The sequence below is a fragment of the Pseudoalteromonas sp. SCSIO 43088 genome, from assembly GCF_023650795.1.
In the GTDB taxonomy this organism is placed as follows: domain Bacteria; phylum Pseudomonadota; class Gammaproteobacteria; order Enterobacterales; family Alteromonadaceae; genus Pseudoalteromonas; species Pseudoalteromonas shioyasakiensis.
In genome coordinates, this window is record NZ_CP072676.1 from 173,015 (window position 1) to 288,357 (window position 115,343).

A 115,343-nucleotide genomic window follows, 5' to 3' on the forward strand; every position below is an offset into this window, starting at 1 on the left:
CATGGCAAGAGCACTCATCTTAATGGCAGATAGCCTAGGAATTGGCGCAGCACCTGACGCAGAGAAGTTTGGTGATGTAGGCGCAAATACCTTTGCTCATTTACTTAAAGCCTATGCAGAAGAAACAGGTGAGCACTTATCGCTACCTAATCTTACCCGTTTAGGTTTAGCTGATGCATGCGAAGCCGCAGGTAAAGAACCTTGTTTAGTTAGTGACCGCCAAGCACCTATTGGCGCATGGGGTTACGCTAAAGAGTTATCTAGTGGTAAAGACACGCCTTCAGGGCACTGGGAAATGGCCGGTGTACCTGTGTTATTTGATTGGGGTTACTTCCCTAATACACAGCCGTGTTTTCCACAAGAATTTGTTGATGAGCTAATTGCTCGCGCAGGTATTCCTGGCATTTTAGGTAACTGCTATGCCTCAGGAACAACCATTTTAGAACAGCTAGGTGAAGAGCACATGCAAACCGGTATGCCGATTTGCTACACCTCAGTTGATAGCGTGTTTCAAATAGCCGCGCACGAAGAATCATTTGGACTGGAGAAACTTTATCAGGTTTGCGAAATCGCACGGGCGCTGCTTGATGAAATGAACATAGGAAGAGTGATTGCGCGGCCATTTTTGGGTTCGAGCCGTGACGATTTTGCCCGTACAGGCAATCGTCGTGACTATTCGGTGCTGCCACCGTCGCCAACCTTGCTTGATAAATTATCGCAAGACGGCGGTGAAGTGATCAGTATTGGTAAAATTGCCGATATCTATGCGCACCAAGGCATCACCCAAAAACACAAAGCGCCAGGGCTAATGAACTTACTTGAGAAAACCTCAGAAGTAATTGCAAGCGCACCTGACCATAGTTTGATTTTTACAAACTTAGTTGATTTTGATGAAAAGTACGGTCATCGCCGTAATGCAGTTGGCTATGCTAAAGCATTAAAAGAGTTTGATGATTATCTACCGACTATCTTAAATCAGCTAAATAGTGATGATGTATTAATTATCACGGCCGATCACGGATGTGATCCAACAGCAGCAGGCACTGACCATACACGTGAATACGTGCCAGTACTTGCATACCAACCGGGAATGACAAACACCCCGCTTGGAGAACGAGCTAGTTTTGCAGACATAGGTCAAACCCTTGCCCAGTGGTTTAATCTTCCTGCACTTGAATACGGTGATAGCTTTAACGACAAGCTATTAGCGAACAAAAAAGGAAACCAATAATGAGTACTCCTCATATCAGCGCCAATGTAGGCGAATTTGCAGAAACGGTATTAATGCCGGGTGATCCGCTTCGCGCTCAATACATTGCTGAAAACTTTTTAGATGACGCAAAACAAGTAACAGGCGTTCGTAATATGTATGGTTTTACCGGTACCTACAAAGGTAAGCCAGTTAGTATTATGGGTTCTGGGATGGGTATTCCATCAATGTCAATTTATGCCCGTGAATTGATCGTTAGTTACGGCGTTAAAAATCTAATTCGTATTGGTACCTGTGGCGGTATTGGTAGCGATATCAAAATTCGTGACGTTATCTTTGCACAAGGTGCAAGCACAGATTCAAACGTAAACCGTGCGCGCGTACGTGGTTACGACTTTGCCGCAATTGCTGATTTCGGTTTACTACTTAACGGTGTAAACGCAGCCAAAGAATTAGGCATTGAAGCGAAAGTAGGTAATGTATTTACAACAGATACATTCTACCAAGCAGATAACACATTCTATCAAGAATTAGACAAGCTAGGCGTACTTGCTGTTGATATGGAAACAGCTGGCATGTACGGCGTAGCCGCTGAATACGGCGCAAAAGCGATGGCACTATTTACTGTGAGTGACCACGTAATCACTGGTGAAGCGACACCAAGTGAAGAGCGTCAAAGCACTTTTAACGAAATGGTTAAAATTGCTTTAGAATCAATTTAAATAAGTTCCTTGGTAACGTATTCACTGAAATTTGGAAATACGCCCAAAGTGAAGTGAGACTAACCTCAAAGCCGCATTTATGCGGCTTTTTTTATAGCTACAAGTTTACCTGCGTAAAATCCTGCCCGCATCTCGCAACCGCCCCTTAAAACTTGAAAATTCAACTAATTGTTGCCACTTTTAATAGAGGAACAACAATTGAGGATGTGTATGTCTAATTGGGTTGAAGCTAAGGTAAAAGACGTTAAATGGTGGACCGACTCATTATTTAGCTTAATCGTTAATGCCGATGTTGAGCCATTCACTGCGGGACAGTTTACAAAGCTTGCGATGCAAGTAGGTGATAAACGTGTAGCTCGTGCATATTCTTATGTGAATGCGCCGAACAATCCCGACCTCGAGTTTTATCTTATTAATGTCAAAGACGGTCAACTTTCTCAGCAACTCGCAAAATTAAAGCCGGGTGACTCTGTGACAATAGAGCGCCGCGCGACAGGTTTTTTTACCCTTGATGAAGTACCAAGCAGTGAGCAGCTCTATATGCTGAGTACAGGTACTGCGCTTGGGCCTTTTATTTCAATATTAGAGCAGGGCGAAGTGTGGCAAAAGTTTGAGCATGTTCATTTAGTGCATGGAGTTCGTCTTAACGAGGACTTAAGTTATCAAGAACGCATTAAAGCGCTACAGCTGCAGTACCCAAATCTTTACTATTCGCCTGTAGTCAGCCGAGAGTCAGCCACTATCGGTTTTAATGGCCGGATCACAGACGTAATTAAAGATCATCGTTTATTTGATGTAATAGGGCGCCCAACTGTACCTGATACCGCACAATTTATGATTTGCGGTAACCCACAAATGGTAAAAGATACTACGGCTATTTTGCTAGAGCTTGGTTTTAGCCGCAACAGACGCCGTGAACCAGGGCAGATCACAGTAGAGCAATATTGGTAAAAAACTATGCCAAACAGCTAGAATTTGCTACCTTAGCGCCTCAAATCAGGAATGATGCATTTAGGAAAAGTATGAAACCGTTATTTTTTGCAATCAGTTTATTACTCTCTTGGCAGTCAATTGCAAGTGACGAAACCACCGAACAAACCCAACCTCAAACGAGCAATGAACAAAAAGCCGAAAAGAAGGACGTACCTAGCTTAGAGTTTATTGAAGAAAAGCCAGCTACAGAGCAAAAATCAGCGTCTGAAACTGAAAAAGCGACTGTAGAAGCCGCTCAAGTAGAAGAAAAAGCTGAAGAAGCTGCGAAGGCAACGAGTGAAACAACCACAAGCAGCGACGAACAAAAAGCGACAGCCGCAGCCTTAAAAGCGGTTGCAGAAGTTGATGATAGCAAAGTACTCGGTACACAAACCCCAGCACCTGCAGAACAACCAAAAACAGTTGCCGAAAAACAGCAAGCCGTTGCAGAAGCAGAAAAAGCCGTTAACCAAGCTAAAGAAGCACTAACAGCGAAGCAGCAAGAAAAAGCACGTCAGTCACGTGAATCGATGGCGGTGATTGAACAGCTGATTGCAGCTTATAATGCTCGTAACATTGATGCTTTTATCAAAATGTACGATGAAAACGTTGAGTTTTATACATTCCCGAATGAGTTGATGTTCACCGGTAAAGAAAAACTCATTGCACGATACGGCATCATGTTTAAAAAGCTAAAGTGCATTAAATCATCGCCAATTAAACGCATTGTACTTGGCAACATCGTGATTGATCACGAACTGTCTGAAACCTGTACACAAGACCCTAAAGTCGTCGACAAGCGCTCTGAGTTCGTTACCAGCTACAAAATAGAAAATGGCAAAATAACCAAAGTGTTATTCTTCCGTTAGAAAAAAGAGCAGCCTAGCTGCTCTTTTTTTATGGGTGAAATTTAGTGGGTTCAAGTTAGCGAGAGTAAAGGTACGAGTAACGAGATGCGAGAGTAAAGGTACGAGTAACGAGATGCGAGATATGAGATGCGAGATATGAGATTCGAGATATGAGATTCGAGATATGAGATTCGAGATATGAGATTCGAGATATGAGATTCGAGATTCGAGATATGAGATTCGAGATTCGAGATATGAGATTCGAGATGTGAGATATGAGGTAGCAGCGATTTTACATCGCGTCCTAGCGCCTAGGACCTAGTACTTCATCACACAAGTTCTGACTAGTTGAGGGCACCATAGGACCTCTGAAGTTTTTCACGAGCTAACTCAACATTAAACATCCAGTTTATACTTGTTCTTTCTTTATTCCGGATCCATTCCCAGGCCGCGAGTTCTGTCTTTAGTTCTTCCATGCTTGCTATACGTCTATCTAAACATTGCTTATTCATATTACCAATTTCTATCTCGACCATATTTAGCCAACTCGCGTGTTTTGGTGTGTAATGTAATTCTAGTTTATTTAAAATCCGCCGTGCTTCCTGTGGAGAAAATGCTTTATATAACGCTCCTTCTGTATGAGTTGATAAGTTATCTAACACAACTTTTACTTTGTTCGCATGTGGATAATGAAGATCAACTAAATCCCTCATACAATTAGCAAAGTCAATTTTCGTCTTTCTTTCTGTTGCTTTAACATGCCGCCACCCTCGATGGCGATCGAAGAATACAAATAAGTTGGCCACACCTACACGTTTATATTCATAATCTAACCGCTTAGTCTGCCCCGGCTTCATTGGTTGTGCCGGTCGAGTATCATCTACAAGTTGTTTCATCGCCTCATCAAAGTTAATTATGGGGTTTAACTCATCTGCTGGCTCAGCATACAACTCGAGCACATGTTCCATCCGCGCGATATATTCAGCATCCATTGTCGCCACACACCACATCTTTTTTTGCCATGGCTTTAGTGCATTCTCTTTAAGGCGCCTCCGTATTGTTTCATACGAGATACTATCTAAATCGGTTAACGTAACTAATCGCTCTCCAAGTAAAGATAATGTCCATCTAGCGTGACCTGTTGGTGGCTTAGTGCAAGCTGTGGCGATTAACGTTGCTTCATCTTTCGCAGAAGTTTTTCTCATTGCACCACTTCGTGCACCTTCATTCAAAGCTGCCGCTAGATTTTCTTCAACAAACTGGCGTTTGACTCGAAATACGGTGGAAGAGCTCACTTGAACTGCTTCACATATTTGCTCTGTTGTATATCTACAACGGTCAGCTTTTAACAAAATAGCAGCCCGCTTGTACTTTCGAACATTGACCATGCCTTTTTTGCAATAGTCTATTAATTCTTGTTTTTCTTCTTCTGATAATTCAACAATATACTTTCGGTTCATAACAATATTAAGTAAGTTTATATGAGTTAAAGGATCGTTGATTAGGGTAAAAGTTCATTATGAATAAAGAAGAGTCGCCACTGTTTACAGCAAAGCAAGGTCAGTATTTAGCATTTATTTATTACTACACAAAAGTGAATGGGATTGCGCCTGCTGAAAGTGATTTTGAGCGCTACTTTGGAACCGCATCTTCAAGTGTTCATTCAATGATTTCAGTTCTTAAGAAGAAGAAATTTATAACATCAGTTACTGGAAAAAGCAGGAGTATTGAATTATTGATTGAAAAAGATCAGTTACCTGAATTTAAGTAGGGGCAACTGATCAAAATATATGTGAAAGAGTACTAGAACCTAGAACCTAGAACCTAGAACCTAAACCCTAGCGCCTAGCACCTAGAACCCAGAGCTCGCCTATGACGCGGGATAAACCCGCTGCTACATGGGTTTCGGCTAAGCCGTTTCGTTTAGCAACGAATTAAAGCTGTCGTTGTCGTGTAGGCTGGCAAACGCGCTTTCGTGTAATAGCTCGTTACGTAGGTTAGGAGAATACTCAAGGGCCATACGAATATCAGCCATTGCATCGGCGTGTTTGTGCAGTAACGCATAGGCACAAGCACGTTGCCAGTATGCGTAGCCGTAGTCGCTATCAATTTCTAATGCTTGATTACAAAGCTCGATAGCTTCACCTGTTTCGTTAATTTCTAACAGAGCATCTGCTTTGTAGGCAATGGCTTCTACGTCTTCTGGTTTACGTTTTAAGATCTCGTCAAAAATCTCAATCTTGTTCGCAACATCGCTTTCTAAATTGGCACGCATCCATAAAGAATGAACTTCATTGGTGATTGAGATCTTTTGTTGGTTTAATAAGATCTCTTCAGATCGCTCACGTAGCTTTTCTTCAAGTACTTTTAGGCGCTCTTCGTATTCTTGTGTGATCGCACTAACACGTGAGTTTACTATGTCTTCTACTTTGTTTTTCACATCACGCAGTGAATTCCAACCGACTAAAACCAAAATTGAAGCTGTAATCGTAATAATGAAAAACACATTATTAATGGTGTCGGTTGTATAAGTTAATGCACGGTCGGCAGTATCTAGTTGCGTATGAGCAACTTGTTTTGTTACATCTTCGCGCAGTTTTTGTTGGTCTTGGCGCACAGCTTTTAATTCATCAAGAATATAGCGCTCTAACAATGGCTTATACATAGGTTCTTGAAGCTTATCGAGAGCTTGTTGTTGCTCTGCTTCGGTTAAAGCTGGGCGGTTTTCTGGCTCATTTTGAGCTGCTGCAAATGTACTAAAGCTCATTAAAAAAGTGATTAAAATTAAGGTATAACGCATGACATATTAATTTTTAGTGATTTCTGAGGTAACTGTAACATGCGTGAGCATTGTGGACTAGGCAAAAAAAAGCCAGCTCGGGGGAGAGCTGGCCAAACTGCTTAAACAACATAAAGTCGTAAGGGGTATCAACAGGAGTTAGGTACAATATACCCATTTTAATCTGAACAACTACTTAATACTTAATGAGTTTTTAAAAACTTATATTCGTTCTGTCAGAATCACAATGTTCGTCTAGACTTAAGGAGTCGTAAAACTAAAAGGTGAGAGTATGCGCCAACAACTAGTCCAACTGCTGTATGGAGTATCAATTTCTTCTGATCTTGATAGTGGCAATGTTGAATTAGCTGAACGCTTAATTCTGAATGCTGTACTTGATGGCCTAGAAATTGGCCGAGCAGGGATCTGGCTGTTAAATGAAGAAAACACCGCAATTGAATGCCGGTTACTACTCGATAGAGAAAACGGCAAAGAAATCCAAATGTTAGTGCTCCCACGTGATGCATACCCAGCCTATTTTAAAGCACTCGACACCCAACGTACGATTACTGCCGAAGATGCTCATACCGACCCTGCTACGTATGAATTTAGCGAAAGTTACTTAACACCTCTTAACATAGGTGCAATGCTCGATGCGCCAATTCGATATAAAGGAAAAATGATTGGTATATTTTGCTGTGAGCACATAGGTGGAACAAGGCAATGGACAGAAGACGAATGTTCATTCATCGGTGCTTTGGCTGATCTTTATGGCAGAGCCTTGTCTGCACAAGAAAACGAACGCATCAATGCAGAACTTGAGCGTGCCAATCAACATCTAGAACAACGTGTTGCAGAACGAACGCGTACGCTTGAAAAAACTTTATCTGAACTGACCGCGATGCAAGAAAAGCTCATTGAAGCCGAAAAAATGGCTTCACTGGGTAATCTTGTTGCGGGTATTGCCCATGAGGTTAATACGCCGATTGGCATAGCAGTCACAGCAAATAGTTCGGCAAAAGATAAGCTAAATATGCTTAATAAACACATAGATTCAAATACCTTAACAAAAGCGGCCCTACTTGAAGGCATGAATCATTTAAACGAGTGTATCAAAATATCGTTTACCAACCTTGAACGGGCTGCAAAGCTAATCAGTGACTTTAAACAAACAGCGGTTGATCAATCATCGCTTAATTTACTCGAAACCAACATTAAAGATTACTTTGAAAATATCTTACATAGCTTAATGCCACTTACACGTAGTCATAATGTTGAAGTAAACATCAACTGTGTTGATGACTTTTCGCTAATAACCGTTCCGGGGGCACTTAGTCAAATATTCTTAAATCTTGTAAATAATAGCTGTGTCCACGGATTTGTTGGCCGTGAGCAAAACCGCATAGATATCGCTGTAAGCATCGATAACGACACCAATAGCTACACCATAACCTATAAAGACAACGGTCATGGCATGACCGAAGATGTAATGCATAAGGTATTTGAGCCATTTTTCACTACCAAGCGAGGCAATGGTGGCAGTGGTTTAGGTATGTCGATAGTTTATAACCTTGCAACGCAAGCGCTGCAAGGCGAAGTGAGCATCGATAGCAAACCTGATAACGGCGTTACTGTCACCTTCAAATTGCCGCAAAAGCTCACATAACTAATTAATATTTATACAAGTTGTTGGCTAAATAATCTGGTGACTGGGTAATAAAATTAAAAATTAATCAGCTTGCTTAGCAAGACAAGAAATATCAGTGCATTTATTGTCTTTGCAAAATTGTTTAATACGTTTTTTAGAATATAAATAATTAATGCTCAATGGTGTGATTAACAGCGCTAGCCAAAACAACACCGAGCTTCTAAAGGTTAGCCCCACAAGCGATGCGACGACCAGGCCTGTTAACATCAAGATAGGTAAATTGGCGATAAAAAAGTTAATGCTTAGTTGTCTAGCAACGTCAGGATTAATGGTTTTCATAAGGGCTACTCGCTGTTTAAAAATACCCTTATAAAATGGACGGTTTTATAAAATGAATCAAATCAGATTTTTCTATCGGTGCAATCGATTTAAAACTATGTTCTGGATCTAGCTTTATTAAAGTACAACTCCTATAGTTTTAAACAACAGGAACTTATTCGCTATTAGTTATTCATAACTATTAGAAAATCTCTCTTTGTGACGAAAGGGATAAAAGCGACTTTTTAGCGTTTCGTCATATTTTTAGCTTATGAGGAGCATATAATGAGTAATGGAAAAACGGGCCAATGCCCGGTAATGCATGGTAGTAACACTGTCACCGCTCAATCAAATACCGACTGGTGGCCGAACGCACTCAATTTCGACATTCTTCATCAACACGACAGCAAAACGAATCCTTACGGCAAAGACTTTAATTACGCAGAAGCATTCAAATCTCTTGACCTTGAAGCCGTTAAAACCGATTTAAAAAACTTAATGACTGAAAGCCAAGAATGGTGGCCTGCTGACTGGGGCCATTACGGTGGTTTAATGATCCGTATGGCATGGCACTCAGCGGGTTCATACCGTTTAGAAGATGGCCGTGGTGGCGGTGGTACAGGTAATCAGCGTTTTGCGCCATTAAATTCGTGGCCAGATAACGCTAACCTAGATAAAGCACGCCGTTTACTTTGGCCAATTAAAAAGAAATACGGTAACAAGCTTTCTTGGGCAGATTTAATGATCTTAGCCGGTAATATGGCATATGAATCAATGGGTTTAAAAACATTTGGTTTTGCCGGTGGCCGCGAAGATATTTGGCACCCAGAAAAAGACGTTTACTGGGGCGCTGAAAAAGAATGGTTAGCACCTAGTGATGAGCGCTATTCAAATGTAGCTAAACCAGACACCATGGAAAACCCATTAGCAGCGGTACAAATGGGCTTAATTTATGTAAACCCAGAAGGGGTGAATGGCAACCCTGATCCGCTTAAAACGGCTGAACAAGTTCGCGAAACATTTGCCCGTATGGCAATGGATGACGAAGAAACTGCAGCGCTTACAGTCGGTGGCCACACTGTGGGTAAAACCCATGGTAATGGTAGCGAAGAAAACGTAGGCCCTGAGCCAGAAGCAGCTGATGTATTTGAGCAAGGCCTTGGCTGGAACAACCACAATTCACGTGGTATTGGTCGCGATACCATGACGTCGGGCATCGAAGGCGCATGGACAACTCACCCAACTAAGTGGGATAACGGCTATTGCTACTTACTGCTTAACTACGAGTGGGAACTTAAGAAGAGCCCGGCAGGTGCGTGGCAGTGGGAACCAATCGATATTAAAGAAGAAGACAAACCCGTTGATGTAGAAGATCCATCAATTCGTTTAAATCCTATTATGACCGACGCCGATATGGCGATGAAGATGGACCCAACCTATCGTAAGATTATCGAGCGTTTTAACGATGATTTTGAATACTTTAGTGATGTGTTTGCACGTGCATGGTTCAAACTAACGCACCGTGACTTAGGTCCTAAATCACGTTATTTAGGTGCCGATGTACCAAGCGAAGATCTGATCTGGCAAGATCCGATCCCAGCGGTTGATTATACATTATCAGACAGCGAAATTAGCGAACTTAAAACCAAGCTACTTAACTGTGGTGTAAGCCAAGCAGACTTAATCGCAACAGCATGGGATAGCGCCCGCACTTACCGTGGTTCAGATCATCGCGGTGGTGCAAATGGTGCTCGTATTCGCCTAGCACCGCAAAAAGATTGGCAAGGTAACGAGCCTGAGCGTTTAGCTAAAGTATTAAGCGCACTTGAATCTGTACAAGCGGGTTTAAGTAAACCAGTAAGTCTCGCTGATTTAATTGTTCTGGGTGGTTCAGCTGCGGTTGAGCAAGCAGCAAAAGCGGCGGGTGTTGATATAACCGTGCCATTTGCGCCGGGTCGTGGTGATGCGACAGACGAGATGACAGATGCAGACTCGTTCGACGTACTTGAGCCAATTCACGATGGATTCCGTAACTGGTTGAAGAAAGACTATGCGGTTTCAGCAGAAGAGCTAATGTTAGAGCGTACGCAATTAATGGGCTTAACAGCACCAGAAATGACCGCCCTTGTTGGTGGTATGCGTGTACTAGGCACTAATCATGGCGGCTCTAAGCATGGCGTGTTTACAGATAATGTAGGCACACTTAGCACAGACTTTTTTGTAAACCTAACTGACATGGCTTACACATGGAAGCCAACAGGTAATGGTCTTTACGATATTGTTGAGCGCAACACAGGTGCAACTAAATGGACAGCAACACGCGTTGATTTAGTGTTTGGTTCAAACTCAATCCTACGCTCGTACGCAGAGTTTTACGCACAAGACGACAACAACGAACGTTTTGTAAAAGACTTTGTCGACGCATGGGTGAAAGTAATGAACGCCGACCGCTTCGACATTTAATTTAAAATTCCGTTAAGTACAAAGGCCACACAGTTTAACTGTGTGGCCTTTTTTAGTTACGAGGGGAAAGGGGAAAGTTACGAGGGGAAAGGGGAAAGTTACGAGGGGAAAGAGTAAAGTTACGAGGGGAAAGTTACGAGTAACTAGTAACGAGTAACGAGTAACGAGTAACGAGGTTCGAGATACGAGATGCGAAATACGAGATGCGAAATACGAGATGCGAAATACGAGGTAGCAGCGATTTTACATCGCGTCCTAGCGCCTAGAACCTAAAGCCTAGCGCCAAGGACGCGGGATAAACCCGCTGCTACATGTAGGCGTGAAACTTGTTTCGCGCGATTGACCGCTGCAAGCTGACCGCTCTTTTCGACGTCCGATTCGGCACTAAAGTACCTTATATGGACTCCTCCTATTGCACAATACCCTTCGTTAATTTTGTCAGACTGCGTGCTTATATGCGGGCTCATAATGAGGAGCTACCTCGGCCCTTTGATGTATTCGCGCCCTTGTGCCTCTTCTCCTACTCGGTGTTTTAACACGCCAGGCACTTTACAGGCTATCAAGGGTGGGTCTAACCGCTTAACGCAGGTTCTTGGTCAATACTGTTGTTTCTGTTATTGAAGGCTAAATATTAATTGGCTAGTAAACTGGGTTCATAACTCGTGCCCTTTTTCAGCATGGCATACGCTGTCCTAACTGTTTTATTTGCTAATGCAATGGCGGCGCACTTCACACCGCGTCTTTCAACTAATGCTTTGAGCCATTGTTCTTTTTTCGTTTTTGGCTCTCGATGCTTTAACTGACTGATAACCGCTCTGGCTCCGAGAAACAAGTGACTGCGTAATGTTATCTCTCCACGGTATTTGGCTATATGACCTATTCGTACTTTTCCACCACTTGAGTGTTGCCGAGGGGTGACACCAACATTGGCTGCCGCATTACGTCCACTCGTAAAATGGGTTGTGTCACTTAAGCTTATTAATAAACCAACCGCTGTGATAGGCCCGACCCCCTCAAGCGCCAGTAAACGTTCACACTGCTCATCTTGTTTTACTAAACCTGTCAGTAACTCATTTAATGTTTCTTTTAATGTTGATTGCGCTTTAAATAATTCATAGCACTGAGCTAGACACTGCCTTAAACCAGCGGTTAATCCATTATCGCTATCCTCTAGAATCTCAGGGATAGCTTGCCTAAACGCGCATTCCGATTGCTTGATTACAATCCCAAATTCAAGTAACAAGCCTCTGATTTGATTAGCCAGCTGTCGTTTCTGCTTTTCAGCTAAGGCGCGCATTCGCTCTATTGACTGTAAGCTTTGCTGTGCTTGTGTCAGTGATTTACACGGGCGGACATTAGGTGAGAAAGAAGCGGCAGCTATTGCAATGACATCATTTGCATCTGTTTTCTGGCCAACTCTAAATGCTTTGACAAATCGAGGATCTAGAATCACGACTTCATGACCAACACTACGTGCTTTGCGTGCCCAATAATGAGCACCACCACATGATTCCATAACAACTTTACAGCGAGGTGACGTAGTGAGTATGGTCAGTAGCTCTTTTCTGCCCACCGCTTTATTACTTTGAAGTTTTTGATGAAAAAACTTACCGACTTGAAAAACATTTTTTGCCAAGTCGATGCTAATTAGGTTAAATTTTGACATGTATGGATTCCTTATTGGTAAAAGTAATTGTCCAATCTCTTTATACCGTACTCACCCCATTTGGGGGAGGAGTCCATACATCTCCTACAATGCCTCGTACAGGGCTTTCATAGCAGAGAAAAACTCTTGAACTAACCAACCTCACAGATCGACTGACATCTAACATCTGACCTCTAACGACTAGAAACCAGCGATTTTACATCGCGTCCTAGAGCCCAGAACCTAGCGCCCAGCGCCTGTTGTTTTCATTCGTAGGCGTGAAACTTGTTTCGCGCGGCTGACAGCAGCAAGCTCCTTTACTTTTCAATCCCTAACCAATAACTGTTTTGGTATATGTTTTCTTCAACTTCTTTATCGCTGTAGTTATAGATACGCTGCCAAAACAGGCGGTCGAAAATGAATTTATCTGCTTCTTTATGAATAATTTTAAAATTAATTAAAGAGGCATATAAATTTTCATCATCGCCTAACACCTCATCCTTACAGCTAGAGTAATCAAATGCACTTGGGCACTGAGACATCATTGCAAAACTAATACTGTTATCAGCTTCAAATTGCCAATAGGTATTTGGCGTAAAGTTAGCTCTGTTTTCGAGGCCATATTGATCAGCATAATAGAAGCTACCTTTACCATCATCATTTATAAACCAGTATGTTTTCAGGTTGCCGCTGGTGTAGTCTTGACGTAAGTAGCTAAATAGGTGCTTATAGTCATCAAGAGTGATGGTTGAATTATCAATCACTTCTATAAATTCATACCCTAAGCGAGCCTGACGCTCTTCTTTATTTCGCTCGCGCACCATGAGAGTTTTACCATCAGGTTGAGTGAAAAATTGTAAGCGGGTATCTAGGCCATTGCCGGTTACCTTAACGGTGTCGCCATTATTGTCTAAGTTGTAATGCCACTTGAACGAGTCGGTACTTATAGGCGTATTGAATGTTACCGTTGCAGTGTCGGCGGCAGTGATAGTGAAAAATGATGGTAAATAGCGAAGCGTTAATCCTTCACCTGTATCTGAATTTTTATTATTTAAGCGACCAGTATACGTTTTACCCACTTTAAGCTCAGGTACCGCAATCGGTGTCAGTTTTTGTAATGCAACAACCGACGTTTGCACTTTCATAGCTTCAGTTAGCTCTTCTGATTCAACAATATTCGCAGCATCAGTTTCATCATGATAGCTAAGAACATGTTGCAGTTTTAGCACCGCAAAATTATCGAACTGCGCAACCACTTCGGCATTAACGAGGTTAAGGTCAAACTCTACATTCACCTCGTAGCCTTCTTTATTTAGCTGATTTGCATAGCTGTTCGTAATAAATTTGTCGCCATTAATCGCTAACGTTTTACCTTCTAAGGTCGCCGAAAACTCTGCATAAGGGAATGATGTGGTACTGCCTGAAGCTGTTGGAATATAGCTTGCTATCGATACTTCAAAATAGCTTTCTTCACCTTCGGTGTTTAAATGATTCACCATGTGAAAAGTATTGTCGTCCATATCAACATAATACGCAGAGCTAAGCTCTGTATTTGATTTATAAAGGGTAACTACTTCGCCTTTATCGGTTGAAACATTAAAAAGCTCAACACGAATAGCATCATCTCGCTTAGCCAACACTTCCATTTCAAGAAGGGCTTGTTGATTACATTCATGCAAGCAATCAATCGCTTGGGTATTTAGTGCAATAACATCAGGGTTCGACCAATCAAAACGACTTAACTCACCATTTTGAGCAATCACACCAGTGTCTTCAGTGGCAAACGAAAGCTGCACACTACCATCGCTTGATTGCCAGTTACCCATCACTTCGTTATTGCTAAGCTCAATAGGTTGCCATGCTGCACGGTTTTCGGCGACATTAACGATTAGGGTATATTGATTACTCGCTTTACCATCAGAGACTTCTAAAGTAAAAGCGTGGTTGGCTACTTCGAATAAGCTTGGCTCTGCACTAAAAGTTACTTGATTACTGCTGGTGGTTACAGTCAGCCACTCTGGTTTATCAATAATCGTTGTTGTCACACTGTCGTTTTGCTCATCTTTTAAATCAACAACTAAATTAGTTGATTCAAGCGCTTTGGCTGAGAGAGTGAGCGAGCCAGAAAGCGTCGGTGCAGTATTTTGCTCTACTTTTACATCTGGCGTTTTATCTGTAGATGAACCGCCACCACAGGCTGTTAGAGCCAGAGTCAGTGCTGATACGCTGAGGAGCTTTTTCATTTAGGTCCCTTAAATTTATTGTTCTATTGAAGTCACAGAAATTTAAGTTACCTAAAATGGGTAATTCAGTAAAGTGAATATGTAACTGAACGTAAACAAAAAAGGTGAGCTAACTTGCTCACCTTTTCGAAGAAGGGGTTATTGCGCTTGTTGCGCGACATGGTCCATATATTCGTCAAACGTGCCCTGAAAATCGATAAGCTGTTGATCTTTTATATCGATGATCCGAGTCGCTAAAGACGACACAAACTCACGGTCGTGGCTCACAAAAATAAGCGTGCCTTGGTAATCTTTTAATGCGTTATTGAGTGCTTCAATGGCTTCCATATCCATGTGGTTGGTTGGCTCGTCCATAATTAGCACGTTGATGTCTTGCATCATTAACTTACCAAACAATAGGCGGTTTTTTTCACCACCCGAGCAGTTACGAGCTTTTTTATTAGCGTCGTCTGCGGTGAATAATAAACGGCCTAACATAGCACGAACCATTAAATCGTTGTGCTTAGCGGTGCGCCACTGCGACATCCAATCAAATAAAGTTAAGTCGTTATCAAAGTCTTTACTGCTGTCTTGCGGGCAATAACCAATGCTGGCATTTTCAGACCACTTAACCACACCCTCGTTACTTTGTAATTCGTTAACAAGGCAGCGTAATAGGGTGGTTTTACCTACACCGTTTTCACCAATAACCGCAAGCTTAGCACCGGCTTCTAGTAATAAGTCACCACCGCTGAACAGAGTTTCGCCATCAAAGCCATGACCTAGCTTGGTAAGCTCTAATGCTTGGCGATACATTTTTTTACCTTCGTCAAAACGAAGTGATGGGCTAATACGGCTTGAAGCTTTTACTTCATCAAGCTTAATTTTATCCATGCGCTTAGCACGAGAGCTGGCTAGTTTTGCTTTTGATGCGTTAGCACCAAAGCGGTTTACGAACTCTTGTAGCTCGTCAATTTCAGCGCTCTTCTTAGCGTTTTCAGCAAGCAGTTGTTCGCGTTGTAAGCTTGAAGCTTCGATCCACTTTTCGTAGTTACCAGGATAAATTCTTAGCTCACCGTAGTCGATATCGGCCATGTGTGTACACACCGAGTTTAAGAAGTGACGGTCGTGCGAGATGATAATCATCGTACACTTACGCTGGTTAAGCTCGTTAGCTAGCCAAGTAATTGTGTGAATATCAAGGTTATTGGTTGGCTCATCAAGTAGCAAAATATCAGGGTTTGCAAACAGTGCTTGTGCTAAAAGCACACGTAGTTTCCAGCCCGGCGCAACGTTCGCCATTAAGCCGTAATGAAACTCTTGCTCAATACCCGCTTGGATCAAAATTTCTTCTGCGCGGCTTTCTGCTGTGTAGCCATCCATTTCAGCAAAAACGCTTTCAAGCTCAGCGACTTTCATGCCGTCTTCTTCACTCATTTCTGGCAGTGAGTAGATACGGTCGCGCTCTTGTTTTACTTTCCAAAGCTCTGCATCACCCATGATCACCGCATCAACCACAGTGTATTGCTCAAACGCAAACTGATCTTGACTTAGCGTACCTAGCTTTAAACCCGGCGCAATCGACACATTGCCAGAGGTTGGCACAAGCGCACCACTTAGAATTTTCATAAAGGTCGATTTGCCGCAGCCATTCGCACCAATTAAACCATAGCGATTACCGTTACCAAACTTAGCTGAAATGTTCTCAAACAGAGGCTCTGCACCAAATTGCATGGTGATATTTGCGGTTGAAATCAACGAATTGTTCCTAGAAAAATACTGACAGGGTTATGGGCGCAGCAACTGCGAAAATAAACAAGCAATAGGGTAAATAATAGGCCGCGGATTATACAGATCAGCCCCTAATAACGCTATTAAAAAAGGAAAGTTTCAAGTTACGAGGGGAAAGAGTAAAGGGGAAAGTTAGCGAGTTTCAAGGGGAAAGAGTAAAGTTACGAGATGCGAGATGCGAGATGCGAGATGCGAGATTCGAGATTCGAGGTAGCAGCGATTTTACATCGCGTCCTAGTGCCTAGCACCTAGCGCCCAGACCCCAGCACCTAATGCCTTCACCGTAGGCGTGAAACTTGTTTCGCGCGACCAAAATTAAAATGATAACGCTTTGTCTAATGCACCTTTAAAGCGTTCAAAATCTTCGATGTGAGGAAGGTGGCCAATATCGTCTAATTCAATTAATTGCGATTTTGGGATCATATTTGCCGCGGCTTTGCCTAATTTATCGTAACGGCCAAGCTCATGGTCAACATTTGCTTTTTTCCAATTGCGGCCAGGGCCAGTTCTATCGCGGGTGCCTATAATTAAAGACACAGGCATGCTTAACTGATCAAACTCCGTTATGACCGGTTGTGTAAAAATCATATCGTAGGTTTTAGCATTAACCCACGCCATATGCTTATGATCAGGGCCTTGAATTTGACCACTAATAAAATGGGTTAATTGCTCGTAAGAGCTATTCCATTTACCGTCGTAATAGTTCTTCTTCTGGTAAGCAATAACCTTTTCAGGTGTTTTAGCCAATTCATTTTTAAAGAAAAAATCAGTGTCTTTGTATTGCACATAATTTAAATAGTTCTCTAAACCAATTGGGTTTAGCAAAATGAGTTTACTAACTTGGCTAGAAAACATCAGGCTGTAACGGCTTGCTAGCATGCCGCCCATTGAGTGGCCAAGTACAATGGGGTTTTCAATATTTAAAGATGACACTAGCTGATGAGTGTTATTGGCTAATACAGCAAACGAAAATTGATAATCGGCGGGCTTTGATGATTTACCAAAACCAATTTGATCTGGGATCAATACTCCATAGCCTTTGCTATTAAGGTATTTGGCAGTATTGGTCCAATAATGGCCGTTAAAGTTTTTGCCATGCATAAGCACAACGGTAGGCATGTTATTACTCGGTTGTAGGTAAGAGTAAGCCATTTTTAATGGCATATTTTGTGACGAAAAATTAAAAAATTGTACAGGTAAGTCGTATTGATAATTGCTTAACTCAGCATCAAAACTAAGAGACTGCTCTTTAGCGGCTAGGTTTGCAGAAGACCATAAAACAAGTGCTGAGACTAACAGTATGCGTAAAAACATCATTATCCTTTCTCAATATGCTTAAAGAATATTCAGCCTAGCATCCTAAATAAAAATTTATAATACAAATACGATTAAATACTGGAAGAAGTTAGCAAGGTACGAGTTATAAGTTTCAAGCTACAAGGGGAAAGAGTAAAGGGGGAATGGTGCGAGTGACGAGATGTGAGATGCGTGGTAGCAGCGATTTTACATCGCGTCCTAGAGCCTAGCACCCAGAACCAAATATCTTCACCGTAGGCGTGAAACTTGTTTCGCGCGTCTGAGGGCTTACGGCTGAAAGCTGACCGCTCTTGTTTTGTCGCAACTCGATTCTCGTTACTCGTACTTAATCCAACTTACTAAAATCAACTTCTGGTAGGCTCTCAAACCCTGGGCGAGCGAAGAAATACCCTTGCATTAAACTTACGCCGGCTTGGCGCAACCATTGATACTCTTCAACTGTTTCAATGCCTTCGGCAAGGGCGGTGATGTTGAGCTCTTCAAACATAGCAATACAATGGTTCACTATGATTTGGCGTGCTTTATTTAGGTGAATATCGCGTATCAGCTCCATATCGAGCTTAATAATATTGCTCTGAAAATCAGCCAATAAATTTAAACCCGAGTAACCCGAGCCAAAGTCGTCGGTTGCGGTAATAAACCCGAGTGATTGGTAATACTCAACAACACGTTTGATGTGCGTACTGTCTTCAACCTTTTCAACCTCGGTAAACTCAAACATAATTTGTTCTACCGGAAAGTCATATTGCTTAGCAGCTTCAAGGGTTGTTCTAATACAACGCTCAGGCTTGTAAATCGCGTTAGGTAAAAAGTTAATACTCAAAATAGAATCAAGCTTCAGCTTAGCTGCAAGCGAAATAGCTTTAATACGACAAAGCTGGTCGAAGGTATAACGGTTCTCATCGTTCACTTGTGAGATAACAGAATAAGCCGACTCATTATTGGGCCCTCTAACTAATGCCTCATAGCCAAAAATATGTTTATCGGTGCAATCAATAATTGGCTGAAAAGCCATTGTAAAATCAAAACCAAGTTCTAATTTGTCTTTACAGTTATTACAACCTGTTGGCTGGCAATGAGTTTGCTTGTCGTGCATGCTTACCTCAGACTTAAGTCTACTTAATACATAATAGTGCTAGTAAATTGCCAATTGTGCAATGTCGTTGAGTTAAAAGTATAAAATCTCGCATCTCGCATCTCGCATCTCGTCTCTCGTCCCTCGTCCCTCGTCTCTCGCACCTCGTCCCTCGCACCTCGTAACTATTACCTTCTTCCTTCCTCCAACTAACTTCTAATATCCATTCTAAAATCGTTGATTCTTAGCATCTAAAATCACATTTCATCCTTTGCGTTATCTAGCTTTAATGGTATTTTAGCGCCAAGCAATCTTGCCAATATAAAGGAAGTAAAATGGCATCCAAAACCGTCGAATACTACAACCAAAATGCGCAAGCATTTGTCGATGCCACACTCGATGTAGACCTCAATGAACTTTACGACGAGTTCTTACCGCTGATCCCAAAAAAAGGCGCTTTACTTGATGCCGGTTGTGGCTCTGGCCGCGATGCTTTCATCTTTAAAGAGCGTGGTTATAGCGTAGATGCATTCGATATCAGCCCAGCTATGGCAAAGCTGGCGTCAGAATACTTAAACCAAGACGTAGCAGTAAGCAGCTTTCTAGAGCTAAACGACGTTGCCAAATACGACGGCATTTGGTGCTGCGCGAGCCTTATTCACGTAGCAAAAACCGACTTAACAGAAGCATTCAACAACCTTGCCCGCGCATTAAAGCCACAAGGCATCGTGTATGTATCGTTTAAATACGGCGACGGCGAGCGCGAACACAACGGTCGCGAATTTACCGACCTAAACGAACAAGCCCTTGAGAGCATTATTAAAGGCACAGACCTATTTATCCTCAAGTCTTGGCAGAGTGCTGACCAACGCCCTGAGCGCGCCACAGAAACATGGCTAAACGCCATTCTGCATAGAAGAACGATATAGTCGTTTGGCTGCGTTTTCGAAGTTCAAATAACAAAAAGGTCGGCAATTGCCGACCTTTTAGCTTTAGTAATTAAACTCTTTTACATCAAGTTCACTTCTGCGTTCTTGCAGCGTTAATTGATGCCTTTTTGAATTCCATTTATTGTTTCTTGGGTTTTAAACTCATTTCTAGTCTTAACTTAAAACACTTATCGCCATTGTTTTTAAAGCAATTTTAATGCTAAATTTAAGCCTTACAAAGCCAAGGAACAAAAGGCACTAAATGTCTGCTAGTACACCTGATTATTACAATAACAGCGCGCAAAACGTTTCTTACTTAAGACCTAATAATTACAAAGTGAAATGTTAAGTGAATAGTTTTAACGAACATCGGCAATTACAAAGTAATACGCAACAGCTTATTACAGGCGATAATGATCCTCTTTTACCAAATCTAATTTATGCGATAAATAATGCTACCGAGATAGAAATTACGGTCTCTTTCATTCAACCTAGTGGCCTAGATTTATTATTTGACCCACTAAATGAAGCTTTACAAAGTGGTGCATCAATCAAGCTACTGACCTCAGACTATCTTGATATCACTCATCCGAAAGCTTTAAGAAAATTGATGCTATTGGTTGATCGTGGAGCCGATGTTCGCATTTACCAAACAGGTAATCAGCAAAGCTTTCATATGAAGTCATATATTTTCGTTAAAACAAACAAAAATAGCGAAATTACTTCTGGGTGTGCCTTTATTGGCTCAAGTAATATTAGCAAAAGTGCACTCACCAAAGGACATGAGTGGAACTTTAGACATGATTATATGCAGCCAAAAACAAGCCAAGCAGCACTGCAGTTTATAAGTATTCGTAATGCTTTCGAATGCATTTTCAATCATGAGTCTGTCATAAACCTAAGTCATGAATGGATTGACAGTTACATAGCTAGGCGCAAAACACAGCAGTTAGTAGCGGTTAGTAATGGTGATACTGCGGAACATGTTATTGAACAAGTCGATCTTAAAGCGCCAAGAGCAGCTCAAATAGAAGCGCTTCAAGCGCTAGCGGCTACTCGTCAAAAGGGCTTTAGACGTGGCTTAGTGGTATTAGCAACGGGAATGGGTAAAACGTGGTTAAGTGCATTTGATGTTAAGCAATTCAAAGCTAAACGTGTATTGTTTGTCGCACATCGTGAAGAAATACTTTTACAAGCACAAAGAACATATGCCGAGTTGCTACCGCTTTCAACAGGGTTTTATAATGGTAAACAACGTGAGAAAAATGCAGAGTGTTTGTTTGCTTCAATTCAAACTATCGGGCGCAGTAATCATTTAAAGCAATTTGCACCAAAGGCGTTTGATTATATCGTTGTTGATGAGTTTCACCATGCTAGTGCACGTGTTTATCGTCAGCTATTAAACTATTTTGAACCTCAGTTTTTACTAGGTTTAACTGCAACACCAGAACGTACTGACCAAGCAGATATTTTAGGGTTGTGTGATAATAATCTTGTCTTCGAGAGAAACTTAACACAGGGAATCGATGAAAAAACTTTAGTGCCTTTTCATTACTACGGCATTTGGGATGAAAACGTGAACTACCAAGCCATTCCTTGGCGTAATGGTAGATTTGATCCTGCCGCACTTGAAAACAAATTTGCGACGCAAAAACGTGCTCAACATGCACTTATACAATGGCAGCGATACAAACAAAAACGCACTTTAGGTTTTTGTATTTCTACAAAGCACGCGGACTACATGGCTGATGCGTTTAATAAATCAGGTGTGAAAGCATTAGCAGTCCACAGTCAATCAAAAGTACGACGAAATGATGCACTTCAACAGTTAGAGCAACATCACGTTGAAGTACTATTTACCGTTGATTTGTTTAATGAAGGTACAGACTTACCAAGCATTGATACTATTTTAATGCTACGACCAAGCGATTCTAAGATACTATTTTTACAGCAACTAGGTCGTGGTTTGCGAACCATAGAAGGGAAAACTCATTTAGTTGTGCTCGACTTTATTGGTAATCACCATAGTTTTTTAAATAAGCCTTATGCATTACTACATGAAACTAATCCTAGCGGTGTAGTGAAAAAGCTTAAAAAACCAAATCTTGCTGAAGGTTGTTTTATAAATATCGATTTAAAGGTCACTAATTTTTGGCAACAACTCGCTAAAGCTCAACGAACTACAGCACTTGAAGACGTATCCCAACTTGCAGAGACACTTGGGCATTTACCGACTTTGAGTGAGTTTTACTTTGAGTATGGCAATATCAATAAGGTAAACAGTATTTATTCTAGCTGGTTTGAGTTAATAGCCAAAACACACGATATTGATGCTCAAGCGCAAAAAGATGCGGCAGAACTAGCCCCATTTTATGAGTTTTTGAACAAAGGCATACAAACAACCAATATGACTAAATGCTTCAAAGCCATTTTCCTCAAGGCTTATGTAGCATTAAATGGTTTTGCTAACCCTCCAACTGTCGCTGATCTTGCGGCTATGAGTTCAAAAGAATTGGCTCGGTTTCCTAACTTAAAACAGCGCGACTTACCTATTAAAGAGCAACAAGCTGAAGCTTATTCACAAACTTGGCAAAGCTATTGGCGAAAGAATCCGGTTAGAGCTTACACCAATAAAAACAAAGACGGTACGCAATGGTTCACATTAGAAAATAACACTGTGAAAGCAACGTTTGAAGTACCCGAAGATAAACTTGAATTATTAAATAATGCTGTACTTGAGTTGGTTGAATACTGCTTAGCTAAATATAGCCAACGATTAAAATTAAGTACGTCAGTGGTTGAAGAAGAAAAAGTACAACCCTCTGATAATGTTAGTGAGCTAGGGTTCAGACACCTTGATGACTCATCATACGAAAAAGTTAACGTGCTAAAAATACCTTACTTCCCAAATATTAAAATTGCCTGCGGGCATTTTAAAACAGGGAATGAAAGCGACATGGAATTGATAAATGCACCACTTGGCGCTGGTAAGATCGACCCTGAAGTACATTTTTTAGCACGCGCATCGGGCGATTCTATGAATGGTGGTAAGCACCCAATACTCGATGGCGACTTACTGTTACTTGAACTTATAACACCAAAAAATGCGGGTTCGTTACGTGGCCAAATAGTCGCGATTGAGCGCGATGATGTAGGTGGCGAAGGCCAGTATTTGCTTCGTAAAGTTAATAAGTTACCCAACGGAAAATATGAGCTAATTGCTCTAAATCCAGATTATGAGGTAATGATTGCTGATGAAAGTATGCGAACGTTCGCACGCTTTAAACAAGTAGTACAAGAGTAAATTAGATTTTGCATTTATTTAGTATCGTTATCTTTTAGAGAGGCGGCTTTTACATGGATTTTGATAGTAAACCTCTATTCGTGGTTTTACCAGATTGCTGGCGGCAACCAAGGGGCGAATACCGCCGTCCGCCCCTTGGAACCCCACGGCGCCCCTAGGAACGCACTGAATCCTCAAGTTAAAAATTGATGTGGACGTAAACGCCGTGTAATCGCCATCCATGGCGAAGTCACGGCTTAACTTGCATCCATGCAAGTGATTACTCATCAATTTTTTCCTTTCGGGTGTGTTCACGGGGATTGGAGTGTGCTGGTAGGTTGGTGTTTATGAATAAAGGCGGTAATTTACCTCTCCCATTTAAGTCGTATTGCTTGTGAACTCAAGGGAGTTCATTACTCGTAGATTGTTTAGGAGTTATTTTCTTCGTAATTACTTGTGGGAAGTATAATATATCGCCTGCATAAACTTTGACTACAACTGATGGAGAAAGTCATGGTTGAAAGTAAATATATTATCGAGTCTATTTTTATATTTATTAAAAAGCATCACTGGCAATTAGCCTTGTTCGGTTATTCAATCATCATTAAACGACAGCTTTCAAATAAATCATCTAATTCGGTAAAATCAAATCCGTGAGTGAAAGCCGTTTTTTGTTTTAATCTGCGCCATTTTCTTAACTGACCTCGTCCACAATATTTGGCTATTTTTTCGATTGCATCGTCAATATGCTCATTACTTTCTTTTGCTGCGCGTATTAGCATTATTCTTTTTACACTCTTCAGGAAATCTTTTGTATTAGATTGCGGGCCTGTATTGGGTATGTGAAGCGTAGCTATTTGAGCTTTTGAAGTTTCAAATAGTTTGAGGAAATTGTCTCGACCTCTAATTTTAAAAGCTAAAATAGGGTTGTCTTCTGCCAAGTCAGCTAATTTTTCATTAAGAGCTGGTATTACGCTCTCAGAAAGGTTTTCCTCTATAGAGGCTAGTTGCTCTTTGAATTTGCACTCAATGAGTTTAAGCACAGCCTCCTCTGATGGGTTATTTTCTTCTGTAGGAGTAAATGAATTAAATTTTTTGGCTGCATATTCATAATACTCTTTAACGACTTCATCGATTGGTAAAGTTTTTAACCTAATTGCGTGACGAACCTCAAGCAAATGGAATAAGACTTTTTTTGCATTTCTTTTACTATCTCTGCGAGATCTATAAAAGAAAGCAACAGCGCCTGTTAATGCTATTATGAGAGCTACAGTAGCTGTAATTAGAGCTGAGATGATTTTAGTGTCTTGTAAAAAAGCTTCCATTTATAATTCCTATATAAAACTTATAACTAATCACCCAACCGCCAACTTCCCTGCCTCATGCCACATTTCACATGGCATGGGGTTTGTTAGCTCCCAAGTAATATTCATTGGTTGGCTGCCATTGTGGCTTTGGTATTTAACCTCGCCATAGTTAACGAATCCCATTGTTCTACCGTTTTCATCTTTGCTTTGTTCACGCACAAACAACAAGATGGTTTTGTCTGTATGTTGGTGCTGAATGTAGCTTAGGCCGCGGCCGTGTTCTGGTCGTGCGCTGTTTTGCGTTTGCCAATGAAACAGAGTAGGGCTGATTGCATAGTCATGGTATAGCGTTGTTGGCGAATAGGTTTTTTCGCATTTATTGAGGGTTACAAAAAGTAATTCTAAATTTTGTTTTTTGAACTCTAATACGCCTTCGCGTGCAGTTGATTTTTTATCAAACGTATGAGCACCAAATGCAGCTAATATTTGCTGGCGTGTATAACGGCTGTGTAATTTTATTGCGTGATTTGGGAGACACGTTAAATCACTTTCTTGTTGGTGAATACGGTTTATTAAAAGCGTAATCACTTCTGATAACTCATGTTGTAATAGTGGGTTTTTTAGTGCTTGTAAGCTTTGTTTAATAGATTTAAACCCCAGATTTGTGCCGGTGTTATCCCAAAAATTGTAATGAGCCATTAGAGCGTATTGTTGATTTTTAGGCGTTACTTCAATGCTAAAGTCGCTGTTACATAAATCGCGTAAAAAGCTCAAATAGCTCAGTGAGTTGCAACTGAGTAATTGAGTGTTGATTGCACGATAATACGCAGCGTAAATATCTACTTGATCTACTGGTATTTCATCGCCTTTTAACCAGTGCCAGCCACCGAGCTTATTTTCCTTCGGTTTATAAATATCTTCTAACGTCACTTGAGGGTTTATGGTTAAAAAGTTACTTAGGGATAGTTGGGCGTTAGTATGTTGTGAATAGCTATTTATAAGCTGTTGCAAGCGCCTTTTGCTATTAGTTGCCTGTTGAATATTACGCAAAATTGCTTTTTGGGTATGTTCTTGTAGCTCTATACTGCAACCCAACGGCAAATGCGGAAAATCATTTTCTATTTCGGCTTTTATTGACTGGTTAGTTTTGCCAATTAGAGCTCGAAACTTATTAGCAAAGTCATACTCTGGGCGAGCGTTACCAACAAAATCGAGAACGGTGCAGCATTGTTTTTGGCTATTGTCAGGTAAACGCAGGCCCCGTCCTAACTGCTGTAAAAATAACGTTAGGCTTTCTGTTGGCCGTAAAAAAAGCAGAGTATCAACTTCAGGGATATCGACCCCTTCATTAAAAATATCTACTACACAGAGGATCTTTATTTCACCTCTTCTAAGCGCCTGTTGTTTGTGATTTCGCTCATGAGTATTTTTACTAGTAAGTACGTCTGCACTTATACCTGCAAGGTTAAATTTACTAGCCATAAATTCAGCATGATCTTGGCTAACACAGAATGCTAAGGCTTTAATTGTGTGAATATTTGTGGCGATTTCATTGAGGCACGATATGATTCTAGCAGCGCGGTTGTTCTCCCCTGTGTAGAGCTTACTTAATTCGCTAATATCATAACGACCGCCACGCCAAGTTATTTTGCTTAAATCTATATCATCATCAAGCCCAAAGTATTGGAATGGGCATAGATGGCGTTGGTTTATTGCTTCTGGTAAGCGGATCTCTGCAGCAATTACACCACAGAAATCTTCCAAAATATTTGCACCATCTTGCCTTTCCGGAGTGGCAGTTAAGCCTAATAAAATGTTTGGTTTAAAGTGGTTAAGAATACCGCGGTAACTTGCTGCGCTTACGTGATGTACTTCATCGATAACAATGTAATCATAAAAATCAGCGCTCAACTTCATGTTGTCGATTTGATTATTAAGAGTCTGAATTGAGGCAAATAACTGGTTGTATCTTTGAGGTTTATAGTTACCGACCCATAGCTCACCGAAATCGTTATTTTTTAGCACACCACGATAGGCGCTTTGTGCTTGAGTGAGGATCTCTTCTCGATGCGCGACGAATAAAAAATTGGCATTTGGCTTTTTGTCATACACGTTTTTAAAATCGAATGCCGATATGATGGTTTTGCCAGTGCCTGTTGCAGCCACCACTAAGTTTCTAAATCGATTATGAACACTTCGTTCAACACTTAGTTTTTCTAAAATAGCTAATTGATGAGTTTTTGGTGTGATATCAAAATAAAACTGGTTACTTGATTGGCCTTTACCACGCTGCTCATTCAGTGAGTTTATTAGCTTTTCTTTGCATTCAACTTTGCCGCTAAATAATTCAAAATCTGGCGACTGCCAATAGGTTTCAAAGGTGCTTTTGGTTTTAGCAATAATATGCGGTATTTCTTGCGCGGTGATTTTTAAATTCCACTCAAGGCCGCTGGTGAGTGCTGAATGCGATAAGTTTGATGAACCAATGTAGCCTGTATGAAAACCTGTGTTACGCATAAATAAGTAAGATTTAGCGTGTAAACGTTCTTGTTGATTGTTGTAGCTTAGTTTTACTTCTGTGTTGGGTAAGCTAGCTAAGAACTCAACTGCTTTAGCATCTGTTGCACCCATGTATGAGGTGGTGATTACTTTTAGCTTATTACCTTTTCTTGTAAAGGCTTCTAGCTCACTTTTAAATATCCGCAGTCCAGTCCATTTGATAAATGAAACGAGCCAATAAATGGTATCAGCTGATTTAATTTCTCTTTTAAGCTCAGACTCAAGAGATAGGCCAGCATTTGCGCCACTAAATAGCTCACTTTGCGTAAGACCTGTTAGTGGGAAAATGCTGTTTGAGTAGTCTTTGAGATTAGTTGCTACAGGGTTTTCTGTATTGAATAGAGCTGTAAGTATTTTACCTTGGCTATCTATGAGGTTTTCATTGATTAGCTCATCGTCTTTAATATGATCTTTAAGCCATAAAACTAAGTTATTAGCTAAATCAATTTGCTCGCTTAATCGATCTTTAGAGTGGGGGATAGCATCAATCGCATGTGCGACTAGCTTTCCTAAAAATCGAGCTAACCAAGTTGCGGCTTCGGCAGATTCTAGTTGGCGTTCTCCTACATAAAATTGCTTACGATCTAAATTCTGCTCAATCACTTGAGTAATAAGCTGCTCGTAAATGCCAACCTGTTCCATAAACCACTCCCTGTTATTTACAGCCAGTTTACTGAAATAGCTAATGAAAACAAGAAATAACTCATTGTTCAGTTGCAGGCGATTGCTGAGGTTTTCCCTGTGTTCACCCCCGAAATTGATTTAATTATGAGTAATTTACAGCATGGATGCTGTAAAAAGCGTAGCTTGGCCACGGATGGCCTATCTACGCTGTTTACGTTCATTTAATTAATTCAAATTGAAGGAACAGTGTGAACCTCGGGGCGCCGAGAGATTCCAAAGAGAAGTCGGCGTTTACTTCTCTTTGGTTGCCGTCGCCAACGCGACATTATTAAATAATTGATGTATAAAGAGGGAGTTAACAGAACAAGGATCTGAAATGGATAACTTCATAGCACAAGGACTCAGCCTCTTATTTGTAATAGGAGGAATATATTCAATATTAGGTGTTATTTTTTTAAGAGTATGGCTTCATCAGAAGCAAGCCAAGTTACCTGTAGATCGAAAAAAATTTACTCGAGTAGCCGCACAAACACTTAACGATCAAGTAAACGATAAGGTCTTTAATGTTGTTGGTTACATAGGTTTAGCTACATTGATTATTACAATGCCGTTTGCCCTCAAAGGGATTACCGAAATGTTGGCAAGCGGTCAATTGAACTACTTTTTTATAGTTGTAATTATTGTCGGTTTAATTTACACCGCCAGAAAATCGTGGTTTGAATCAGACCAGTTAATTAAACTAAAACTAGGACGAGACGCTGAGTTAGCTGTTGCATCTGAATTAATTGAGCTTCAATCTCATGGGTATCAAATATTTCATGATATTCAAGCTGATGGGTTTAATATTGATCACTTAGTTATTGGGCCTAATGGTGTTTTTGCGATTGAAACAAAAGGAAGGCATAAGCGCGTTAAAGATGATACAAACTACAAAGTCCGATTCGAAAATAATCTACTTGCCTTTCCATCTTGGAGTGAAAACAAGCCAATTGAACAAGCAAAAATACAAGCAAATTGGGTTTATAAATGGTTAAGTGAAGCAACTGGTTTTCAAACAAAAATAACCCCAATATTGTGCTTTCCAGGTTGGTTTATAGAGTTGAAGCAGCGACCACCATTTCCTATTGTTTCCCATAGACAGTTAGCAAAAACTATATTGTCGATGCGCCAAAACCAAATAGATGGAGCTATGCAAAAAGCTATTTGCTATCAAGCTGTGCAAAGAAGCTTAAATATTTCTAAGGTTTAATTGATAGAGACTAAATTTAATGCTTAGTTTGAGTAGGCAATTTGCATCGAAAGTTTTATAAAGCAATTGTTTTAGCTAGCTTTTATCGAATAAATATCTCCCTAGCTAACACATAGGGAGTAATTACAACCAAATTACACAGATGTAATGTTATGAATAAATGGATTTTAATACTCGCTACTTTGCTTGCGAGTTTCAACACGGTTGCTGAAGAGCAATATTCAAAGAGTCGCTGTGATAGCATTGAGGCTGAGCGCGAGGGCATTCGTAAGAGAATGAATCGTAGCTACACGGCTAGGCAAGGTGAACGTTGGAATCAGCGTTTAGATGAGCTTTTTACGCTGTTAGCGAGACACTGCAAACACCCAAAAAGAAGTTCTGGTAATGGCGGTAATTATACGTATCGCTCGAACCCTACCGCACTTTTAAACACCAAAGTACATAACTCTACGGTGTATTCAAATTCATATAATGACGATAAAAAGCGCCATGCTTGGGGGCAATTTTATCAATTACCTGATCGCTGTAGAGCGAAGAATATTCAGCAAGCTGATTTTGTATGGTGTAGCGAAAATAAAGCTGAGCAAAAGGCGCTATTTGAATCTGCTTGGAGCGGTAAAGCTAAAGCAGACTATAAAGATATTGTTATTACTGTAAAGCCGACCATTACAGAAATTAATGCAAATAAAACTACAAGCCAAGCCGTGATAAAGAATCTAATAATCGAAGCACCCGTTAAACAAGCTTCAACACCTTTAAATGAGAGTGTTGGTCCGCAATTAACAAAGTTGAATAACCTTAAAATTTGGCAATTAGCCTTGGCTGGCATTGCGGCCATGTTGTTTGTGTTTGGTCTTTATCGTTGGTTTAAAGATTGAGTTGTTATACGGGCTAAAGCCCGACCTACAATGCCTCGCAACTCGCAACTACAGCCTTAACACCTCTCCTTGCAAGCTTGGTGAGTTTGCAATACTGGTTTGGAGTTGTTCTATCAACAACTGGGCATTCGCTGATGGTGTGCGTGAATGTGGCCAGAGGGCGTAAATTGGCCTTGCGGGAATGTTGTGGGGGGAGTCGATATAACTAAAGTTGCTGGTGTCTTCTATACAGCATATTTCGCTCATGGGTAGCAAGCCAATGCCATAGCCTGCTTCAACCATTTTTCTGGCGATTGTAATATCAAAACAAAAGCTTATATGTTCATACTCGGTTTTTAGTTTTTTAAGTAAGCCGCTGGGGAGTTGTGACTCTGAATATGGCAGTATCAGCCTTGATGTTGGGGCATCTTTCTTTTTAATCAGCTTTATTGCGATCATGCCTAGGCGCTTTTGAAAATAACTTGAATCTTGTTGTTCGCCAATGCGAATGGCTAAGTCAAAACGTTTTTGGCTTAGTTGGCTGTTGGCATTACTTGGGTAAATGTGGAGGTTTAGCGCAGGGTTGGCCATCGCAAACTGATTAACTGCCCCTATCAGTGGGCCCGCAATGATGTTTTGTGGGCACAAAAGATAAAACTCTTTTGCAGTGGGTGAGTCATTTAATTGCTCAAGCTGGCTGTTAAGAGCGAGCACTTGTTCGCCTAACTCGTTATACAGTGATTCGCCTTTGGCGGTTAACACAATGCCTCGGGCTGTGCGTTGCAGTAATGGCTCAGCGAGTTTTTCTTCTAACGCCTGAATGCGCCTTGATAAGGTTGATAGATTCAGTCCTAAATCTTTTGCTGTTTGGCTCATGCTTTTACGGCGCGCTATTTCAATAAATAAATGCAGATCATCCAGCATACGACTCCCTCAATCTTAGTTTGCATTTTCGTGACTGTTGCCACTTGCCCTGTGCAAATATAGTAACGCCAAGGAGGACATATGAAAATTCATTTTACTTTTACTGCGGCACTTTCGTTTTTAATGTCGTTTTTACTTTCGGCATGGGTCACTTATGTCAACTTAGGGTTGAGCGATACATTTTTTCTAAGTTGGATGAAGGCGTTTGCTAATGCATGGCCTGCTGCGTTTGTGGTGGCTTTTACGGTTGCCCCGCCTATTCGGGCATTGGTTTTAAAGTTATATAGTAAGGAGTCAGTATGATTAATATCGTGGCAAAAATTACCCCAAAGGCGGCATTATTTGACGACTGTAAAGGGCGTTTACAGGCCATATTAGCAGCCACTCGTGCAGAGCCTGGTTGTAATCGTTTTGAGTTGTTTGCAAGCAAAGAGCAGCGTTGTTTGTTTTTAGTTGAGCAGTTTGAATCGCAAGCCGCCCTTGATGAGCATTATGCTCAGCCTTATACCAAAGCGGTGTTCGCGTTTTATGAAAATGCCTTGGCGGAGCCTGTTGAGGTAGAGAAGTTGGAGGAGTGTTGAGAAAAAGTATGCGAGATGCGAGGGGGAAGGAGCTAGGCTCTAGGGGGCTAGGTACTAGGGGAAAGTCGACCTGTGGGGTTGTTAGGTCGTGTGTTCTTCTATGCAATTAAACCCAGTGGAGGTCTTGTAGGAGATGTATGGACTCCTCCCCCAAATGGGGTGAGTACGGTATAAAGAGATTGGACAATTACTTTTACCAATAAGGAATCCATACATGTCAAAATTTAACCTAATTAGCATCGACTTGGCAAAAAATGTTTTTCAAGTCGGTAAGTTTTTTCATCAAAAACTTCAAAGTAATAAAGCGGTGGGCAGAAAAGAGCTACTGACCATACTCACTACGTCACCTCGCTGTAAAGTTGTTATGGAATCATGTGGTGGTGCTCATTATTGGGCACGCAAAGCACGTAGTGTTGGTCATGAAGTCGTGATTCTAGATCCTCGATTTGTCAAAGCATTTAGAGTTGGCCAGAAAACAGATGCAAATGATGTCATTGCAATAGCTGCCGCTTCTTTCTCACCTAATGTCCGCCCGTGTAAATCACTGACACAAGCACAGCAAAGCTTACAGTCAATAGAGCGAATGCGCGCCTTAGCTGAAAAGCAGAAACGACAGCTGGCTAATCAAATCAGAGGCTTGTTACTTGAATTTGGGATTGTAATCAAGCAATCGGAATGCGCGTTTAGGCAAGCTATCCCTGAGATTCTAGAGGATAGCGATAATGGATTAACCGCTGGTTTAAGGCAGTGTCTAGCTCAGTGCTATGAATTATTTAAAGCGCAATCAACATTAAAAGAAACATTAAATGAGTTACTGACAGGTTTAGTAAAACAAGATGAGCAGTGTGAACGTTTACTGGCGCTTGAGGGGGTCGGGCCTATCACAGCGGTTGGTTTATTAATAAGCTTAAGTGACACAACCCATTTTACGAGTGGACGTAATGCGGCAGCCAATGTTGGTGTCACCCCTCGGCAACACTCAAGTGGTGGAAAAGTACGAATAGGTCATATAGCCAAATACCGTGGAGAGATAACATTACGCAGTCACTTGTTTCTCGGAGCCAGAGCGGTTATCAGTCAGTTAAAGCATCGAGAGCCAAAAACGAAAAAAGAACAATGGCTCAAAGCATTAGTTGAAAGACGCGGTGTGAAGTGCGCCGCCATTGCATTAGCAAATAAAACAGTTAGGACAGCGTATGCCATGCTGAAAAAGGGCACGAGTTATGAACCCAGTTTACTAGCCAATTAATATTTAGCCTTCAATAACAGAAACAACAGTATTGACCAAGAACCTGCGTTAAGCGGTTAGACCCACCCTTGATAGCCTGTAAAGTGCCTGGCGTGTTAAAACACCGAGTAGGAGAAGAGGCACAAGGGCGCGAATACATCAAAGGGCCGAGGTAGCTCCTCATTATGAGCCCGCATATAAGCACGCAGTCTGACAAAATTAACGAAGGGTATTGTGCAATAGGAGGAGTCCATATAAGGTAATTTAGTGCCGAATCAAACATAAAAGAGCGATCAGCCGTCAGACAAAGCAGGTCACGCCGTCAGCTAAAAAAAACTAGGCTACTGGGGAAGTACAGCTATTCGTAGCCTAGTTTCACAAGGTTGAAATGGTTACAGCATATGCAGGATTTGTTTGGCTTTTTCGCGGGTTAAACACGCGGCCATTGGGCGTTTTGCAAATAGCTTGGCTGAGACTTTTTGTTCTTTGCCCATGTATTGGTTATGCAGTGTTTGCACATTGACTTTGCAGATCACCGAATGGCTGTTTTCTACATAGCGAATTTCTACTCGCTCTACTTTTTTAATTAAGTTTTTATAGGGGTAGCCTTCATCGGTATCAAGCTGAGTAATTACGGGTTGGTTGGCATAACTAAAGCTTGTGGCAAATATAAGCAATAAAATAAGTAAGTATTTCATGGTGGTTGTCCTTCTCTTGTCGCGGTTGGCAATATGAGTATTACTCGTGTTACTACTACTGACAAACGATTAAAAATTACCTATGCTTAAGTTTTTATTAACTATAAATGCGTATGCAGTTACCTCCATTAAAAAGTCTTTGGTATTTTAAACACGCGGCAGAGTTAGGTAGTTTTAAGCTTGCGGCAGAGCAATTGTTTGTTAGCCAAGCTGCGGTTAGCCAACAAATTCGCTTGTTAGAACAACAGCTTGATTGCAGCTTGTTCACTCGTCATACCCGTTATGTTGAGCTGACTCGCCAAGGCGAACAGCTATTACCCCATGTACTTAAGGGCTTTAGTCATTTTCAGGCAGGTGTGCAGGCTGTTAGCCAAGATAACCACCCAAATACGTTAAACTTAACTGTGCTGCCTTCGTTCGCCAGTGGCTGGTTACTGGGCCGTATTAGCGACTTTCAAAACAAATACCCCAATATCAAAGTGCGTATTGAACCAAGCGATCAACTTGCCGACTTTTCAGCGGGGCAAGTTGATTTAGGCATTCGATTTGGTCAAGGAAATTACCCAGGTTTGCACAGTGAGCTTATCAGCGACGACAGCCTATTTTTGGCTTATAAACCCGGTGCCATTGATGTTAATAAACCCCTCAAACCACAGATTCTGGCACAAAAACTAATTAAAGATGTGTGCCCAGACGCAGAGCGCGGTTGGTTAACTTTGGCTCAGCAATTAGCTGTAAGCCCAGATGCGCTCCCCGCACTTGAAATTGATAACGCTGCACTGGTTATTCAAGCCACGTTAGCAGGGCAAGGAATTGCAATGGTAAGGCGGCGCTTAATCGAAACTCAACTGCAACTTGGTCAGCTTGAGATTTATCCAAACTATGAGTATCACTGCCAATATAAGTACTACCTTGCTGCGCCGCCCGAACATTTTAAATGGCAAAAAGTACAGCTGTTTAAAGATTGGTTGCTTGCTCAATTTGCTTTAGATGATCAGCAGTTTTATCAACTTCATCAGTAACATTTGCGTTAAATCATTTTAAAGTTTTTAAGCACCAGCTATGCTTATTTAAGTCGCTTACTAAAGGAGCTAGTAATGCTTAACTTTAAAGTTATTTTTTGTGGCGTTTGTGTGGCTGCAAGCCTAACGGCCAATGCTGATATTTCCCGTGTAAAAGCAAGTATTGAGCGTGTTGAGAGCGCGAATAAAAAGCACGAGTCTTTACTGCTTCCCTACTTATTTAGCACCGATACCATGGGGCTTAACTTTGGTGTGGGTGGCATGATCAAAGGTTATCATCAACCACAAATGACCGTTGGCGCTACTGCATTTAAAGGTGATGTGAGCGAAGGGGTGTGGGCAGGCCTGTTTAACTATAAGGTGTTAGATTCAGAACGCTGGTATTTTAGTGCCAGTGGCATGGCTGCGTATTTTCCTGATCAGCGAGCTTATACCGGAGGCCATAAAGTGCCCATTGCTGACAACGCCGTGTTCCCCGGTAGTAATGACTCTTCAAACGAGGTGTATTTAGAAGCCGATGGTAGCTCGAATTGGTTTGATGCTCGCATCGAATACGCTTTACCGTTTGGCGCAACATCGCAAACAGGTATGGTGCGTTACCAACTTAAAAACGGTTTGTTAGTTTCTGAGCCATCGGGCGGGGCACAGTGGAACCCGTTGGAATCGGGAGTAATGGTTGCAACTGCACGCTATTTTAGGCGCTCGCAAAGCTTTGAATTTAATGAGGGTACACAAGATGGCAGCATTTCAGCAATGGAATTTGGCCTGCTCTATGACAACACCGATTTTGCAACTAACCCAAGTTACGGAAGCAGGCAGTATCTTGCCTATAGCCAATCAATGCCAGGGAGTGACGATATTTATGATTGGGATTTGTGGCAGTTTAATGGCAGTAAGTTTATTTCTTTAGGGGCAAGTGAGTTTGCTCATCAGCGTATTTTAGCATTTAATTTTTGGGCTGCTTATTCACCTAGCTGGCAAGTTAATCACACTCTTGATGGCACTAAGTTTATCTCTGATGCTGCACCGTATAACGAAGGCGCTACATTAGGAGGATTTAAGCGTTTACGGGGTTATGATTTTTATCGATTTCATGACAAAGCCGCTATTTATGGGGCATTCGAATATCGCTATACCCTTAAATATAACCCAATAGCAGATGTAAATTGGTTAAAGTTTTTGAAGCTAGATTGGGTTCAGTTAGTTGGCTTTGTTGAAGCTGGTCGTGTGTCACCTCATTTAACCTTGGATACATTATGGCAAGACTACCATTATGACTATGGTGTTTCTTTAAGAGCTATGATGTCGGGGTTAGTCGTTCGAACAGAGCTTGCTAATTCAAAAGAAGGGGCCAATTTTTGGGTTATGATAGATCAGCCTTTTTAGTGAATTTGGCGCAGATTTGTTGCAGTTTTACTAGAAACTGCTAATCTGTACCCCTAACTTTTACAGTGACGTAAATTAATGATTAAACGGATTTTAATGACAACAGCCTTGTTGTTGCCCGCTTTTGCTTGGGCGCAGCAAAGTGCTCCTTCAGAAGCATGTCAAAGCATGCAAGCCGAACGTATAGAGCTACAAATAGCCCTGCGTAAAACCAATCTTCTCGACAAAATTGAAGCCTATAAACAGCGCATTCAAAGCTTATCGGCGCGTATATCCGAAACCTGTTTTAGTGAAGAGCAAATTGCTGAGCTTAAATCGTCGTTGTATAACCCTGATATTACAGAGCTTGAAAACAGCTTGGCAAAGCCATTAACAGAGCAAGCCTACATCAGCAAACAAGCTGCATGGGAGCGCTTTTATGTTATGCCGCCACGTTGTGCTGCTCGATCGTTACAGCTGCAAAACCTTGAGTCGTGCCTTGAAAATAAGCAAATTCAGTTTCAGCAATTTGATATGTTATGGCAGCAAAAAAGTGCGCAACTTGCCCGTACAGAAGCAAAACCAACAGACTCGTTTCATGAGTTTGTTTTACCTAGCAAAGCCGAACGAGCTAAGTTAACAGCCGAGCAAGAGCTAAAACGCTATAGCTACAGCACCGATTCGTTTTTACCAACCAACATTATTGTGTTGTGCGTTTTAGCCGTATCGGTGTTTTTTGGTTTGATATTTATTTTCCATTGGTTAATGCGCCCACGGTCAGTGGTGAAGTGAGTGCTTAGTTAGCGAGGGGAAAGTTAGCGAGGGGAAAGTTAGCGAGAGTAAAGGGGAAAGAGTAAAGGGGAAAGGAGTTAGGAGCTGGGTATTAGGCGCTAGGCTCTAGGCTCTAGGGCGCGATGTAAAATCGATGCTTTAGTCGTTAGAGGTCAGATGTTAGATATCAGTCGAACTGTGGGGTTGGTTAGATCGTGCATTCTTCTCTGCATTTGAACTGCTCGTTTTAGGGTAGGTTGGGTAGAGCGGAGCGAAACCCAACATAATCCATGTAAACCTTTTCATTCAGACGCGCGAAACAAGTTTCACGCCTACGGTGAATACATTAGGTTCTGGGTGCTGGGTTTTGGGCGCTAGGCGTTAGGTCGCGATGTAAAATCGCACGTTGAGGAGCGGTCAGCTTTCAGCCTTCAGCTCTCAGACGCGCGAAACAAGTTTCACGCCTACGGTGAATACATTAGGTTCTGGGTGCTGGGTTTTGGGCTTTAGGCGTTAGGTCGCGATGTAAAATCGCACCTCGAATCTCGAATCTCGCATCTCGCATCTCGCATCTCGAACCTCGCACCTCGAAACTTGTACTTCGCAACTTAATCACTCATCCGTTTTAAACTGTTTGGCGCGTTCTTCTGCGTCAATTAAGGCTTGTGATTTTGGCTGTTTGGTTTTGCTTTCTATCACAGGCTTTTCGTCTGAATTTGGGTCCCAGGTTGGATCAAGCGATAAGTTCGCAAATGGATTATACGGCTTATCATCTTTTTGCTCTGGCTCTTTGTCGGCTTCTTCACTTTTTTCTTCAGGCGTTTCTTCAAGCTTATCGTCGTTTCTCAGTTCGTCGGACAAATCAACTGTTTCTACCACTGGCTGTGATGGCTCTTCTACGTTAACGGAAGCTGGTTCATCTTGTAGTTCTTGTTCAAGCGCTTGTAAGGCTTTAGCTAAATCATCATCGTTAATGTCGTCGTGTTCTTCTGCTGGGTTTGGCGCAGTGACTGTGTGCTCATCTTCATTAAAATGATCTGCAAACGATAAATCATCACCCATCAGTGACGATAAGTCATATTCAGGCACTTCATCTTTAGACGGTTCATCGTCGGCAACAGGCTCTTTAGTTGAGTATTCATCAAAGCCAAACGATGACGAACTCGTAAAGCTTGGTTCTTCAATCTCTGGCTTCTCTAGTTCATTGATTTCCGGCTTTTCGAGTTCTTCTATTTCAGCTAATACTGGCTCATCGTCGGTAATCGGTTCTTTAGTTGAGTATTCATCAAAGCCAAACGATGACGAACTTGTAAAGCTTGGCTCTTCGATTTCTGGTTTCTCTAGTTCATCGATTTCCGGCTTTTCGAGTTCTTCAATCTCAGCTAATACTGGCTCATCGTCGGCAATCGGTTCTTTTGTTGCGTATTCATCAAAGCCAAATGACGAAGATGTAGTAAAGTTTGGTTCTTCTATTTCAGGCTCATCAAGTTCAGTTATTTCAGGGGCCTCGAAATTAGGCTCTTCAAATGGCTCAGGTTCAGTAACAGATTCTTTGGTTGAGTACTCGTCAAAGCCAAATGATGACGAAGCGTTATAACTCGGTTCTTCTAATTCTGGTTGTGTTTCAGGCTCATCTTGCTGAACGTCATCAGCTTGCGGCTCTGCTCCTTCGTTGGTGCGATATGATGATTCAAGGCTTGCTAGTTTTAACTCTTGTTCTAACTCACGTTGTTCATCTAAGAAGTCGTCATCAGCGTCGTTAGCGTTTTTCTCGTCGTAACCAAGCTCAAGATCTTCGAATTGATGGGCATCAGCAAAGTCTTGTGCTTGTGGTTGTTCAAGTGAAGTTTCAGACTCTTGTTCTTCTTTATCACGCTGAGCACTAAAGTGCATAAGCTCAGAAAGCTCGTCATTATTGTCAGTTTCGGTTGCAGTAAATGTATCGTTGGCAAGCGGGGAACTGTCTTCATGAGGGTGCTCTTGTTCTTCGGCCAGCACTGCGGCTGTTGCTACTTTTAGTTCCTCAGCTTCTTTTTCAGCAGCTGCTTGTGCTTCTGCAGCTGCTTTAAGGGCTTTAGCTTGCATTAAGCTTTGTTCAAGTTCTGAATCGGCGTCTGCTTTTTTGCTTTGACGGATACGCACAATCACTAAACCTGCAACAAGTAATACCAACAACACAATTAAGCTTGGCATTAATAATGAGCTTGAAGAGCTATCGCTGTTTGCAGGAATAGGTTCTGGCATAGGTGCAGGTGTTGGCGCAGGCTTCGGTGCCGGTTCTGCTTTTACTTCAGGTTCAGCTGGTTTTTCAGCAGTTGCAGTCTCAGCACTTTGGGTTTTAACTTCAGTGGCTTGATCTTGAATAGCAGAGCTAGTAGTTGATTCTACTACTGGTTCTTCAGGAGCATCAGAAATCGTAATACGGTCAACTTTTGCTGGTATTTCGGTTTGTTCTGCAGAGGCACTTGTTTGTTCGACAGGCTCTGGTTCTTGAACTTCAGGCTCAATTGCTGGCATTTGCTGTTCGATAGGTTCAACGGTTTGCTCTGCAATAGGTGCCGTAGTTTCTTCAGGTTCAGCTTGAATAGCGCCTGAGTGCACCCTAGGGTTAGCTGCTGCAGTTGAATTAACTGGGGCTGTTTCTTTCGTTTGTTGTTCTAGTTTTTCGAAAGCAGCTGCATTGTTTACTGGTGTTGGATTTTTGCAGTTTTTCTCATAGTTTCTGGCAGCTGAGCGATAGTTTTTATTGCTGGTGTTAAAGCGGTATTCATGCATTTGCTGTTTTAACAAAATACACATGGCTTCGTTGTACTGCGCTTTACTCGTAAAGCTTAAGCTTAGGAGTAATAAGAGAAAAGTTGTTTTTATAATTGGCATAAGTTCCGGACCAGTAAGGTTTAGTCGATGACCTAACAGTTAATTAATTCTAAGCTGAGACGAGTAATTTATCCACATTTGGTTAACAAATTAAGCGTATTCGTAGTGGTTAATCAATTACCATGAGCGCACGGTATTCGTCGTAAGCAAATTGGTCGGTCATTCCGCTTATATAATCCTGAATTAATCGGCATCGATAATAAAATTCGTAGGCGGCAAAATGATCCGGTTCGGCTTTTAGGGCGTCAATGGCTTTTTGGTAACTATTTAAATGTTTATTAGATAGTTTTTTAACCAGACGAGTTTCAATTAAATAGTTTTGGTCGCCTTTTAACACGCGCTTAAAAGCATCAGCATCAAGGGCAAGTAAAGGTTTATAGCAGTCAAGTAAACCGCTAATAATACGGTAGCCTTGTAGCTCTAAACGCTCTACTTCTTTGTGGCAAAATACATGCTTTAATGCTACTTGTTTTAAGGTGAGCGTAACGGCGTGCAAGTGGCTTCTATCTTCTAATAAAGCCTGATTAAAATCACCGTGGTAAATGGCTTCAATATTATTAATAAACCGCTCTGCTGCATAGCTTACTAATGGGTGTAGCAAGGTCACACGCAGGTAGATAAAAAATTCGCTGTTAAAATTGTACGGCTGCTCTTGTGCTTTACTTAACGCATAATCAATGGCTTTTTCGGCAAAGTCGCTGTGTTTGGTATCGTCTATGGTTAGGTTTGTGAGTGTGCGGGTGTATTGCTCTTTTAATTTTTCGCAAAGCGACTCAACACTAATAATGCCTTTTTCTACCGCATCTTCAATATCGGCTAAACAATACGAAATATCGTCAGCGGCCTCCATAATGTAGCTGGCCGGATGGCGGCAGTATTGCTCAATTTCGAGCTCCGTTTGCAGAGCTTCTATAAACGGCTTTTCGCTGAAGTAGTAACCCACTTTTTTCATCAGGTAGTTTTTATCTTGCGGGCTGTCTATTTTCGCCATGCTGGCCGGGCGTGTATATTTTAAAATTCCGGCACTTTGGCTGTAGGTTAAGTTTAGAGAAAGTAATGAATGAATTATGCGAATACCTTGGGCATTACCTTCAAAACTTTTTATGTCTTGGGCTAGGTGTTTAAAGATCACACTAATACCAATGCCTTTACAGCGCTCAGGAGTCAGTGCGTCTAAGTGTTTATCAAACCATTGGTTGATGGCTGCTTCGCCAAAGTGACCAAACGGTGGGTTGCCTATGTCGTGCATTAGGCACGCCATTTCTACTAGGCTTTCTAGCGGGCGCTCAAGCCCAGCAAGGCCATATTCTTTTTGTTTTGCATCACTAAGCTTATTAAAAATGGTTTGCACAATAAACCGGCCCACTTGTTGTACTTCAAGCGAGTGGGTAAGCCTTGAGCGCACTGCAGCATTACGTTCGAGTGGAAAAACTTGGGTTTTTTGTTGCAAACGACGAATTGCAGCACTGTTAATAATGCGGCCCCGATCACTTTCAAGCGCAGTGTGTAAATTATTGGTAGAGCGCATTTCGCGCGCAGGCGTTATTTTTTTACCAAAATCGATCATTTTATATTCCCACAAAGCGGTAAAATCGGGCTTTTGCGTTTTGTTAGCAACATTTTGCCATTTATTAAATTAAATCTAACAGCTTGTATCTTAAATTAAAATATTCATTTTTATTAAAGTTATTACTTTAAATCGTGGCCTTTATTCATATATTATTCAGTTTTACGCACTTCTTCATTATCTTGTATTAGAAAGGAAAGCCTTTTGGCTATATAGCAATGATGCAAACTTTGTCTCAAAAACCATGGCTCCTAGCCAGTATTCTTCTGTGTTGTATTGGTTTAACGGCTTGTAAAAGCACCCCAGAGCCAAGCGCTGAAAGCACCTTAACGGTGGCCGAAAAAAATGCCATTAAGGCCAAGCAGGGTGCACTGTATGCACGAGGGTTTTATGAAAGCCAACTTGGTAATATCAACTACGCCTCTGCTAGGCAATGTAGTAACTTTAATTTGCAAAGCCACCGCGGCTCAATTCGTTATGCAGAAAACTCACTTAACGCAGTGATTGATGCCATCGATAACAACTTTGACGTTGTTGAGATTGATGTGCGAATTACCCGTGACGATGTGTGGGTTGTGCATCATGATGCCCGTACAGGTCGCGAAACAGGCACCGTTGATAACCAGCGCCGCAAAATTGAGTCGATGAGCTATAAAAAAGAGTGGGGTTATTTACGTCATCGTAACCAAGATACCGGGTTACTTACCGATGATATGCCACCTTCATTCAGAGAGCTTGCTGCCACGTTTGCGCGCTATCGCAAACCCCATCAAAAACTTAATATTGAAATAAAATCAAAGGCTTCAGTTAACGATTTAAAAATGCTTGATTACTTAGCATATGAATTTGTTGGCGGTGGTAACTACTTTTTCAGCAGTTTAGAAATGCGCAACCTGACCCGTATGCGCGATATTAACCCAGATATTTACTTGGCATTTATTCAGTCGCCTGCAAAAGCCTCTATGAATAAGTTAGCAAGTGACCTAAAACGTGGCGCTGGTAGCGACCCAATTTACGAGCGCAATAAAGAAGAGCTTGAGAGCTTACAAGCTCTTGGTAATCGCTATCATCGTGAAAAACGTTACGACAGCCCAGTTAAGCTCGATAAATTAGCAAAACAGCTAAAACGTAACTTTGGTTATGTACTTGATATTCGTCATTACAAGCAAAGTGCAGCACGCTTAAAGCCGGTTGCTAAAGCGCGCGGTATTATGATTGCCACTTATTCTATAAACGGCCACGACTATCATGAGCGTAGCCTATTAGCGCAGTCGCGTTCTCTTCGCCCTGACTCTGTAATTATGGACGATACCGTTTATGGCTTTTGTTCTGTGTTTGAATTACCAAAAATGCAGCCGTATTTTAGCGATGAAGCAGGCGCTAAGTTGATTGCCAGCATGCCTGCTGATCTTGATTTAGAGCGCCTTGATGAGCTGTATGCTTATAAAGGGAATCAGCTTTACCCTGCGGTGGGCGGCACGCTTAAATCAACTCAAGAAAAAACTTATATTCCAAAAGTAACATCGACTCCTTCAGCACCTAATTTAGAAATTGGGACTCGCCAAGCCGATGAGGATTTTAGCCTAGAAACAGATCCTGCTGTTGAACTAGAACTGCGTAAAAAACAATAAGAATAAAATTATGACTGATTTAATAAAGCCGTTTTGGTGGCGCTGTTTGCTACTTGTTTTAGCTACTTTATATTTATTACCTGAGGCAATTTTTAATGCCCAGTTAGTCTCTTTAGTCGGTTTAGGTACCCCTTCGGCAGAAGATCTTGAACACCTTGAAATTTATGGCCGAGCTGTCTCTGGGGTGGGTGTTGCACTGCTGTTAGCTGACTTTCTACCTAAAGCCATGGTAGCCAAAGTAGGCCGTGGGATTATCTCGTTTATCGCTTTATTGTGTTTAGTTTGGCCGGTGGTGTTTTTTGGCCAAAAATATGCCATTGAAAAAACCTTAATTGAGCCTTCAACCGCAGAGCAGCGCCAGTTTGCTACCTACAGTGCTGCACTTAGAGACGCGCTGGCGATTAACTCGATTAAAGTGAACGACCTTGATTATAACCCTGAGCAATTACATAGCTCAGAAAACCTGACCTTTTTGGCGCTGTTTGGTGGCTTACTGTATAGCGATGCCGCGCTTTCAGACAACCTAGAGCAAGATAAGCGAAAGATTATTGCTGCGTTTGTACAGAAAAAAGCGTATCAAGATTTTGATAAACATTATAAAAACTACAGCCAGTTATATGATGAGCTGGTGATTAAATACAAAGCCTATGCTGATGGCAGTAAAAAGTACAACAGCACTTTGGCAAGTATCGGTGAGCGCGAGCAAGGTTATTGGCAGCAAGTTGAACAAGAGATCAATAGCGGCTGGAGCAAATACCAACAAGCACAAAAAGCCCATATAGCAAAAGCGTCAGCACGCGCACAAAAGTATGGCCCGAAGATTTATGATTACCACCACAGCATTGCAAAATGCCGTGAGCGTTATGATAAAAGCAGTGAAATAGACCGCCGAAATCGTTGTTATGAACGCGAAGCAGCAGACTACCGAAGCAATATTTTAAAAGCCGGTATTGGCTACATTGAGCCTGATTACTGGCTTATTGAAGAAGATGTTTCGGTTGCTGAAAATGCTGCAGGCACGATTTTAATGGGGGTGCTTACTGGTGGTGTTTATACCGCACTACAGGCTGCTAGTTTAGCAACCGGTGGTGATGGCGGCTTTAAAGACAAGCGATACAAATACACCGATGACCCAGATCATTATCAGCTGCGTTTTTTACAACATCCAAATTTTCATAAGATGTTTGTGAGTGAAACGGGCTATCCATTTACGATTGAAAACTTAATGGCGTTTCGTGCTCACGAAACAACGCAAAAGAAGCTTAGAGCACATTTTTCCAGCAAAGGGTTACAACTTGATAGCAACTGGAATGTGAATCAACGTCAAGCATTTGCTAATGCAGTAGCTACAAAAGTAACCAGTGAAGCTAATGCACAATGGCAAAGCGAAATGCGCAAACGCGGCATGAGTTTAAAGCCAAACTTAAGCTGGGTTGCGTTTCAGCTGCACCCACAAATTCAAGCAAAAATTGCAGACAGAATGGGTGATTTATACGTAAAAAACATTCGTGCCGACTGGAACAAAAAGAACTTTAAAGACAAGGTGCTTGATCCAAACATTGCAAAACGCACCGACAAATACCTAGCCATGCTTAATAGCTCAGAAGGTAAATTTGCTGATGGTGGCGAGTATGCCGAGTACGGTAAGCAAGCATTGCGTTCGGTGATTATTCCGCCTATCTCGATGTCGTTGTCACTGTTTTTGATTTGCTTAACCTTTAGCAAGCTGCCGTTAAAACTGTGGCAATTGATTAAACCTAAGCAAGAAAAGCAGCCAACGACAGGTGTATCTGTTTTGCAAAAGCTGATTATGCCAGCGCTGATTTTGATAGTGCCAGTAATGTTTGTGCATAACACCTTTACCGAAGACGACCAAAGCCCTGTTAACTACTTTTTAGACAAGGTCGATGAGTCGAGCAATCCGGTGTTTAGTTATGCGATTCGTTGGACTTTGCATGCCCAGCCTTTACTGCATCCTCTTGGTTTAAAGTTTGAAGAAAAATTGCATATTTACGAGAGTTTTAGCCCGCTGAGCCATGCTTTAGCCAAGGTTGATATTTTGCGCCACGGCGATGCCAGTTTAAGTGCTGAGCAGCAACAGCGTAGACAATATCTGGTTGAGCAAAAAACTAAACTTACCATTACTACAAACCCGGCGAACGCCACTATTCGCATTATGAATATCGGCCCTAAATATCGCCCCGGCATGACATTAAAAACTGGCGCTTATGATATTCAAGTGTCGGCGCCTGGGTATAAAACGTATCGACGTTGGCACCAAGTAGATGCTGGCGAACAAACATTAACCATTGATTTAAGCAATTAATTAAGCAAGGAATGAAAATGCAACATTGCCAAAATACGGTGTATGCCACCGATCTTCACTGTTGTGATTGTGGAGAAGCTCTTGAGCAAAAAAGACAAATGCACACGGTTGAAGAACTCAGCCCTGACTTGCTGGTTGATGTAAAAAACTATGCGCCACAAGCGAGTACGATCACAGGCGTTGTGAAATCAATGTATTACTATAAGCGCCGCTATAAAACCAATAAAGACAACATGCTATATGGTTATTGGTGGCTAGAAGTAGAAGACAAAGACGGCATTATTCATGAGTTTAGTGTTGATGCAGAAAAAGATGTAATTGCTAACCTACAAAAGGGGAATGTGATCACTGCTTTTCAGGAAACACCGTTAACGCTTAATTATCAAATTGCTGATGGCAATGCTAGGCGGGTAGTTAAAAATGACCGCTTTATGCCAGTTGTGATTGTGCATTTTGCCGATCAACAATATCGCAGCTGGGACAAAACCATCAGCCGAAACTACACTGGTGGAACCATTTTATGGCTGGTGCTAAGTGTTATTACATTCTTAATCATGTTGTTTGCGGCAAAGCTTGAGTTTTTGCCTGCGCTACTTGCGTCATTGCCAGTTGCTATCGGGGTATTTATGGCAGAGCACAACTACCATAAAAAAGCCAAAGCCAAACAAGAAGCAAAGTATGATGCGATTTTAGCAGCAACAGATGTGATGCTATCGACCACCCTAAATCAATTGGGTTATAACATGCTGGCAAGAACGCCGAGTAAGTCAGATGTTATTTGTATCTCTTGCCAGCAGCGTATTAGCCAAGATGCTGCGCATTGTTATTGCTGTGGCGCTAAGCAACACGTTGAAGCGATTGCTGAAAAAGAACAATCACTTGCAAAAGATGATGAGCAAGCCATTAGCATTCAAAAAGCGTTAGAGCCAAGCAAAACAAAACCAACCAGTATTGCCCAGCTTGAGCATGCCATTATGGATGAGTATAGCCTTGCATATGAAAACGCTTATGAGCATAAAAATGTTTGGGCACGTAACGAAAAGGGCACCATTAGTCATTGTGCAGTGCTTGGTAAAGTATTAGAAAAAGAGCAAAGCGCACATGCCAATGAAAGTCGCCAAACAGTGACCACTACAGAAACCACAACCACCTATCGTGGTGGCATGTATGTTGGCAGCGATGTAAAAGAGCGCGTTGAGGTTTATCGTAATCGTAGCACCACCTTAAAAGGTGAAATCATGCTCGAAACCGCATCGGGTGAGCCGTTTATTTTTAAAGCGGGTGAAGATTTACTGGGCTCTGTTGATATTGGTGATTGGGTGTATTACGCCTACAGCAGTGTTGATACTAAGCGTTACTCTGAGTATTACCGTGAGTATGCGGTTAATGTGAGTAAAGACATTAAGTACAATAATTCTTCAGTCAGAAATTTTGGCATGGTGCATGGCTTTAACCGTATGGTATTGCTTGGTCTTACGTCAGTAGGGCTAGCGTGGTACTTTGATGCCCAAGATTTTTACCCACTAGTGAATACACTTGTACCAGATGCTGGCATTGATTTACTCAATAATTACCCGCAAGTGGTTGAACACTTAGATGGCCTACCAGTTGCTGTGTTTATTGTGTTAAGTGTGGTTACAGGGGTTTGGGGCTTTATTTATAGCCAAATAAACGGCTCACGTTTAAAGCGTAGTGTGAAAAAGCTCGAAAGCATGATCACAAAATTTTCAAAACAGTTTGGTAAAGTTTCTGAGCAAATTAACAAATTGAACTAAAAAGGGTTTCGCATGCGTATTTGGCAATTAGTTTTAGCGGGTTTATTAGCGTTCAGCTCTCTTGTAAAAGCGGAGCAAGAGCAATCTGTGGTACTTATTTCGATAGATGGATTTCGCTGGGATTACATTGAAAAACACCATGCAAAGCACTTAAAAGCAATCAGTGAACAGGGCGTGAGAGCAAACAAAATGCGCCCTGTTTATCCGACCAAAACCTTCCCGAATCATTTGTCGATTATTACCGGCTTATTGCCTGTTAATCATGGCATTGTCGAGAACCGCTTTTGTGATACCGAGCGTAACGACTGCTACAAAATGGGTAAAGGGAAAGACGATAGCACTTGGGTAAATGGCATTCCGCTTTGGAACCTTGCACAAATGCAAGGCTTAAAAGCCGCCACCTATTTTTGGCCTGAATCAGATGCGCGCTTTAACGGCATGCTGCCTGATTACTTTTATCATTATTCAAAACACAGTGATTATCAAAAGCGTGTTGATCAAATTATTCAGTGGTTGAGCTTGCCAAAAGCACAGCGCCCGCGTTTAGTGGTTAGCTACTTTTCGCTGGTCGATAGCATGGGGCACGAGTTTGGCCCTGATGCTAAAGAAACTTATGACGCAGTGCAAAAGCTTGATGGTTTAATGGCTGATTTATCGAGTCGTTTAAAAGCGCTTGATGAAAACATTAACTTAGTGATTGTGTCTGATCACGGTATGGCGTCTGTAGAACCAAGCCTTAGTATTAAAATTGATAGCTTGCCGCAAGACAACAACTTCATAGTGCAAAACACCGGCCCTCGGGTTTTATATTATGCAAAACCAGATAGCAAAGCAGATATTAATGGATTCAGTAAAAAGCTTGCTCAAGCCGCTGATGGTCGCTATATCGTGCTAAGCGACCAGCAAAAGCGTGATTATCACTATGATAAAGGCCCGCGCGTTGGCGATATTATTTTACAAACCGACGCGCCTCGGGTGTTTACCGACAGTAAAATGGCCGGTTATTTAGGTACCCATGGTTATGCTTATAGCGAAGATATGGCCGCAACCTTTATCGCCACCGGCCCCGCCTTTAAACAAGGCCTCCGTTTAGACGAAGTAAGTAATTTAGATGTGTACCCGCTGATCGCCAAAATTCTAGGCCTTGAGATTTTAAGCCCAATCGACAGCAACGGTGAAAGTTTATGGACCGCGGTTGAGGAGTAGGTGTGAGTTGGTGAGGGGAAAGACTCTAGGGGAAAGAGTAAAGTTAGAAAGGGGAAAGGCGCTAGGCACTAGGTTCTAGGACGCGATGCAAAATCGCTGGCTTTTAGTCGTTAGAGGTCAGATATTAGATGTCAGTCGATCAGTGGGGTTGGTTAGGTCGAGTGTTCTTCTCAGCGATTTTAACCTTTTAGGAGCTCTTGTAGGAGATGTATGGACTCCTCCCCCAAATGGGGTGAGTACGGTATAAAGAGATTGGACAATTACTTTTACCAATAAGGAATCCATACATGTCAAAATTTAACCTAATTAGCATCGACTTGGCAAAAAATGTTTTTCAAGTCGGTAAGTTTTTTCATCAAAAACTTCAAAGTAATAAAGCGGTGGGCAGAAAAGAGCTACTGACCATACTCACTACGTCACCTCGCTGTAAAGTTGTTATGGAATCATGTGGTGGTGCTCATTATTGGGCACGCAAAGCACGTAGTGTTGGTCATGAAGTCGTGATTCTAGATCCTCGATTTGTCAAAGCATTTAGAGTTGGCCAGAAAACAGATGCAAATGATGTCATTGCAATAGCTGCCGCTTCTTTCTCACCTAATGTCCGCCCGTGTAAATCACTGACACAAGCACAGCAAAGCTTACAGTCAATAGAGCGAATGCGCGCCTTAGCTGAAAAGCAGAAACGACAGCTGGCTAATCAAATCAGAGGCTTGTTACTTGAATTTGGGATTGTAATCAAGCAATCGGAATGCGCGTTTAGGCAAGCTATCCCTGAGATTCTAGAGGATAGCGATAATGGATTAACCGCTGGTTTAAGGCAGTGTCTAGCTCAGTGCTATGAATTATTTAAAGCGCAATCAACATTAAAAGAAACATTAAATGAGTTACTGACAGGTTTAGTAAAACAAGATGAGCAGTGTGAACGTTTACTGGCGCTTGAGGGGGTCGGGCCTATCACAGCGGTTGGTTTATTAATAAGCTTAAGTGACACAACCCATTTTACGAGTGGACGTAATGCGGCAGCCAATGTTGGTGTCACCCCTCGGCAACACTCAAGTGGTGGAAAAGTACGAATAGGTCATATAGCCAAATACCGTGGAGAGATAACATTACGCAGTCACTTGTTTCTCGGAGCCAGAGCGGTTATCAGTCAGTTAAAGCATCGAGAGCCAAAAACGAAAAAAGAACAATGGCTCAAAGCATTAGTTGAAAGACGCGGTGTGAAGTGCGCCGCCATTGCATTAGCAAATAAAACAGTTAGGACAGCGTATGCCATGCTGAAAAAGGGCACGAGTTATGAACCCAGTTTACTAGCCAATTAATATTTAGCCTTCAATAACAGAAACAACAGTATTGACCAAGAACCTGCGTTAAGCGGTTAGACCCACCCTTGATAGCCTGTAAAGTGCCTGGCGTGTTAAAACACCGAGTAGGAGAAGAGGCACAAGGGCGCGAATACATCAAAGGGCCGAGGTAGCTCCTCATTATGAGCCCGCATATAAGCACGCAGTCTGACAAAATTAACGAAGGGTATTGTGCAATAGGAGGAGTCCATATAAGGTACTTTAGTGCCGAATAGAATCAAACATAAATGAGAGCGGTCAGCCTTCAGACTTCAGCTTTCAGACGCGTGAAACAAGTTTCACGCCTACGAATTAAGACATTCGGTTCTAGGAGCTGGGCGCTAGGTACTAGGCTCTAGGACGCGATGTAAAATCGCTGCTACAGACTCGAAACTCGTTCCTCGTATCTCGTCACTTACTCAAACCATTCCCGGCTAAAGCCAGTCCTACGGGGAACAATTGGTGCTAGGATTCAGACTCTAGGACGCGATGTAAAATCGCTGCTACAGACTCGAAACTCGTTCCTCGTATCTCGTTACTCGTATCTCGCATCTCGTTCCTCGTATCTCGAAACTCGCTAACTTTCCCCTTTCCCCTTGAAACTAGCAACTCGTAGCTAGCAACTCGTAGCTAGCAACTCGTACCTCGTTACCTACAACTTCGTTACCCACCCGTATTCACCATGGCTTTGAAACTTGTAGCTTTGATTACCGGCATCAAATTGGCCTTGTAGGGTGTTTTCTGTGAGGGTCATCACGGCTTGATGACCTGTTTTAGTTTGATCATTGACCTTGCCAAATACACTTCTATCGCCATTGCTGGCTTCAATAATGTTACTAATTTCTACGGTGTAACTAAGGTATTCGTCGATCACTAAAATAAAGTGATCGCCAGGTTGTAGGGTTTTTAGGGTGTCTAAATCAAATTCGCTAAATGCGGTGTTTGCTAATTGGTCAGGCAAACGGCCTTGTTTGTATAGGTAATCGTGCGCATGATTAGATAGCTGATTAAGTGGCGCAGTTAAGTTCACAATGGGCTGTGGGGCTATTTGGTCGGCTTCAGCTTTGTAAGACGCAACAAACTGCTGTGTGCTGGGTTTTGTTTTAAAACCATCACTTTGAATGTGCCATTCATTCAGTGCAAATGCTGTAAGTGGCAGAATGAAGATTAATGCAAGCGTCCTGTTCACATGTTTCTCTTACGGGGTTTTATGTTAACTCATTGTTAGTTTTTACCTCAAGTTAACAACTCGGTCAATAGTTAATCACTAAGTAGTGGTTTTTATTATCGTGTCGATAAAATTAATTTGTTTTACTCGGCTCTGAATGCTGAGCATAATCCGCGTTTTTTTGTCACCGAAACTCCAAGACTAGAGGTACCGACCATGCGCGGGTGGATCATTTATAAAGATAGCCAAGGCTTGTTAAAGCAAGAAACCTATGAAGTAGAACGTTTACTTGCTGCAGCCAAAGAAGAGGGTATAGATTTACAAGTTTACTCGCCTGATCAATTTGATCTAACTATTACCCGTGAAGATGGTAAAAGTATCTTAATTGATGGCCAATCTGTTGAGCTACCAGACTTTGTTATTCCTCGCATGGGTGCAAGTACAACCTATTTTGCGCTGGCGATTATTCGCCACCTTGAGCGTTTAGGCGTTTATTGTGTCAATAGCTCGCAATCAATCGAAACAGTGAAAGACAAACTGTTTGCACAGCAAATTCTTGCTGAATGTAATTTACCTACGCCGAATACCATGTTGGTTAAGTTTCCGGTGAATATTGATTTGGTTGAAAAGCAAATTGGCTTTCCTGTGGTTATTAAAACGTTATCGGGCTCGCAGGGCAGTGGCGTGTTCTTATCAAAATCAAAAGAAGAGTTTGATGACTTAATGCAGCTGATTGAAGCGGCAAACCCACAAGCAAACATCATTTTACAGCAGTTTGTTAAGTCGAGTCATGGTCGTGATTTGCGAGTACTTACTATTGGTGGCCGTGCTGTTGCGTGTATGGAACGTAACTCGCAGGGTAAAAACTTTAAAGCTAATGTCAGTGCTGGTGGTACAGGTAAGTCATTTCCTATTACGCCAGAAATCGAATGGCTTGCAACCCAAACTGCGAACGTACTTAACCTTGATGTGGCTGGCATTGATTTATTGTTTGATGAGCAGCACTTTAAAATTTGTGAAGCAAACTCAAGCCCTGGCTTTGAAGGCTTAGAAGGTGCGTTGGGTATTGATGTAGCCAAAGAGATTTTGCACTTCATTCGCATTCGTTTAGGTATTTTTGATAAGCCAAAAGTTGTCGAAGAGCCTTGTTTAGAGGCCGTTTAAACTTTCAAAAGGCGTGTTTATAACACGCCTTTTTTGTGTCATCTGTATAGTAAATAAATCTTAAAATACTACAAAAGTGTACAGTGCCATCAGGCAAATCATAGGATATGGTAGATTTTTAATTGCCAAGGAGTGTGTACATGAGTCAGCTCATCAGTCGAGCAACCGCGGGGTTAGTGGCCGTTATTATTGGCTTTACCAGTTCAATCGCGCTTATTTATCAGGTTGTTATGGTGTTAGGTGGCACACCTGATTTAGTTGCCAGCTGGGTGTTAATGCTTGGTCTTGCGATGGGCGTCAGCTCGATTGCGTTGTCTTATTACTACAAAGTGCCCATTCTTATCGCGTGGTCAACAACTGGGGCGGCACTCCTTATTTCAAGTGCCCAAGGGTATAGCTTAAACCAAGCTGTTGGTGCGTTTATGTTCTCTGCTGCGCTGGTGTTTTTGTCTGGAATTACCGGCGTGTTCGAAAAAATGATGAACAAAATTCCAAGCCAATTGGCCTGTGCCATGCTTGCAGGCGTGCTGGTGAATTTTGGTATTGATGTGTTCAACTTTATGAATGATCTACCTTTAGTCATTGGTTTAATGGTGGCCGTTTATTTATGTGGCAAGCGCTATTTCCCACGCTTTGCTATGCTTGCTGTGGTTGTGGCGGGCTTTTTAATGGCAGGTGTAACAGGGCAAATTGATACCTCTAGCTGGCAGTGGAAAATGAGCGAGTTTGCTTACATTGCGCCTGAGTTTGACTTAAACGCTATGATAAGTGTTGGTTTGCCGCTATTTATTGTGACCATGACGTCGCAAAACTTACCGGGTATTGCTGTTTTAAAAGCGCACCAATACAAAGCCCCTGTATCGGCAGCGCTAAATGTAACCGGACTATTAAATGTATTTATTGCACCATTTGGTGGTTATGCCATTAACCTGGCGGCTATAACGGCTGCCATTTGTATGAGCCCTGAGGCCGATAAAGACCCAAGCAAACGTTATTGGGCAAGCATTGCTGGTGGTGTTTTTTACATTATTATGGCGCTCCTTGCGGCAACCTTGGTCGGTTTGGTAGCAAGTTTGCCACAGGCATTAATTTTGGCGTTGGCAGGTATTGCGCTATTTGCCACCATTGCGAGCAGCTTACAGCAAGCCTTAACAGAGGCTTATTATACCGAAGCTGCTATCGTGACCTTTTTAGTTACAGCTTCAAACCTAACTTTGTTCTCTGTTGGTTCTGCATTTTGGGGGATTGTTGCAGGTACGGTGACCTTGGTTATGACACGTAAAGATTAATGACACGCTTCAATATTAAAAAAGGCCCTAGTTACTGTATATAATAGCTAGGGCCTTTCGTTATTTAAGTAATGGTTTTATTACTTCAAACATCGCATTGATATGGTCATCGCGGGTATTCAATGCAGGAATGTAGCGGTACTTTTCACCGCCTGCGTGTTCAAAGTTTTCGCGGTTTTCGCCTTCGAGTTCTTCTAACGTTTCTAAACAGTCGGCACTAAATGCAGGGCTTAGAATTGCAACGTCTTTAATACCTTCAGCAGGATAGCTTTCAAGGGTTGCGTCTGTGTATGGCTTCAACCATTCAGCTTTACCAAAACGGCTTTGGAAAGTTGTTACAGCAAAGTCTTTCTCAAAGCCAAGTTTCTCTGCTACTAAACGGGTGGTTTGCATACAAAAGCAATAGTAAGGGTCGCCGTTTTCTAAAAACAGTTTAGGTGTACCGTGGTACGAAAACACCAATTTTTGCGGCGTGCCATGGGCATTTAGATCTTCGCTAATGCTAGCGGCTAGGGCATCAATGTATGTTGGGTTGTCGTGATAGCCATTAATAAAGTGTAGCTCAGGCACCCAGCGCCACTTACGAAGAACATTCGATACCGCATCAAACGTTGAGCCAATAGTAGTGCTTGAATATTGCGGGTACATTGGCAGTACAATCACGCGAGTGATGCCTTTTTCGCGCAGCTCTTCAAGGCCCGCTTCAATTGAAGGGTTTCCGTAGCGCATGGCCATGACCACTTCAGTGTCGTGGTGTCCTTTGTCTTTTAAAAGGGCTGCCAATTTTTTGCTTTGCTCTCGGGTAATATGCGTGAGCGGTGAGCCGTTTTCAGTCCAGATGCTTTTATAAAGTGCCGCTGAGCGTTTTGGGCGTAACGTAAGTACAAAGCAATAAAGGATGATCATCCAAATAAAACGTGGGATCTCGACAATTCGAGGGTCCGATAAAAACTCGCGTAAATAAGTTCTAAGTGCCGCGGTAGTAGGGGCGTCTGGGCTCCCTAAGTTGGTCAGTAAAATGCCCGTTTTTTTGTTGAATCGGCCGTCATGAGGCTTATCGGTAATGGCGGAAAATCGCGACACTGAGTGCTCCTATATGAAGTAATCGTAATATAAATCACATTGTAACGAAGTAAGCTGATTATGTGATCACTTTATTCGCTAATTTTTGATCATGATCCTGAAAGGATTCGGTTTTCTTGCTTCAAGCTGCTGCAGCTTTGCAATTGATTTTGCGCCAAACACATGCCCTTTAGGTAATAACAAAATACCGTCGTAGCTTCTTAGTGCGTGCCCAAGTACCATGCCGTTTTTAAGATCTTGAGCCGAGATAATGTTCATGGTGCCGACTTTTTGATCGCTCGCACAGGTTATTTTAATGCTATCTAATACTTCTAAAATTTTTGGGTGATAGTGAGTGCCGCTGTATAGCCGTAGCTGATCAAGTGCGCTTTCGTAACGGCTGTTATCTTGTACAGTGATGTGCGCAATTGCCTGCCAGAAATCGCGGGCTACCGCTAAAATCATTGCCGTAATTGGTATTTCTTTGCCCTTTAAGCCTTTAGGTTGGCCTGTCCCATTGTAATGCTCAAACTGGTAATAAATCGCCTCAGAGACATCATGTAAATGGGTCGCTGGCATGAGCATCAGCTGAGCGGTACTTGGGTGGGTGTAAAAAATCTTTTTTTGGTTTTCGGTTAGTTCTCTTGTTGGCTTTTTATAAAGCTCAGGCTCCATGGCGAGCAAGCCTATTTGTGCAAGATAACCTGCCATTTCAGCTCTTTCGATATGTTGTTTATCTAAACCAAGCTGCTCTGCAATTTGCTTACTGGTGGCAGCAATGTTTTGTGCTTGCATACCATCAAGGTACGGATTAGCGTTTATAAAGTTATATAAAATCTCAAAAGTACTGCGATGCTCGTGTTTTTCACGTTCGTTGACTTCCTCTAGTTGTTTGAGCACTTTTCGAATTTGTAGAGTGCGCTTTTCTACCATTTGCTCAAGGTTGTTGTTGAGCTCTTTTAACTGGCTGTTTTGCGCTTTGATTTTTTTCTCTAACTGCTTGTTCTGGCGCTTTAATGAGGTTTTTTCTATGCCATCACTAATATTGCGTAGCAGTAATTCGTTTTGCCATGGCTTTTGAATATAAGCATGAATTTTACCTTTATTGACCGCAGCAATGGTGTTGTCGATATCTGAGTAACCGGTTAGCAAAATTCGGTGTGGTTCTGGGTCAATATTAAGTGCTTGCGCAAAGAAGTCGGCGCCATCCATGTTTGGCATACGCATGTCGCAAATGATCACATCAAAGCTATAAGTAGCCAAAACCTTTAGCCCTTCAAGTGGATCTGAGCAGGCTTTTGCAGTGATGTTATTCGCTGATAACAGGCGCAAAAGAGTCCTCAAGACGATTTCGTCGTCATCAATGCATAAAACCTGAATATGTTGCTTGCTAACTTGTTCTGCCATACCGTTTTACTATGAGTCATCGTTAATCAATAACATAGCCTTAAATCAAGCCTTGTGCTAGGTTTTAAAAGAGACAAACAGAGTTTGAGACGAATATGGATGACTTTAAGCAAGCCTATTTGTTAGAAAAAGCGGCCAGAGAAGAAGCTGAACAATTGCTCGCAGACAAAAGCCGTATTCTAGTGGCATTAAACAGTGAGCTTGAGCAAAAAATTGCTGACTTAGAGCATCATCAAGCTATGTTCATTCAAGCCGAAAAAATGGCCACTTTAGGCACTCTTTGTGCTGGGGTTGCCCATGAAATAAATAACCCTCTTGCCTATAGCATTAGTAATGTCGATTGTTTAAAAAATTACTGTAATTACTTTAGCGAGTTACTTGCTGTATGTGATGAATTTGCCTGCAACGATACTGATAAAGCCACGTTTTGTAAGCAGTTAACAGAGCTTAATAAAGTGCACTCGTTTCGCTTTATGGCTGATGACTTACCTGAACTAATAAGCGACACCTCACAAGGCTTGCAAAGGATCAGTAAAATTGTTGCCAATTTACTGGATTTTTCTCGGCCAAAAGGTCACGACAAGCAATTTGCCGATATGACCGAGGCGGTAAAAAGTGCCGTTAAACTACTAGCAAACCAACTCCGTGATTGTAATTTACAAACCCAATACAGTCCTATATCGCAAAGTTGGTGTAACTTACCCGCAATAAGCCAAGTGATTGTTAATATCTTAATTAATGCCAAACAAGCTTGTGATAATTTAAGCGCAAAAGCTGAAATATCCGTTGCTGTGTATGAACTTGAGCAGCATATTTATATCGATGTTGAAGACAATGGCGCCGGTATGTCAGAAGAAACCATTGCGAAAATATACGATCCCTTTTACTCCACCAAACCCGTTGGAGAAGGTACCGGCATGGGGATGACCATGGTATATGCCATAGTGCATGAACATCAAGGATGTATTGATATTCAAAGTACAGAAGGAATGGGCACACGAATTAGCTGCGTGTTCCCGGTACAAAGTCAGGTCAGGAAGACTGTAACTAGCTGACAGTATTTCAGTTGTTGCAAAAATTTGTGAATTCGCTAGGGTAGGAATACACCCTTACCAAAACAACATGTAAAGGCTCAATATGCTTAACCAACAAAGTTCGGATGTATTTAAAAATTACCTCGCTAGTCAAAGCGAAACTAATCAAGTCAGCTTGGATCAAGTGATTGGCTATATGTCTGGTTTGTTAGCCTGCTCAGAGTTTTTTGGTGAGTCAGAGTTAGCAAATTATATTGCCGATAATGATGAAGCGGTATTCAACACCTTAATGACAGATTCAGAGCCGCGCGATGCAATGATTGAACTGCTCGACAACGTAACCGAAGCACAAGTTGAACAAAAGAAAATCTTAGCCGAATTATACCCAAATGAAGTTAACAGCAATGAACCAAGCCAAGCATTGCAAGACTTTTGTAGCGGGTATATTGCAGCGTACATTGTGAACCAAGATATTTGGCACAGCGATTTACAATTTTTACTCAAGGCTGATTCGCAGCAAGAAAACGAAAGCGAAGATGGCCAGTTGTTTATTGATAATTTTGAAGCAACACTCGATTTACTTACTACTTTTGCTATGTGGGATCAGGCGCTGGCAAATCATCCTGAACCAGAAAAACTAGGCGAAGGGTTTGTCACCTTCTTTAATGCGCTAGACGAGAGCTTATCTGAGATTGCCACTATGGCGTTAATGCTTGAAGATGAAAAACTGGCGATGCTTGAGCAAGATCAGTAAACATTTCCCTCCTCAGTAGAGATAAGCTGATAGTTGCATTATTTTGCTTATTTCTACTGAAAAATGAATAATTCCAACCTTAAAAATTCCATTAATACTACAAATGGAAATATTTATACCTAAGTCGTACCTGATTTTTCTTTCATTTTGTGGATTTGTTGATAGGATGTTTTGCAAGAGTTAATTCGCAGGCTTGAGTTAGCTTTCAAAATCGTGATTTCTAAAATCAACAACACGTGCTTAGTGCTTTTCTTAATTTCTCCAAAAGGGGCGTCTTTTTGTTTTAAGGAAAGCCGGAATATCAACAGGATACACATGACAACACATTCTTTAAGTATGCTGGCCGTTGCGGTTAGTGTGGCTGTTTCTGCGACTTCAGTGCAGGCAGCAGAGCAAGCATCTGCTGTAAAAGCAGATAAAAACATCGAACAAATCTCTGTATTAGGCTCACGAGTTGCCAATCGTACGGCTACCGAATCAACATCGCCGGTTGATTTGATTGATGCTGACGACTTAAACAAAGGTGGTTTCACTGAACTGGGCCAAAGTCTGCAAGCGACGGCTCCTTCATTTAACTTTTCTCGTACGCAAGTGTCAGATGGCTCTGACTTATTTAGACCTGCGACTCTTCGTGGTTTACAGCCAGACCAAACGTTAGTGCTTATAAATGGTAAACGCCGCCATAACCAATCTATTTTTGGTTTAAATGGTACTGTAGGTGCCGGTGCTGCGGGTACCGATATGAATGCGATTCCGCTTACTGCGTTAAAAGGCGTTGAAGTACTTCGTGATGGTGCTGCTGCGCAATATGGTTCTGATGCGATAGCCGGTGTTATCAACTTATCGTTAAACGATTCAACGGGTGTTACAACGGGCTATGTGCAAGCGGGTAGCACGGGTGAAGGCGATGGTGACACTATTTCAATGGGTTTAAACCGTGGCTTTGATTTAGGTGATGAAGGCGGCTTCATTAACTTTTCTTTAGAATACCGTGATGCTGATGGCACCAACCGAGCTGAACGTGATACTGGAGGCTCAGTTGATGTACCAGCCGGTACGCTGTCTGACGAAGTTCGTTGGGGTCAAGGTAATGCTGATAGCGAATTTACCTCTGTGTTTTATAACATGGCATTACCATTTGGTGAGACCGAGCTTTACTCATTTGGCGGATACTCAAACCGTACTGCGCTAGGTAATGGTTTTTACCGTAACTTTGACCAAGCAGCGAAGAACGTTGTGCAAGTATATGGCGATGGCTTTTTACCTCGTATCGATAACGAAGCCGAAGATATTTCGTTTTCACTTGGTTTGCGCGGAGAGCTAAATCCAGATTGGAGCTATGACGTATCTGCCGTATATGGTGAGAATAGCTATGATTTCACTTCAAAAAATACTCTAAATGCGTCGTATGCTGCTGAATATGTGGCGAATAACCCAGATGCAAGTGATGCTGATATTGCTGCTAATGCGGGCCCTTCAGGCGGATACTCAGGTGGCTTTAGATTTGATCAAACAACCGTTAATGCAGACCTTAATGGTATTGTAGATATTGGTCGCAGCGAGCCATTATACGTATCTGTGGGGGCTGAGTACCGTAAAGAAAATTATGAAATCGTGCCGGGCGAAGAAGCCTCTTATGCATGTGGTTTAGCTAATTCAGATACCTCATACCCTGCGGTAAACGACAGCAGCGTATTCGCTGAGTGTGGTTTCCAAGCTTATAACGGTTTGCGCCCTGAAGCGTCAAACAAAGAGAGCCGTCACAGCTATGCATTTTATGTAAATGCCGAAACGCTGATCACGGACGCATGGCAAGTAAGCACAGCGCTTCGTTATGAAGACTTCTCTGATGCAGGTGATGACATCATTGGTAAGCTAGCAACGCGCTATGAAATTACCGATGACTTTGCCGTGCGTGGTGCGATTTCTTCTGGCTTTAGAGCACCATCACTGCAACAAAGTGCCTATACAGCCTACACCACCAACTTAGGTGCTGGTGGTGTGTTATTGCAATCATTCACAGCAACAGCGGGCTCTGATTTTCCGTCAGCCCTTGGCGTTGATAGTCTTGGCCTTGAAAGCTCAGAAAACTTAAGTGCAGGCTTTGTTTACAACGTAACCAGCGATTTATCGCTAACCGTTGATTTTTACCATGTTGCTATTAAAGACAGAATTACCCTTGGCAGCTTAATGTCGGCGGACGATGTTTCGTTTAGTGCCGAGGCCGTGGCCGCGCTTAATGCAACAGGAGCACAGCAAGCTAACTACTTCTCAAACTCAGTTGATTCAACCACGAAAGGGGTTGATATTATTGCTTCGTACCGCACTGATTTGTACGACGGTAATTTCTCAGCAACCTTTGCGGGTAACATTAACGAAACTGAAATTGATGATGTAAATGCACCTGAGGGGATTCCTGAGTCAATCGCCCTTGATGATTTACAACGTAGTTTCTTAACAGACGGTCAACCAGGTGAGCGTGCAACACTAACGTTTGAATATGATCGTGGCGATTTCAACAGCATGCTACGCTTTAACTACTATGGTGAAACAGACGTTAAATACTTTGGTAATGACCACATTGGTTTACCTGATGAGTTATCACCTACCGGTGAGTTTAAAGACACAAGCACGGTAGAATCAGCGGTATTAGTGGATGTTAACGTGGGCTATCAGCTAACAGACGAACTCATGCTATCGGCGGGTATTGATAATATCTTTGATGTAACGCCAGACGAGCTAGGCGAAGATGAAGCGCTTGATTTTATTACGAATAAAGCATTCAAATACCCTGTTCGTGCACTACCTTATGGTTTTGATGGTATGACCTACTATGCAAAATTAAGTTTTAGTTTTTAATTCCTAAGTTGATATGAAACTTAAATAGCGCCTAACGGCGCTATTTTTTTGCTTAATTGTAGTATCCGACATTTGTCGCTCTAATTAATGACAGCTGTCTTTAATTAGAAAGTTGCAAGGGGAAAGTTTGCAAGAGTAAAGGGGAAAGTTAGCGAGAGTAAAGGGGAAAGTTAGCGAGAGTAAAGGGGAAAGTTAGCGAGAGTAAAGGGGAAAGTTAGCGAGAGTAAAGGGGAAAGTTAGCGAGAGTAAAGGGGAAAGTTAGCGAGTTTCGAGGTGCGAGATACGAGACACGAGTCTGTAGCAGCGATTTTATATCGCGTTTACTCTCACACCTAGCACCTAGCACCTAACTCCTAACACCTCAAACCTCTCATCTCATAATTCGCATCCATCACCAATGTCGCGGCATAAAGCCGCTGCTACGTAGGCGTTATGCTTGCATGGCGCGCGAAATAAATTTCACGCCTACGTCTAATCGTTTTACATAGGTGTGGTGTTTGAGAGTTCATGGCTGAAGCCATTCCTACGAACGCATCAGATTTATATCGCGTTTACTCTCGTATCTCGCACCTCGCATCTTGTATTAGGGTATCCACCCGCATTTAAGCACTCCAAAATTTTTCTAGTAGGATGCTCCCAAATAATAAAATCAAACTTGTAAATATAATTGTGTAGTAGATAGTCGAGTTTATTATTGGCTCTAAAGTGAAGTTTGGTGAAAATATGTTTTTTACCGGTTTAAAGAATAGCTTTGGGTTTAAGCTACCCGCTAAAATTATAAGTGAAATTGCTAGACAACTAATGAACTCTAACCAGTTTAGTCCTAGTAATACAAGCAAATAAATACCGACAGTTAAATTAATAGTTGCTGCCAATCCGAACAAAATAGATAGCAGCTTTTCCTTTTTATTAAGCGTTTCCATACTGTAATACTCCTTATTACATTATTTAATACCTTTATATTTTGGTTAGTTACGGGAGTAAAGTTGCAAGGGGAAAGTTTGCGAGTTTCGAGGTGCGAGATACGAGCCTGTAGCAGCGATTTTATATCGCGTTTACCATCACACCTAGCTCCTCGCATTTCGAATCTCGCAATTCGCATCCCTTAGCAACGTCGAGCCATAAAGCCGCTGCTACGTAGGCGTTATGCTTGCATGGCGCGCGAAATAAATTTCACGCCTACGTCTAATCGTTTTACATAGGTGTGGTGTTTGAGAGCTCATGGCTGAAGCCATTCCTACAAAAGACATCAAATTCGTAGCAGCGATTTTATATCGCGTTTACTCTCGCATCTCGCACCTCGCACCTCGCATCTCGCATCTCGCATCTCGCATCAATGGCGCGGAATAAAGCCGCTGCTACGTAGGCGTTATGCTTGCATGGCGCGCGAAATAAATTTCACGCCTACGTCTACTAGTTTTACATTTGTGTGGTGTTTTAGAGCTCATGGCTAAAGCCATTCCTACGAACGCATCAGATTTATATCGCGTTTACTCTCGTATCTCGCACCTAGCACCTCGCATCTCTCACCTCGCATCTCTCACCTCGCATCTCTCACCTCGCACCTAGCTCCTAGTCCCTAGCCCCTCGAACCTAGTACTCTTTCACATATATTTTGATCAGTTGCCCCTACTTAAATTCAGGTAACTGATCTTTTTCAATCAATAATTCAATACTCCTGCTTTTTCCAGTAACTGATGTTATAAATTTCTTCTTCTTAAGAACTGAAATCATTGAATGAACACTTGAAGATGCGGTTCCAAAGTAGCGCTCAAAATCACTTTCAGCAGGCGCAATCCCATTCACTTTTGTGTAGTAATAAATAAATGCTAAATACTGACCTTGCTTTGCTGTAAACAGTGGCGACTCTTCTTTATTCATAATGAACTTTTACCCTAATCAACGATCCTTTAACTCATATAAACTTACTTAATATTGTTATGAACCGAAAGTATATTGTTGAATTATCAGAAGAAGAAAAACAAGAATTAATAGACTATTGCAAAAAAGGCATGGTCAATGTTCGAAAGTACAAGCGGGCTGCTATTTTGTTAAAAGCTGACCGTTGTAGATATACAACAGAGCAAATATGTGAAGCAGTTCAAGTGAGCTCTTCCACCGTATTTCGAGTCAAACGCCAGTTTGTTGAAGAAAATCTAGCGGCAGCTTTGAATGAAGGTGCACGAAGTGGTGCAATGAGAAAAACTTCTGCGAAAGATGAAGCAACGTTAATCGCCACAGCTTGCACTAAGCCACCAACAGGTCACGCTAGATGGACATTATCTTTACTTGGAGAGCGATTAGTTACGTTAACCGATTTAGATAGTATCTCGTATGAAACAATACGGAGGCGCCTTAAAGAGAATGCACTAAAGCCATGGCAAAAAAAGATGTGGTGTGTGGCGACAATGGATGCTGAATATATCGCGCGGATGGAACATGTGCTCGAGTTGTATGCTGAGCCAGCAGATGAGTTAAACCCCATAATTAACTTTGATGAGGCGATGAAACAACTTGTAGATGATACTCGACCGGCACAACCAATGAAGCCGGGGCAGACTAAGCGGTTAGATTATGAATATAAACGTGTAGGTGTGGCCAACTTATTTGTATTCTTCGATCGCCATCGAGGGTGGCGGCATGTTAAAGCAACAGAAAGAAAGACGAAAATTGACTTTGCTAATTGTATGAGGGATTTAGTTGATCTTCATTATCCACATGCGAACAAAGTAAAAGTTGTGTTAGATAACTTATCAACTCATACAGAAGGAGCGTTATATAAAGCATTTTCTCCACAGGAAGCACGGCGGATTTTAAATAAACTAGAATTACATTACACACCAAAACACGCGAGTTGGCTAAATATGGTCGAGATAGAAATTGGTAATATGAATAAGCAATGTTTAGATAGACGTATAGCAAGCATGGAAGAACTAAAGACAGAACTCGCGGCCTGGGAATGGATCCGGAATAAAGAAAGAACAAGTATAAACTGGATGTTTAATGTTGAGTTAGCTCGTGAAAAACTTCAGAGGTCCTATGGTGCCCTCAACTAGTCAGAACTTGTGTGATGAAGTACTAGTTACTTTTAACTCGCTCGCATATCTCGCGCATTTGTTGTTTTATTTCGGGTTCTTTTTCATCGAATATCTTGTTGATACGTTCGATATAGGCATGGTTTTCTTCGAATGGCACGCCGATCTCGTAGACATCGGCAGCTTCTCGTAGCATTTCTTTATCAAACTCACTGAAAATATCGACCATTTCTTGGGCTTTTTCTCGTTCAATACCGAGTGCTTCAAATGATGAACGGCCCATACGCATGGTGCTGTCGTAGGTTTCGCGAATAATATCTCGACATCCGTAAGCCCATAAATCGTATACATGATGGCGGTCTACAGCGCGGGCAACAACATGTAAATGCGGATAATTTTGCATCGCATAACGAACTAATTTAGTGATTTGTTCGGCATCATCAAGCGCAACAACCAGCAGTTTTGCATCTTCAATGCCTGCAGCACTGAGTAGATCTGGTCGAGTGGCATCACCAAAAAAGTTACGAATACCAACACGCTCAAGTGCCTCAAGTTGTTTGTAGTTGTAATCAATCACGGTGGTTTTATAACCGCCAGCTTGTAAAATACGGTCAACCAGCCCACCCATTCTGCCTGAGCCTGCAATTACTACATGGCTATCATCAGGGAAATCTTCTTCATCTCGTTTGGCTTGCTCGCAAATAAAGCGTGGTGCTATTACACGTTGATAGAGAATAAATAACCCAGGTGAAAGTAGCATTGATAAGGTCACAACCAGTAATAGTTGGTCGGCAACGGCTGCGGCTAAAACATTATTAGACACACTGTAAGCCAGTAGTACAAAACCAAACTCACCAGCTTGTGCAAGCCCTAGTGCTAACAACCAAAGTGCGGCGCCTCTTAAGCCAAAAATGCGGCCTAAAATTAATAGCACAACTGTTTTAGTTGCAATCAGTGCGCCGGTTAATAGCACGATGGTAGCTAGGTTATCTGCGAGTAATTGAAAATTGATACTTGCGCCAACGGTGATAAAGAATAATCCAAGTAACAGCCCTTTGAAGGGATCGATATTACTTTCAAGCTCATGTTTATAAGGTGAATTTGCAAGCACAACACCCGCTAAAAAGGTGCCAAGTGCAGGTGATAAGCCAACTAATGACATCATCAAAGCGATACCAATCACGAAGAATAGGGCTGTAGCGGTAAATAGCTCGCGAAGCCGTGCTAGTGCAACAAATCTAAAAATCGGTGCGGTTAAGTAGTTACCACCAAAAACGACGAGCGCGATCATACCTAAAGTAACCAGCGCTGCTTGCCAGCTCTCAAGGTTTGCTACCAAACTCAAACCACCATGACCGTCTTCGCTTGCATGGGCTGTATCTACAATGGCGGGTGCTAATTCAGGTAAAGCAAGCAAGGGAATAAACGCAAGCATAGGAATAACGGCTATGTCTTGAGTGAGTAATACGCTAAATGAGGCTTGGCCACCATCTGATTTTAATAGCCCGCGCTCTGAAAGCGTTTGCAGTACAATCGCGGTCGATGAAAGCGATAAAATTAAGCCTATTGTGAGTGCGGATTGCCAAGCATGACCAAATGCTAAACCAATCCCTGTAAACGCGGCAGCTGATAAAATCACTTGTCCGCCACCAAGGCCAATAAGCTGTTTTCGCATTGACCAAAGCGCTTTGGGTTCAAGTTCTAAGCCAACAATAAACAGCATCATTACCACACCAAACTCAGCAAAATGCTGGATGGCAATCACATCAACATTTAAAAATGTCAGTGTTGGCCCAATAACAATACCTGCGAGTAAGTAGCCAAGTACTGAGCCAAGCCCAAACTTGCTGGCAATAGGCACGGCAATAATGCCTGCAATAAGGAAAATATAGGCGATTAAGAGAAAGTCAGTCATCGTAATCCTGTTTGTTTTTAATTAACTATGGTTGTTTTCGCTAGTTTTGCCAGCAGTTAGGTAGTGAATGCAATCAAAATACGAATTTAGTCAGTAAAATGACAACAAGGCATGGTGTTTAGTTAAAGCGAGTAAGACAAAATAAGGGGTTAAAAATCATCGTTTTTTTCTTAAAAATCGCTTGCGTAGTGCTTAGGTAGGTATATACTCGCAACACTTTAAATAGGAGCAAAAAATGAGCAAAAAGAAACAACGCACACAAGGCCAAGTAGATACTGGTCGTGGTGTCATTAACGATAATGTGTACGCCGCAATGGTGACATCTAAGCTGTTCACAGCAAAAGTAGAGAAACCTAAAAAAGGTAAAGGTGCATATCAACGTAAGGCAAAACATGCAGGACGAGAGTCCTATTTAATCGCTGCTTAATTAAGTTGTGATCAAATAGGATTTTTGTGAAAAGCAAACACTGAGTGTTTGCTTTTTTTATGACTAAAATTCGTGTTAAGAATAATTTTCACTCAATTTTTATAGAAATTTTTACCGGAAAACTAATTTATTCGTTATATACCCATAATCGATACGATAATTATTTTCGCCTACCCTCACACAAGCGTTGCTTGTTTTTTATACAAGCCAGGAGGGCCGTGCTTTCCATGGTTAAATTATTGTTAATTATATGTTCATTTTTACTCGGTAGAATCATCCTCGTTTTTGCTTTTTGATAAAAATAATTAATTCTTTTTTAGTGGTTTTAAATAAACTGTACATCAAAAAGTGTGTTTATTTTACCCTTTATAGGTAAATGCAAGCTTGACGTAATAGCGCTTTGTGTTACTTTAAAGTTGGATTTGTAAAATAAATGTTATTAAAACTTTGGGCGGAGGGAGCGAATGAGCTCGCATAAATTAATAAAAAATGCCTTTAAACTGAGTGCGCTGTCACTAGGTTTATACGGCTTTACAGCACAGGCTGCGATTGATTGCAGCAACTTAGAAGTGTGGCAACAAGGGCAAACACATGTTGGTGGTGATCAGGTTCAGGCACAAGGTAGCGCTTATGAAGCGAAGTGGTGGACGCAAAGCAACCCTGTGGAGACTTCTGGTGTCGATCAAGAGTGGCGTTTATTGGGTGTTTGTGACAGCGTTGTCAATGAGAATCAAGCACCTCAAATTAGCAGCTTAACACCCGCAGAGGGTTCTTTATTTACCGCAAATGACAGCGTTGTCATAAGCGCTGTCGCCGCTGACCCTGATGGTAGCGTGGCAAGTGTAGAGTTTTTTGTTGATGGTACATCGCTGAGTGTAGTGACAAGCGCACCTTATTCAGCGAGCTGGCAAGCAACGCAAGGCAGCCATGTGATAAGCGCGGTCGCAACGGATGATTTAGGGCTAACCTCTACAGCGGTTGCACATTCAGTGAGTGTGTCTGATGACGTTGAGCCGGTTAACCAAGCGCCAGTGGCAAGCATTGAATTTAGCTCACTGCCATCACAAGTAACGGAGGGTGACAGTGTGGTGTTTGCGCTTTCTGGCACTGATAGCGATGGCCAAGTGACTGCGTTATCGCTAACTGAAAACAGCACTGAAGTTCATCAAGCAAGTGCCGCTTCTTCAAGTTATACGTGGCAAGCACCTGCACTTGGGCAATTTTCATTTACCTTAACAGTGACCGATAACGAAGGCGCGACGGATACACAAAGCAAAGTTGTGAATGTTGTTGAAGCAACAGAACCTGGTAGCGATTGTAAACCGCAAGGCTTATACCAAACACCGGGTGTGAATACCCCATACTGTAGTGTGTATGATACAAATGGCCGCGAGAAAATGGGCGCCGATCATCCACGCCGAGTTATTGGTTATTTTACGAGTTGGCGAAATGGTGCCAATGGTCAGCCAAGCTACTTAGTGAATGATATCCCTTGGGACAAGATCACCCATATTAACTATGCCTTTGCGCATGTTGATGGCAATAACAAGGTCTCGATTGGTGATCCCAATGCAGCTGGCAACCCAGCGACAAATATGACTTGGCCGGGCGTAACAGGCGCTGAAATGGATCCAAGCTTTAGTTACACAGGTCACTTTAACTTACTCAATAAATTCAAAAAACAACACCCAGATGTAAAAACCTTAATCTCTGTAGGTGGCTGGGCTGAAACCGGTGGTTATTTTGGTGAAGATGGAACTCGCGTAAATAGCGGTGGTTTCTACACGATGACAACCAATGCTGATGGCTCAGTGAACCAAGCGGGGATTGATGCTTTTGCGAAAAGCGCCGTTGAATTTATTGAAACTTACGGTTTTGATGGTGTCGATATTGATTACGAATACCCATCGTCAATGAATGACTCTGGCCACCCTGATGATTTTCCTATTTCTAATGCGCGTCGCGCAGGCCTTAATGCCTCGTATCGTGTATTGATGCAAAAACTACGTGAAGAACTTGATATTGCAGGTGAAAAGGCTGGTAAGCATTATTTGTTAACGATTGCTTCACCATCTTCAGGTTACTTATTACGTGGCATGGAAACATTCCAAAGTGTGAAGTATCTCGATTACGTTAACATTATGTCTTATGACTTACATGGTGCATGGAATTCACATGTAGGCCATAACGCAGCCTTGTTTGATACTGGTCTTGATTCTGAGTTAGCGCAATGGGGCGTTTATACCACCGCTGAGTTTGAAGGAATCGGTTACTTAAATACGGATTGGGCTGTGCGTTACTTCCGCGGTGCGGTTTCTGCGGGTCGAATCAATATTGGTATTCCATATTACACTCGTGGCTTTAAAGATGTGTCGGGTGGTACTAATGGTTTATGGGGCCAAGCAGCGCTTCCAGATCAATCAAAATGTGCTAAAGGGACTGGGGTTGGTGAGAAAAACCAATGCGGTAATGGCGCACTTGGCATAGATAACCTATGGCACGATAAGAACGATGTTGGTGAAGAAATGCCTGCAGGTTCGAACCCACTATGGCATGCGAAAAATCTCGAAAACGGCATTAACCCTTCTTACCTTGAAATCTATGGCCTAACGCCAGAAACCGATGCAGATGATGTGTTAACGGGTACTTATACACGTTTTTACGATGATGTAGCGGTTGCTCCATGGCTTTGGAATGCAGAGAAAAAGGTATTCTTATCAATTGAAGATGAGCAATCAATGGCAACCAAAGTTGATTATGTTATCAACAACGGCCTTGGTGGCATCATGTTCTGGGAGCTTGCCGGTGACTATGATTATGACTCAGCGAAAGGTGAGTACTTCATGGGCTCAAGCTTAACCACACTTGCTTACGATAAATTTAACCAAAGTGGTGTGGCTTACAACACTCATCAAGGCAATGTCGATTTTACCCTGCCAAGCGAAGCGGTTGACGTAAGCTTTACTGTGAAAGATTTCCCAATTGGTGATGATAACTACCCAATTTCACCTACATTCGCATTCACCAATAACTCAGATATCGACTTAAGCGGCGCAAAAATCAGCTTTGATGTGCCCGTTTCTACCTCGGCAATTTTCAAATCAAATTGGAATGCACAAGAAAAGCTCGGCATGGCTGTTGAAGCGAATGGTTCTAATGCGGCTGGCGATAATATCGGTGGCTTTGAAAATGAGTTCCATCGTTTTTCAATCACTTTAGTGAATGAGTGGGGCGGTATCGAAAAGTCATTTAACACTGGTGAAACCGTTGAGGCGCAAGTTATGTACTACATGCCAATTACGGGGCCAACTAACTTCACGATTGAGAAAAATGGCAAAACCTACGCCTTCAAATACGAATACCCAATGCTACCAGATGGCACTGCTGGCAGTGGTGATACTGGCGGTGACACCGGTGGTGATACGGGTGGCGAGGGACGCTGTAATGGTGTTGATGTAGCAAGCATCCCTGTGTATCCAAATTGGCCGCAAACTGATTGGGCTGGTAACCCAAGCCATGCTGTTGGCGGCGACCTAATGAATCACAACAACGTGATTTACGAAGCAAAGTGGTGGACGAGCACAGAGCCAGGCACATCGGCTGACTGGACGGTGAGTTGCACGCTTTAACCAACTAAGCGGAGCAAGGACTTTGCTCCGCATTACTACAGCGAGAACAACAATGAAAGTAATGAAATCAAAGGCATTGTCTTTATCGGCAGTGGCAACCAGCATGCTGCTTGCCTGTGCATCAAGCCATGTGAATGCCCACGGATTCTTAGAAAGCCCGAAGGCGCGCCAAGCATTTTGTAATGCCGATGGCGGTTACTGGTGGCCTGCTGATGGCACGGGGATCCCTAACCTCGCTTGTCGTGCAGCGTTTGTTGAAGCAGGGCATGTGCAATTTGTACAAGACATTGAATTTTCAGCTAATACCATTGAATACACAAACCTTGATGCAGTAAAACAAAGTGTACCTGACGGCCGGTTATGTGCAGCAGGCGACCCTGAAAAACGCGGTATGGATTTACCTTCAGCGCATTGGCAACGCAGTGAGGTTATTCCTAATACAAATGGCGATATTTTAGTGCGCTTTTTAGCGAGTACGCCGCATAACCCAAGTTTCTGGCAGTTTTATTTAACAAAACCGGGTTTTGATAGTGCGACTCAAGTGCTTACGTGGGATGACCTAGAGCTTGTATATGGTCTCCTCCAACATTGCAAGAATAAACAATGAGTTTTGACAGGGATAGGTTTGCGTTCGTATATCCGGCTTCTTAATTGAAACACTTTGGTTTCGAGCCTCGATGAACTTCGCACATATCGTCCTTATCGTTGACACGAGTTTATCAAACTCACACGCCCTATCAGGTTTTCGATATGTCGGTTTTACCTGTTTGTCATCACTTGATGTTTATTCAGCAATCCTCTGAAGTGAACTCGTTATTCATTGTTAAGCCGTTACCAAATCATCGTTGTAACGACCGCCGTGTTTTAATATCGCCCAACCAACGCGAGCTAACTTATTGGCAAGCGCAACCGCAGCTTTGTTCCTGCCTCGCGTTTGCTCTATTCGCTTTATCCATTTTGCCAGTGGCGTATCTTTGTTCGCACTGACTCGCATAACGGCTCTGGCACCGTGTATCAATAAGGTTCTTAAATACCCATCGCCCCGTTTACTGATACCCAGTAAATTTTGTTTACCGCCGGAACTATGTTGCCTCGGAACTAAACCTATGGAAGCTGATACCGCTCGTCCATTGTTAAATTCACTGCCATTGCCCACATGTTGATAAAACGCACTGGCAATCAATGGGCCAATACCCGGAATACTCTGTAATCGAACACAGGCATCATCTTTACTTAAGTCATGGATTTTTTGAGTATAAACATCCAGATGCGCTTTAAGCTCTGACAACTTTTTATAGTGTTGTTCCAATAATTCCTTGAACAACTCACTCAACCCATTATTTGCTTCTCTATCGTATAACTCAGGCAAGGCCTTATAAACATTATGTACTCCCAATGGAATGACAATCCCATACTCATACAATAAGCCTCGTATTTCATTACTATTCGCTGTTCTGTCTCGCTCACATTTCTTGCGTAGTACATGCAGCGATTGAATATCTTGTTGGGTTTGGGTTTTTGTTCTAACAAAACGCATTTCTGGTCGCACAACAGCTTCGGCTATGGCTAATGCATCATTAAAATCTGTTTTGTTACCTCTGACATAAGCCTTTACGTGTTGAGGCGCTATTTGTTTTACCCGATGCCCCAGTTTTTCGAGCTCTCTTGCCCAGTAATGTGCACTGGCACATGACTCGACTCCAACTAGGCAATCATCTAGTTGAGCAAAATAATTCAGTATTTCTTTTCTTCTCAGGATTTTTTTCTTAACAATTTTCCCTACTTGATTACAGCAAACCACATGACTCACATTCTTTGCTAAATCTAATCCAACTGTTGTAATATTCATCTCGGTCTCCTCGCTTTATTACTTGAATCGTTCAATTCCAAGTTTGGCACATTGCGATGCCGAAAGGGAGGAGACCATTTCATCGTTGAAGAGTACGGCAATGTTAATTTTAGCATTGACGCTAACAACGACCGTTACTATGAAATGAGCGTGTCGATTCCACAAGGACGCAGTGGCGATGCCATTTTATACACGCGCTGGCAACGAGATGATGCCGGTGGCGAAGGCTTCTACAACTGTAGCGATATTAATATTGTCAACGATGCGACCCCGACAGAGCCAAGCGATTGGACAGCAATTAGCTACTTTGTTCGTCAAGGACAAGACGCTGAGGTTGGTGGTAGTGTGTCGGCTCGGTTATTTGATGAAAATGGCCAAGAGTTACTTACTCAACAAATGCAGATCACAGCTGATAATCAAGCTAATTGGCAGGCTGAATTTGCAGCGTTGTTAAACCTTAATTACGCGCACTTAGTTAATATTGGCGTGCAAAATAGCGCCGGAGATATTGCCTTTGATGCGTCTGATTTAATGACTAATCAGGTCTTTACAACGAATGCAAACTACAGCTTTGCACTAAGCGTACAAGCGGCTCCTGAAAATACCGCGCCAATTATTCATCAACCAGATGACCTTCAAGTCGAAGAAGAAAGCAGCACCGCGATACACCTGCACGCCTTTGATGATCAGCAAAGCACCTTAACTTATAGCTGGGATGTACCTGCACCACTGAGCTTTACGGGTAATGATGCCAACATCACGCTAAACGCCCCCGCTGTAGATGCTGATACAAGTTACACCGTAAGTGTATCGGTGTCAGATGGCGAGCTCACAAGCCAAGTAAGTTTTACCGTGACTGTGCTTAATAGCACTGTGGTCGACCCTGATCCTGTTGATCCGAGCGTGCCTGCTTGGAATAGCACAAGCCAATACAACACGGGCGATAAAGTGAGTTTCAACGGCGGAATCTACAGCGCGAAATGGTGGAACCAAGGCGCACAACCAGACAGTAGTGATGCATGGCAGCTTGAATCTGGCAGTGCATCAATCGAATGGAACAGCGGCAAAGCCTATCAAGGCGGCGACGAAGTAACCTATCAAGGACAGCGCTATCGAGCGCAGTGGTGGACCCAAGGAGATGTACCGGGTGCCAGCCAAGTATGGACAGAAATCTAAAGTTTTGTAGTTCAAACTTTATCAATAACAGCGTAACGCTATATAAAAACAGATAAGAGAGAATCATGAATATAAAACAATTAACCGCAGCCATTGGTGTTGCACTCTTTGCAAGTGCAGCGAATGCAGCACCTTCAACACCAACCATTATTTGGGAGCCACAAGAATACTCATTTGTTGAGGTTGATCTTGAGGGCACAGGTTCATATAAGAGCTTGGTGAACCGCGTTGATGAAGTCACTATCAGCATTGAATGGAACGCATGGAGTGGGGATGGCGGCGACAGCTATAAAGTGTATTTCGATGATATGTTGGTTAATGAAGGCTCGCTGGCAGCAGGCACTAAAAGTGGTGTTATTAGCTTCCCGTATGATAAAGCAGGTCGTCACACATTATATGTAGAACTATGTGAAGGCGGTACCACCTGTGCTCGCAGTGAAGGTAAGCCAATTGTTATTGCCGATACAGATGGTGGACACTTAGCGCCATTGCCGATGGATTATGATCCAAATAACCAAAATATTGGCACTAAAGATGGCCTTGTAACCGGTGCCTACTTTGTTGAATGGGGTATTTATGGTCGCGATTTCGACGTAACTAATATCCCAGCGCAAAACCTCAGTCATATCTTGTATGGATTTATTCCAATTTGTGGACCTAATGACTCGTTAACAGGTGGGCCTAAAAACGCGTTAAATACTGCCTGTGCTGGCTCGCAAGATTTTGAAGTGGTGATCCACGACCCTTGGGCTGCGATTCAAAAAGCGCTACCGGGTGTTGATAGTAATGACCCAATTCGTGGTACGTATTCGCAGTTAATGGCGTTAAAGCAGCGCTACCCTGATCTGAAAATTTTACCATCAGTGGGTGGTTGGACTTTATCAGACCCATTTGCCTACTTTACCGATAAAGCAAATCGCGACACGTTTGTTGCATCAATGGAAGAGTTTTTAAGAACGTGGAAGTTCTACGACGGTGTTGATATTGACTGGGAATACCCAGGTGGTCAGGGTGCTAATCCAAACTTAGGCGACCCAGTTGCTGACGGCCCAGCATACGTTGCGTTAATGCAAGAGCTGCGCGCGATGCTTGATAAGCTTGAAGCAGAGACAGGTCGTGAGTATGAGTTAACATCAGCGATTGGTGCTGGTTACGACAAAATTGAAGATGTCGACTACTCACAAGCTCAGCAATATATGGATTACATTTTCTTAATGAGCTACGACTACTATGGTGCATGGAGCAATGTAACGGGCCATCAGGCTGCGCTTTATTGTTCATCGCATTTCCGTGTTGGTCAGTGTGATGGCACGGGTGTTGATGAAGAAGGCGTTCCATATAAAGGCCCTGCTTATACAACTGATAATGCAGTGCAAAATTTACTTGCGCAAAACGTACCGTCGAAGAAAATCGTGGTAGGTGCTGCTATGTATGGCCGTGGTTGGGAAGGTGTTTATCCAGAAAACACGACTATCGCTGATAACCCAATGACAGCACCAGGCAACGGCAAACTTAAAGGCACTACAGCGCAAGGCGTATGGGAAGACGGTGTTATTGATTACAAAGGCATTAAAACTTACATGTTGGGCGCTGCAGAAAATGGCATCAATGGCTTTGAAACAGGTTATGACGAACAAGCCGAAGCTGCTTATGTATGGAACCGTAGCAACGGTAAATTAATTACATACGATAACCGTCGTTCAGTTTTGGCAAAAGGTGCTTATGTTAATCAATATAACCTAGGTGGCTTATTTGCATGGGAAATTGATGCTGATAATGGTGATATTCTTAATGCAATGCATGAGGCACTTGGTGGTACCGTCACTGAGCCTAGCAATAGAGCGCCAGTGCTATCTGTATCAAGCACAGTATCTGTTAATGCGGGCGAAAGTGTATCTGTTAGTGCATCGGCAACAGATGCTGATAACGATCCGCTAAGCTTTAGCTGGACAGCTGACAGTGCGTTAACAGTAAGCGGTGAAAATTCAAATACCCTTGTAATCACAGCGCCATCAGTGACTGCTGATACGCAATACACGGTTACTGTGAGTGTGAGCGATGGCGAGGCAAGTGTAAGCCGTAACGTTACAGTGAATGTAGTAGCACCAACGACAGGCGAGAACCAAGCACCAGTTGTTGCGGCAATTACTGATAAAACAGTGGCAGAAGACGCGAGTGTGGACGTGGCTGTTTCGGCATCTGATGCTGATGGAGATACGCTTTCATACAGCTGGACAGTGCCAGCAGGCTTAACGTTAGTGGACTCAGGTGCTGATGTGAGTTTACAAGCGGGCAGCGTTGATGCTGATACTAGCTATGTTGTATCGGTTTCAGTAAGCGATGGTCAAACTGCAACAGCAGTGAGCTTTAATGTCACCGTGACAGATTCTGGTACAACAACTCCGCCAGATGGTGAAACCACATGGGATGCAGCGGCGACTTATGTTGGTGGTGATACGGTGATTTATAACGGCGTAGAGTACACCGCTAAGTGGTGGACGCAAGGTGAGCGTCCTGATTTAGGCGGCCCATGGGAGGCAACTTCACAACCGACCGATGGGAACGGTGATGTTGTGTGGCAAGCTGCGGGTATCTACAACGGTGGCGACCAAGTCACTTACCAAGGTAATAAATACGAAGCGAAATGGTGGACTCAAGGAGACGAGCCAGGTGTCGCGGATGTATGGAAAGCATTTTAAGTGTAATAACCACATTTAATGCCCATCATTAAAATGTGATTTCCCTTCAAAGCAGCCGCATGGCTGCTTTTTTGTGGGGGGAAGTTAGAAAGAGTAAAGTTAGCGAGGGGAAAGGGGGAAAGGGGAAAGAAGCTGTCAGCTTTCAGCCTTCAGCGGTCAGTCGATCTGTGGGGTTGGTCAGGTCGAGTGTTCTTCTCAGCGATTTAAGCCTTGTAGGAGGTGCTTTAGTGCCGAATAGAATCAAACATAATCCATGTAGACCTTTTCAAATTTCCTATCTTCAGACGCGCGAAACAAGTTTCACGCCTACGGGGGAAAACATAGGCGCTAGGTTTTAGGCTCTAGGACGTGATGTAAAATCGCTACTACAGACTCGTATCTCGCACCTCGCACCTCGTATCTCGTACCTCGTATCTCGTATCTCGCACCTCGTATCTCGTACCTCGTATCTCGTACCTCGCACCTCGTATCTCGTACCTCGTAACTTTACTCTTTCCCCTTGAAACTCGCTAACTTTCCGTTTCTCATTTCATACATTGGTCTTTCAGACATTATCAACCATACTTGAATAATATGATCTGTAAGTATTTAAACTAAGGTGGCTTAATGGGGTTAAAAGCGCTGTTTTTACTTGTTGTTGCTGTATTGAGTAATTCGGCTTTTAGCTGCGATAAAACCCTGAAAGTGGGGATTAGTCAGCAGTGGGCACCTTACGCTTTTAAGCAAAATGGCAAGCTCACCGGAATTGATATTGATGTGGTTAATTTAGTGCTAAAAGAGGCAGGATTTTGCGCTAGATACGTTGTTATGCCTTCATCTAAACGGGGCTTTGCAGAGCTTAAGCACGGTAAAGTCGATTTACTACCCGCGGCAAGCTATAGCACAGAACGTGACTCTTTTAGTTTCTTTTCCGAGCCTTACCGTAATGAAGTGATGCGCTTGTTTTGGTACCCTCATGGCCGCTTAGAGTCTCTTGATTTACAAGGGCTGCTCGAACATCAGCAAGTTATTTTAACTAACAGTGGTAGTTACTTTGGCCCTGACTTCACTCATTTGAAAGAAGACGCAAAATATAAAGAACAACTCGTTACTGTTTCATCTTTGCGTCAGCGTCTCGCTATGCTAGTTGCTAGGCGGGTCGATTTTTTTGTTGATGATGAACTAGCTGGTTTATATTTAATTCAAAAAAATAATCAGCAGGGTATCGAGCTGCATCCGTATATTGTCAATAATGACAGCGTTTATTTTATGCTGAGCGAAACAACCCTTTTAGCAGAAGACAGAGCGGCTATTAACTCAGCAATTTTAAACAACCAGCAAGCGATAACGGAGATCATCGCTCGCTATGTTAAGCACTAAACTATCCCAAACACTAAATTATCCTAAACGAGTCACGCGTAGTTTAATCCGTCCCGCATTCGCCCCATAAAAGCGGTTTAGGTCGTTAGCAAAAGGGCAAAACTCGCCTGATTTAGCAATACGAATATCGGCACCTTCAGCAATTTCAAACAAATGCTCATCGTTGTTATCGATAGCGCCAATCAACGCAAACCATTGTGCATGGGGTAATCGTCTAAACGGTTCAAGCACGGCCATCGGGATTTCTTTCACCCCTAGTTGAATATTGTCTCGGTGCCAGCCCGCAGGGCCGCAACTAATGCCGTCGTCATACCAAGTTTGCTCTGGATAAGGCGTAAATCGGTAAGTACCACCTTGCTCTAACATTAAGCCTGTGTGGTTGTATTTTTCAGCGCCATAAACAAACACATCTTTACTTTCGTCTATGCTCAGCACCGTCATATTTTGTTTATCAAGCGCAATATGCGGGCTTAAACCCTTAAAGCTTAAGCGAGTTTCGTCATTATAAAGTACGTCGTAGTGAAGGCTCTTTAAGGATTCAGGACGGTAACTTGTTAAGCGATTGATACGCTCTGCAACCGTGTAATGAATAGTAGGTGGGTGTTCGCTTTGTTCGTTATCAACCAATACACAGCATTCGCGATCTACCAGTTTAAACAAAGGGTTAAACCAAAAATAGTTTTGCTGATGGCTAAGAGCCAGCGGATCTGGGGTAACGGTAACATCATCTTGGGCAATGAGGTTACGATGCTCTGCAGGGAGCAGAGTGTTGTAATTGATATCCGCACTGGTAAGTAAGTTTAATGCAACGGTTTGTTCTATCAGCCACTCAATCGCATAGCGCAGGCAAATGTCGGCTAAACCATCACGATAATAGCCACCACCCACATCTGAATGGGCGCCCGCAAACCAGATCTCTTGTACATGCGGTGCACTATTAATAAGTGTGGGTTCAAATGCACGGCGCTTTTCATCAAGTGCGACACAATGAAGGGCTGCTTTTATATTGCTTGCAAGTGTGTAGTTTTCAAAAATAACGTGCTCAGCACCGCGGGTTGCTTTTGTTACTTTTGAAAAACCAATAGATGCAACGGTATCAAATACACATAAGTAAACATCATCACTAATAAGTGGCTCTAAACATTTGGCAAAGCGCCTAGCAAGGGCAGCACCTCGGCTAAAACCAGTCAGAAGTATTTTATCACCTACAGTGTAGTAGCTTTTAAAGTCGCTCATAGCACGATTTAAAATGCTGGCAACATCATCGCCTCTTGGTGCAAGGGCTTGATTAAATAAACGTCGAAAGCGGCTACCTTGGGTGCCTATACCCTGATAATAAAAGCTAAGTTGAGTTGGAAATGGTGTTTCGGGCTCGCTATTGAGTGCGCCACCAAAAAGTAAATGAAGTTTAAGAATATTAGAAATACTGGCGTCTTCTTTGAAGTGTGCAGCGCTGAATTGTTCAGCATCACGAGGTTCGCTGCCTGTGCCATCAAAGTTGAAAATCAGCGTTTTAGCGGTCATAGCGTCATTCCTTTAGTGGTTTGTATAAACATACTCCCACTTTATGAAAATTAGAAGACAAATATGCGGCGCTTTGATGAAAAATGGGCTTTGATTTTCAAAGCCCATTTATTTGCATTTAATAAAGTTAGCCGACCCTGGCTACGGTATGCTTTTGTAAAATTTCTAACAAAATCTCGTAGTCTTTTTCGATTTCGAGTAGCTTAAGTTGAATATCTTTTAGCGTATTGCCCTTACTTGCGGCCAGTACCTCTAGTTCAGTAAAGTGCTGGTGCAATTTGGCTGCGCCAACATCGCCACAGGTCCCTTTTAGGGCATGGCTGGTGGTTGCAATCCCATGGTAATCTTTGTCTTTGATTGCTTGTGTTAGTAGTGTTATTTTTTTATGTGAGCTTTCTAAAAACATCTTACTCACTTTGTTTAATAGTACTTCGTTATTCATTAAGCGACCAAGGGCTGCTTCGCGATTCCAATGCTGTTTTTCTTCATCGATTAATTCTTCTTGCTGTAAAGCTTGCGATTGATTTACCTCAGGCACAGCAATCGTTTTTGGCGCTGTATGATGTTTAGGGTACGTTGATGCAACCCATTTTGCTGTGGTGGTGATGAGCTTATCGGCACTGATTGGTTTTGTGATGTAGTCGTTCATACCTGCGTTTAAGCACTTTTTACGCTCGCCAAGCATGGCATTGGCTGTCATGGCGATAATAGGAATGTCGCTATGGTGCTCTCCACCAGCCCCTTTGCGTATTTGTGCTGCTGCATCATAGCCATTTAGTACAGGCATTTGGCAATCCATCAAAACACAATTGAATGGGTCGCCATCTGCTGCATTTGCTAATATTTCAATGGCTTGCTTACCATTCGATGCCATTTCAAAGCGCAGCGCCAAGCTCATTAATGTGCCTTTGGCAACTGCAGCATTAATATCGTTATCATCAACAATGAGTACTTTAGCGCCTGCAATATCAACATCAATGTGAATGTGCGTATCTGTCTCGCGGCGCATTGGCATTGTATCTTGAGTTGGCTGTTCTTGGATGAGTCGTTCATCAGCTAGTTTAAGTAAAAACTCAGAGATAAGCACAGGTTTAGATAACCGCGTATAGGCACAGAATTTAGCTTGTGGTGGTGGCTCAGTTGGGTTTATAAGTACCACTAATTTAAAGGGCAGATTATGGTCGTAAGTGTTTTCACTATAGCTATCAAGTTTTGCGAGTAACGGGTTGCCTGGCTCTAAAATAAGCGTATCAAAGGTCATATTATCGTTAATTTCAAAGCTTTCTAGGTCAACATTCGTGAGCTGGCCACCGCAATGAGAGATTAGTTTTGTTAGGCTTCGTTCAAGCTCTGGTTGTTTGACTGACACTGCAAAAATGTTGTCTTTTAAGCGACTGCTTGGTTGGCGTTTTTCTACATGTTGGCTGTCTAATTGAATGGTAAATGTGAAGGTACTGCCTTTACCTTCGGTTGATTCAAAGGATATGTGTCCATTCAATAAACTGGCTAGCTGCTTACATATCGATAAACCAAGCCCTGTGCCCCCATATTGCGAAGCTACTCTGTTATCAGCTTGGGTGAAAGCACTAAACAATTTATTTTGATTTTCAGGCGCAATACCAATGCCGGTATCTTGAATTGTGCAGCATAGCTCAACGTTATCATCGCTAAGTCGCTTACTCGCGGCGGTAAATTTTATAAAGCCTGTTTTAGTAAATTTAATCGCGTTATTTATTAAATTGGTAAGCACTTGTGAGTAACGATGAGGGTCAGTAACTATTGAACTGTACCCAACATCGGCAATATCTAAAATAAATTCAAGGTTTTTCTCTTGGGCTTTAACAGCCATGCTGCCACTTAAGCTTTCAAAAAACTTAATGGGGTTAAACGCTTTTTTATCCAAGTCGAGTTTACCAGCCTCAATTTTTGATAAATCAAGAATGTCATTAATGAGCACATTTAAGCTATTAACACTTACCTCGGTCATTTCTAAATAATGTTGCTGTTGGTTACTTAATGATTCTCGTTTAATTAAATTGAGTGTGCCGATAATGCCGTTTAAAGGAGTACGCATTTCATGGCTGATATTTGATATAAAAGCGCTCTTAACTTGGCTGGCTTTTTCTAGCTGGGCAGTTCTTTGTGCAACTTTAATTTCGAGTTCGTTATTTATTTGCTTAATTTTGTCATTAGCAATCTTTTCAACAGTAGTGTCGCGAATGAGGATGGCAGTGCCGTTGTGTTGATGATGTTCATCAAAAATAGCTGAAAAAGCGAGTGCTAAATGAGTTGTTTGTTGATTGCTTTGCTGATAGTCGACTTCAATTTCATGTTGCTTTCGTTGGCTTTTAACCTCGTTACATACCTCTTTAATATTAATATTTGGAAATAGATTCAGTTTGTTTATATCAGCGCCTAGAACTTGTTCCCGTTGAAACCCAAACAATTCAGTGGCCGCTTTATTCCAACTAGACACAAGACCAATATCACTGACCGCAATAATGGCATCTTTTGAGCCGCTAATAATGGCTGAAGATACTGCTCTTGCCTCGGCAAGCTCACGATTACGCTTTAAATTTCGATGTAAAAATCCAAGCACAAACACTAAAAAAGCAGAAACACCCAGCAAAAAAACATAGGTGCTGATCCTCTGTTCGCGCTCCATCACATTAATTTCAGAGTGAGGAAGCATAATGTGGGCATCTATAAACCCGGTTTCTAAATCCCCAGTAAGAGGTATGCGTTTACTTAACGCTTCGTGTTGCTCTTCGCCAGCGATGTTAGAGCTAATGCTGAGTATATTTTCTAGATAGGCGGGTTCAGATTTATACACTGAGTCCCAACGTTTGTTTGGCGTTAAGTCGCGACTAAAGCGTAAGTCTTCATTTGGGTGTACTAAAAAGTAGCCTTCGCTATCTGTGAGGATCAATGAGTTTGGTGCTTGTACCATCGCATTAAGAGATGCAAATAGGTGAGAGGTGTTAATGTTTGCAATAATCAGCCCATAGCGCTGCATATTTTCATCAAAAATGGGTAAGGCTATTCGCAGCATAGGCTTATATGGATAATCGAGCTTTCCATATTCACGGTTGAGTGTTATTGCTGATAAATACATATCACCCTGTGGTAATTGCGAACTCTGCTGGTAGTAATCACGGCCACTTTTATCCTGTAACTGATTATCGGCTTTTACAACTATGCCACCGGCAGCTCTGTCTACCCTGATAAGTTCTTGTCCTGCTCGTTGTGTACTGATGATACGTAATTGCTCGAATTCAGAATTTGATTGTAAAAATGCAACGAATATCGTTTCTAAACGTTTTTTCCATTGCTCTGAGGTAGTGTTATCAAGAGGGTCGTTACCACCATTTGCTGCAGCTCTGGCAAGTCCTGCTATAGGTGGAGTGGAATATAAAAACTGTAAATCGTTTTTATATTTATTAATTTTTTCATGGACTTGCACATCTACGGTAGCGCTTGATTCTCTCAGTCTTTCTGCAACGCTGTTTTTAATATTTTTATGAAGTTGTAGTTCGAAAAAGAAAATTGCTGAGCACATAATTGCGGCTATAAAAGCAATCGCTAATGGTATTAAAAAGCGTCCTTCAGAGGTTGTCGCTTTTTTCTGGTGTAATACTTCGTAATCCATGGTTTAGCCCTCCATACCGCAAACATGAGTCGGTAGTAAGGTTTGATTTAGCTTAAAAACTAAAACTGGGTTCAGCAAGTATGCAAACACAGCGGTTTCTCCCTTGATGCTTGGCTTGATAGAGTGCTTTATCGGCACAGCGAATTAGTTCGTCAGTGTCGATGGCTTCATGCCCAGAAAATGTTGCGCTACCAATACTAATAGAGAGTACTCCAGAGGTTGCATGTGGGTGTTCAATATCTAGTTCACGAATATTTGCCAATAGCTTATGGGCAATAAATTGTGCCCCTTGAATATCGGTGTCTGGCAATACACATAAAAATTCTTCACCGCCATAGCGAATAGTGGTATCAGTTGGGCGGTTAACACTTTTTTTGATTTCATCAGCAACACGTTTTAAACACTCGTCACCTTGTTGATGACCAAGAGAGTCGTTGTATTGTTTAAAGTAATCAATATCGAGCATTAAAACCGAAAGGGCTTTATCGTTTCTGATGGCTAAACGAATGTTTTGATCAAGGGTGTTTTGTAAAAATCGTCGGTTGTTTAAACCAGTGAGGCTGTCGTGTTCACAAAGGTTTTTGAGCAAATCAGCTTGTTTTTTTAAGGTCAAATGCGCTTTTACGCGATTAAGTAATGTGACGCCATAAACCGGTTTTGATACAAAATCGACGGCGCCTGCTTGCCAGCAGCGATTTTGGTCATCTTGATCCATAATAGCGGTAATAAATATCACCGGAATATCTTTGTATTGGGAGTGTTTTTTTAATTGCTTGCAAACATCTAGGCCGCTCATAGTACCAAGCATCACATCAAGCAATATTAAATCTGGCTTAACGGTTTCGCACAGGTGCAGCACGTTTTCACCGCAATCTGTAGTGTGAGTTTTATAGTAGGGCGAGAGCAAACTTTCTATTACGGTTGTATTAATTGGTTCATCATCAACAATCAAAATAACAGAATCATTTAGCTTTAAATCTGTGCGACTAGCTACCGGTTGCAAACTATTCCCTCCACGCGATGAATAAAGCATAGACCGGATTTTGGGATTTTCTACAACTTAAGAATTAAAAAATTATTTTTTATGTTGGCGCGTCTGGTGAGATAGGACTAGAGTTTTTTTATGTACTACTTGCAGAGGCGATGGATATGCTTTTTTCTCATCATGAAAATTCACACAGCAAAGTGCTTGTAGTGGATGATGAGCCGACTAGTTTGATGATTATGGCCGAGTCGCTTCGCGACCTTGGTGAGATTGTTTGTTGCGATAATGGCACTCAAGCAATTGAGAAAGCAGTTTTCTTTCAGCCAGATGTGATTTTGCTCGACATTGAAATGCCTGGCATGAATGGCTTTGAGGTGTGTAAAAAACTTAAAAACAACCCTAAAACCGCGCAAAGTCATGTGATTTTCGTTACCTCTCATAATGAGCAAATTTTTGAATATCAAAGTTTTGCAAGTGGCGGAATAGATCTTATTCATAAACCCGTTGATTTGAACATTTGTCGCCTGAGAGTACAAAACCAGTTAAAGCTTAAACACCAAGAGGCGCAAATACTGGCTGCAAAAAATGATATTTCGACACTCGTTGCGCAAGTACCTGTGTATATATCTTACTGGTCAAATACCGAGGAAAACCTCTTTAGTAATGATGAAACCAGCCATTGGTTTTCAAAAAGCAGCGAGCAAATGTTAGGTTGTTTCGCTAAAGATGTATTACCAGGTGAATTGTATGAGGCTTTTCATCGCTGCTTGACTAAGGGCATAGAGCAAGAAGTTTTAAATATTCAGTTGCCTAGCCCTCGCAATAAGATTGAATATGTTAGAGCGCAAATAAATTTAAGAAAAAAAGAGCGAGAAGTTGTAGGTGTTATTCTTACTCTTTCGGATATCACCTCAATTACCCATACAAAAAAACTGCTATCGAATGAGTCTGAACGTTTACGGGTTATGCTTAATTCTATTGGTGATGCCGTAATAGCCACGGACAACAACGCAATTATTAACTTTATGAACCCCATTGCTGAGCGATTAACAGGTTGGCACGTTGAAGAGGCAAAAGGGCGCCATATTGAAGAGGTAATGAAGCTCGTTGATGCAACATCTAACAAAACACTCGTCAATCCTATATCTGTTGCTTTAAAAGAGCAGCGCATTGTTGCTATGGCGTTAAATAGTCAATTAACTGGGCTTGATGGGCGAGTATATAGGGTAGAAGATTCAGCTGCGCCAATACGTGATATTGAAGGTAATATCATTGGCGGTATTATCGTGTTTCATGATGTCAGTGAATCAATCGCGATGGCAGTGAAAATGAGCCATTTAGCTAATCATGATTTACTAACAGACTTGCCTAATCGGGTGTTATTGCATGATAGGGTCACTCATGCATGTAAAGTCGCTATGAGCATGAAAAAGAAAGTGGCTTTAATGCTGATTGATATCGATCACTTTAAGTACTTAAACGATACCCTAGGTCATCATCAAGGCGATTTAATTATTAAACATGTGGCTAAGCGCCTTGAGTCTCTCATCGATTTAAACACCACGTTAGCTAGAATTGGCGGCGATGAATTTGTAATTTTATTACCTGACGTGCAGAGCACCTCCGCGATAGATGCCATTGCCAGCGATATTATTAACACCATGAATGAGCCGTTTCGTATTGATAGCCAAGAGTATATATTATCGGTCAGTGTGGGGGTGAGTGTTAACCCTGCGGACTCTACTCAAGCAGAAGAGATGATGACTCATGCCGATGCAGCCATGTACCGTGCGAAAGAGCAGGGGCGTAACCGTTTTTGCTATTACTCCGATGACTTAGAGTATCAATTTAAGCAGCGTCAAAGCGTTGAAAAGCTCTTAAGACATGCTATTGAGCAAGATAAGATTGAGGTGTTTTATCAGCCGAAACTAGCGCTTTTGACAGAAAAAATTATTGGTGTCGAAGCCTTAGTTCGGCTTCGAGATAACGATAATAAGCTTATTTCACCACTGGATTTTATACCCCTTGCAGAAGAAACAGGTCTTATTCATGCTTTGGGCCAGTCAGTGCTTAAGCAAAGCTGTAAAGCGGCTAAAGAGTGGGCCGATAAAGGGCATAACATAAAGGTTGCCGTGAACATTGCAGCAAAACAATTTACCGATGGTAATTTTTGTAATCTCGTTGCTGATACCATTGAACAAGCGGGGCTTGCCAGCGAACTGTTAGAGCTTGAAGTAACCGAAAGCGCGTTGATGCATGATTTTGAAGAAATAAAAATGATGCTTAATAAGCTCTCTGACTTAGGGTTAGCCATTGCCATTGATGACTTTGGTACGGGCTATTCAAGTTTGTCTTATTTAAAACTCTTTCCCGTGGATGTACTCAAAATAGATCAATCTTTTGTGAGAGATATGCTCACCGATACACAAAGTATGGACATTGTTAGAACCATCACCAGCTTAGCGCATACCTTGAATTTGCAAATTGTGGCTGAAGGTATTGAAGAAAAGCAACACTTAAATAGTTTAATCGATTTAGGCTGCGAGCTTGGGCAAGGGTACTATTTTCATAAGCCCATGCCCAAAGAAGAGTTTGATAAGCTGTTAGGTTAAGCCATGGTGTGGCTGTATAGGATGCCACAGCCAATAAAGATAAGTGCAACACCACCGATTGCTTCGGCCTTTTTGCCAACCCAGCCACTCATTACGTTACCAAGTAGTGCGCCGATGGTAACCATAATTGTGGTTGCTAGGCCTATCATGGCGGCTGCTAAGTAAATGTTCACTTTCATGAAAGCAAGGCTAATACCTACTGTCATGGCATCGATACTAGTGCCAACAGCGGTTAGTAATGTGGCAATGAAAGAGCGTTTGGTATTCGGGGCAAGTTCTTCTTCATCGTCGTCATCTTCTTTACGACTCTCAAGCAACATATGAACACCTAAACCCACTAACAACACAAAGGCAATCCAGTGATCAAAGGCTTCAACGTAATCTGCACCTGCACTGCCAATTAGCCAGCCAACAATCGGTGCGATAGCTTCGATACAGCCAAACAATAAACCAAGCTTGATTGCACTCAGAACACGAGGATTTTTAAGTGTACTGCCTTTGGTGATTGAAGCTGCAAAAGCATCAGTCGACATAGCAAGCGATAAAACGCTTAGAGTAATAATATTCAATTTTTGCGCCCCACAAAAAGTGGGCATTATACGCGGCTGAGCCGTAAACAGGTAGGTTAATTTACGGCTCAAATAGGTAAGGAGCTTAATAAGCGCTGTACTGATAGTTATTCATTACAGTGCCATCTTTGGGTGCAAGTTTTGGCTCAAGTTTAATAAGCTCTTCATAAACATCAGGGACAAAAACTTTTAGACGCTCAGCACGGCGAAAGTGGTTAGGCTCATATTGCTCAACAAGTTTTAATGCGCTTGGCATATAGTCTGCGAGGGTTTGTGTGTTATAGCTTTGCTCCAGTGCTTGGTCGAGAATATCAAGCCCAGGTTTAGAAAAATCATGCGTAACTGCAAGGCTCATTAAAAACTTAACTGCTGCATTTGAATGCATGCTTGCATAAAAATACATATCGTTGTTTTGCATGTCTTTTAATGAAAAATCAAAGCCACTATCGGCTAATGTTTGCCATTGTGCTAATGGTAACTTAGTAAATACAAAAAGATTTTCAGGTGCAGTTGGAGCGACCCTGTTTTGCCAAATAGACGTCAATTGTTGAGCGTTTTCTATTGTTGCTGCAAGCAACATATTTGTCTGGTGGGTACTGAGTTTTGCTGTTTGGGTAATCGTTGCAACAGTACTAAAGTCTTTTTCGACAATTGCTTCTTTAAAGGCTTGATACTGCGTTGAGGTTTGATATTTATACTCATTTGAATGCAAGAATTGCCAATTATGAACTTGTACAGGGTCGATTTCTTGAAGCGTATTGGGAGTTAGTAAGCCTTGTTGCGCTTCGAGCGTTTCTAATTCTTCGAGTGCTTGAGAGCGTGTTTTTATCGCTTCTAGTGAATTGATCCGCTGATCTATCGTTTCACACTCAGGAGTTATTTTTTTGGCTTGCTGTTTTTGTCTCTCATAGGCACTGAGTGCTTTTGATATTGCAGAGTTATCTTTTTCTTTACGTTTAAATGCTTGGTTATTTGGGATTAGCTTTAAATCTTTGAACTGAGAAAAAGCATCATTAGCAACTTGGTCGCCAACAAATAAAAGGCTACTCGGTAAAAATGAAGATTTAAGCATCAGTAGCCTATCGTTCGGTGTGTCGCGCACAAGCTCGCCGTGAGCTCGGTAACCTTTATTTTTTAGATAACTTAGTGTTTCTAAGTGTTTGCTCTCTAGTGGCTGTACTTCGCTATTTGAGCTGCCCTTTAGGTTTACAATGGCTATATCCATCGCTGTAAATACATTTGGCTGATTAGTGGGCTCAATACCTCGTTCACTTAACAACTTTAAAATTGGTACGTTAAATTCACTCACAGCCACATCAGCAAGGTTTAAATACAATTGTTCATCCATAAAGTCATCACTCATTGCTGTAGGCGAGCCGCCTAGCTGTGCTGTTTGAGAGATGAGGGCTGTTAAATAATCATTAGGTAAGTTGCTTTTTAAAGCCACAGCAATGTCGTTAACAGTAAACTCTTTGCTGGATATTGCGTTTTCAAACTCAGTCAAACTAAGCGCATGAGCATTAGCAAGAAACAAAATAGATGGTGAAATGAGCCGTGATGGACCGATTTTAAATGGTGTTTTTAAATAGGTATTAAAATCATCGTTGTTATCTAATAGTTTGTACAATGCTGTTTTGTTTACTTGCTCAGGTAATGGAACATTAAACATCATTGAACCTGTATTTTGACTAAGGGGTCCATTAACTGCCGTTAGTTGGTTGATTGTATCAGCATCAAAATAATCAATGACCTCAAGTCCTTGCCAGCTTTTTAGTATGTTAACAGATGAGGCATATTGAAATTGCTGTTCTGCATTCTCTTTGATTGCGTTAATGACTAAGGTATTAAATGAACGGTAAGATATTTTCACAAGCTCTGAATAACTTAAAATATCTTCAAGAGAGTCACCGTCTTTTAATGCTTGTTTAATCGCTGCCTCTATTTGACTGTGATCAGCTGCAGCTTGAGTGGCTTTTAAACTTTGTTGCTTACACTGGTGTTTGGCTAGCTTGAGCTTAGCCAGCTCTGATGCTTTGCTATTTGGCAGGCTTAATGGTTCAAATAAACTCGTAGCGTTATTTTGTTCAGCGACAGTAGCAGAAGATGTCGAGACTTTGTTGCTTATCGCTTCGATGGGAGTGGGTTTATCTAATATCAGGTAAGTCCCACAGGCACAAAGCCCTGCAAAAACGGTTAGTGAAATACCTTTTTTCATATTCAATCCATGGATTTATTTTGCCTGAAGTGTATGGCTTTATATTTTGATGTCAATGACTTGGGGACGAAGTGCACAAATAGCCGACAAACAACTAATTTGCCGGCTTTATGCTGTAGCTTAATGCAGTTTCATTTTTGGCCTAACAACGCGTAGTACTTTTTCGCTGATCCACAGTGCAAAGGTTTTTGCACTGCCATGGATGGCACGTTGATGCATACGATAGAGCGAAATATACATAAATCGCGCTATTTTACCCTCTATAAAAAAGCTATTACTGGTTAGGTTGCCCATTAAACTGCCTACTGTGCTGTAGCGTGACAAGTTAACTAAAGAGCCATGATCACTGTAGGTAAAGGCACTCAGAGGCTGGTTTTTGAGTGTGGCTATTAGGTTTTTTTCAACACATTGCGCCATTTGATGAGCCGATTGCGCTCTGGGTGGCACTTGCGTGCCATCTTCTTGAGTAAATGCACAGCAATCACCAATCACAAAAATATCGTCGTTAACGCTACTTTGCAGATATTGGTTCACCTTAATTTGGTTATTGCGGGTAAGTTCAAAGATACCAATGTCTTTAATGAAATCAGGTGCTTTTACACCCGCAGCCCAAACCATAATATCGGCTTTGATATGTTCATCGTTTTTGGTGATAAAGCTGTTTTCTGTGGCCTCTTTTACCTGCGTGCCTTCGCGCACCGTTACCCCTAATTTAACCAGTTCACGCTTAGCTGAGTTTGCAATACGCTCGGGTAAAGCGGGTAAAATTCGCGGCCCCGCTTCAATTAAATCAATGTGTAAGCGTTTTGCAGTCATTTTATTCAGGCCATACATTTTTAGCATGTCTGACACATGATAAAGCTCTGCCGACAGCTCAACCCCGGTTGCACCACCACCCACTATGGCAATGGTTAAGGAGTGCTGTGGGTCGTCATCTTGATGTAAACGGGTGAAGTTATCGAGTAGGGCATGCTGAAAGCGTTCAGCTTGTTGGTTTGAATCAAGGTAGAAACAATGCTTGTTAACGCCTGGGGTATTAAAGTCGTTACTGACACTGCCTATAGCAAGTACTAGGTAGTCATAACTCACTTGGCGCTCAGGTAAAATACGGTGGCCGAGCTCGTCTTTTAACTCGCTTAAAGTAATGGTTTTGTTGGTTTGATCTAAGTGGCAAAAGCTGCCGAGTTGAAAATTATAATGATGTTTTGCTGCATGAGCTGAGTATACAACGCCGTCTAAATCGGCATCAATCGACCCCGTCGCTACTTCATGAAGTAACGGCTTCCAAATATGGCTGCGGTTTTTATCGATTAAAAGTATCTCTGCTTGGCGTTTTTTCCCGAGTTTGTGTCCTAATTGTGTTGCTAGTTCTAAGCCACCAGCGCCACCACCGATTATCACGATTTTAGGAGGTTGGTTAATCATTACGTTGCCCTCAAAAGTATAATACCTAAACACTCTTGCGAAAAAGCGCTTAGGTATTGTAAGTCCATCCATCAATACCCCATGGCAACGTGCTCATTGTGCGCCTTTTTGATGATTTTGTCAGTACCTGTTAATAACAATATAGTGCGCTTAGTTATATCAATGGCCTTGGGAGATTGAGTTAAACAGGTTAACATGGCTAATTCGCAGTAAGAGACCTATCATTACCTGAAAAGGGAAATGACAGTGAGGGATCAGGATGACTACACCACTACACACTTCGTTGAATCAATACTTTGGCTTTAATGAGTTTCGCCAAGGTCAGCAACAAACCATTGAGCAGTTATTAAATCAGCAATCGTCGTTGGCAATTTTTCCAACTGGCTCGGGTAAATCTTTGTGCTATCAATTAACTGCAATGCACCTACCTAATTTGACCTTAGTAGTTTCGCCATTATTGGCACTGATGAAAGATCAAATCAGCTTTTTAAATAGCAAAGGTATTTACGCGGCAAGCCTTGATTCAAGCCAAACTAGTGAGCAAAGTCATACGGTAATGAGTGATGTGCGAGCAGGAAAGGTGAAAATTTTAATGGTCTCAGTTGAGCGTTTTAAGAATGAGCGCTTTCGTGAATTTATTAAACAAGTGCCTATTTCGATGCTGGTGGTTGATGAAGCGCACTGTATATCTGAATGGGGTCACAACTTTAGGCCTGATTATTTAAAACTGCCGCGCTATCGTGAAGAGCTTAATATTCCACTGGTATTGCTACTTACCGCCACCGCCACTAAAAAAGTGAAGCGTGATATGTGTGAGCGTTTTGCTATTGCCCCAGAATGTGTGGTGCAAACTGGCTTTTACCGAAGCAACCTCGACTTATCAGTGCTCAGTGTTGCAAGCCAAGAAAAACCTCAGCAATTAGCCAGTATTATAGCCAGCCAACAAGGTGCTGGGATTGTTTATGTCACCTTACAACATACCGCTGAGCAAGTAGCAGAAGGCTTGGCAAGAGCGGGCTTTAATGCGGTGGCTTATCATGCAGGCCTTGAGGATGATAAACGCTGGCAAATTCAAGATGATTTTATGGCGGGTAAAATCAATATCGTTGTGGCAACCATTGCTTTTGGGATGGGCGTTGATAAATCTGATATTCGTTTTGTGATCCACTATGATTTGCCAAAATCGATTGAAAACTATAGTCAAGAAATTGGCCGCGCAGGGCGAGATGGTGCGCCGTCAAACTGTTTTACCCTAGCAAACCTTGATGGCTTAAATACCGTTGAAAACTTCGTTTATGCCGACACTCCCGAGCAAAGTGGGATTGACTATGTCATCAATAATATTCGTAACGAGCAAACGAACAACCAGTGGGAAATGCAAGAGTACAGCTTATCGAGCGAAAGTAATATTCGTGCTTTAGCGTTAAAAACCTTACTGGTGCAGTTAGAAATGCAAGGGGCTATTACACCTTTATATGCCTATTACGCCGATTTTAAATATAAGTTTTTAACGGAGCAAAACGAGCTACTTAGCCAGTTTGATGCTGACCGACAAGCATTTTTACAACAGGTATTCAAACATACTGAGTTTAAGAAAATTTGGGGCACACTTAATTTTGATGCACTAACCCGTGCCACTCAAGTTGATAGAAAGCGCGTGGTTGCTGCGCTCGATTATTTGGCCGAAAAAGGTCATATTGCCCTTGAGACCAAACGCATCACGCAAGTGTATGAGGTGAATAATTCGGTAATAAGCCACGCAGATTTAGCACCGCAACTTCACCAATATTTTATCGAAAAAGAACAGGCCGAAATTAAACGTATCGCCACTTTAGTTCGCTTTTTTGAGCTAGATAGCTGCTTAAGTTATAACTTAGCTCGCTATTTTGATGATCAACATGCACCCCAGCAATGTGGCCATTGTTCAGTGTGTAGAGGCCAGCAGGTAAAGCTTAGTTATTCATTAGTGCATCAAATGCCTGAGCAAAATGTGATTGCCAGTAAAGTTGCTGAGCTTAAACAGCACTTAGCCGCTAAAGGGATTAGTGATGTCAGCATCGACACCCAGTGCCGGTTTTTAGCGGGCATGAGCGTGCCTTTATTTACCCGCAACAAAGTCAGACAGCTATCAGGTTTTGGCCTTTGCGAACAGCAGCGCTACAGTGACATTAAAGCCCTGCTCCAGCAGTTGTAGCAGGGCTTTAGGTGCACAGTTTTTAACACTGAAAAGAGTCAACGCTGTGCACCTAGCTAACCTGAATACTGCTAGTAGGGTAGGTCAGAGACACTTTTAAACAACGAGCCTTATTCAAGCTTGGTGTTAGGCTGTTTAGCTACCTCTTTCCATCGCTTTAGGTTGAGTTTGTAACTTAGCTTAGGTACTGTTTTAGGAAATAAAATAATAAGCGGAAGTCTTTTCATTGGCTATGCATCAAAATACCGAGCAGGGCATTAATTCTCTGTCGAATACACAGCTTGAAGACGTGATTGCAGAAATCGAGCAGGCCATTGAGTGGCACCAGTCATGGTATAGAAATTTATTAAGGTGCTTAATTGCAGACATACCTGCAGATGAACAAGACTTAGCAGATAATGCTCATAACCTTTGTCGTTTTGGGCAATGGTTTAATAAGCTACCCGAACAGACCATAAGTCTTCACCCTTACTTTTCTGAAATCGCTTGTGCGCATCAAAAGATGCATCAAGGTGCCAAAGTCCTGTTATCGTTAAAAGAGTCTAAGTCCGTTATTCCGGCTAATTTATTGGACCAGTTTCATGCCGATTTAGATAGCTTGCATGAATTATTTGAAACCCTTATCGATGAATTCTCTGAATTGCTGCACACAAGAGACCCTTTGACTGGGGCATCGAACCGAACAAACTTAGTTGAAAACCTACAAAAAGAGCATGAGCTTTGCAAATGTAAATCGCTGAGCTGCGCACTGATAATGATCGACCTTGATCACTTTAAGCAAGTGAACGATGAGTTTGGCCATGCTGCGGGCGATAAGGTGTTAATCGCACTTGTTAAATGCATTAAATCTCACTTAAGGAAGTACGACCAATTGTATCGCTATGGCGGTGAAGAGTTTTTAGTCTGCTTACCGCAAACAGAGCTAGAAGGTGCCAAATCACTTTCTGAGCGATTAAGAGCAGGCGTTGAAGCTTTAAAAATTGAAATTGGCAAAGGTAAACATATTAATGTGACAGGCTCATTTGGTGTTTCGTTAATAAATGCCGATGACGATATCGAGGCGGCAATCGAAAGGGCTGACGAAGCCATGTATCAGGCTAAAAAGTCAGGCCGCAATCGAGTGTCTGTGGCTTAAACTACGCTTTAACACCGGTGAATGCTTTTATTAGGCCTGCTTGATAAAAAGGGTAAACGCCTGTAAAGCCTGACTCGGTAATGATGTTTTCAATGATGTGATCCTCTCTTAAAGCAACGTCATTTTCATAAGCCTGTTTTACTCTTTCAATTTGTTCAGGGCTGACTGCGGCTGATGACATAACACTTAACCAGTGACTAAGCTGCTCTGGGTAAGTGCTGGCACTTTGATTGGCACTTAAGTCTGCGCTGACAAGTGACCCGCCTGGTTTTAAACGTTTGTGAATATCAGCAAAAAATGCCACTCGTTTAGGTTCATCCACAATAAACTGCGACACTAACACGGCTGTCGCTGCATCAAAGGGCATCAAGTTTTTGAGTGAATCTACATAGCCATTATGAAACTGGCAGCGATGTGCAACCCCTGCTTGCGTTAAATTATGTTTGCATACTTTGATCATTTCAGTCGAGGGTTCTACAGCGGTGAAGCGAAATGCGGGAAATGCCTGTGCTAAATGCAAAATTTCATTTCCGGTACCCGCTCCAACGCAGAGAATATGCGCATTGCTTGGCAGTTTGCTGAATAAAGGCGACATCATAAAATACAAGGCTTGGCTAATAGGCGCCATGTTTTGCCATTGTGAATCGTAATTAGCAGCTTGTTGATCAAATAAGGCGGTGACTTCGTGTTGTTGCATAGTAAAAACCTAATAGGTAACTTTAAGTGTTACAGAAGTGGTTAGCTTACTTTAATTTAGGTAGCTTTAAAAGTTACTTAATGAGGTATTCATTTGTTAGGTTGATTTAAGCATATTAATTTGCTTAATTTTTAGGGTGAATGTGAGACTGAGCTATATCGCCAACAGTGTTTCGACTATGAAAAGATAGTAACTTTGCAAATTCAAAATCAGTAAGCTCAATATCGTTATTCGATGTCCAGGTAACTTTGTAGCTAGTGTTACTTGGGTGCCCGTCTAGTGATAGCAAGATAGTTTTCTCGCTTGGTTGCGCTACGCGACTAATAGATATCAGTGTTTCAAAGTTTGTTGTGGCACCACAGTTTATGACTGAAACCACGGCTTGTTTGTCTTTATCTGGTGATAAGAACACCTCATATTGCTCATCACCACACCAATTTGGTGTGATAGCTGAAATACCCCAAATAAGTAACGCTAGGGTGCTAAACCCCCAAAAAATAGCAGCACCGCTATGCCAAAGTATTTTTAATGCTTTACTCATACTCGTCCTTTAGTTTTTATTGTGAGGTTTTATTAATGAAAAGAGATGCGCATTAAAGAATTGCTGTTGCTTGAACATCGCGTTTTTTAAAATGGCATCTTGCTCGAAACCTAGCTTTTTCAGTAACTTCATTGAGGCGGGATTATCCTCACACACATACGCAAACACTCTAACGATATCCGTTTTAGTAAATACCTTTTCGAGTAGCATAGTCGCTGCTTTTGCAGTGATCCCTTGTTGCCAATACTCTTTTGCCAACCAGTAACCTAACTCGGCTGAGCGATTAAATTCAAATTCACCTGGGAGCACGCTCACGCAACCAATCAATTGATCATCCAACGTGATTGCTTTTATAAGCTCGCTCTTACTGCCTTCAGTGATCCACCAGTTTGCGTCGCTTGCGGTATATGGACTCGGGATTTTACTTGAAAGAAACTGAGTGACGCTTGTGTCGTTTAAAATTGAGATCAATTGTTCAGTATCTTGTTGTTGAAAGTCGCGAAGTGAAATCACAATTGCATCTGTACCTAAAATGGTTTTTTATGGTTTTGTTATTGATAGCAAAGAATGAGAATGGATACTAGCAAATGTTACTTTTAATCACCTTTAATAACGATTTATGCCGCTTCGCTTTATTGGCAGTCGTTTAGGAACGGTGTATGCTAAATCTAGTTTAAGCTTATCAAAAGGATTGATATGAAGCGCATTTTACTATTATGTGCAGCGGTTTTTGCAACCTCTGGTCAAGCCAATACCGATGTACTATCAGTGGATCCGGTCATGCTCTCTGGCAGTGCTTTTTCATTTGAGAATGATGCTAAGCGTTACCCTAAGCAAAGCCAATTTAGCATTGTCCATAGTGTATTAATGAGCAGTGAAAGTGGTCGCCGTTTAGCGGTTGTGACGATTGAGAATAAAGCATCTGGGTCGCGAATTCTTCAGGCTGACCATATTATGGCGCTTTTTGCCGATGGGCGTCGTGTACATCCTCAAAGTTTTGACGAAGGTATTAAGTTAGATGATGGCGAAAAGCGTTCTTTGACTTTATCTTTTGGTGAAAACGAATACCCAATTTTAGCGGTATACACGAGTTTAAATGAGTAAAAGGAAGACCTATGAAACTACTAAAGCCACTGGCAATAACATTACTTTTAAACTCACCGTCAAGCTTTGCAGTTGATAGCCAAGACTTTGTTAAAGATAACGTTTTTACGCAAGGCGTTGAAGGCCCAACCATGTATAACGGTGCCTTATATGCGGTAAATTATGCCCAGCAAGGAACCGTTGGCCGCGTTGATAACATGGGCAAAACATCATTATTTGTGCGGTTGCCGGATGACAGCGTTGGTAATGGCTTGCAGTTTGACTCACAAGGTAATTTGTTTATTGCCGACTATGTTAACCACAATATTTTAAAAGTACCTGCTGGCAGCAATAAAGCAGAAGTGTTTGCCCATAATAGTAAAATGAATCAACCCAATGACATTGCTATCACCAAAGGTGGGGCGCTGTTTGCAAGTGACCCTAACTGGGCGAACGAAACGGGCCAGCTGTGGCGTATCAATGCGGATGGCAGCACCCATTTACTCGAAAAAAACATGGGGACTACCAATGGGGTGGCGGTTAATAACGATAACACTAAGCTTTATGTGAACGAGAGTGTGCAGCGAGTTGTTTGGCAATATGACTTAGATGAGAATTTAAACATTAGTAATAAAAAAGCTTTGATTAAGTTTACTGATCATGGCTTAGATGGCATGCGCGTTAATAATCAAGGGAATGTGTTTATTACTCGTTACGGCGCAGGAAAAGTGCTTGAAGTATCGCCTACCGGCAAGCTCTTAAATAGCATTCAATTAAAAGGCCAGCATCCGACGAATTTGGCTTTCAACGAAACGCAAAACAAAGTGTATGTCACCATGCAAAAGCGCGGTGCAATAGAAGTCATTGAGCTTTAGCCTTGTTTTGCTCGCGCAATCGCGGCAGTGATTGCCGCTTTTGCTTGCGGACTATTTTGCCAACAACTTGAATGCAACATCGTCGCGACTCGCTCAGCAATGGTGTTGGCATCAAACCCGGCTAACTCCTTAAACGATTCAATACCAATTTCTTCAAACCGTTTTATCACCGTTGGCCCAACACCTTTGAGTGCTAAAAGCGCGTTGCGCTCTTGCTCGTTAAATGGCATTTTTTCGCTCCTTATAAATCCTTTTTTTGGTACTTTGCCATATTAATTTTGCATAGCAAATCTAATTTTTGGGTAATAAAAAAGCGCACCGGGCAGGGTGCGCTTGAGGGGATCAATCCTGTGTAGCTAAAACAGTAGGATTAATTAGAAGCTTGGAGCATATCTCAGTGAAACACCGACTGAGCGGCCAATCACACTATAATCACTTACGGTGTTAAAGTGGTTTGCGCCTACTTCAGGTGTTGGTGGTTCACGGTCTAATAAGTTATCGACACCAAAGTTAACAGCAAGTTCCTCATTAACTTGCCATGCAGCGGCAAAATCTAAGTAATTTTGTGCTGAGATTGTTTCTGAACGGTCGACAGCATACTCTACTTCACCGATTCTGCGCCAGCCAAGTTGGAAGTTCATGTTATCTAACTGCCAATCAATGCTTGCGCGGTGTTTGTAATCAGCTTGCAGGATACTCGCAAAGTCACCCGAACAGGCGCTGCCATAAGTTCCCTTACAGTCAATTTCAGCCACCGTACTGTTGTTTTGACGGGTTTGTTTAGTAACAAAGTTACCTTGGTACGAGAATCTAAAACGACCACCCATTTGCTCAGGTGCATCAATTACATAATTTGCTGCAACGTCGATACCTTCTTGCTCAATCGCGGCTAAGTTAAAGTCATTAACGATGGCTGTACTAATAAAGCCAGTGTTTGGATCGCGAAGTACCGCACCACACAATGGGTTATTCGGATTCGGGTCATCAACATAACAGCTTTGCAGTGCAGCACCTGGTTGAATTTGGCTTACCGCATCTGTTACACGAATACTGTAGTAATCGAGTGATAAATCAAAGCCTTCTAAATAGCTAGGTGTATAAACAATGCCTAATGTATCTGATTCAGCTTGCTCAGGTTTAATATTCGGGTTACCACCATAGGTGTACTCTGCGGTACTTGAATCAAACTCGGTGCCAACAGGTGGCGCACCAAACGCAGCACATTGAGTCGCATCACCGGTGCCCAGTAAACATGGATCGCCGTTATAACGCCCTGCTAGTCGTGGCACAAACTGGTCGCTATTTTGGTCAAATAACGATAACGATAGCGCTGTGATTGGGCTGGCAAACTCACCTAAGTTAGGTGCTCTAAACGCGGTTAAGCGGTTGGCGCGAATACGAATGTCGCTGTTTATTGCCCAGTTGATACCTAGTTTGTAAGTGTCTTCTGCTTCGGTATTTGAGTAATCAGAAATACGGTAGGCACCTTCAAAGCTAAGCTCTTCAGCAAAAGGTTTATCAACTAAGATAGGCACTAAAATTTCAGCGTAGAACTCTTCAGAGCTAAAGCTTGCGTCCATATCAAATGCGCTGATAGACGCAAAGCTGGTGCCGTTTCTAAATGCATCGCCCGGTGTTTGTTTACCGGTTTCTTTACGGTATTCATAACCGATTGCAAAATCGATAGCACCGGCTGGTAATTCAAATAAGAACCCAGAATCACCCGATAGCGTTGCTGAGATCACACTTTGAGTACGGTCGCGAGTGGTATAAAGCAGCGGATCGCTAAAGTCGCTGAAATCAAGGTTGGGATCAAAAATATCCACTGAATTTGCAAGGGCAGCAAAGCGACTATTACCGCTGTTATCATTGCGGTATGCGTTGTTGTAAATGGTGGCCACTTCATCCGTTTTGCCGTACTGGCCATATACGTCATAACGTAAGTAGTCAGTAATATCACCTTTTAAACCCAGTTGAAATTGCATTGAATCACGCACCGCTTCGGTGTGTTGCACACCTAAACCCAGGTTACGTTCAACATTAACAAGGGCATTGCCTTCGCTATCAAACGTGAGTTGGTCACGTAGTTCATCAGGAATATAGGCGTTGTCTTGCGTGAGGGTCACTTGTTCGTTAACAAAAATCGGTGTTTGGCCACTGGCACCCGCACCATTTACGGTCACTTTAGAATACATTGCGCGGCCATAGGCAATGGCACTGTCGCTCACATCAACGTCAAATAATAAGCCCGCAGAAAAACGGTCCATCGGTTGAGTTAAATAACGGTCAGCTGTGAAATCAGTTGTTTGACGCTCACTTGTTACAGCACCTGAATCAGCAATACCGATGCTGTTGCCAGAGGCAACGTCAGTATAATAACCACCGCTGTTGATCATTGCCGTTGAGTTTTCAAGCGCATAGTCACGCTCGCCAGCTAACAGCTCTTTTCGTTCGGTGTAACCAATATAGCCTGTTACATGGCCGCGACCATCTGCGATGTCACCACCAAAAATTGCTTCAAAGTTAAGCTTTTCGTTACCACCGTCGGCACTTTCGTAACTGGTTGAGAATTCAGCGCCAGTAAAATCATCGTCTAAAACAAAGTTAACAACACCGGCTACCGCATCGGCGCCGTAAACCGCTGCTGCACCACCTGTTAATACATCAACGCGTTTAATTAACCCGGCAGGAATAGTATTCACGTCAACCGAGTTACGAAAACTAAATGGTACCGCGCGAGTGCCGTCAATAAGTACCAACGTACGGTTTTGACCTAGGCCGCGTAAATCAATCGTTGATGAGCCAAATGAGTCACCGACTGTGGCACCTGTGCTGTTTGCACCCGCCGCAGCTTGTGGCAGTTTTGCGGTAATATCTTCAACGTTCACTGCACGGTCTAGGTGAATTTGTGCTTCATCAACGCTCACCACTGGACTACTTGAGACCAGCTCGGTACGTTGAATACGTGAACCCGTTACGGTGATCACTTCAGGTTTTTTTACTTCAGTAGTTTCTTCTGCGTGGGCATAACTAATTACTGAACTTACAGCGAGAGCTAGAGGTGATAGCAGCAATAGCGAGCGGTGCCCTGTTGATGTATTTGCTTTCATGATGATTCCCTTGCGTTTTATCATTTAAATCAACGCAGGTTGGTGTCTGACCTAGACCATTTAGTTAATTTAATGAGTCATACTTTTTGTTATGATGCTTGTGTGTTCTCCTTTTGGGGAGCTCACCGGTACAGTTTTAAAGCAATTTAAAAGTCTTTGCAATAATTATTCTTTAAATCTATTATTTTAAAATATAAACTATTCCAAGCCGTCAACCCGCTTATTTACATCTAATAAGCTGATTTTAAGTGATTTATTTATGCATCAACATATTGAAAAACTGTATTTAAGCGCAAAAAAAGAAAGAAAATTAATAATTGGTCTAATGAGTGGTACCTCGTTAGATGGCCTTGATATCGCGCTATGCGAAGTATCTGGGCAGGGCATGAACACTCATGTAGAAGTATTAAAGTTTACGACGGTCGACTACGACGATGATTATAAAACGCGTGTAAAGCGAGTGTTCGCCAAACGCGAATGTGATCTTGAAGAAGTCACTTTACTCAATCCTTGGATTGGCCAATTACATGGTGAAATGGTTGCCAAAACGTTAGCCAGCTGGGGAGTAGCAAAAGAACTTGTTGATGTGATTGCCAGCCACGGACAAACTATTTATCACTGCCCTAAAAACCAACACAAGCGTGCAGAATATGGCAATGCAACACTACAAATTGGTGACAGCGATCATCTAGCGGTGACTGCAGGTATTACGACCATCGCTGATTTTAGACAAAAGCACATTGCAGCGGGTGGCGAAGGTGCACCGCTTGCGGTATATGGTGACTACTTGTATTTCACAAGTACCAGCGAAAACCGTATATTGCTAAATATGGGCGGCATTGCAAACTTAACCTACTTACCTAAATCTGCAGATGCACGAGCGGTTTTTAGCTCTGATATAGGCCCTGGCAATACCATTATGGATGCCTATGTGCAGCGTTATTTTGCACCACTTCATTATGATAAAGATGCCGCTATTGCAGCAAAAGGCACGGTAAGTGAAGATTTACTCGCAGCGCTGTGTGATGATGCGTTTTTTGCTTTAGGGTTTCCAAAAACCACCGGGCCAGAAGTGTTTAATCTAGACTATTTAGCCGCAGCACAAGCACGCTCGAATACGCAGAGTTTATCGCACTTTGATGTGATGACAACCTTAGTGCAGTTTTCAGGGGTAATGATTGCTAAAGCAATTAACCAATGCAGTGAAGGTTTGAGCGATGTGGCTGTATACGCTAGTGGTGGCGGGGTTCATAACCCATTATTAATGAAAACTATTTTGGCTAATTGCCCAGAACTTTCTGTGATAAATAACACCGATTCGTTGGGTATAAACCCAGATGCAAAAGAAGCCGTGTTATTTGCTATTTTAGCGAACGAATGTTTGTCGGGTGGGCAGCAACGCTTTGGTAATACCGAACAAGGGATCCCCGATATTACCATGGGTAAAATTAGCTTTGCTGACTAGGCCCTAGAAAAAGGCTAAAAAGCTTGCGCCAATATTACTGATGTAATGGCGTAAGCCATTGTTTTTAGATTGATCGCCAGTTAGCAGCTCTGGTGATGTGCTTGCTGCAATGCTGACATCAAACTGGGCGCTGTCTTTAAGTGTTGCATGCATGCCGTGTAGCATTAATTGCAATACAAATTCACCACTGTGAGTAACATCCTCTAACGTAAGCATAATAACGTGCTGATCTAGATCGTGTTGCGTTAAAGTATGCGCAGTAAAGTACGCAGACTCACGTGCATCAGGGCGCGTTGCACTGATAGAGATCACATCACCTTCATGGGCATCATCTGGCAGCACACAACAAAATACAACACGCTTTTGCTCATTAGCCGCAAAATGCAATTGTTCATATTCCATAGTATGCGCAAGCGCAGCACATAAAGGGTCTTCACTAGATGGGAGTGCAAACGAAAGTTGCACCAAGGCACTGTCCATTACTTCTTCATTACGTTAGGTGATTAAATTAGCGTCAATTATTGATCAGTTAGATGACAGAATTATGACTATTGTCATATTGCGGATTATTTATATCAAAAACAGAGGAAAGTTGAATGTTTGATTCGTTTGGTAGGATATTAGTCTCAATATATTTGATAATGAAATTGCGTTTATTAGTCGTTATTGCGAAAAGAGGCTCTTTCAAAAGCATGTAATTATCGACCATTTAGGCTTTATAAGCCTGATAAATCGCTTTCATCAGGCTATAACTCGTGATTAGCAAATATGGTATTCGCCTTGCGGTTTGTTACTAAACATAAAGGCTTGTAACTCAGATTTAAGTACTTCGACGATGTCGTTTGTAAATGGCGTTCTGATTTCACCAGAGTCTAAATACCTAAGTAAATCAGTTTCATGCTTGAGCGCTGACTGAATAGAGTAGTTAATTGGGTAAGTAACTTTAAATTGTTTGCGTGATATCACGTTGTCGTGGTTTTCAATCTCAACATAAAAAGTTAATTGCTCGTCTTCTTCGTAAATGTCACTACAGGTGCCTTGCTCACGAATACAATCTAAAACAATATTTCTGATGAAAATATCAAATTCGTTCATATTAATCCCTCAATTTTTGCCCATCCATTGGGTACAACTGAAATCTAGCAAAAAATAATTAATCTAGCCAACTCAATTTTGCAGCTTTTGGATTAACTCTTTCTGAATGGGTTGATTTAAAAGCATTAGAGGGACGTAGGAGTTAGTTAATAGTGAATAGTCGTTAGAGGATAGGATGCGCGAAACAAGTTTCACGCCTACGTTGTAGCAGCGGCTTTATGCCGCGTCATTGATAAATATTACGAGAAGCGAGAAATGAGAAGCGAGAAGCGAGAAACGAGAAACGAGAAACGAAATACGAGAAACGAGAAACGAAATACGAGAGGCGAGATACGAGATACGAGATACGAGATACGATGGGCGAGGTAAAAACGCGATGTGAAATCACTGCTACACAATCAGGTCCATACCTGATTTTAAAACTGACGGGCTGAAGCCCGACCTACAATGTAGGTCGTCATTTATGGCGACAAGATTCGAGGGAGATGCGCACTTCGCACTTCGCACCTCGCACCTCGCACCTCGAACCTCGCACCTCGATCCTCGCACCTTTCCCCTTTCCCCTAGTTACTCGCTAACTACTCCTAAAGCCTAGTACTTCATCACACAAGTTCTGACTAGTTGAGGGCACCATAGGACCTCTGAAGTTTTTCACGAGCTAACTCAACATTAAACATCCAGTTTATACTTGTTCTTTCTTTATTCCGGATCCATTCCCAGGCCGCGAGTTCTGTCTTTAGTTCTTCCATGCTTGCTATACGTCTATCTAAACATTGCTTATTCATATTACCAATTTCTATCTCGACCATATTTAGCCAACTCGCGTGTTTTGGTGTGTAATGTAATTCTAGTTTATTTAAAATCCGCCGTGCTTCCTGTGGAGAAAATGCTTTATATAACGCTCCTTCTGTATGAGTTGATAAGTTATCTAACACAACTTTTACTTTGTTCGCATGTGGATAATGAAGATCAACTAAATCCCTCATACAATTAGCAAAGTCAATTTTCGTCTTTCTTTCTGTTGCTTTAACATGCCGCCACCCTCGATGGCGATCGAAGAATACAAATAAGTTGGCCACACCTACACGTTTATATTCATAATCTAACCGCTTAGTCTGCCCCGGCTTCATTGGTTGTGCCGGTCGAGTATCATCTACAAGTTGTTTCATCGCCTCATCAAAGTTAATTATGGGGTTTAACTCATCTGCTGGCTCAGCATACAACTCGAGCACATGTTCCATCCGCGCGATATATTCAGCATCCATTGTCGCCACACACCACATCTTTTTTTGCCATGGCTTTAGTGCATTCTCTTTAAGGCGCCTCCGTATTGTTTCATACGAGATACTATCTAAATCGGTTAACGTAACTAATCGCTCTCCAAGTAAAGATAATGTCCATCTAGCGTGACCTGTTGGTGGCTTAGTGCAAGCTGTGGCGATTAACGTTGCTTCATCTTTCGCAGAAGTTTTTCTCATTGCACCACTTCGTGCACCTTCATTCAAAGCTGCCGCTAGATTTTCTTCAACAAACTGGCGTTTGACTCGAAATACGGTGGAAGAGCTCACTTGAACTGCTTCACATATTTGCTCTGTTGTATATCTACAACGGTCAGCTTTTAACAAAATAGCAGCCCGCTTGTACTTTCGAACATTGACCATGCCTTTTTTGCAATAGTCTATTAATTCTTGTTTTTCTTCTTCTGATAATTCAACAATATACTTTCGGTTCATAACAATATTAAGTAAGTTTATATGAGTTAAAGGATCGTTGATTAGGGTAAAAGTTCATTATGAATAAAGAAGAGTCGCCACTGTTTACAGCAAAGCAAGGTCAGTATTTAGCATTTATTTATTACTACACAAAAGTGAATGGGATTGCGCCTGCTGAAAGTGATTTTGAGCGCTACTTTGGAACCGCATCTTCAAGTGTTCATTCAATGATTTCAGTTCTTAAGAAGAAGAAATTTATAACATCAGTTACTGGAAAAAGCAGGAGTATTGAATTATTGATTGAAAAAGATCAGTTACCTGAATTTAAGTAGGGGCAACTGATCAAAATATATGTGAAAGAGTACTAGAGCCTAAATCCTAGAACCTAAATCCTAGCCCCTAGCCCCTAAAACCTCCCCCCTCACAATCTCTGCGCCTTTACTTAGCGCACTGAGCTTGGCGCTTGCTATGTTGCGAGGGAGGGGAGCCATACCGCAGTTTGTGCATGGGTAAAGCTTGTCGGCATCAACATATTTCAGGGCTTCTCGTAATGTCTGTGCTACCTCATCAGGGGTTTCAATTTCATTGCTTGCTACATCAATGGCACCAACCATCACTTTTTTACCGCGTATGAGTGCTAATAGCTCAATGGGCACGCGAGAGTTGTGGCACTCAAGTGAAATAATATCGATATTCGATTTTTGAAGTTTTGGGAATACTTCTTCGTATTGACGCCATTCATTGCCTAGTGTTTGTTTCCAATCAGTGTTTGCTTTAATGCCATAGCCGTAGCAAATGTGCACGGCGGTTTCGCACTTTAAGCCTTCGATTGCTCTTTCTAGGCACTTAATGCCCCAGTCATTAACATCATCGAAGAACACATTAAACGCGGGCTCATCAAATTGAATAATATCAACACCCGCAGCTTCGAGCTCTTTCGCTTCTTGATTGAGGATTTTGGCAAATTCCCACGCCAGTTGTTCACGGCTTTGATAGTGGGCGTCATACAAGGTATCGATCATGGTCATTGGCCCTGGCAATGCCCATTTTATAGGTTGCTTGGTCTGCGAACGTAAAAATTTGGCGTCTTCAACAAACACTGGTTTGCTGCGTGATACTGGGCCGATTACACTTGGTACACTGGCTTCGTAGCGATTGCGAATGGTCACTGTTTTACGGTTTTCAAAATCAACGCCATTTAAGTGTTCGATAAAGGTCGTTACAAAGTGTTGGCGAGTTTGCTCGCCGTCGCTCACGATATCAACGCCAGCTTGTTGTTGCTCTTGTAAGGCAACACGTAACGCGTCTTGTTTGCCGTCGATAAGCTCTGCGCCTTGCAATTTCCAAGGCGACCATAAGGTTTCAGGCTCAGCAAGCCAAGCAGGTTTTGGTAAGCTGCCAGCTGTCGATGTGGGTAACAACTTTCTCATTTTTACTCTCTTTAAATCGCGTAGTTAGCAGACCATTTCTCAAGCACTGATTGATAAGGCTTAATAAAGTGCTGCTCAGTAAATTTACCTTGTGCAATCGCAAGTTGGCTGCGCTCTTCACGGTCGTAGACAATCTGCGTGATCGAGTGATCGGCGTTTCTTAAATTTGGTTGATAGCAACTACCCGCCACGGCATTGGCGTTATAAATTTCTGGACGGTAGATTTTTTGGAATGTTTCCATGGTGCTAATCGTGCTGATCAACTCTAAGTTGGTGTAATCGTTCAGCAGGTCACCAAAGAAATAAAACGCCAGCGGAGCAACTGTGTTTGGTGGCATAAAATAGCGCACCTGCAAGCCCATTTTTTTAAAGTATTGCTCGGTTAATGACGACTCATTTGGTTGGTACTCAGCACCTAAAATTGGGTGTTGGTTTTCTGTACGATGGTACGTTTTGTTATCAGACACGCTTAAACAAATAACCGGTGGTTTTTTAAAGTGCTGTTTGTAAGTCTCTGAGTCAATAAAGTATTTAAAGAGTTTACCGTGTAAGTCACCAAAGTTTTCGGGAATGCTAAATTCGTTTTTCGCTTTGTTATGGTCAAGCAGCAGTACGCTAAAATCATAATCACGCACGTAAGATGAAAAGTTATTACCAACAATACCTTCGATACGTTCATTAGTTTGGTGATCAATGATATTAGTTTTTAGCACTTCAATTGACGGGAATGCCTCTGCGCTTTGTGCAATTTCTAAATCAACAGAGATGATCTCAAGTTCTACAGAGTAGCGGTCACCTTGCGGGTTATCCCAGTTTGCTAGCGCATTAAAGCGGCTATCAATCATTTTTAATGCATTACGCAAATTCTGCTGGCGACTTTCACCGCGAGCTAGGTTTGCAAAGTTTGTGGTAAGTCGTGTGCTATTTGACGGATGATAATTTTCATCGAGGCAAATACTTTTAATTGTAAATCTGAAATCGTTGTTCATGGCAATGTATCCAAAAGTCCTGAGATAAATGATTGCTGCTCACCTTCCTTAAATCGCTAGGTCATTAACCTTGAGGTGGCTTGGTATCTATTTATACGTGCCCATCACCATGAAGAAAAACGTTTTTATTTCAGGTAAAACATGAGGCAGATTCATGAATATTTGCTGTTTTAATAAAACATTTAGGAAGGGATAGTGGAAAAATGCTTCAATGCCATTATAGACGTCTAGATTTCTAAATTAATTTGTTCGAGTTGCAGTAATTTCATATAAAACGTGAGTAATATTCACTACTTAACAGGACTTTTGAGAGCAACCCCGTACTTTATTGTTGTTATACTCGTCTCCCTAAACCAACAACACAGACAAATACAATGAATGAATTAATCGTGCTTATTATTGCTTGCGCCATACTTGGTAGCGGAGTGGGCTTTTTAGCTGGGCTATTAGGAATTGGTGGAGGCCTAGTAATTGTGCCTATTTTAAGCATGATCTTGCTGCATTTTCAGGTGTTACCTGCTGAGCAAGTTGTGCTGGTGGCGATTGCTACATCGCTTGCCTCAATTCTATTTACATCTACGTCATCAGCTATCGCTCACCATAAAAATGGTAATGTGCCTTGGCAATTGGCTCCGTGGGTGATGACTGGGGTTGCACTAGGTGCACTTATCAGTGGTTTTTTGGCTTCGCTATTACCGGCAAATGTGGTGCGAATAGTGTTTGCTGTGAGTGTGGTGCTTATTGCATTAAAAATGATTTTCAGCAGTAAAAACGACAGCCAAACATCACGCTCGCTACCTAATAAAGGGCTTTTAACGCTTTATACAAGCATCACTGGGGGGCTCTCTGTCATGATAGGCATTGGCGGTGGTGCGGTACTTGTGCCGTTACTGACGTTTTTCTCGGTCGATATGAAAAAAGCCATTGGTTGTGCCTCGGCGTGCGGTATTGTCATTGCGCTATTTGGATCTGTGGGTTACATCAGTTCGGGTAGTCAGTACTTTACATTAAAAGAGGGCTTTGCCGGTTTTGTTTATTTACCGGCCTTGTTTGGTATTGTTTGTACTTCGTGGTTTACCGCACCATTAGGTGCAAAAGCAACGCATCATTTGCCTGTGTCTACCATCAAGAAAGTCTTTGCGGGGCTTTTGGTGATTATGGCTGTGAATATGCTTATAAAGTAGTGTTAACTATTAAATCTACTTTGCGATTTATTTAAAGTTAGCAGTGCTTTTTAAACCAACACTCAAAAAACTCTATAAACGCTTTCACTTGCCGAGGTTGGAATTGCCTGCTTGGATATATCACCTGTAGGCCGACATTTTTTTTATCGCTGTGGCTAAAGCCTCGAACATACTCATCTAGTAGCAAAATAAGGTCGCCTGTTTTGAGGTCATTTTTGATATCAATGTATGATTTTAAGGCTATGCCATGGCCTTGATTTGCCCAGCGTCTTACCACCTCACCGTCTGAGCATGAAAGGTGGGGAGCTACTTTAATAGAAAAGTGCGTGTTATCTACCTCAAAATGCCAGTCATTTAGCGGTTGCCCAAGTCGCTCAAGTACAAGGCAACGATGATTTTTTAAATCTTCGGGATGCCTTGGCAAGCCAAACGATTCTATATAGCTAGGTGAGGCGCAAAGCACACGGCGGTTATTACATAGCGGGCGGCTAATCAAGTTACTATCAGGCAAATTGCCGAATCTAAATGCCAGATCAATACCTTCCTCAACAATATTGGTAACCCCATCTGTCAGTACTAAATGCGGTTTAACATTTGGGTGGTTATTGATGAATTCTGCTAATGCGGGTGCAACAAACTGGCGACCAAAGTCAGATGTTGCAGAGAGTTTCAGCTGGCCTCTTAGGCTTTGTTGCGACTCTTGAAGTATGTTTTCTGTGTTTTCGACTTCTGCTAATACTCTTAAACAGCCACTATAAAAACGTTCACCTGCATCTGTTAAGGCAATACTGCGCGTATTACGCGTTAACAATCGCGTATCGTAATTTTGCTCAATTTTATTAATTCGTGCTGTCATGCTTGCAGGCGAAAGCCCCAATTTTCTTCCCGCAGCGGCTAAACCTCCCGCTTTTACAACGTGAACAAAAAGTGCCATATCATCAATTTTTGACATTATTCTTCAGTTTTAATGAATACTTATTTAACTCTAAGGCTAATTATCAATTTAGTCAAAATAGTTAAACTCATTTCATCACTTGAAGGAGATAGAAATGCAGCTTAATCATGCTCTGTTATTAGCAACGAATATCCAGCACATGGCTCAGTTTTTAGAGTCGTCGTTAGGCCTTAAAAAGGGGCCAAGGCCAGCATTTGGTTTTGATGGTGTTTGGTTATATGACGACTTGGATACACCATGCATTCATATAGCAGCTAAGTTTGGCATAAATGAATCGCAATCTGATTACTTAACCCAAGCTTCGGTATCAACAGAAGCAGTTGGCTTATCAACGGTTGACCACCTTGCTTTCTTTGCAACTGATTATCAAGAAGTTAAAGCACGGCTAGAAGCAACTTCAATACCATTCGTTGAGCGGGAAGTGCCGGCAGCGAATGAGCATCAAGTGTTTATTCAAGGGCCTGATGGCTTAAAAATAGAAATTTTATTTACACGCAGCGAGCTTATTTAAAAGGTACACACATGAAAAATAGAGTATTTAATACAGACCAAATTGGTCATCATAAAACCGCAAATAAAATAGTGATGGCTCCAATGACCCGTTCACGTACGGCTCAACCAGGCGATATTCCGACAAGTTTAATGGCAGAATATTATGCGCAACGAGCCAGTGCAGGTTTTATAGTATCAGAGGCGACGCAAATTTCTGCACAAGGAAAGGGCTACTCATTTACCCCCGGGATTTATACTGAAGAGCAAATCAATGGATGGCGCAAAGTAACGCAGGCTGTTCATCAGCAAAATGGTCTCATTTTTTCTCAGTTATGGCATGTTGGCAGAATGTCGCATAGTGTCTTTCATCCAGACGGCTTGCCAGTTGCGCCAAGTGCTATTGCTCCAAATGCGCAAGTGTGGGTGGTTGATGAAAATGGCGAAGGCCAAATGCTTGATTGTCCTACACCACGTGAATTATCGACCAATGAAATTAAAGGCATTGTTGAAGACTATAAACAAGCTGCTTTAAATGCGATTGCAGCAGGGTTTGATGGCGTTGAGGTACATGCAGGCAATGGCTATTTAATTGATCAATTTCTAAGGCAAACATCAAACAAACGTACCGATGAATACGGCGGTAATATTGAAAATAGAGCAAAGTTCGCGCTGCAAATCATTACCGCAATTAGCCAAGCTATCGGCCCAGAAAAAACGGCTATTCGATTAGCTCCTTTTATTACACAAAGAGGCATGGATGATCCGCAAGCAATCGATGCCATTTTATATCTAGCTAAAAAGTTTGATGAACTTGGCATTGCTTATGTGCATTTAGCGGAAGCTGATTGGGATGATGCTCCCCTCGTAACAGATGAGTTTAGAGTTAAATTACGTGAAAGCTTTGGTGGCAAAATAGTGGTTGCAGGTAATTACACATTAGCAAAGGCCAATAAACTAATTGGTGAAGGCTTAGTTGACTATGTTGCATTTGGCAGAAAGTTTATTGCAAACCCTGATTTACCTTATCGTTTAGAGCACAATTTACCTTTGAATGAAATATCAGATCCTACTACTTTATTTGGTGGTGATGAGCGAGGTTACACAGACTACCCAGTATATCAGGGAAATAAATGATGAAATTTTTAAAGCCAATTTTAATTGCGTCGGTGTTTGTTCTAAGCTCCTTAGGTGTAGCTCAAGCTAGGGAGGCAACATCTGTATTTTGGCCTGATGATGCTCAACTTGTGATCTCAATTTCGATGCAGTTTGAGGCAACAGCGCAAGACCCATCAGATCCTGGCCCGTTTCCACCGCAAGAGCTGGGTTATCCAGACACTATTTCACCCTCTTGGTACCAGTACGGCATGAATGAAGGCATACCCAGGCTGCTAGATTTATGGGATAAGCATCATATTAAAGTAACCTCACACATGGTTGGCCGAGCTGTTGAATTAAACCCTGAGTTAGCAAAAGAGGTCGTGCGGCGCGGGCATGAAGCATCAGGGCACGGACAAACATGGACCCCTCAATACTCTATGAGTGAAGAGCAAGAGCGACAGTCATACATAAAAAGTGCAAATATCATTGAAAAAGTAACAGGGCAGCGACCTATGGGGTTTAATGCTTTTTGGATGAGGCATTCAAAAAATACACTCAAAATCCTTAAAGAATTAGGTTTTATTTATCATATAGACGATTTATCTCGTGATGAGCCATCGCTAACACCTGTTGGAAGTGACGACATTGTTGTTGTTCCATACACTTTTCGAAACAACGATATAGTTCGATACACTGGCAGCACAGCCATGACTGGTAAGGCGTATTTACAAGAGCTTAAAGACGAGTTTGATGTGCTCTACAAGGAAGGCAAACAACGCAGAAGAATGATGTCTATCAGTGCTCACGATAGATTAGCGGGCACTCCCGCTAGAGTGAAAGCGTTGGATGACTTTATAACCTATGCAAAGCAGCATAAGGGGGTTAAGTTTATGCGTAAAGATGACATAGCAAAATGGATTTTACGCCAAGACAATGTGCCAAAAAACTCACCCCGAACTTTTGAAGAGGATTTGTTATGAAATACACACTAACCTTTATTGCATTACTTTTATCTGGCTGTGCCTCACAGCAGCAAATGGGTGAGTTTGAGGATGTAGTAATCGCAGATCATCACTGCCCAGGGGAAATAGATCGAAGTTATAACACCACGATTTATAGCTCAGACGAACCTGAAAAAATTGGCAAAACTGAAGTCACTACACATTGCACTCCAGTTAAAACAGAAACTGAATTTGAAAGAGACTTAAGGGAGCATCAGTAACTTCTTAAAACGCCTCAAAATATGTTTGCTAAGGCTGCAATTATGCTTACTAAATAGCATTAACGTATTAATTCGACAACACGAAAGCTGTTTGTTAATGTCAGTTAAGCAGTATTTAGGCTGCTTAACTGCCTTTTTTCGAAAGCTGTAGGCGCTAATTAAGGACTATTTTTTAAGGAAAATGTTATGGAACGCTGGTGCTTTCAAGCGAGTAAAAAAACACTAAGCTCTTTATTTGTTGCTCTATCGCTAATGGCTTTGCCAGTGACTGCTGAGCCTACAAAGCCACTCGAAACTCACCATGCTTTAATGAGCCAAGTTCTCAATGCAAACCAACAAGCTCCCCTTAAAGGTTTTGCACTTCATGTGATTGTTGATGATGGACATGCTTTTTCAACGGCAAAGCAAAGTAAAGAAAATGCGCCGCTAGTTATTAACCCAAATAGTTTATTTAGAATTGCCAGTGTGACCAAAACTTTCACTGCGGCAACGGTGCTACGTTTGCACGAGGAAGGAAAATTAAACCTTGATACAACGCTCAATAAGTTAATTTCTGACGACTTTTTTGCGCTTCTTGAAAGCGATGGCTATGCCCTTGATAAAATGACGCTTAAGCAAGTGCTGAGTCATACGGCAGGGTTATATGATCATGCCCAAAGCGACCAGTACTTAGCTGGCATAATGGCAAATCCGCAGCAAGATATTATGATGCGCGAGCAAATTAAAGGGTGTGTAGAGTGGGGCGACCCAGTTGGTAAACCTGGTGAGCGTTTTTCATATTCAGATACCGGGTATGTGTTACTCGGCCATATTATTGAAAGAGTGACAGATTTACCGCTACCTAAAGCGGTTCGCCAATACTTAAGTTTCGATAAAAATCATATCGAAAATGTGATCTGGGAACGGGGTGATTCGTTTGCTGTGGATGAGTCTCGACGCGTACATCAATACTTGCACGGAACCGACACCTATAATTGGAGCCCAACAGTTGATTTGTATGGTGGTGGTGGGCTTGTTGCCAGCCCAATCGGTATGGCTAAATTTTATCATGCTTTATTTTCAGGTAAGGTCTTTAAACATCCTGAAACGCTCAAGCTCATGCTATCGGATAAAGGCTTACCAGCAGATAGTCCTTATCGTTTAGGGGTATTTGCAAAAGAATATAACGGCACCTTGGTATATCAACATGGTGGCTTTTGGGGCACTTTGGTGATGTATGAGCCAACAACGCAGGTGGTGGTCGCAGGGGCTGTTACTCAGCAAAAAGATTACGATCATCTTGAAAAAGTCATGAGTGACTATTTAACCTTACAAGCAAAATAACCCTCTAAAAACGGCAAAATCTAAGCTGGCGCACAGATGCGCCAGATTCTTTCTTTAGTTCAATTTAAACTAAGTCATCAAGAAAAATAACTTGCGCACTTTATATAACAAAAATATTATATAACCAAATTGTTATGGAGTGAGTCGTGAAAGTTCTCTTTTTATGTACAGAAAATTCAGCCCGATCAATTATGGCTGAAGCGTTGCTTAAACATCATGGTAAAGGTGAGTTTGAGGTGTTTAGTGCGGGCACAGAACCTTATGCAGTAGACCCTCGCACGCTTGCTACGATTGAGCATTTTGGTCTAAAAACTGATGACTTACACTCAAAGCACTTAAACGATGTAACTAACCTACATTTTGATTACGTCATTACCTTATGTGATGGCGCTGCAAAAGAATGCGCTAATCGCGTTGATGGTACACATTGCCTTGCATGGGATTTTATTGATCCTAAAACGCGTCCTGAACCTCACGCCTTTGAAAAAACCTTGCAAGAGCTCAATGAGCGAATTAAACAGTTTGTGCAATCCCATAACAAAGAAAAACCAGCATCGATTTCGCCAACCACATTTTATAAAGCGCTTGCAGATGATATTCGTTTAAAAAGCTTATTGCTTATCGCCGTTGAGCAAGAGGTTTGCGTATGCGAACTAATGACGGCACTTAACGAGCAGAGCCAACCAAAGGTTTCAAGGCATTTAGCGCAACTTAAAAAACAGGGCATTTTGTCGGATAGAAAACACCAGCAGTGGGTGTTTTACTCTTTAAACCCGACTCTACCTATGTGGATGAAACAAACAATTACCTCGACCGTGGTAAACGAACCGAATTTCATAGAAAACGAGCTAGCAAGGCTAAATGCGATGGGCGATGATCGCCCAACCCGTGTTGCTCGTTGCTGCAATTAAGGACTGAAAATGGGTGTTTTTGAACGATATTTATCTGTATGGGTTGCTGCTGCTATCGCCATCGGTGTGACGCTTGGGGTGATGTTTCCGCCTTTATTTGAGCTAATAGCGAAAGCCGAAGTGGCGCATGTAAACATTGTTGTTGCACTGTTTATTTGGGTAATGATCTACCCGATGATGGTGCAAGTTGATTTTTCAACGATTAAAGAAGTCGGTAAAAACCCTAAAGGGCTGATACTCACTTTAATCATTAACTGGCTAATCAAACCGTTTTCAATGGCCGCGTTAGGTTGGTTATTTTTTGAAGGGTTATTTGCTGATTTGGTTAGCCCTGAAACGGCGCAAGAATATATTGCTGGGATGATTTTGCTTGGTGTTGCACCTTGTACGGCAATGGTGTTTGTGTGGTCACAGCTGACCAAAGGCGATGCAAATTATACCTTAGTGCAAGTGTCTGTGAACGACATCATTATGATTTTTGCTTTTGCACCTATTGCGGGGTTATTGCTGGGTGTATCTGATATTCATGTGCCTTGGCTTACACTGATGATTTCGGTTGTGCTGTATGTATTGCTGCCACTCATTGCCGGGGTATTAACACGAAAAGCTCTTAATAATTCAGCACAAAATGAGGCTGCTGTGCAGTCATTTTTAGAGAAAATTAAACCTTACTCAGTTATTGGTTTACTGGCCACAGTGGTCTTGCTATTTGGGTTTCAGGCGAACACGATTTTAGCCCAACCGCTAAACATTGTACTGATTGCTATTCCGCTTGTTTTGCAAACCTACGGTATTTTTGCAATCACCTATTTCATTGCGTTAAAGCTTAGGCTTAAGCACAACATTGCAGGGCCTGCATGTTTAATCGGTACTTCTAACTTTTTTGAGTTAGCGGTCGCAGTGGCTATTTCATTATTTGGTTTGCACTCGGGTGCAGCATTAGCAACCGTTGTTGGGGTGTTGGTCGAAGTACCTGTGATGCTGTCGTTGGTTGCAATCGTTAATAAAACAACACATTGGTTTAAAGAGTAATTGGGGAATCATAATGCAATCACATCCATTTGATATTTTACAGCTAGAAACTGGGGCATTTATTTTTACCCCTTGCCCTGGCACAAAAAGCGTTGGTTTATCGCAGTCTGTAGCAGATTTAAAAGCGGCAGGTGCAAAAGCCATTATTACTCTAATGTACGATGAAGAGCTTGTTAAAAATGGCGCGCAGCAGCTTGCAATCGAATGTGAGCACGCAGATCTCAGCTGGTTTCAATTACCTATTGTTGATGATGACGCGCCAAGCGAAGCGTTTAGTTTAGCTTTCAAAAAACACCTTAACGAGATTCTTGCCATCATAAAAAGCGGTGGTAACGTGGCTGTGCATTGTAAAGGCGGCTCAGGCCGTACAGGCTTAGTTATTGGTTTATTAATGCATGAGCTTGGCTATGCTAAAAACGACATAGTTAATCAAGTGCAGGCTATTCGCCCTAAATCGTTGCATAACCCAGTACAACGTTCATTTTTCGACAATTTTCAAAAAGTAGGAGCTTAACAATGGCAATTAAAGTAGGCATTAATGGTTTTGGCCGTATGGGTCGTTTATCACTAAGAGCAGCGTTTGCATGGGACGACGTTGAGTTTGTGCAAATTAATGATCCTGCGGGTGATGCAGCTACATTGGCTCACTTACTAAAGTATGATTCGGTGCACGGTATTTGGCCTCATGAGGTTGAAAGTAACGACAATGCTGTGATCATCGATGGCCACGAAATTAACGTTACGCAAAATAAAACGATTGCAGACACTGATTGGTCTGGTTGCGATATCGTTATTGAAGCCTCTGGTGTGATGAAAAAAACCGAGTTACTGCAAGCCTATCTTGATCAAGGTGTGAAGAAAGTTGTTGTCACTGCCCCTGTAAAAGAAGACGGTGTGCTGAATATTGTAATGGGTGTAAACGATGATTTATACGATGTAAATCAGCATGATATTGTTACAGCAGCATCGTGCACTACCAACTGTTTAGCGCCTGTGGTTAAAGTATTGCAAGAAAAAATTGGTATCAAACATGGTTCAATGACCACTATTCACGATATCACTAACACGCAAACTATCTTAGATGCGCCCCATAAAGACTTACGACGTGCTCGCGCATGTGGCATGAGCTTAATTCCAACTACAACCGGCTCTGCAACAGCGATTACACATATTTTCCCTGAACTTAAAGGTAAATTAAATGGCCACGCGGTTCGTGTGCCGTTAGCCAATGCATCAATCACAGACTGTGTGTTTGAAGTTGAAAAGCCTACTACCGCTGAGCAAATTAACCAGTGGATGCAAGAAGCCGCAGAGGGCGAGCTAAAAGGCATTTTGGGCTATGAAGAAAAGCCACTTGTTTCTATCGATTACAAAACTGATCCACGCTCAAGCATTGTTGATGCGTTATCAACCATGGTTGTCAACGAGACTCAAGTTAAGCTGTATGTTTGGTACGATAACGAATGGGGTTATGCAAACCGTACCGCCGAACTTGCCCGAAAAGTTGCGCGATCACTTCAAGGTTAAAAGCAATGACGCGTTTGGCTAATCTTCCCGCTGATATAAAGCAGTACTTAATTGTCACTGGGAATTACTGGGCATTTACGCTAACAGATGGCGCATTGAGAATGTTGGTGGTACTGCATTTTCATGCGCTTGGCTACTCGCCTTTGAGTATTGCCATGCTGTTTTTGTTTTATGAGATTTTTGGTGTTGTCACTAACTTAGTGGGCGGCTATTTAGGCGCAAGGCTTGGTTTAAATAAAACTATGAACATTGGCCTTGCTATACAGGTTGTAGCCTTGTTCATGTTGGCAGTCCCTCCTGAATGGCTGAGTGTAGCCTATGTGATGTTGGCGCAGG

At 42.0% G+C, this 115,343-nt stretch carries 89 protein-coding genes and 1 pseudogene (1 of these 90 cut by a window edge); 52 read left to right on the top strand and 38 right to left on the bottom strand.

Annotation, left to right across the window (positions count from 1 at the left end):
• Position 1: 1 nt before the first annotated feature.
• The 4 genes from J8Z28_RS18620 (at position 2) to J8Z28_RS18635 (ending at position 3,773) form a co-directional block, all read left to right on the top strand.
• Complete coding sequence (locus J8Z28_RS18620) at positions 2–1,231, top strand: phosphopentomutase (RefSeq protein ID WP_063528418.1); 1,230 nt, start codon at positions 2–4, stop codon at positions 1,229–1,231.
• Positions 1,231–1,932, top strand: coding sequence for a purine-nucleoside phosphorylase (gene deoD, locus J8Z28_RS18625; protein WP_036972525.1), 702 nt, complete (start codon positions 1,231–1,233; stop codon positions 1,930–1,932). Before J8Z28_RS18620 ends, deoD begins: the two co-directional genes overlap by 1 nt.
• Positions 1,933–2,142: 210 nt before the next feature.
• Positions 2,143–2,883 carry a ferredoxin--NADP reductase gene (locus J8Z28_RS18630; protein ID WP_250660737.1) on the top strand — a complete coding sequence of 247 codons (741 nt, stop codon included), beginning with the start codon at positions 2,143–2,145 and terminating at the stop codon, positions 2,881–2,883.
• Between the two features lie 71 nt (positions 2,884–2,954).
• Complete coding sequence (locus J8Z28_RS18635) at positions 2,955–3,773, top strand: nuclear transport factor 2 family protein (RefSeq protein ID WP_058584432.1); 819 nt, start codon at positions 2,955–2,957, stop codon at positions 3,771–3,773.
• Between the two features lie 323 nt (positions 3,774–4,096).
• On the opposite strand, the gene J8Z28_RS18640 is transcribed toward J8Z28_RS18635, so the two are convergent.
• Positions 4,097–5,212, bottom strand: coding sequence for an IS630 family transposase (locus tag J8Z28_RS18640; RefSeq protein ID WP_250659374.1), 1,116 nt, complete (start codon positions 5,210–5,212; stop codon positions 4,097–4,099).
• A gap of 59 nt (positions 5,213–5,271) precedes the next feature.
• On the opposite strand from J8Z28_RS18640, the gene J8Z28_RS18645 reads away from it, so the two are divergent.
• Positions 5,272–5,523, top strand: a complete 252-nt coding sequence (locus J8Z28_RS18645) for a LexA family protein (protein WP_175081208.1) — start codon at positions 5,272–5,274, stop codon at positions 5,521–5,523.
• A 138-nt stretch (positions 5,524–5,661) separates the two neighbouring features.
• On the opposite strand, the gene J8Z28_RS18650 is transcribed toward J8Z28_RS18645, so the two are convergent.
• A complete protein-coding gene (locus J8Z28_RS18650) occupies positions 5,662–6,552 on the bottom strand; it encodes a tetratricopeptide repeat protein (RefSeq protein ID WP_058584434.1) in 891 nt (296 codons plus the stop codon).
• 271 nt (positions 6,553–6,823) lie between these two features.
• On the opposite strand from J8Z28_RS18650, the gene J8Z28_RS18655 reads away from it, so the two are divergent.
• Entirely contained in the window at positions 6,824–8,197 is a 1,374-nt protein-coding gene (locus tag J8Z28_RS18655) for a GAF domain-containing sensor histidine kinase (RefSeq protein WP_250660738.1), read from the top strand.
• 63 nt (positions 8,198–8,260) lie between these two features.
• Here the strand turns inward: J8Z28_RS18655 and J8Z28_RS18660 are convergent, their stop codons facing one another.
• A complete protein-coding gene (locus J8Z28_RS18660) occupies positions 8,261–8,518 on the bottom strand; it encodes a hypothetical protein (RefSeq protein WP_250660739.1) in 258 nt (85 codons plus the stop codon).
• Between the two features lie 264 nt (positions 8,519–8,782).
• On the opposite strand from J8Z28_RS18660, the gene katG reads away from it, so the two are divergent.
• Entirely contained in the window at positions 8,783–10,960 is a 2,178-nt protein-coding gene (gene katG, locus J8Z28_RS18665) for a catalase/peroxidase HPI (RefSeq protein ID WP_063529008.1), read from the top strand.
• A gap of 631 nt (positions 10,961–11,591) precedes the next feature.
• On the opposite strand, the gene J8Z28_RS18670 is transcribed toward katG, so the two are convergent.
• The 5 genes from J8Z28_RS18670 to J8Z28_RS18690 all read right to left on the bottom strand — a co-directional run bounded on the left by J8Z28_RS18670 (position 11,592) and on the right by J8Z28_RS18690 (position 19,031).
• The gene (locus tag J8Z28_RS18670; protein ID WP_250659528.1) at positions 11,592–12,626 is read right to left on the bottom strand and encodes an IS110 family RNA-guided transposase; all 1,035 of its coding nucleotides are present in this window, start codon (positions 12,624–12,626) and stop codon (positions 11,592–11,594) included.
• A 296-nt stretch (positions 12,627–12,922) separates the two neighbouring features.
• Positions 12,923–14,848 carry a hypothetical protein gene (locus J8Z28_RS18675; protein ID WP_250660740.1) on the bottom strand — a complete coding sequence of 642 codons (1,926 nt, stop codon included), beginning with the start codon at positions 14,846–14,848 and terminating at the stop codon, positions 12,923–12,925.
• 138 nt (positions 14,849–14,986) lie between these two features.
• Entirely contained in the window at positions 14,987–16,585 is a 1,599-nt protein-coding gene (locus tag J8Z28_RS18680; protein ID WP_284693445.1) for an ABC-F family ATPase, read from the bottom strand.
• Between the two features lie 348 nt (positions 16,586–16,933).
• Positions 16,934–17,935: an alpha/beta fold hydrolase gene (locus J8Z28_RS18685; RefSeq protein ID WP_250660741.1), complete on the bottom strand. Its 1,002-nt coding sequence runs from the start codon at positions 17,933–17,935 to the stop codon at positions 16,934–16,936.
• Positions 17,936–18,260: 325 nt separating this feature from the next.
• Positions 18,261–19,031: an EAL domain-containing protein gene (locus tag J8Z28_RS18690; protein WP_058584440.1), complete on the bottom strand. Its 771-nt coding sequence runs from the start codon at positions 19,029–19,031 to the stop codon at positions 18,261–18,263.
• Between the two features lie 314 nt (positions 19,032–19,345).
• On the opposite strand from J8Z28_RS18690, the gene J8Z28_RS18695 reads away from it, so the two are divergent.
• Together J8Z28_RS18695 and J8Z28_RS18700 are read left to right on the top strand one after the other, a co-directional pair.
• The gene (locus J8Z28_RS18695) at positions 19,346–19,939 is read left to right on the top strand and encodes a class I SAM-dependent methyltransferase (protein WP_250660742.1); all 594 of its coding nucleotides are present in this window, start codon (positions 19,346–19,348) and stop codon (positions 19,937–19,939) included.
• A 349-nt stretch (positions 19,940–20,288) separates the two neighbouring features.
• Entirely contained in the window at positions 20,289–23,243 is a 2,955-nt protein-coding gene (locus J8Z28_RS18700) for a DEAD/DEAH box helicase family protein (protein ID WP_250660743.1), read from the top strand.
• A 569-nt stretch (positions 23,244–23,812) separates the two neighbouring features.
• On the opposite strand, the gene J8Z28_RS18705 is transcribed toward J8Z28_RS18700, so the two are convergent.
• Positions 23,813–24,547 carry a hypothetical protein gene (locus J8Z28_RS18705; protein ID WP_250660744.1) on the bottom strand — a complete coding sequence of 245 codons (735 nt, stop codon included), beginning with the start codon at positions 24,545–24,547 and terminating at the stop codon, positions 23,813–23,815.
• Between the two features lie 30 nt (positions 24,548–24,577).
• Complete coding sequence (locus J8Z28_RS18710) at positions 24,578–27,730, bottom strand: DEAD/DEAH box helicase (RefSeq protein ID WP_250660745.1); 3,153 nt, start codon at positions 27,728–27,730, stop codon at positions 24,578–24,580.
• 358 nt (positions 27,731–28,088) lie between these two features.
• Here J8Z28_RS18710 and J8Z28_RS18715 point away from each other — a divergent pair, with 358 nt between their 5' ends.
• Together J8Z28_RS18715 and J8Z28_RS18720 are read left to right on the top strand one after the other, a co-directional pair.
• Positions 28,089–28,961 carry a nuclease-related domain-containing protein gene (locus tag J8Z28_RS18715; protein WP_175083115.1) on the top strand — a complete coding sequence of 291 codons (873 nt, stop codon included), beginning with the start codon at positions 28,089–28,091 and terminating at the stop codon, positions 28,959–28,961.
• Positions 28,962–29,113: 152 nt separating this feature from the next.
• Positions 29,114–29,839, top strand: coding sequence for a hypothetical protein (locus J8Z28_RS18720; protein ID WP_250660746.1), 726 nt, complete (start codon positions 29,114–29,116; stop codon positions 29,837–29,839).
• Between the two features lie 48 nt (positions 29,840–29,887).
• Here J8Z28_RS18720 and J8Z28_RS18725 read toward each other — a convergent pair whose 3' ends face one another.
• Positions 29,888–30,742, bottom strand: a complete 855-nt coding sequence (locus J8Z28_RS18725; RefSeq protein WP_250660747.1) for a LysR family transcriptional regulator — start codon at positions 30,740–30,742, stop codon at positions 29,888–29,890.
• An 81-nt stretch (positions 30,743–30,823) separates the two neighbouring features.
• Between J8Z28_RS18725 and J8Z28_RS18730 the strand changes: the two genes are divergently transcribed.
• From J8Z28_RS18730 to J8Z28_RS18740, 3 genes are all read left to right on the top strand, one after another.
• A complete protein-coding gene (locus J8Z28_RS18730; protein ID WP_250660748.1) occupies positions 30,824–31,045 on the top strand; it encodes a DUF2798 domain-containing protein in 222 nt (73 codons plus the stop codon).
• Positions 31,042–31,323, top strand: a complete 282-nt coding sequence (locus tag J8Z28_RS18735) for a putative quinol monooxygenase (protein WP_250660749.1) — start codon at positions 31,042–31,044, stop codon at positions 31,321–31,323. The genes J8Z28_RS18730 and J8Z28_RS18735 overlap by 4 nt, the downstream gene beginning before the upstream one ends.
• 214 nt (positions 31,324–31,537) lie before the next feature.
• Positions 31,538–32,572: an IS110 family RNA-guided transposase gene (locus tag J8Z28_RS18740; protein WP_250659528.1), complete on the top strand. Its 1,035-nt coding sequence runs from the start codon at positions 31,538–31,540 to the stop codon at positions 32,570–32,572.
• 371 nt (positions 32,573–32,943) lie between these two features.
• Here the strand turns inward: J8Z28_RS18740 and J8Z28_RS18745 are convergent, their stop codons facing one another.
• A complete protein-coding gene (locus J8Z28_RS18745; protein ID WP_250660750.1) occupies positions 32,944–33,249 on the bottom strand; it encodes a hypothetical protein in 306 nt (101 codons plus the stop codon).
• A 113-nt stretch (positions 33,250–33,362) separates the two neighbouring features.
• On the opposite strand from J8Z28_RS18745, the gene J8Z28_RS18750 reads away from it, so the two are divergent.
• The 3 genes from J8Z28_RS18750 to J8Z28_RS18760 all read left to right on the top strand — a co-directional run bounded on the left by J8Z28_RS18750 (position 33,363) and on the right by J8Z28_RS18760 (position 36,428).
• Entirely contained in the window at positions 33,363–34,271 is a 909-nt protein-coding gene (locus J8Z28_RS18750; RefSeq protein WP_250660751.1) for a LysR substrate-binding domain-containing protein, read from the top strand.
• 75 nt (positions 34,272–34,346) lie between these two features.
• Positions 34,347–35,657 carry a BamA/TamA family outer membrane protein gene (locus tag J8Z28_RS18755; protein WP_250660752.1) on the top strand — a complete coding sequence of 437 codons (1,311 nt, stop codon included), beginning with the start codon at positions 34,347–34,349 and terminating at the stop codon, positions 35,655–35,657.
• 78 nt (positions 35,658–35,735) lie between these two features.
• On the top strand, positions 35,736–36,428 hold the full coding sequence (locus J8Z28_RS18760; RefSeq protein WP_250660753.1) for a hypothetical protein: 693 nt from the start codon (positions 35,736–35,738) through the stop codon (positions 36,426–36,428).
• A gap of 591 nt (positions 36,429–37,019) precedes the next feature.
• Here the strand turns inward: J8Z28_RS18760 and J8Z28_RS18765 are convergent.
• Together J8Z28_RS18765 and dgt are read right to left on the bottom strand one after the other, a co-directional pair.
• Positions 37,020–39,284, bottom strand: coding sequence for a hypothetical protein (locus J8Z28_RS18765; RefSeq protein ID WP_250660754.1), 2,265 nt, complete (start codon positions 39,282–39,284; stop codon positions 37,020–37,022).
• 109 nt (positions 39,285–39,393) lie between these two features.
• Entirely contained in the window at positions 39,394–40,851 is a 1,458-nt protein-coding gene (gene dgt / locus J8Z28_RS18770; protein WP_054563229.1) for a dGTPase, read from the bottom strand.
• Between the two features lie 218 nt (positions 40,852–41,069).
• Here dgt and J8Z28_RS18775 point away from each other — a divergent pair, with 218 nt between their 5' ends.
• From J8Z28_RS18775 to J8Z28_RS18795, 5 genes are all read left to right on the top strand, one after another.
• Complete coding sequence (locus J8Z28_RS18775; RefSeq protein WP_250660755.1) at positions 41,070–42,482, top strand: glycerophosphodiester phosphodiesterase; 1,413 nt, start codon at positions 41,070–41,072, stop codon at positions 42,480–42,482.
• Positions 42,483–42,492: 10 nt separating this feature from the next.
• Positions 42,493–44,808, top strand: coding sequence for a PEGA domain-containing protein (locus tag J8Z28_RS18780; protein ID WP_250660756.1), 2,316 nt, complete (start codon positions 42,493–42,495; stop codon positions 44,806–44,808).
• 17 nt (positions 44,809–44,825) lie between these two features.
• Positions 44,826–46,583, top strand: a complete 1,758-nt coding sequence (locus J8Z28_RS18785) for a hypothetical protein (protein WP_250660757.1) — start codon at positions 44,826–44,828, stop codon at positions 46,581–46,583.
• Between the two features lie 12 nt (positions 46,584–46,595).
• Positions 46,596–47,789 (top strand): alkaline phosphatase family protein, encoded by a 1,194-nt coding sequence (locus J8Z28_RS18790; protein ID WP_250660758.1) that lies wholly within the window; start codon positions 46,596–46,598, stop codon positions 47,787–47,789.
• Positions 47,790–48,076: 287 nt separating this feature from the next.
• Positions 48,077–49,111 carry an IS110 family RNA-guided transposase gene (locus J8Z28_RS18795; protein ID WP_250659528.1) on the top strand — a complete coding sequence of 345 codons (1,035 nt, stop codon included), beginning with the start codon at positions 48,077–48,079 and terminating at the stop codon, positions 49,109–49,111.
• Positions 49,112–49,784: 673 nt separating this feature from the next.
• Here J8Z28_RS18795 and J8Z28_RS18800 read toward each other — a convergent pair.
• Positions 49,785–50,321: a protease inhibitor BamI-like protein gene (locus J8Z28_RS18800; protein ID WP_058584454.1), complete on the bottom strand. Its 537-nt coding sequence runs from the start codon at positions 50,319–50,321 to the stop codon at positions 49,785–49,787.
• Between the two features lie 195 nt (positions 50,322–50,516).
• Here J8Z28_RS18800 and J8Z28_RS18805 point away from each other — a divergent pair, with 195 nt between their 5' ends.
• Together J8Z28_RS18805 and J8Z28_RS18810 are read left to right on the top strand one after the other, a co-directional pair.
• Positions 50,517–51,464, top strand: coding sequence for an ATP-grasp domain-containing protein (locus tag J8Z28_RS18805; RefSeq protein WP_062564751.1), 948 nt, complete (start codon positions 50,517–50,519; stop codon positions 51,462–51,464).
• 140 nt (positions 51,465–51,604) lie between these two features.
• On the top strand, positions 51,605–52,753 hold the full coding sequence (locus J8Z28_RS18810) for a benzoate/H(+) symporter BenE family transporter (RefSeq protein ID WP_250660759.1): 1,149 nt from the start codon (positions 51,605–51,607) through the stop codon (positions 52,751–52,753).
• A gap of 60 nt (positions 52,754–52,813) precedes the next feature.
• On the opposite strand, the gene hemH is transcribed toward J8Z28_RS18810, so the two are convergent.
• Both hemH and nosR read right to left on the bottom strand, forming a co-directional pair.
• Entirely contained in the window at positions 52,814–53,836 is a 1,023-nt protein-coding gene (hemH, locus tag J8Z28_RS18815; protein WP_054553442.1) for a ferrochelatase, read from the bottom strand.
• Positions 53,837–53,914: 78 nt separating this feature from the next.
• Positions 53,915–55,222, bottom strand: a complete 1,308-nt coding sequence (gene nosR, locus J8Z28_RS18820; RefSeq protein WP_063530515.1) for a response regulator c-di-GMP phosphodiesterase, NosR family — start codon at positions 55,220–55,222, stop codon at positions 53,915–53,917.
• Positions 55,223–55,317: 95 nt separating this feature from the next.
• Here nosR and J8Z28_RS18825 point away from each other — a divergent pair, with 95 nt between their 5' ends.
• The 3 genes from J8Z28_RS18825 (at position 55,318) to J8Z28_RS18835 (ending at position 59,869) form a co-directional block, all read left to right on the top strand.
• A complete protein-coding gene (locus tag J8Z28_RS18825; RefSeq protein WP_130167428.1) occupies positions 55,318–56,277 on the top strand; it encodes a sensor histidine kinase in 960 nt (319 codons plus the stop codon).
• Between the two features lie 82 nt (positions 56,278–56,359).
• Positions 56,360–57,010: a UPF0149 family protein gene (locus J8Z28_RS18830; RefSeq protein ID WP_054563239.1), complete on the top strand. Its 651-nt coding sequence runs from the start codon at positions 56,360–56,362 to the stop codon at positions 57,008–57,010.
• Between the two features lie 315 nt (positions 57,011–57,325).
• Positions 57,326–59,869, top strand: a complete 2,544-nt coding sequence (locus tag J8Z28_RS18835; RefSeq protein ID WP_250660760.1) for a TonB-dependent receptor plug domain-containing protein — start codon at positions 57,326–57,328, stop codon at positions 59,867–59,869.
• Between the two features lie 602 nt (positions 59,870–60,471).
• On the opposite strand, the gene J8Z28_RS18840 is transcribed toward J8Z28_RS18835, so the two are convergent.
• The gene (locus J8Z28_RS18840) at positions 60,472–60,792 is read right to left on the bottom strand and encodes a hypothetical protein (protein WP_250660761.1); all 321 of its coding nucleotides are present in this window, start codon (positions 60,790–60,792) and stop codon (positions 60,472–60,474) included.
• A 706-nt stretch (positions 60,793–61,498) separates the two neighbouring features.
• Complete coding sequence (locus J8Z28_RS18845) at positions 61,499–61,750, bottom strand: LexA family protein (RefSeq protein ID WP_175081208.1); 252 nt, start codon at positions 61,748–61,750, stop codon at positions 61,499–61,501.
• A gap of 59 nt (positions 61,751–61,809) precedes the next feature.
• On the opposite strand from J8Z28_RS18845, the gene J8Z28_RS18850 reads away from it, so the two are divergent.
• A complete protein-coding gene (locus J8Z28_RS18850; protein WP_250659374.1) occupies positions 61,810–62,925 on the top strand; it encodes an IS630 family transposase in 1,116 nt (371 codons plus the stop codon).
• Positions 62,926–62,947: 22 nt separating this feature from the next.
• On the opposite strand, the gene J8Z28_RS18855 is transcribed toward J8Z28_RS18850, so the two are convergent.
• A complete protein-coding gene (locus J8Z28_RS18855) occupies positions 62,948–64,819 on the bottom strand; it encodes a monovalent cation:proton antiporter-2 (CPA2) family protein (protein WP_250660762.1) in 1,872 nt (623 codons plus the stop codon).
• 235 nt (positions 64,820–65,054) lie between these two features.
• Between J8Z28_RS18855 and arfA the strand changes: the two genes are divergently transcribed.
• The 3 genes and pseudogenes from arfA to J8Z28_RS18870 form a co-directional block, all read left to right on the top strand.
• The gene (arfA, locus tag J8Z28_RS18860; RefSeq protein ID WP_054563243.1) at positions 65,055–65,246 is read left to right on the top strand and encodes an alternative ribosome rescue factor ArfA; all 192 of its coding nucleotides are present in this window, start codon (positions 65,055–65,057) and stop codon (positions 65,244–65,246) included.
• 464 nt (positions 65,247–65,710) lie between these two features.
• Positions 65,711–68,875, top strand: a complete 3,165-nt coding sequence (locus J8Z28_RS18865; protein WP_250660763.1) for a glycosyl hydrolase family 18 protein — start codon at positions 65,711–65,713, stop codon at positions 68,873–68,875.
• Between the two features lie 52 nt (positions 68,876–68,927).
• Positions 68,928–69,446, top strand: a pseudogene (locus J8Z28_RS18870) (lytic polysaccharide monooxygenase auxiliary activity family 9 protein); the annotation flags it as partial.
• Positions 69,447–69,698: 252 nt separating this feature from the next.
• Here the strand turns inward: J8Z28_RS18870 and J8Z28_RS18875 are convergent.
• Positions 69,699–70,724, bottom strand: a complete 1,026-nt coding sequence (locus tag J8Z28_RS18875; protein ID WP_250659740.1) for an IS110 family RNA-guided transposase — start codon at positions 70,722–70,724, stop codon at positions 69,699–69,701.
• Positions 70,725–70,775: 51 nt separating this feature from the next.
• Here J8Z28_RS18875 and J8Z28_RS18880 point away from each other — a divergent pair, with 51 nt between their 5' ends.
• The 3 genes from J8Z28_RS18880 (at position 70,776) to J8Z28_RS18890 (ending at position 75,958) form a co-directional block, all read left to right on the top strand.
• Positions 70,776–71,900, top strand: coding sequence for a carbohydrate-binding protein (locus tag J8Z28_RS18880; protein WP_250660764.1), 1,125 nt, complete (start codon positions 70,776–70,778; stop codon positions 71,898–71,900).
• A gap of 65 nt (positions 71,901–71,965) precedes the next feature.
• The gene (locus J8Z28_RS18885; protein WP_250660765.1) at positions 71,966–74,599 is read left to right on the top strand and encodes a glycosyl hydrolase family 18 protein; all 2,634 of its coding nucleotides are present in this window, start codon (positions 71,966–71,968) and stop codon (positions 74,597–74,599) included.
• A 606-nt stretch (positions 74,600–75,205) separates the two neighbouring features.
• Positions 75,206–75,958: a substrate-binding periplasmic protein gene (locus J8Z28_RS18890; protein WP_250660766.1), complete on the top strand. Its 753-nt coding sequence runs from the start codon at positions 75,206–75,208 to the stop codon at positions 75,956–75,958.
• Positions 75,959–75,976: 18 nt separating this feature from the next.
• On the opposite strand, the gene J8Z28_RS18895 is transcribed toward J8Z28_RS18890, so the two are convergent.
• From J8Z28_RS18895 to J8Z28_RS18905, 3 genes are all read right to left on the bottom strand, one after another.
• Complete coding sequence (locus J8Z28_RS18895) at positions 75,977–77,482, bottom strand: phospholipase effector Tle1 domain-containing protein (protein WP_250660767.1); 1,506 nt, start codon at positions 77,480–77,482, stop codon at positions 75,977–75,979.
• A gap of 127 nt (positions 77,483–77,609) precedes the next feature.
• Entirely contained in the window at positions 77,610–81,131 is a 3,522-nt protein-coding gene (locus J8Z28_RS18900; RefSeq protein ID WP_250660768.1) for an ATP-binding protein, read from the bottom strand.
• A gap of 52 nt (positions 81,132–81,183) precedes the next feature.
• Positions 81,184–82,134 carry a GGDEF domain-containing response regulator gene (locus J8Z28_RS18905; protein WP_250660769.1) on the bottom strand — a complete coding sequence of 317 codons (951 nt, stop codon included), beginning with the start codon at positions 82,132–82,134 and terminating at the stop codon, positions 81,184–81,186.
• Between the two features lie 146 nt (positions 82,135–82,280).
• Here J8Z28_RS18905 and J8Z28_RS18910 point away from each other — a divergent pair, with 146 nt between their 5' ends.
• Positions 82,281–84,728: an EAL domain-containing protein gene (locus tag J8Z28_RS18910; RefSeq protein ID WP_250660770.1), complete on the top strand. Its 2,448-nt coding sequence runs from the start codon at positions 82,281–82,283 to the stop codon at positions 84,726–84,728.
• On the opposite strand, the gene J8Z28_RS18915 is transcribed toward J8Z28_RS18910, so the two are convergent.
• The 3 genes from J8Z28_RS18915 to J8Z28_RS18925 form a co-directional block, all read right to left on the bottom strand.
• Positions 84,725–85,297: a manganese efflux pump MntP gene (locus J8Z28_RS18915; protein WP_062564755.1), complete on the bottom strand. Its 573-nt coding sequence runs from the start codon at positions 85,295–85,297 to the stop codon at positions 84,725–84,727. The genes J8Z28_RS18910 and J8Z28_RS18915 overlap by 4 nt on opposite strands.
• Before the next feature lie 85 nt (positions 85,298–85,382).
• A complete protein-coding gene (locus tag J8Z28_RS18920) occupies positions 85,383–87,512 on the bottom strand; it encodes a hypothetical protein (protein ID WP_250660771.1) in 2,130 nt (709 codons plus the stop codon).
• A gap of 120 nt (positions 87,513–87,632) precedes the next feature.
• Positions 87,633–88,937, bottom strand: coding sequence for an NAD(P)/FAD-dependent oxidoreductase (locus tag J8Z28_RS18925; RefSeq protein WP_130167761.1), 1,305 nt, complete (start codon positions 88,935–88,937; stop codon positions 87,633–87,635).
• Positions 88,938–89,196: 259 nt separating this feature from the next.
• On the opposite strand from J8Z28_RS18925, the gene J8Z28_RS18930 reads away from it, so the two are divergent.
• Positions 89,197–91,131: a RecQ family ATP-dependent DNA helicase gene (locus J8Z28_RS18930; RefSeq protein ID WP_250660772.1), complete on the top strand. Its 1,935-nt coding sequence runs from the start codon at positions 89,197–89,199 to the stop codon at positions 91,129–91,131.
• A 232-nt stretch (positions 91,132–91,363) separates the two neighbouring features.
• Entirely contained in the window at positions 91,364–92,266 is a 903-nt protein-coding gene (locus J8Z28_RS18935) for a diguanylate cyclase (protein ID WP_250660893.1), read from the top strand.
• Between the two features lies 1 nt (position 92,267).
• Here J8Z28_RS18935 and J8Z28_RS18940 read toward each other — a convergent pair whose 3' ends face one another.
• The 3 genes from J8Z28_RS18940 to J8Z28_RS18950 form a co-directional block, all read right to left on the bottom strand.
• Positions 92,268–92,963 (bottom strand): class I SAM-dependent methyltransferase, encoded by a 696-nt coding sequence (locus J8Z28_RS18940; RefSeq protein WP_250660773.1) that lies wholly within the window; start codon positions 92,961–92,963, stop codon positions 92,268–92,270.
• Between the two features lie 124 nt (positions 92,964–93,087).
• Positions 93,088–93,504, bottom strand: coding sequence for a hypothetical protein (locus J8Z28_RS18945; RefSeq protein WP_250660774.1), 417 nt, complete (start codon positions 93,502–93,504; stop codon positions 93,088–93,090).
• A gap of 9 nt (positions 93,505–93,513) precedes the next feature.
• Positions 93,514–94,017 (bottom strand): GNAT family N-acetyltransferase, encoded by a 504-nt coding sequence (locus J8Z28_RS18950; protein WP_250660775.1) that lies wholly within the window; start codon positions 94,015–94,017, stop codon positions 93,514–93,516.
• A 183-nt stretch (positions 94,018–94,200) separates the two neighbouring features.
• On the opposite strand from J8Z28_RS18950, the gene J8Z28_RS18955 reads away from it, so the two are divergent.
• Both J8Z28_RS18955 and J8Z28_RS18960 read left to right on the top strand, forming a co-directional pair.
• On the top strand, positions 94,201–94,608 hold the full coding sequence (locus tag J8Z28_RS18955) for a hypothetical protein (protein WP_063527594.1): 408 nt from the start codon (positions 94,201–94,203) through the stop codon (positions 94,606–94,608).
• An 11-nt stretch (positions 94,609–94,619) separates the two neighbouring features.
• A complete protein-coding gene (locus J8Z28_RS18960) occupies positions 94,620–95,462 on the top strand; it encodes an SMP-30/gluconolactonase/LRE family protein (protein ID WP_250660776.1) in 843 nt (280 codons plus the stop codon).
• On the opposite strand, the gene J8Z28_RS18965 is transcribed toward J8Z28_RS18960, so the two are convergent.
• Entirely contained in the window at positions 95,459–95,692 is a 234-nt protein-coding gene (locus J8Z28_RS18965) for a helix-hairpin-helix domain-containing protein (protein WP_250660777.1), read from the bottom strand. The genes J8Z28_RS18960 and J8Z28_RS18965 overlap by 4 nt on opposite strands.
• Before the next feature lie 144 nt (positions 95,693–95,836).
• The gene (locus J8Z28_RS18970) at positions 95,837–98,572 is read right to left on the bottom strand and encodes a TonB-dependent receptor domain-containing protein (protein ID WP_063704064.1); all 2,736 of its coding nucleotides are present in this window, start codon (positions 98,570–98,572) and stop codon (positions 95,837–95,839) included.
• A 259-nt stretch (positions 98,573–98,831) separates the two neighbouring features.
• Between J8Z28_RS18970 and J8Z28_RS18975 the strand changes: the two genes are divergently transcribed.
• A complete protein-coding gene (locus J8Z28_RS18975; protein ID WP_250660778.1) occupies positions 98,832–100,037 on the top strand; it encodes an anhydro-N-acetylmuramic acid kinase in 1,206 nt (401 codons plus the stop codon).
• A gap of 3 nt (positions 100,038–100,040) precedes the next feature.
• On the opposite strand, the gene J8Z28_RS18980 is transcribed toward J8Z28_RS18975, so the two are convergent.
• The 3 genes from J8Z28_RS18980 to J8Z28_RS18990 all read right to left on the bottom strand — a co-directional run bounded on the left by J8Z28_RS18980 (position 100,041) and on the right by J8Z28_RS18990 (position 102,865).
• Positions 100,041–100,517, bottom strand: coding sequence for a hypothetical protein (locus J8Z28_RS18980; protein ID WP_062564717.1), 477 nt, complete (start codon positions 100,515–100,517; stop codon positions 100,041–100,043).
• 279 nt (positions 100,518–100,796) lie between these two features.
• On the bottom strand, positions 100,797–101,132 hold the full coding sequence (locus tag J8Z28_RS18985) for a hypothetical protein (protein ID WP_250660779.1): 336 nt from the start codon (positions 101,130–101,132) through the stop codon (positions 100,797–100,799).
• A 617-nt stretch (positions 101,133–101,749) separates the two neighbouring features.
• Positions 101,750–102,865, bottom strand: a complete 1,116-nt coding sequence (locus J8Z28_RS18990; protein ID WP_250659374.1) for an IS630 family transposase — start codon at positions 102,863–102,865, stop codon at positions 101,750–101,752.
• 59 nt (positions 102,866–102,924) lie between these two features.
• Between J8Z28_RS18990 and J8Z28_RS18995 the strand changes: the two genes are divergently transcribed.
• Entirely contained in the window at positions 102,925–103,176 is a 252-nt protein-coding gene (locus tag J8Z28_RS18995) for a LexA family protein (protein WP_175081208.1), read from the top strand.
• 60 nt (positions 103,177–103,236) lie between these two features.
• Here J8Z28_RS18995 and J8Z28_RS19000 read toward each other — a convergent pair whose 3' ends face one another.
• Complete coding sequence (locus J8Z28_RS19000; protein ID WP_250660780.1) at positions 103,237–104,274, bottom strand: methionine synthase; 1,038 nt, start codon at positions 104,272–104,274, stop codon at positions 103,237–103,239.
• A gap of 11 nt (positions 104,275–104,285) precedes the next feature.
• A complete protein-coding gene (locus J8Z28_RS19005) occupies positions 104,286–105,263 on the bottom strand; it encodes a DUF1852 domain-containing protein (RefSeq protein WP_250660781.1) in 978 nt (325 codons plus the stop codon).
• Positions 105,264–105,637: 374 nt separating this feature from the next.
• Here J8Z28_RS19005 and J8Z28_RS19010 point away from each other — a divergent pair, with 374 nt between their 5' ends.
• On the top strand, positions 105,638–106,447 hold the full coding sequence (locus J8Z28_RS19010; protein ID WP_250660782.1) for a sulfite exporter TauE/SafE family protein: 810 nt from the start codon (positions 105,638–105,640) through the stop codon (positions 106,445–106,447).
• A 37-nt stretch (positions 106,448–106,484) separates the two neighbouring features.
• On the opposite strand, the gene J8Z28_RS19015 is transcribed toward J8Z28_RS19010, so the two are convergent.
• Positions 106,485–107,399, bottom strand: coding sequence for a LysR family transcriptional regulator (locus J8Z28_RS19015; protein WP_250660783.1), 915 nt, complete (start codon positions 107,397–107,399; stop codon positions 106,485–106,487).
• Positions 107,400–107,496: 97 nt separating this feature from the next.
• Between J8Z28_RS19015 and J8Z28_RS19020 the strand changes: the two genes are divergently transcribed.
• From J8Z28_RS19020 to arsJ, 10 genes are all read left to right on the top strand, one after another.
• On the top strand, positions 107,497–107,913 hold the full coding sequence (locus J8Z28_RS19020; protein ID WP_063528711.1) for a VOC family protein: 417 nt from the start codon (positions 107,497–107,499) through the stop codon (positions 107,911–107,913).
• Between the two features lie 11 nt (positions 107,914–107,924).
• A complete protein-coding gene (locus J8Z28_RS19025; RefSeq protein WP_250660784.1) occupies positions 107,925–109,028 on the top strand; it encodes an alkene reductase in 1,104 nt (367 codons plus the stop codon).
• Positions 109,025–109,972, top strand: coding sequence for a polysaccharide deacetylase family protein (locus tag J8Z28_RS19030; RefSeq protein ID WP_250660785.1), 948 nt, complete (start codon positions 109,025–109,027; stop codon positions 109,970–109,972). The genes J8Z28_RS19025 and J8Z28_RS19030 overlap by 4 nt, the downstream gene beginning before the upstream one ends.
• Complete coding sequence (locus tag J8Z28_RS19035; RefSeq protein ID WP_058584498.1) at positions 109,969–110,214, top strand: hypothetical protein; 246 nt, start codon at positions 109,969–109,971, stop codon at positions 110,212–110,214. Before J8Z28_RS19030 ends, J8Z28_RS19035 begins: the two co-directional genes overlap by 4 nt.
• A 186-nt stretch (positions 110,215–110,400) precedes the next feature.
• Complete coding sequence (locus tag J8Z28_RS19040) at positions 110,401–111,537, top strand: serine hydrolase domain-containing protein (protein ID WP_250660786.1); 1,137 nt, start codon at positions 110,401–110,403, stop codon at positions 111,535–111,537.
• A 146-nt stretch (positions 111,538–111,683) separates the two neighbouring features.
• Positions 111,684–112,448 (top strand): metalloregulator ArsR/SmtB family transcription factor, encoded by a 765-nt coding sequence (locus J8Z28_RS19045; protein WP_284693446.1) that lies wholly within the window; start codon positions 111,684–111,686, stop codon positions 112,446–112,448.
• A 9-nt stretch (positions 112,449–112,457) separates the two neighbouring features.
• A complete protein-coding gene (gene arsB, locus J8Z28_RS19050) occupies positions 112,458–113,480 on the top strand; it encodes an ACR3 family arsenite efflux transporter (protein ID WP_250660787.1) in 1,023 nt (340 codons plus the stop codon).
• A gap of 13 nt (positions 113,481–113,493) precedes the next feature.
• Entirely contained in the window at positions 113,494–113,994 is a 501-nt protein-coding gene (locus J8Z28_RS19055) for a phosphatase domain-containing putative toxin (RefSeq protein ID WP_250660788.1), read from the top strand.
• A gap of 2 nt (positions 113,995–113,996) precedes the next feature.
• Positions 113,997–115,007, top strand: a complete 1,011-nt coding sequence (locus tag J8Z28_RS19060; protein WP_250660789.1) for an ArsJ-associated glyceraldehyde-3-phosphate dehydrogenase — start codon at positions 113,997–113,999, stop codon at positions 115,005–115,007.
• A gap of 5 nt (positions 115,008–115,012) precedes the next feature.
• Positions 115,013–115,343, top strand: the 5' portion of a protein-coding gene (arsJ, locus tag J8Z28_RS19065) for an organoarsenical effux MFS transporter ArsJ (protein ID WP_250660790.1). Its footprint extends 878 nt past the window's final position; 331 of the gene's 1,209 nt are visible here — the first part of the coding sequence; it begins with the start codon at positions 115,013–115,015; the stop codon falls past the right edge of the window.

What these genes read in the sequence shown, in the direction of transcription:
- J8Z28_RS18620 (WP_063528418.1), top strand. Translation starts at nt 2, where the DNA reads ATGGCAAGAGCACTCATCTTAATGGCAGATAGCCTAGGAATTGGCGCA.
- deoD (WP_036972525.1), top strand. Translation starts at nt 1,231, where the DNA reads ATGAGTACTCCTCATATCAGCGCCAATGTAGGCGAATTTGCAGAAACG.
- J8Z28_RS18630 (WP_250660737.1), top strand. Translation starts at nt 2,143, where the DNA reads ATGTCTAATTGGGTTGAAGCTAAGGTAAAAGACGTTAAATGGTGGACC.
- J8Z28_RS18635 (WP_058584432.1), top strand. Translation starts at nt 2,955, where the DNA reads ATGAAACCGTTATTTTTTGCAATCAGTTTATTACTCTCTTGGCAGTCA.
- J8Z28_RS18640 (WP_250659374.1), bottom strand. Translation starts at nt 5,212, where the DNA reads ATGAACCGAAAGTATATTGTTGAATTATCAGAAGAAGAAAAACAAGAA.
- J8Z28_RS18645 (WP_175081208.1), top strand. Translation starts at nt 5,272, where the DNA reads ATGAATAAAGAAGAGTCGCCACTGTTTACAGCAAAGCAAGGTCAGTAT.
- J8Z28_RS18650 (WP_058584434.1), bottom strand. Translation starts at nt 6,552, where the DNA reads ATGCGTTATACCTTAATTTTAATCACTTTTTTAATGAGCTTTAGTACA.
- J8Z28_RS18655 (WP_250660738.1), top strand. Translation starts at nt 6,824, where the DNA reads ATGCGCCAACAACTAGTCCAACTGCTGTATGGAGTATCAATTTCTTCT.
- J8Z28_RS18660 (WP_250660739.1), bottom strand. Translation starts at nt 8,518, where the DNA reads ATGAAAACCATTAATCCTGACGTTGCTAGACAACTAAGCATTAACTTT.
- katG (WP_063529008.1), top strand. Translation starts at nt 8,783, where the DNA reads ATGAGTAATGGAAAAACGGGCCAATGCCCGGTAATGCATGGTAGTAAC.
- J8Z28_RS18670 (WP_250659528.1), bottom strand. Translation starts at nt 12,626, where the DNA reads ATGTCAAAATTTAACCTAATTAGCATCGACTTGGCAAAAAATGTTTTT.
- J8Z28_RS18675 (WP_250660740.1), bottom strand. Translation starts at nt 14,848, where the DNA reads ATGAAAAAGCTCCTCAGCGTATCAGCACTGACTCTGGCTCTAACAGCC.
- J8Z28_RS18685 (WP_250660741.1), bottom strand. Translation starts at nt 17,935, where the DNA reads ATGATGTTTTTACGCATACTGTTAGTCTCAGCACTTGTTTTATGGTCT.
- J8Z28_RS18690 (WP_058584440.1), bottom strand. Translation starts at nt 19,031, where the DNA reads ATGCACGACAAGCAAACTCATTGCCAGCCAACAGGTTGTAATAACTGT.
- J8Z28_RS18695 (WP_250660742.1), top strand. Translation starts at nt 19,346, where the DNA reads ATGGCATCCAAAACCGTCGAATACTACAACCAAAATGCGCAAGCATTT.
- J8Z28_RS18705 (WP_250660744.1), bottom strand. Translation starts at nt 24,547, where the DNA reads ATGGAAGCTTTTTTACAAGACACTAAAATCATCTCAGCTCTAATTACA.
- J8Z28_RS18710 (WP_250660745.1), bottom strand. Translation starts at nt 27,730, where the DNA reads ATGGAACAGGTTGGCATTTACGAGCAGCTTATTACTCAAGTGATTGAG.
- J8Z28_RS18715 (WP_175083115.1), top strand. Translation starts at nt 28,089, where the DNA reads ATGGATAACTTCATAGCACAAGGACTCAGCCTCTTATTTGTAATAGGA.
- J8Z28_RS18720 (WP_250660746.1), top strand. Translation starts at nt 29,114, where the DNA reads ATGAATAAATGGATTTTAATACTCGCTACTTTGCTTGCGAGTTTCAAC.
- J8Z28_RS18725 (WP_250660747.1), bottom strand. Translation starts at nt 30,742, where the DNA reads ATGCTGGATGATCTGCATTTATTTATTGAAATAGCGCGCCGTAAAAGC.
- J8Z28_RS18730 (WP_250660748.1), top strand. Translation starts at nt 30,824, where the DNA reads ATGAAAATTCATTTTACTTTTACTGCGGCACTTTCGTTTTTAATGTCG.
- J8Z28_RS18735 (WP_250660749.1), top strand. Translation starts at nt 31,042, where the DNA reads ATGATTAATATCGTGGCAAAAATTACCCCAAAGGCGGCATTATTTGAC.
- J8Z28_RS18740 (WP_250659528.1), top strand. Translation starts at nt 31,538, where the DNA reads ATGTCAAAATTTAACCTAATTAGCATCGACTTGGCAAAAAATGTTTTT.
- J8Z28_RS18745 (WP_250660750.1), bottom strand. Translation starts at nt 33,249, where the DNA reads ATGAAATACTTACTTATTTTATTGCTTATATTTGCCACAAGCTTTAGT.
- J8Z28_RS18750 (WP_250660751.1), top strand. Translation starts at nt 33,363, where the DNA reads ATGCAGTTACCTCCATTAAAAAGTCTTTGGTATTTTAAACACGCGGCA.
- J8Z28_RS18755 (WP_250660752.1), top strand. Translation starts at nt 34,347, where the DNA reads ATGCTTAACTTTAAAGTTATTTTTTGTGGCGTTTGTGTGGCTGCAAGC.
- J8Z28_RS18760 (WP_250660753.1), top strand. Translation starts at nt 35,736, where the DNA reads ATGATTAAACGGATTTTAATGACAACAGCCTTGTTGTTGCCCGCTTTT.
- J8Z28_RS18765 (WP_250660754.1), bottom strand. Translation starts at nt 39,284, where the DNA reads ATGCCAATTATAAAAACAACTTTTCTCTTATTACTCCTAAGCTTAAGC.
- dgt (WP_054563229.1), bottom strand. Translation starts at nt 40,851, where the DNA reads ATGATCGATTTTGGTAAAAAAATAACGCCTGCGCGCGAAATGCGCTCT.
- J8Z28_RS18775 (WP_250660755.1), top strand. Translation starts at nt 41,070, where the DNA reads ATGATGCAAACTTTGTCTCAAAAACCATGGCTCCTAGCCAGTATTCTT.
- J8Z28_RS18780 (WP_250660756.1), top strand. Translation starts at nt 42,493, where the DNA reads ATGACTGATTTAATAAAGCCGTTTTGGTGGCGCTGTTTGCTACTTGTT.
- J8Z28_RS18785 (WP_250660757.1), top strand. Translation starts at nt 44,826, where the DNA reads ATGCAACATTGCCAAAATACGGTGTATGCCACCGATCTTCACTGTTGT.
- J8Z28_RS18790 (WP_250660758.1), top strand. Translation starts at nt 46,596, where the DNA reads ATGCGTATTTGGCAATTAGTTTTAGCGGGTTTATTAGCGTTCAGCTCT.
- J8Z28_RS18795 (WP_250659528.1), top strand. Translation starts at nt 48,077, where the DNA reads ATGTCAAAATTTAACCTAATTAGCATCGACTTGGCAAAAAATGTTTTT.
- J8Z28_RS18805 (WP_062564751.1), top strand. Translation starts at nt 50,517, where the DNA reads ATGCGCGGGTGGATCATTTATAAAGATAGCCAAGGCTTGTTAAAGCAA.
- J8Z28_RS18810 (WP_250660759.1), top strand. Translation starts at nt 51,605, where the DNA reads ATGAGTCAGCTCATCAGTCGAGCAACCGCGGGGTTAGTGGCCGTTATT.
- nosR (WP_063530515.1), bottom strand. Translation starts at nt 55,222, where the DNA reads ATGGCAGAACAAGTTAGCAAGCAACATATTCAGGTTTTATGCATTGAT.
- J8Z28_RS18825 (WP_130167428.1), top strand. Translation starts at nt 55,318, where the DNA reads ATGGATGACTTTAAGCAAGCCTATTTGTTAGAAAAAGCGGCCAGAGAA.
- J8Z28_RS18830 (WP_054563239.1), top strand. Translation starts at nt 56,360, where the DNA reads ATGCTTAACCAACAAAGTTCGGATGTATTTAAAAATTACCTCGCTAGT.
- J8Z28_RS18835 (WP_250660760.1), top strand. Translation starts at nt 57,326, where the DNA reads ATGACAACACATTCTTTAAGTATGCTGGCCGTTGCGGTTAGTGTGGCT.
- J8Z28_RS18840 (WP_250660761.1), bottom strand. Translation starts at nt 60,792, where the DNA reads ATGGAAACGCTTAATAAAAAGGAAAAGCTGCTATCTATTTTGTTCGGA.
- J8Z28_RS18845 (WP_175081208.1), bottom strand. Translation starts at nt 61,750, where the DNA reads ATGAATAAAGAAGAGTCGCCACTGTTTACAGCAAAGCAAGGTCAGTAT.
- J8Z28_RS18850 (WP_250659374.1), top strand. Translation starts at nt 61,810, where the DNA reads ATGAACCGAAAGTATATTGTTGAATTATCAGAAGAAGAAAAACAAGAA.
- J8Z28_RS18855 (WP_250660762.1), bottom strand. Translation starts at nt 64,819, where the DNA reads ATGACTGACTTTCTCTTAATCGCCTATATTTTCCTTATTGCAGGCATT.
- arfA (WP_054563243.1), top strand. Translation starts at nt 65,055, where the DNA reads ATGAGCAAAAAGAAACAACGCACACAAGGCCAAGTAGATACTGGTCGT.
- J8Z28_RS18865 (WP_250660763.1), top strand. Translation starts at nt 65,711, where the DNA reads ATGAGCTCGCATAAATTAATAAAAAATGCCTTTAAACTGAGTGCGCTG.
- J8Z28_RS18875 (WP_250659740.1), bottom strand. Translation starts at nt 70,724, where the DNA reads ATGAATATTACAACAGTTGGATTAGATTTAGCAAAGAATGTGAGTCAT.
- J8Z28_RS18885 (WP_250660765.1), top strand. Translation starts at nt 71,966, where the DNA reads ATGAATATAAAACAATTAACCGCAGCCATTGGTGTTGCACTCTTTGCA.
- J8Z28_RS18890 (WP_250660766.1), top strand. Translation starts at nt 75,206, where the DNA reads ATGGGGTTAAAAGCGCTGTTTTTACTTGTTGTTGCTGTATTGAGTAAT.
- J8Z28_RS18895 (WP_250660767.1), bottom strand. Translation starts at nt 77,482, where the DNA reads ATGACCGCTAAAACGCTGATTTTCAACTTTGATGGCACAGGCAGCGAA.
- J8Z28_RS18900 (WP_250660768.1), bottom strand. Translation starts at nt 81,131, where the DNA reads ATGGATTACGAAGTATTACACCAGAAAAAAGCGACAACCTCTGAAGGA.
- J8Z28_RS18910 (WP_250660770.1), top strand. Translation starts at nt 82,281, where the DNA reads ATGCTTTTTTCTCATCATGAAAATTCACACAGCAAAGTGCTTGTAGTG.
- J8Z28_RS18920 (WP_250660771.1), bottom strand. Translation starts at nt 87,512, where the DNA reads ATGAAAAAAGGTATTTCACTAACCGTTTTTGCAGGGCTTTGTGCCTGT.
- J8Z28_RS18925 (WP_130167761.1), bottom strand. Translation starts at nt 88,937, where the DNA reads ATGATTAACCAACCTCCTAAAATCGTGATAATCGGTGGTGGCGCTGGT.
- J8Z28_RS18930 (WP_250660772.1), top strand. Translation starts at nt 89,197, where the DNA reads ATGACTACACCACTACACACTTCGTTGAATCAATACTTTGGCTTTAAT.
- J8Z28_RS18935 (WP_250660893.1), top strand. Translation starts at nt 91,364, where the DNA reads ATGCATCAAAATACCGAGCAGGGCATTAATTCTCTGTCGAATACACAG.
- J8Z28_RS18940 (WP_250660773.1), bottom strand. Translation starts at nt 92,963, where the DNA reads ATGCAACAACACGAAGTCACCGCCTTATTTGATCAACAAGCTGCTAAT.
- J8Z28_RS18945 (WP_250660774.1), bottom strand. Translation starts at nt 93,504, where the DNA reads ATGAGTAAAGCATTAAAAATACTTTGGCATAGCGGTGCTGCTATTTTT.
- J8Z28_RS18955 (WP_063527594.1), top strand. Translation starts at nt 94,201, where the DNA reads ATGAAGCGCATTTTACTATTATGTGCAGCGGTTTTTGCAACCTCTGGT.
- J8Z28_RS18960 (WP_250660776.1), top strand. Translation starts at nt 94,620, where the DNA reads ATGAAACTACTAAAGCCACTGGCAATAACATTACTTTTAAACTCACCG.
- J8Z28_RS18965 (WP_250660777.1), bottom strand. Translation starts at nt 95,692, where the DNA reads ATGCCATTTAACGAGCAAGAGCGCAACGCGCTTTTAGCACTCAAAGGT.
- J8Z28_RS18970 (WP_063704064.1), bottom strand. Translation starts at nt 98,572, where the DNA reads ATGAAAGCAAATACATCAACAGGGCACCGCTCGCTATTGCTGCTATCA.
- J8Z28_RS18975 (WP_250660778.1), top strand. Translation starts at nt 98,832, where the DNA reads ATGCATCAACATATTGAAAAACTGTATTTAAGCGCAAAAAAAGAAAGA.
- J8Z28_RS18980 (WP_062564717.1), bottom strand. Translation starts at nt 100,517, where the DNA reads ATGGACAGTGCCTTGGTGCAACTTTCGTTTGCACTCCCATCTAGTGAA.
- J8Z28_RS18985 (WP_250660779.1), bottom strand. Translation starts at nt 101,132, where the DNA reads ATGAACGAATTTGATATTTTCATCAGAAATATTGTTTTAGATTGTATT.
- J8Z28_RS18990 (WP_250659374.1), bottom strand. Translation starts at nt 102,865, where the DNA reads ATGAACCGAAAGTATATTGTTGAATTATCAGAAGAAGAAAAACAAGAA.
- J8Z28_RS18995 (WP_175081208.1), top strand. Translation starts at nt 102,925, where the DNA reads ATGAATAAAGAAGAGTCGCCACTGTTTACAGCAAAGCAAGGTCAGTAT.
- J8Z28_RS19000 (WP_250660780.1), bottom strand. Translation starts at nt 104,274, where the DNA reads ATGAGAAAGTTGTTACCCACATCGACAGCTGGCAGCTTACCAAAACCT.
- J8Z28_RS19005 (WP_250660781.1), bottom strand. Translation starts at nt 105,263, where the DNA reads ATGAACAACGATTTCAGATTTACAATTAAAAGTATTTGCCTCGATGAA.
- J8Z28_RS19010 (WP_250660782.1), top strand. Translation starts at nt 105,638, where the DNA reads ATGAATGAATTAATCGTGCTTATTATTGCTTGCGCCATACTTGGTAGC.
- J8Z28_RS19015 (WP_250660783.1), bottom strand. Translation starts at nt 107,399, where the DNA reads ATGTCAAAAATTGATGATATGGCACTTTTTGTTCACGTTGTAAAAGCG.
- J8Z28_RS19020 (WP_063528711.1), top strand. Translation starts at nt 107,497, where the DNA reads ATGCAGCTTAATCATGCTCTGTTATTAGCAACGAATATCCAGCACATG.
- J8Z28_RS19025 (WP_250660784.1), top strand. Translation starts at nt 107,925, where the DNA reads ATGAAAAATAGAGTATTTAATACAGACCAAATTGGTCATCATAAAACC.
- J8Z28_RS19030 (WP_250660785.1), top strand. Translation starts at nt 109,025, where the DNA reads ATGATGAAATTTTTAAAGCCAATTTTAATTGCGTCGGTGTTTGTTCTA.
- J8Z28_RS19035 (WP_058584498.1), top strand. Translation starts at nt 109,969, where the DNA reads ATGAAATACACACTAACCTTTATTGCATTACTTTTATCTGGCTGTGCC.
- J8Z28_RS19040 (WP_250660786.1), top strand. Translation starts at nt 110,401, where the DNA reads ATGGAACGCTGGTGCTTTCAAGCGAGTAAAAAAACACTAAGCTCTTTA.
- arsB (WP_250660787.1), top strand. Translation starts at nt 112,458, where the DNA reads ATGGGTGTTTTTGAACGATATTTATCTGTATGGGTTGCTGCTGCTATC.
- J8Z28_RS19055 (WP_250660788.1), top strand. Translation starts at nt 113,494, where the DNA reads ATGCAATCACATCCATTTGATATTTTACAGCTAGAAACTGGGGCATTT.
- J8Z28_RS19060 (WP_250660789.1), top strand. Translation starts at nt 113,997, where the DNA reads ATGGCAATTAAAGTAGGCATTAATGGTTTTGGCCGTATGGGTCGTTTA.